Source organism: Streptomyces sp. NPDC015125, from assembly GCF_043080045.1.
GTDB lineage: Bacteria > Actinomycetota > Actinomycetes > Streptomycetales > Streptomycetaceae > Streptomyces.
In genome coordinates, this window is sequence record NZ_JBIBVF010000020.1 from 1 (window position 1) to 115343 (window position 115343).

The window sequence follows — 115343 nt, forward strand, 5'->3', positions numbered from 1 at the left end:
AGCACATCGCCGACGACAAGCACAAGGACGTCCGGCTGGTCTCCTTCCGCCAGCTCTGCGACTGGCTCGACGCCCAGGACCCCCAGGTCCTCGCCGGTCTACGCCGACTCGGCGTGGGAGAGAAGTTCACCGGACGCGGCTGACGACGCCAGAGGGTGGCGGAAGGTCCCCAGCCCCAGCTGAATCCTGCCAGGCCCAGGACTCTGACCTGGGCCCTCGCTATGGCCGGTTGAGGGGAATCGAACCCATCGCGATCGCCACCACCAGCTGCTGCGCGCACTGCGACCCGGGGTGGGAACCGGGTCCTCTCCATCGCCGGTCCGGAAGGCACAGTCAGCCTCGGCGGCCGCGGTCACGTCACGGCGCCGAGCTCAGGGCGGGGCCGGGGCCTTCGGCGTCAGCCGCACCATGCCCCGGTCCGTGATGGGTAGCGCGGCAGGTACTTTGCGGCCCCGCAACACCGTGTACGGACGAGCCCTGAGTGGGGCGGGCCGTCGAACACCGCACGCCACCATCACCACGAGCCGGACGGGCTCCACCCCGCTCGCCCCTTCTCCGGCTCCGTACCCCAGCCGTGGTCATCGGTCGGACGCCGCCTAGGGTGGGAGCACGGAAAATCTGGGAGAGCTTGATGGAGCCATTGGAAGCTGCAGACCCACGGACCGCCGGCCCGTACCGGTTGATAGGCAGGCTGGGCTCGGGTGGCATGGGCCGGGTGTTCCTGGGTGAGTCCGGGGCCGGGCGGCGCGTCGCTGTGAAACTCGTACGGGAGGACCTGGCTGCCACTCCCGGTTTCCGCGACAGGTTCCGGCGCGAGGCCAAGCTCGCGATGCGGGCGGGCGGCTTCTGGACCGCGCCGGTCATCGACGCGGACCCGGACGCCACCATGCCATGGATCGCCAGCCAGTATGTCGATGGGCCCTCGCTCGCCGAACGCGTCAGCCAGCAGGGCCCGTTGGACGAGCGGGAAGTGCGCAGGCTCGGCTCGGGACTGGCCGAGGCAATCGCCTCGTTCCACCGGGGCGGCCTTGTCCACCGCGACCTCAAGCCCTCCAACGTCCTGCTCGTCGACGACGGCCCTAGGGTCATCGACTTCGGCATCTCCAAGGCCCTGGAGACCACCGGCGGAACCGATCTGACCAAGACCGGGACCGTCCTGGGTACGCCTGGCTTCATGTCGCCGGAGCAGGCACTGGGACAGCCGGTGGGCCTGCCCTCGGATGTCTTCTCACTCGGCTCGCTGCTCGTCTACGCAGCCACCGGCGCCGGACCCTTCGGTGACGGTGCCGCTTCCGCGCTGCTGTTCCGGGTGGTGTACGAGGCGCCCGATCTCAGCGCGGTGCCGGACGGTCTGCGGGAGCTGGTGCAGGACTGCCTGCACAAGTCTCCGCAGGGCCGGCCCACCGCCGACAAGCTTCTCGCACGCCTCGCGGACGCACAGCCGCCGACGTCCTTCCACCCGCACATCGCGCCGAAGGCCATGGGGCAGACCATTCCCGCCGCGGATGCCCTGGCCACCACCGGGCCGCAGCCGGCGGGCTCAACGGACCCAGCCCAGCCGCCCGCACCGGCACCGCACCGGCATCGGCCAGTTGATCAACCGTCGCCCCTTCCCACGTTCACGGTGGAGAAATGGGGCCCCGCGGCGTTCTCGCGCCGCCTGCGAAAGCCGGCCTTGTCGGCGTTGATGATGGTCGGCCTCTTCCTCTTCGCCGCAGACGTATTGTCCCTCTCGAAATCGGCCGCGGCCGGGTGCATGTTCTTCTCCACGCTGCTGCATCTGCTCTACGGGCTGAGGGTCTCGTTGCCGCTCCTCAGGGCCAGGGCACTACGGGTCGGAGCAGACGGGCTCTCCGTACGGCACGGCTCGCACACGCTCACCGTGCCCTGGCAGGACATCACCTCCGTCACGCTCACCGGAAAGAGGAACAGGCACCGCATCGCCCTGGCAGCGACCCTTGAGGAAGGAACGGACACCCGGATCCCTTCCCGGCTCCGCGCCGGGACAGGTGTGCTGAAGTACACGATCGTCTCGTCGGCGAAGAAAGAGGCGAGCACCCGTGCGGACGGCCTCGATACCGCGCTACGGAATTTCGCGGGCAGCCGCTACCGCACGCTTTCCGCCGCCCCCTGACAAGGCCGTTCTTTCCTTGCCACCGTCCACCTCGGCGCAGCCGGTGGCCTCACATACGGACGCTGAAAGGGGTAGTACGGCAAGACCGCGGGCCGCCGGCGCCTCGAAGATCGCCGCGACCGAACCTAGTTCCAGGTGTCGAGCCACATCCGGGCTTGCCACGCGTCCCTGGGGAGCGTCTGCCCGGTATAGAGCGGGAAAAAGTAGATGAAGTTCCAGATGATCAGCAGTACCAGGGTGACTGCGCCGACTGCGCCCCATCTGCGGCGTCTCACGTCTGCTCCCGGTGGCCCGAGGATCGCTCCGACCATCATCGCGGCCGCCAGGCACAGGAACGGTACGAAGACGACCGCGTAGAACAGGAAGATCGTGCGTTCCTGGTACAGGAACCACGGCAGATATCCGGCGGCGACAGCGCACAGGACGGCGCCCGCGCGCCAGTCGCGGCGCAGGCCCCAGCGGTAGAGCAGATACAGCAGCGCGAAGCAGGCCGCCCACCACAGCAGCGGTGTGCCGATGCCCAGTACCTCGCGGATACAGCCGTCCGCCGCCCGGCAGCCGTCCTGGCCGTACGTGGGGGACTCGCGGTAGTACAGAACCGGGCGGCCGAGGACCGGCCAGCTCCAGGGGTCGGACTGGTAGCGGTGCTGGGCGGTCAGGTTGACATGGAACTCGTAGACCTGGACCTGGTAGTGCCACAGGCTGCGCAGCGAGGCGGGGACCCAGGTCAGATCGAGCTGCGGGACGTCGAACCGCAGTCCGGGCAGTGAGAAGTGACCAGGGGAGAGGCCCTTGCGATGGGCGGCCCAATTGCGTCCGTATCCGTTGCGGGACGCGAACCAGCCGGTCCACGACAGGAGATAGGTCGTGATCGCGGTGGGGACGAGCGCGAGGAACGCCCAGCCGGCGTCCTTGCGGAGGGCGGACAGGCAGGGGCGATGGGCGCCGGCTGCCCGGCGTGAGCCGATGTCCCACAGCACCGACATCAGCCCGAATGCGGCCAGGAAGTACAGGCCGTTCCACTTGGTGGCGCAGGCCAGTCCCAGGCAGACTCCGGCGGCGATGCGCCATGGCCGCCGGCCCATTCCGGTCCGGTCGCCGATCAGCTGGTCAGGGACGGCTGTCCCGTCCTCGCCGACCGGCAGCGCTGCGGCCAGCCGGGCTCGGGACCAGTCACGGTCCAGCAGCAGACAGCCGAACGCCGCCACCACGAAGAAGCTCACCACCAGGTCGAGCAACGCGGTCCGGCTCATCACATAGTGCAGACCGTCGACGGCCAGCAGGCCGCCGGCCAGGCAGCCGAGCGCGGTGGAGCGGAACAGCAGCCGGCCGATCCGGCACAGCATCAGCACGGACAGGGTGCCCAGCAGGGCGACCATGAACCGCCAGCCGAACGGATTGAGGCCGAATGCCCACTCGCCGAGGCCGATGACCCACTTGCCCAGGGGCGGGTGGACCACATACGCGGGATCGTGCGACAGCGGAACGGCCTGCGGATGAGCGAGTATCTGCGGGTCGGCGACCTTCCCGTCGGGCCAGACGCCTTCGTAGCCGAGCTTGAAGAGCGCCCAGGCGTCCTTGGCGTAATACGTCTCGTCGAACACCACCGCGCGCGGACCGCTCAGGTGCCAGAAGCGGATGAGCCCGGCGAACAGCGCGACGAGCAGCGGGCCGCCCCAACCGGTCCAGCGGGCCGTCCGCCGCGCCGCAGCCGGGGGCCCGTGCGGCTCTGTCGCAGTGTCAGGGGCCATCTGATTCCTCTACTTGGTCGTCGAAGTGCCGGTCTCTATGGGCAGGGGCCTCGGCTTGGTGGGCGTCTGCCAGGGGGCGGGCCTAGCGGTCGGAGTCCCGGGATCCTCGGGAACGCGCTTCGGCTCGCCGGGCTTGCGCCAGGGCGCCGGCATGACGCTCGTCGCCGGCACCGGCCCCGGCGCGGTGGAGGCAGGACGATGCTGAGGGCCAGTGGATCCACCCTCGGCGAAGGCACCCGGCAGGACCATCAGCCCGACACCGAGTCCGGCAACGGTCAGGGTGGAGCCGGCGACCGCCAAGACCGTCCGAGTCTCCCGACGAGCACGGATACCGGCCCGCAGTCGGCGTCGGTACCGTTCCTCAAAGGGGGTGTTCTCCTGGGCGTCGCGCATCATCCGCGACAGCTCCCGTTCGAAGTGATCCATGGATCCTCTCCTTCACTCCACCGGCTTGGCGGCCTCGGACAGGTGCTGCCGCAGCCGTGCCACGCCCCGCGCCGCGAGGGAGCGCGCGGTGCCCAGCGGACACCCCAGCTCTTCGGCGACCTGCCGCTCGGATAGGTCTTGGTAGTAGCGCAGCACCACCGCGGCTCGCTGCCGCACCGGGAGCAGCGCCAGCGCGGCCTCCAGCCGGGACCGTTCATCCACGGCAGCGGTGACATCGCCCGCCTCGGGCAGGTCAGGCAGCTTGTCCACCGGGCGTTCGCCCCACCAGCGACGCCGCGCCGAGCGGGCCGCCGCACGTGATAGCACCGTGCGCACATACGCCTCCGGCGCCTGCTCGGCCACCTTCGGCCAGGCAAACCACAACTTGACCAGCGCCTCCTGCAGCAGATCCTCGGCCCGATGCCGGTCTCCGCCGACGAGCAGACGCGCCAGATGAAACAACGCCGACCACCGAGCCGCCACGAACCGGTCGAACTCATCGACCCGTGACTGCCTCATGAACGCCGTCCCTTACCTCAACACTCGCCTACACCCTCACAAAGGCACTGGCCTCCACCTTGCTATGCACTCGCAGAACGTGAGGTGGCTCACACCCCGCCGTGGTGCTGTCCACCGCGGGGCTTGCCCTCCGGCTCTCCCCGCACCCCCGCCCCGGGGATGCGGGGACAAGTCCGAAGCCGGGCAGGGAACTTCCCCCTGGTCGCAGCGCCGATGCCCTGTCCGGCGACCCCGGACACGTTCCCGGCCCCAGACCGATCGGCGGGGCCTTGGAGTCGCCATCGATGGGCGATAGCGGCCATGTCCGGTCCTCGACTGCCTGCTGTGCGGGGAGGGGGCGACGAGTGTCTGTCTGACGGCTCATCGGCAAAACCGAGCCGTCTCCAGAGGAGAGGGCCAGTTGCCAGTTGCTGACGATCGACTTCGGGCCTTCGTCGTTGACGAACGCCGCACCTTCGCTGACGGCAGCGGAGGGGGAGGGCTGCAGCGGAACCCGTTGCGCCGTCTCGGTCATCGACCGCGTCCGAGGGGGAGGTCGGGGCACAGGTTCAGCCGCCAGCAGTAGGAGGGGCTGTGCACAGCTGCCGACACCCGGCCGCGGGGCACACGCCTCGAAGCCGCCGTGACTGCTGGAGGGGTTGATCCGCGCAGGGCAGGGAGAAAGGAAGGCGTGTGTCGATCAAGTCGATCAAGTCGAATCAAGTCATCAAGTCGGTCAAGGGGAAGCCGCACGAGCTGAAGGGGAAACGGGGTCGAGTCCCGCCCCACCTCACGCCCCGCCTCCCGCTCCGGCTCCGGCTCCGGCTCCGGCTCCGGCTCCACGACCGGAACACGGCGAACTCCGTATCCGAAGGACCTGGTGTCAGTTCAGCCCCTGGGTGTTCTGCTTGCCGGATCCGCCGTCCGGCCCCTCGTGACCGCGTCGTGCGGCCCGGTCCTCCAGGAAGCGTTCGCTCTCCCAGGTGAGGGCGTGTTCGATCTGGATGAAGTTCAGTCCCGTCACGTCGGCGAGTTCCTCCTCGTCGAGGTCGGGCTGTGCGCGCAGGGCGCGGTCGATCTTTCCCGCCCAGAGTTCTTCTTTGACGAACGGCCGTTGACGGTGGCGCCGGCGGAGCTGGTCGAGATGGTCGGGGCTGCAGGCTGCCAGGAGCCGCTCACCGTCCTGCTCCGAGTCGTAAGGGTGGATCCAGGAGGAGTCGCGGACCCGGCCGGAGACCTGCGAGGTCCGGTGGAGGGCCGTGCCGCACAGGTCGCACACCCTCGGATGCGGGGTGGCCGTCGGTTCGCCGCTGTTGTCGTGCATTGCTGTTCTGGCCATTCTCTCTGTCAGGGCACTCGCTCACGGCGCCTCGGACGCGGGCCCGGCCTGCCGGGTCAGCGGCCGAGGGCCTTGCGAAGCTCTTCCTTGTTCATGTGGGAGCGGCCGTCGACGTTCTTCTTCTTGGCCTCTTCGTACAGCTGGTCCCTGGTCGGTCCCCCAGGCCCGCGGTGCGAGCGCTCGCCGCCGCGTTGCGAGGCGGACTTCGGGTCCCGGAGGGATGTCCTGCTCGCTTGCTTCGCCTCACCCGAGCGGGCGCGCCCCTTGTTCACCGTGCGCGCGGCGATCTCTTCGGCCCGCCGTTCGGAGGCGCCGTGTTCCTCGGCGTTCTCCTTGATGTGCTCGTACTGACGTTCACGCTTCTTGCTCGATCCTGCAGGCATGTCCTGACTCCTGGATCTGGTTCTGGGCCGTTGGTCACCCGGCGGCCTGCGGCACTCCACGGCCGGGTGCGCTCTCCACTTCACGCCCAAACGACGGCGCGCGCGACACGGGAGGGCCGACCAGGGCATCGCTGCCCGGCCTGCGGCAACGCTCCGGGTATCGCATGGTGGAACCGGGGTGTGCAGAGACTCGTGCCTGCGGATCGCGGTGCACGCACTCACGAGAAGTAGCGATGAGGGCACTGACCTGGCACGGAAAGCGCTAGGTAGGTATCGACACGGTTCCCGACCCGAAGATCACGGAGCCGACGGACAGCATCGTGCGGATCACTTCCACCGGCATCAGCGGATCCGCCCCCCCCATGACCGGAAGGTGCTACGCGGCCGGAGCATTCGTCCGTCGTCCGGGCCCGATCCCGGCCCCGGCTCGATGCGGGCCCCCGGCTCGATGCGGGCCCCGGCCCGGTGTCGTTGCGGCGCAGCCTTGCGTAGGGTCGGCAGCGGCGGCTGCGCGGGCCGACCGCGAGCTGGGAGAGCGCGACAGCGGGTGCCTGCGGCAGCAGGAACAGGGTGGCGAGCGCCAGGCCGAACAGAGACATCACAAAGGACTGCCGTACGGGATCAGGCAGGAGAACGGTACCGGCCCCGGCCGCCAGCAGCAGACCGAGCAGCAGCAGACCGAGCAGCAGTGGCAGGTCGTCAGCCATCGGGTATCCCCTCCATGGGTGCACCGAGCCCGCGTCCCGCCGTGACGGCGGTGTCACCGCGCGGGTGGTGCTCCGGCTGCCGAGTACCAACAGGGCTCCGTCACGCAGGAGTTTCACCATGGCCCGACCGGGTCCGGCGACGAAGCACAAGGGCAGAAGCACCGCCGGCACCGCCAGGTAATTCAGGGCCGTTACCCCCCAGGCGCACGCGGCCGCGGCGGCCGGTCCGCCAACGGGTCGGCGAGCAGACGCATATGGAGCAGGGATTCGGCAGGCCCGAGCACCGCGAGCACCAAGGCCGTATCGGTGCAGGCCGTGCGGCGGACCTCCTACCCGGCCCAGTGACCCCGCGTGGTGCGCGAGGTCACGGGACCGTCGGCGTCGTCGCGTGTGGTCGGCGCTGCCGAGCCGGATGCTGCCCTCGGTGACGCGGTACGCGTGCGGGTGGATGGCTGAGTGCAGAGAATGCCCATGGCCTTCCCAAAGCGCGGACGGTCGTGGTCGTCGGAATCCCGATAAAGTCCGGCCGAGTGCTGGACGCGATGATGCACTGCGCACTGGCTTAACTTTCCGGGCGAGAGCACTCCTTTCTCTGCGGAGATTGCCGGAGTGGCTGCCGTGGGGCCCGTCATTGGTGTTCCGTTTTCCATTCAGACACCCCGGACTGCGGGCATGCAACAAGTCGGCCAATTCGAGCGGCCCAGGACGATCCGAGACTGGGCGGTCAGTGAGCGGTGAGGGCGGGCATCAGTCCCGGCCGGCCAGGACCGTGCCCGCGGTGACGTCCACGCCCTCCCTGACGCACCTACGCTCCAGATGTTCTCCGGCTCCCTCAACAGGGTGTACAGAGGCCGTCCGCCGAGTCACACCAGGTAGCAGCTGCAGGATGGTCCGGGCCGGGGGATGCGCGGCCGGCAGTGCGGCAAGGCCACACTTCACCGCCAGGTCCCACAGCAGCCCGGCGACGCTATCGAGGGGCGTCGTCGGCGCCGCTTCTCGCCCGCGTGATGGTGCCGCGCACTACAAGGGATGTGTCAGCCCTGGGCATTACCGCCAATACGCCCGCAACCAGGGTGAATGAAGCGGTCAGTGTAAATCGGTTGAGTCACCCGGTGCAGCTGGTCGGCCGGGCTGATGGTTACGGCAACGATTCCTTAACGTCACCGGTTAGCTTCATTGATGGATCAGCTACAGTCCTAATGCATGTTCCACCTGCAGAGACTTCGCGTACTGCGCGAACTGAAGCATCGCGGCACACTCGCCGCCGTCGCCCGCGCCCTGTCGTACACGCCCTCGGCGATCTCGCAGCAACTCTCCCTCCTGGAGGCGGAAGTGGGCGTGCCCCTGAGGGAACAGGTGGGCCGGGGCGTACGGCTGACGGCGCAGGGCGAGATACTCGTCGCCCACACCGAGATCGTCCTGCGGCAATTAGAGTGCGCCAAGGCCGAGTTGGCCGCCTCGACGCAGGAGATCACCGGGACCGTGCGGCTGGCCTGCTTTCAGACCGCCGCGTTGGCGGTCGTTCCCGATGCCCTGGCACGGCTGCGGCGTAGCCATCCGCGACTGCGGGTGGAGACTGCCCAGATCGAGGCCGAGCATGCTCTGCCCCAGCTCGTGTCCCACGACCTCGATCTCGTCATCGCAGAGGAGTACCCGCGAGGCACCGGCGTCCGCGAGTCGGGACTGCAGAGCCGAGAGTTATGCGTCGATGCCATGCGGCTGGCGCTGCCCCAGCCCTCCGGCGCGGTGAGCGACCGCGCTGCCATGAGGAGGGCGGCCACCATGCCGTGGATCTTGGAGCCGGCGGGGACGGCGGCGCGACAGTGGGCGATGGCGCTGTGCCGGGAAGCGGGATTCACGCCCGATGTGCGTTTCGAGACCACTGACGTGACTGCCCATCTGCGTTCCGTGCAGCAGGGGTACGCCGTGGCACTGCTGCCGGATCTGCTGTGGCAGGGAAAGCCACCGACCATCAGTCTCTACGGCCTGCCTGCGGAGTGGGGGAGCCGGCGCATCGTCACCGTCGTACGCAAGGGAGGCGATGGGCAGCCCGCGATCCAGCTCTGTCGCACGGCACTTGAGGCCGCTCTCCGCCCGGCCCGACAATCCTGAATTCGGCGCGAAGCGGCCGTGACCCGAACTGTTCCCCCAGGGCCCCCGCGCGGGGTCGAGGAAGCCAGGGATTTCGGGTTGCGTGAGTCACACGTCCCCCGTCAGGTCCAGACCTTTTAAGACCCCATCGTTGCGTTCCCCGCCGGCTAATCGACCTTGTCGCGGTATGGAGTGCCTGCTAGTTTCCTTTGCGGCGCCGCCCCCATATGTGAACTCGGCGGACGGCGACCCAAATCCTGTTGGTTATTCAGAGGGATATGCCATAGGGCGACACAGGTATTTCGGCTCTCATTCCGCAATTCTTCAAGGAGCAGTCTCTTGCCCGAACCCGTCGTGGTGGTGAGCGATGAGCTCCTGGGGGAAAAGGTTTCTGCATTACGGCCGCGCCGCGAGGTGCGCCGCGCGCAGGGCCCCCGACAGGGCAGCGTTGCTCGACGCCGTCCGGGACGCGGCGGCGCTGATCGTCCGCAGCGCTACGCGAGTGGACGCGGAGGTGCCGACCCGGGCGCCCCGGCTGAGAATCTCCCACACCGTCGGCGTTGCCGAGCTCACCGTCGGCCTGGTGAGCGCCTGTCTGCGCGGCGTCTGCTCCGCCGCGCAGCTTGTCCGGGCGGGGGAGCGAAACCGCTCCGCGGTCACCGGCAATGAGTTTGCCGGACACACCCCGGGGGTTCTCGGTCTCGGGCGGGTGGGCCGCCAAGTGGCATGGCGTTGCGGGGTGTGCGAAAGGACGGTCGTCACGCTCGCGCCCGCTCGACGTATGCGCCGAGAAGTCGTTTGGTGACGCGCCGCTGCTGCATTTGCCCGACGTCCCGGCCAATTCTCCTTTTGGAGCCGGGACCGGCAGCGCTCAGCGACGGGCGGGACAGGCCGCGGTGCGGTGCGTCCTCGAAGGCTGGAGCCGAGCACTCGCAGCCGTGAGGTCGAAACCGTCACGTTGCCGCCCTGCTGGGCTCGCCGCATTCGTGCCGCATCGAAAGGAAAAAGGGGGAATCAATGATTATCCAGCACGCCCATCAAGGTGTCACGGACGATGTGTTCCTGAGACTCGACGGTTTCCTGCCCGGGTGTGAAGTCTTCCTGAAACTCGAAGGGTTGAACCCGGCCGGCTCCATCAAGATCAAGACTGCGGTGGGCATGGTCGAGGACGCCGAGCGAGACGGCACGCTGGGCTCTACCCGCCGGCTGATCGAGTCCTCCTCGGGAAGCCTGGGGATCGCGCTGGCCATGGTCGCCGCGGGCAAGGGCTACTCCTTCACCTGCGTGACCGACCCGAATGTGTCCCCGCAGACCCTCGCGACGATGAGGGCGCTGGGAGCCGAGGTCGTGCAGGTCGACGAACGGGACGCGAACGGCGGCTTTCTCGGTACCCGCATCGCGTACATCCACAAGTGCCTCGCCGAGGATCCCGGGCTGGTCTGGCCGAACCAGTACGCGAACCCCGCGAATCCGGCTACCCACGCGCGCACAACGGCCGCCTCGATCCTGCGGAGCATCGACCGCGTGGACCAGCTCTTCGTCGGCGCCGGCACCACAGGCACCCTCATGGGCTGTGTCAGCCATTTCCGCGCCCACTCGCCCCGGACGAAGATCGTCGCGGTGGATGCCGAGGGCTCCGTCACCTTCGGCGACCGGCCCCGGCCCCGGCACATCCCCGGGATCGGTACGAGCCGCCGGCCCGAACTCTGCGTGCCCGAAGCGGTCGACGAGGTCATCCACGTCGCCGAGCCCGATGCGATCCGCATGTGCCGCAGGATCGCCAGGGAGCGCGGGCTACTGACCGGTGGCTCGACCGGCTCGGTACTCGCCGCGCTGGCTCAGGCCGGACCGTTCATACCGAGCGGATCGTGTGTCGTGGCGCTCTCGCCCGACATGGGAGAGCGCTACCTGCAGACCATTTACCACGACGAATGGGTCGACCGGACCTTCGGGGACCAGGTCCTGAAACAACGCGACGCCTCTTGTCTTCATTTATCCGTCTGAGCATTGGTGACCACAGTGTTTGACTTCCATGTAATCAGCGGCTCGACTGTTCGCTCGCTCCTGACGGAGTCCCGCCCGGAGATCGTCGAGACCGTCCGCGCCGCCTATCTCACCCATCACGACGGCGACTCCGTCAATCCCAACAGCTACTTCCTGCGGTTCCCCGAGAAGTCCGACTCCCGGATCATCGCCCTGCCCGCCTACCTGGGCGGCGAGTGCGGCACGGCCGGGATCAAGTGGATAGCCAGCTTCCCGGGCAACATCGAGCGGAATGTTCCGCGCGCATCCGCTGCACTGCTTCTCAACGACTATGAGACCGGTTACCCGTTCGCCTGTCTGGAGGGCTCGCAGATCAGCGCGGCCCGTACCGCCGCCTCGGCCGTCGTGGGCGCCGAGCAGCTCACGGGCGTTCGCTCCGCGCACCGTGTCGCGATGATCGGCGCCGGCGTGATCGCCCGCAACATCGTCGAATTCTTCCGCGCGCAAGAGTGGTCGGTGGACCAGTTCGTGGTCCACGACCGAAGCTCCGAGTACGCCGACCGGCTCGGGCAGCACATCACCGGGCTGGGCTACAGCGCGGAACGCGAGGACTCGTTCGAACGGGCCGTCGACGGCGCGGATGTCATCGTCTTCGCCACCACCGCCGGGGAACCGTGGGTGACCGAGGCGGGAACCTTCACCGCCGAGCAGACGATCCTCAACATCTCGCTGCGCGACATCGGTCCGCGGATCATCGCCGAGGCCCAGAACATTCTCGACGACGTCGACCACTGCATGACGGCCAACACCTCTCCGCACCTGGCCGAGCAGGAATTCGGGCACCGCGACTTCCTCCACGGCACGGTGGCCCAGGTGATGCGCGGCGAGGTCACGGCGGATCGCACCAAGCCCCGGATCTTTTCCCCCTTCGGACTCGGTGTGCTCGATCTCGCCGTCGGGCTGCAGGTCTACCGCACGGCCGTCGAACGCAACCTCGCCGTCAGCATTCCGGGCTTCTTCGGCGAGACCGAGCGCTGGTCGTGAACCGCGACCTGCCGCGCTCGCCTCGGCGCTTCGACTCCATCAGCCACTTCCGCCGTCCTGGGAGCACATCCTTTGCGTACTGAATCCACCGCCGCAGCCCCCACCCAGGGCAGCGCAGAGCCGTCCCACATCTCCCACCTGGCCGAGGAGCTCGCCCTCCGATTCCCCTGGTACGGCCAACTCCTCGACGCCCAGGGCCTCCGAGGCAGCGGGCACCTGCACGACCTGCCCGTCATCGACCCGGACCTGCTGGCCCGGCACTACTACACCGCGGACCACGAGGAACTCAGCGATGCCTCTGCCTATCTGACCTCCGGTACCAGCGGGGGGCTGCGCAAACGCATCCTCTACAGCCCGGCCGACGACGACGCGTACGCCGCCCAGCGCAAGGCCCTCTTCGAGGAGTTCGCCGGTGAGCTGCCGGCGGGTTCGGTGGCCGTTGCGGACCTCGGAACCGGTCACGCCGCGGCCGCCGCCCGGCGCATCTTCAAGGACATGGGCTTCGTGGCCCACGACATCGAGTTCCAGCGGCCGCTGGCGGATCACGTGACGCTGCTCAACACCTGGCAGCCCGACATCCTCTTCACCATGCCGATGATCCTCGACCGGCTCATGCGGTCGCCGGACGAGCTGCGCATCAGGCCCCGAAAGATCATGGTCGTCGGCGACCTCGCCCCGGCCAACTGGAGAAGTCTCGTAGCGGATCACTTCGGTATCGGGACCGCGGACATACTCGACGTCTACGGCAGCATCGAGGTGGGCGCCATCGCGTATCTCTGTGCGGAAACGGGCCTCTACCACTTCCACGACCACATCCTGCCCGAGGTCGTGCCGCCTGACGAGTTGTACGCGGACGCCGGACACGAGGAGACCCGGCGCGTGTCCTCGGCCGGTTCGGGCAGCGGGGCGCTGCTGCTCACCTCCTTCACACGGTCCTACTTCCCGGTGCTGCGCTATGCGACGGGTGACCTGATCCGTGGCCTGCGCGTCATCGAGTACCGAGGCCGCCGCGTACACGCCTTCGAGCGCATCGAGGGACGGCTGGGCGGTGACTTCAAGCACGGCGAGCGCATCAGCGCTCACGACATCTGCCAGGCCATGGCGGAGGTCTTCCCCGGCGCCACCTTCGAGGTGGCCGACGACGACGGTCTGGTCATACGCGTCGCCGATGAGGTCCTGGACGATCAGGAAGCCGCCGTACGCAAGCTCCTCATGGATGCCGCACCGGACGTTGCCCAGATGATCTCCTCCGGCATGGTCGGCGAGATCAATGTCCGGGCCGTCGCCGCCGACGAGCTCACATCCGGCCACGCCAAGCGCCGTTTCCACGTCAGGGCACGGTGAGCGGACGATGTGCGGCATCGCCGGTACGGCGACCTTCGGACTGACCCCGCCCCTGGAACGCTTTCCCGCGTCCGCCTGCGCCACCATGGCACACCGGGGCCCGGACGAGACCGGCTTCCACCACGACGATCAGACGGCCCTGGGCATGTGCCGCCTGAGGGTGATCGGCCTCGACGACGGCTCCCAGCCGGTCTACACCGAGGACCGCGGTGTGGTCTGCGTGCTCAACGGTGAGATCTACAACCACCGGGAGCTGCGCAAACTGCTCGCCGACCGTGGCAGGTACGTGCACGGAGGCAGCGACGCCCACGTACTCCCGCTGCTCTACGACGAGCTCGGCGACGACTTCGTGAGTGAACTGCGCGGCATGTTCGCCATCGCCGTCTACGACACCCGCGCCCGCACTCTGCTGCTCGCCACCGACCGGGTGGGGAAGAAGCCGCTGTTCCACAGCCGCCTCCCGGACGGCACCGTGGCCTTCGCCTCCGAGCTGGCCGCCCTGATGCAGCATCCAGGCATTGCGCGAGACGTCGATCCGCAGGCGGTCGATCAGTACTTGAGCTACCGGGTCGTCCCCGCCCCGCACACCATCTACCAGCAGGTGCGCAGGGTCGAACCGGGCACGGTGCTCACCTTCGAGGCCGGGCGACCGGAAAGGAGCCGACGTTACTGGCAGTTCGACTTCGCCGCCGACCTGGTGGACGTCACCGGCGACGAGGCCGTGGACCGGCTTGAGGAACTCCTCCAGCAGTCCGTGGCCGAGCGGTTGGAGTCCGAGGTCCCGCTGGGCGCGATGCTCAGCGGAGGACTCGATTCGAGTCTCGTGGTAGCCATGGCCTCGCGGCAGCTCGGCCGACGTATGCACACCTTCTCGGTGGGCTTCGAGCACAGCGCATTCGACGAGTCGGCGTACGCGCGCCAAGTCGCCGAGTACTGCGGTACCGATCACCACACGTACCGCATCGGCGCACAGGACGCCCGGCAGGCCGTCGACCTGATCCTGGCTCACATGGGAGAGCCGTATGCCTTTCCGTCGGCCATCGCCGCCCACTGCATGTACCGCCTGGCGCGCGAGCACGTCACCGTAGTACTGACCGGCGACGGTTCCGACGAAATCTTCTGCGGCTACAACCGCTACAAGATCTTCCAACAGCTTCCCGACATCGCCCCGGCGCACGCCGCAAGGGTGGACGCCGAGGCCCTCGCCGCGGGCGATGGCGGGATCGCCGACCGCTACCGGGCCGTGCTCGTGGACGGCGTACGAGGCGGTATCAAGGACCGTCTCTACAGCGGTGCCTTCACCGCCAAGCTCCCGCGGTACCCGTACAACCCGCTGCGCGACCGCTTCGCCCGCACCGCCGAGAGCACACCCGAGCTGAGCCGGGTCATGCAGGTGGACTGCGGATTCTGGCTCCCGGACGCCCAGCTGGTGAAGATCGACCGGATGGCGATGGCCCACTCCGTCGAGCCCCGCAGCCCTTTCCTCGATCACCGCGTCATCGAGTACGCGACCCGTCTTCCGGCTTCGGCGCACCTCGTCGACGGCAACGAGAAAGCCCTGCTCAAGCAGGTCGCTGCGCGCTGGCTGCCGCACTCGGTGATCAACCGCCGCAAGCAGGAACTGGCCGTCCCACTGGAGGGCTGGCTCGGCAGGGAACTGAGGGAGACCATCCAGTCCGCGCTGTTGTCGGAGCCCTCTCTTGAGCGGGGCTACTTCAGGCCCGACGCTCTGCGCGCCTTCGTCCGGGAATTCCGGCCGGAGCACAGCTACGCACTGTGGACGCTGTACATGCTGGAGCGCTGGCATCAGCTGTACGCGGACGGCCGCAGCCCCGAAACGTCCTAGTCGAGGAACACGCACATGCTGATGAACCCCAACGCTCCACTGACGCCCGCGGTCGTCGTCGTCACCGATCTTGTGGTGTTCTCCCGCCATCTCGACCTGATCGCGGAGATCGAGCACCGTGGTCTGCGTGCCCTGTTCGTCTTCGGGCCGGAGACCCCCGCCGATCAGCTCGCCCGGCACCGGGGCGACCCACGCCACCCCTTGTCGCGGGCAACGGAGGTGGTGCATGTCCCGGACTGCGAGCTGGACACCCTGCTCGCAGGCGTACACACCTACCTGACCGATTACCAGGTGCGCGCCGTGCTCAACTGCGGCGAGGTGTTCGTCGAGCCCGCAGGCGCCCTGGCCGAGGCCCTCGGCCTGCCCGGTCCCGGTGCGCACGCCGCGCGGGTGTGCCGCCACAAGGTGCTGCAGCGTCTGGCCGCCCCGGGCCTGGCGCCGCGCTGGACCATGCTGGGACGGGCCGGGCAGGCGGCGGCCGTGGCGGCCTCGTGGCAGGAGTTTCCCGCCGTACTCAAGCCGGCCGGCCGGATGTCGAGTTCGGGAGTGCGTTCGGTGGACGACACGGCCGAACTGCACGCCGAACTCGCCCACTATCCGCCGGACGAGATGCTGCTGCTGGAAGAGCGCGTCCACGGCCCGGAGTTCTCCGTGGAGACCCTGGTCCACGAAGGCGACATCCTCTGGTCGGGCGTCACGGGAAAGAACACGAACGAGAACGGCACCCGCTACTTCACGGAGACCGGTCACACCTCACCCGCGGTCGGCCTGACTCCCGCAGAGGAGAGCCTCCTGCTGGAGGCGAACGCCTCGCTGCTGCGCGCCATTTCGTTCGGCACCGGCATCAGCCACGCGGAGTTCCGGCTCGACGGCGGACGCGTGATCCTGATGGAGATCGCTGCCCGGCCGCCGGGCGACGCGATCACCAAACTGTGGCAGCTGGCCACCGGGCAGCCCCTCGAACCGGCCCTCCTCGACCTGGCCCTCGGCCGGCGGACGGCCTTCCCCGCCCCACGGCGTCGGGCACGCCAGGTCTACCTCGACCACCCCCGGGGGGTGCTGCACGGCGTGGACTGCTCCGAGGGCGTACCGGTGTCATGGGTCACCACGGACGGAGCCTGGCCGCGCTTCGAGGCGGTGGCGGAGGACGACCCGGCGTGCCTGTCAGCCGTGATCGTCACCCGCGCGATCGGGCAGGAACTCGGCGAGTTGAGCGACTCCGGTGGACGGGCGGTTTCGGTCGTCGTCGACGGCCCCCTTCGTGAGGACCTGGACGCCGCCGCGCAGCGGCTCGTGAAGACCGTACACATCCGTGCAGGCGAGGGCGGAAACGGCCCGAGCACCTCCGCCGACGACATGAGTGGTGCGTAGCCACCGATGCCTCGTGAACCCTCCCACGGAGCCTCCACCCGCTCGCGGCTGGGCCTGCCCGACCTCACCGGCACCGGCCGGTTCGTCGCGGCCAACGTCATCGACAGCCTGGCCGGCGGGCTGGTCATCGCGTTCCTGGTCGTCTACTTCACCCGGACCACCTCGCTGTCACTGGCGGAGGTGGGCGCCTGCCTCACGCTCGGGAACGCTCTCGCCCTGCCCGTGCCGGCCCTGGCCGGCTGGCTCCTGGACCGGATCGGTCCGCAGGCCGTGGTCGCCTCGGGGAACGCGGTGTCGGCGCTGGGCTTCGTGGGGCTGCTGTTCGCCCAGTCGGCCTGGCAGGTCGTTGCCACCCAGTTCCTGGTCCAGGTCGGCTCCTCGATGTACTGGACGTCGAGCAGCGCGCTGGTCGGTCTCGTCGCCCGGAGCGACGACCGCACACGTTGGTTCGGCTTCTTCCGTGCACTGCGCAATGTGGGTATCGGATTCGGCGGAGCCATTGCTTCCCTGGCCCTGGCGACGGCCAGTACGACGGGGCTGAGGACGGTGGTGGCGGCCCAGGCGGCAAGCTATCTGGTGGCGGCATGGCTGCTGCTCGGCTGGCGTCCGGGCCGGACCGCGACCTCGGTGTACGACACGGAAGGCGCACCGGAGGATCACCCGCCCACGCGGCGCACCGACGCCCGGTACACGACGGTTCTGCGCGACGGTGCCTACATGCGGCTGGTCGCCGCCAACCTTTCCTTCGTACTGGCCTCGATGGTCCTCGGCGTTCTCCTCGGCGTCTATGCCACAGAGGAACTGAAGGCGGGTGCATGGGCGGGCGGCGTTCTGATCACGCTCAACACCGCGCTGGTGGCGGCGACACAGACCATCGCCACCCGCTGGATCGAGCGGCACCGGCCCACCCGGGTCATCGCCCTGGCGAGTCTCGTCAACGCGGCGGCGTTTGGCGTGTTCGCCGCCCTGGACCTGGTGCCCGGGTGGGCTGTCCCGGTCGGGCTGGTGGTCGCCGTAGTCGTGTACACCCTCGCGGAGGTGCTGGGCTCCCCGCCCATGGGAGAGCTCAGTGTGTACCTGGCCCCCGCCCACCTTCGCGGCCGCTACCTCGGCGTCTACCAGCTCTCCTGGTCGCTGGGTGCGACCGTCGCACCGGCCGTGCTGACCTCACTGCTGGCCCTGGGGCCGGCTATGCCCTGGCTGTTCCTCGCCGCGTTCAGCCTGCTCGCCGTTCCCCTGGTCCTCGGCCTGGAGGGCCGGGGCAACACCGCCGAGCGTCCGGCACACCGGGGCGACGCCGTTACCACCTGAGCAACACCGAGGCGATCCCCCACTGGTCGCAGCAGCAGTGGCCTGTCCATCAACCGGCATGCGACCAACAAGGGACGCCATCAAGATGGCCCGGCGGCCCGGCGGCCCGGCGGCCCGGCGGCCCGGCGGCCCGGCGGCCCAGCGGCCCAGCGGGCCACCGGCACCGGGACGTCGTGACCCTCTTCCGCAGCAATGTGGGCCAGACCATGGCCATGGCCGGCCTCCGCGGCCGCCGCGCTCGCCACTCCGGAGGTCATCGACGACCCCGAGTTCCTCGCCAACGTGCGGACGACGGGCGTCCGCACGAGCACGGCCAGGTCCATCAGTTCATGTGATGTCCCGCATCCAGGACCGCACCGGTATCCGCTCCCCCGAAATAGCCAGTACCGGCTACCCCTCCGGGGGCTCCGAAATTCCCTCGTTGCAGCGATGCGCAGGGGCACCGTCGCCTGAGAGCGTTCACGACAGAAAGGTGACCGATTCGGCGCCGGAAAGGCCATGATGAAAACGAGATCCGCGTCGCACTCCGAATACGGCACCTCCCTGACAACAAGGATCGGTGCGGCCGCATGGATTGTCGCCGTCGTGCAGTTCGTCGTCGTCCAGTTGGTCGTGGAGTCCGGCTGGCGTACTCCCTACAGCTGGGCGGCGAACAACATCAGCGATCTCGGCAATGTCGGCTGCCGGATCTGGGATGACTCCCGGCCTCGGTATGTGTGCTCGCCACTGCACGACGCCATGAACGCCGGCTTCGCCGTCCACGGTGTGCTGCTGCTCGCCGGCGTGCTGCTGGCCGGAGCCTGCTGGGGCCGCGGTGGGATATCCGCAAGTTCCCGAATTCTGCTGGCCATCGGTGCCGGTGGGTGGGTTCTGGTCGGCCTTGTTCCTGCAGACGTCGACGAGAATCTTCATGTAGGGGGCGCGCTCCTCATCATGGGGCTGGGAAATCTCGGTCTCCTCCTCGCCGGATTTGCCTCCCGAGATTCTCTCTTCGGCAGGCTGCGAAGCGTAACCCTCTCCATAGCTGTCGCCGCGGTGCTCGCGGCATGGCTGTTCTTCGGTCAGCACGACCCCGGAATCGGGCTGGGTGGCCTGGAACGTATCGCCGCCTGCGCGCTGGACGCGTGGAGCCTCGTCATGGCCCTCGCCATACTCCGTGCCCGCCGGCCGGACAACGTGGGCGAGGTGGCGAGTCTTCGAAGCGATCAGGCACGGCGCGATGGGTGACGGCGCGTTTTTGGGGCGTGCACTCAGCGGAGCCAACAGAATGCTTGGTCGCGTCGATAGGTGATGGCGCAGCAGGCCGGTTGGAGGAATGCTTCGTTGGCGTCGTTTCGGATCTCCCAGCGGATCCGCAGCCTGCGACAGCCGGGGATCCAGGCGTTCGTGCGCTCCACCACCCAGCGGACGGTGCCGAGCCCGGGCCGTGTGGCACACCTCATCGGGCGATGACCGGCTTGATCCCGCGCTTCCACAGCAGACGGCGGGTACTTGTCGAAGTCGTCACCGCGGCGGACGTACGGCGGCTATGTCGCGGCGACGGACGGCGCCCGGATGGTGCTCGGACGGCGCCCGGATGGTGCTCGGCGACGCTGGCTGGGCCGATGCGGCCCGTCAATTCAATGTCCTTGCCGGCTGGTTGGTCCCCTTCGCGCCGGGTGCGGCCTGGGCCGCGGGCGGGCTCGCCCGGCGACGGTACGCCGTCGTGCTGCTGGGCGCCGGTGCCGTGAGCACGGTGGGGCCGATCCTGTGGTGCGGAGGCCCCGCGAGCATGGTCTGCATGGTCTGCGTCCCCGGTTCGCAGCTCTCCGCCCTCAACCCCGTCGCCCTCGCCGCCGTCACCTTCGGGCTCGCCCCGTGCGGTGCCGCGATGCTGCCGTGCGGTCCGCTGCGGCGGATGGTGGGCCGGCCGCCGCCCCTGTCGTCACGTGTCACGCCAGGGAAGGAACTGACGGTCCGACCGGGGCAATTCGCCTGGGCGGGAGTGGCCGTGATAAACCTTTCGGCGATCACGATCTTTCTCTGGCATCAGACGGCCATGCTCACGGTCACGGTGACCTCCCTCGGAATGGGGCGGCCGTTGTCGGGATTGCACACCAATCCCGATCACCCGCCGTGGGCGCCGGCCCGCATCGGCTGGGTGGTGGTATTCGCGATCGTGCTCGTGGTGCTTTGCATCGCCTTCCGTGAGGCGGAGAACAAGTCCCGGCCCGGGCGCGGGCGTACCGCTCGCAAGCCATCGGGCCGGCCCGTCTGAACGTCACGGAAGCGGCTGGAGCAGCCCTTCCGGTATTCCTTGGAGGAGCAATGGAAGCACTCTCTGTCGATTCGCTGCGTACCCTTTACACCAAGTACGAGGCCGACTTGAGGAAGGTCAAGGACGCCCAGCGCAGTCTCCTCCAGGAGCGCGGGAAGGCCATGAAGGCCCAGCTGGACGACGTGGAGGCGGAGATCTCCTACATGCGGCTGCGGGAGCTGCGGCCGGCGAAGGTGGTGGAGATCGGCACCTTCTACGGCTGGTCCACCATCTGGCAGCTGAGCGCGCTGCGGGACAACGGCACCGGTCACCTCTACTCGTTCGACATCGTGGACCACGTGGTGCGCAACGTGCCGGGTGAACTGACCGGCCAGTGGACCTTCACCAAGGGCGATGTCCGCGAGAACCTCGACAGCATTCCTCAGGACGTCGACTACCTCTTCATCGACGCCGACCACGGTGCGCGGTTTGCCCGTTGGTACATAGAGAACCTCTTCCCGGCTGTTCCCGGCGGCACGCCCACCAGCGTCCACGACGTCTACCACGGGCGCCGCCCCAAGCCGTTCAGCGAGGGCTCCGTCATCGTCAAGTGGCTGGCCGACAACAACGTGGAGTTCTTCACGCCGTCCCCGGCCAAGTCCCCGGCGGAGTACGCGGAGATAGCCGAGATCAAGAAGGGCCTCGGGCTGGACGAGCCGGTGCGCGACAGCCGCCACAACCCCATGATCTTCTTCGATCTGCCCAGCCTGTAACCCTGGTCCACCGCCCTGCGGCGGCCATCCCCCGCGCCCCGCGCCGCCCGTGCGGCGCGGGGCGCGGGCCGTGGGGCCGACCTTGACCTGGTGGTCGGCGCGGCCGCGGAACACCAGCTGCCCACCCTGCAGCGCCTCACCGCCGGGCATCAGCTCACCGGTGGGCGAGTAGCCGTCCGGCAGCAGCTTGAGCATCGGCGGATGGCTCGGGGTGGCGTTCATGACGGTGCAGGAGACGGCGCCGGCGTGCGCGTCCTCCTCCAGCGCGGCGGCCGGCACCCGCCCGCCGGACACCACCGGCCCCACAACTCCGAGACGTTCGGGTCGAAGGGCACCGGCGAGTGCCAACACCGGCGAGTGCCACATCTCGTAGCAGTTTCCCGGCAGTTCCCCGGCAGTTCCGTAGCAGGTGCTCGGGAGGCGGCGCGGTCGGTGCCGGGCCGGTCGGTCAGCGCCGGGCCGGTCGGTCGGCGCCGCCTCAGGAGGGTTATGCCCTCTCACCCATGGAACTGCATCTCATAAATCTCTGGCTTCCCCCTTGACGGGCCGTGTCGGCGCGCGCTGTTATGGCATATAACAAACGCAATGGAGTCTAGCGGCGAGGTTCTGGTGGGTGCCGAGGCGCCCATCGAGGTTGCCTCGTCATGCCTTCTTCCTCCCCGCACGCCCCGACCGCGTCGGCAGCGCCCGCGTGCGTCCTTCAAGGAGAGCCGTCATGAGCAGAGCGACAAGACAGCTACGGCGTACGCTCGCCGCCCTGGTGATGGCCGGGGTGGTGCTGACCACGCCGGCGGTCGCCGCGCCCGGCGGCACCGGCCAACCGGCCGCGCCCGGCGGCACCGGCCAACCGGCCCCGGCCGGCCGCATCATGTGGCGGCAGTGCACCGACGACGAGTTCCGGGGCATGCAGTGCGGCACGATGCGGGTGCCGGTGGACTGGTCCGAGCCGCGAGCCGCGCAGCTCGAACTCGCCCTGGTCCGCCGCACGGCCGACGACCCGTCGCACCGCAAGGGCACCTTGCTCCTCAACGACGGAGCCGGTGGCTCCTCGATCGAGCAGCTGAGGCTGGCGATGCACAACGGCTTTCCCGGCTCGGCCGGTGCCATGACCCGGCGGTTCGACATCGTTGCGGTCGACCCACGCGGGGTGGGCCACAGCACCCCCATCCGCTGCGCCGAGCCGCTCAAGCCCGCCGGGATCAGCTACTTCCCGCGGAACCGCGCCGCTTTCGACCGGCTCGTGGCCCACAACCGCACCTTCGCCCGGGACTGCCTGCGCCGCAACGGCTCACTGGTGGCCCATACCGACCTGACCAGCGTCGCCCGTGACGTCGAAGCGGTCCGCACCGGGCTCGGCGTGCAGCGGCTCGACTGGTACGGCATCCACTACAGCACCCTGCTCGGACGCACCTACGCGGCCCTTTTTCCCGGCCGGTTGCGCACGATGACCCTCGACACCGCGCTGGACGACACCACCTCGCCGCTCACCCGGATCGTCAAGGAGGCGACCAGCGCCGAGGAGGCCTTCAACCGGTTCGCCGCCTGGTGCACCGACTCGGCGGACTGCGCACTGAAGGGGCGTGACGTCGCTGCCGCATACGACGCCCTCGTCGCCCGTGCGGACCGCAGCCCCCTCCCCGTCGCCGGCGGCACGCACCGCCCGCTGACCGGTGACGACATCCGCGGCGCCACCCAGGACTACCTGAACATCGCAAGCGTCACCTGGCCCGCCCTGGCCCAGGCGATCGTCAAGGCGCAGGCGGGCGACGCCACCGACTTCACCCTCGACCCCGATGGCACTCTGGATCCGGTGCAGGTCCTGGTGCCCGCCTGCCTGGACAACGCCCGTCCGGTCGGCACCTTCGAGCAGCTGGCCCGCCTGCACACGATGCTCGCCGCCCGTGCTCCGCACCTCGGCGGTGCGGTGCGCTCCCAGGCCGCGCTCGCCGGCTGCCTCGGATGGCCGGTCCCCGCCAAGCCCGTGCGGGCCGGCGGCCTGGTGCCCGGAGCGCCGCCCGCGCTCGTCATCCAGTCCACGCACCAGGCGCTGGCTCCCCACGCGGCGGGCTCGGCTCTGGCGGCCCAGCTGCCCGGCAGCGTCGTACTCAGCCGCGAAGGCGACGACTACAGCATGTTCCTGCTGTCCCGGTGCGTCCGCGCGGCGACCAACCGCTACCTGACCGACCGCGTCCTGCCGGCGCCGGGCACCACCTGCACCAACTGACCCCGGCAGCCCCGCCGCCCGGAGGGAAGGAAGGCCGTGTTCGGCGGCACCCCCGGCCTGCGCTTCGCCGTCGGCGTCGGGGCGGCACGGGGGTCAAGTGGCCGCGGTGAGGCGCCTGATGCGCTCCTCGTCCCCGGTGCGCGGGCAGGTGACGCAGGTGTCCTCGGGGCGCAGCGTGTAGAACATGCAGCAACCGGCACGGTCCCGGGTCGCCACCGACTCGCCCCGCGGCCCGGTCAGTTGACGGAATCCCGCACCGCCCACGTACGGAGCGGTGGCGCCCGGCAGCAGCAACTCCAGTTCGGTCACCGCACGCGGCTCCTCGCCCAGCAGCTGCCCCAGGTACCACAGGCCCTCCACGATCTCGTCCGACGCCATGCCCCACAGCGCCCGCGGCCCGCGCCGCATCCGGGTGCGGAAGCCTTCCAGTACGGGCCGCAGATGCTGGGCCGCCGCGGCCCGTACCTCCGCCCGCAGCGCCTCCTCGTCCGGTACGACCCGGGCGCCGGGCAGCGCCGCGGCGGGGTCGTCCGGAAGGCAGCTGAAGGCGCTGACCCGCACCGCCATCCTGCCCAGCTCGCGCTGGAAGGAGACGTCCTGCACGGGCAGCCGCGGGACCCGGCGGTGCAGGAACCAGGGGATGGTGATCAGCAGGCAGGCGGGCCAGGCGTAACGGTGCAGGGCGAAGCTCGCGATGACGTCCGGCCGGGCGCGCTGTCCGTAATCCCGCACGATCTGTGCGTCGTCCCAGGCGAGGAAGGCATCCAGGCTCTCGCCGCCGGCCGCGAGCCCGGCCGCGCACACCCAGCCGTCGCCGCTGGGCGGGGCCGCGTCCCACAGGGTCACCCGCAGGCCGGGGAAGGCCGCGGAGAGCCGGGCGTAGGCCTCGGCGACGGGGTGGACGGCAGGCGGGACGGCGGGGGCACGAGTCATGCGGGAGACCACCGAATCGCGATCGTTAACAGGTAAGGCTTACCTTAGCTGAAGACTTACCCGTGCCCTCTGAATGCCAGTCCTGACCACCCGCACGGCTTCCGGACGATTTCCGGACAGCTCCCCGGATTTGAACTGGGGCGCGCGCCGCCTATGGTGCTGGAGACGTCAGGAGGAACCGTCATGGAGCAGGGCACAGCGGAACAGGAGCCGTGCGCGGGCGCGTGGGTGCCCGCGCAGGCCGGTCCCGCCGTGCCCCGGCGGCACTCCGTCCGCGGCCAGGTGCTGGCCGCGCTGCGCCATGCGCTGGTCGGCGGGGAGCTGGCCCCGGGCGAGGTCTACTCCGCGCCCGCGCTCGCCGAGCGTTACGGCGTCTCGGCGACCCCGGTCCGGGAGGCCATGCAGCAGCTCGCGGGGGAAGGTGCCGTCGAGGTCGTACCCAACCGCGGTTTCCGGGTTGCCGAGCGCAGCCCCCGTGACCTCGCCGAGCTGGCCGAGGTCCGGGCGATGCTGGAGGTGCCCGCGGTCGTCCGGCTGGCCCGGGCGCTGCCCCCCGAGCGCTGGGAGGAGCTGCGCCCGCTCGCCGAGGCGGGCGTCGCGGCCGCCGCCAGCGGTGACCGGGTCGGCTACGCCGAGGCCGACCAGGCTTTCCACGACGCCCTGATGTCGCTCACCGGCAACCGCAGGCTCACCGAGGTCACCGGCGATCTGCTCCGCCGCGCCCAGTGGCCGCCGGCCGGCGGCCCCCGGCGGCGTACGGCCGAGCTGCTGGCCGACGCCTCCGAGCACACGGCGCTGCTCGACGCCCTGGTCGCCCAGGAGTACGCGGTGGCCGAGCGGATCGCCCGTGAGCATGTGTCGGCGGCGCGCCACCCGCACTGAGCGAGTCCGCCGGCGGCTCAGCCGGGCAGCGCCGCCGGCTCAGCCGGGCAGCAACTCCTCCAGCGGCAGCGCCGCGACATCGGCGGCGGGCCGGGAGAGATAGAGATCGGCGTGGTAGAAGCCGTCGGCTTCCTTGTTCGCGGTGGACAGATCGCGGGCGGCCAGCGCCTCGAACGCCGCCTGCCGTTCGTTGCCGTCGGCGAACCGCCGCTGACGGAACGTACGGGTGGTGAGTCTCTCCGTCACCAGGCCGGCCCGGGCCAGCAGGGCGGAGATCGGCCGGTAGGACACCTCGCGCAGCACGAACGCGGCGACCCAGGGCGGCGAGGACACGCAGTCGAAGAGGCGGGCGAAGGTACGGGCGGAGATATAGCCGACGCCGCCGGTGACGGTGATCAGGTCGGTGCCGGCCAGCACCTTCCGCAGCTCCGGGCTCGGATCGTCGAGTTCCAGATTCTCCGCGAAGCCGTGGTCGAGCAGACCGACGGCCCGGGCGTAGCCGACCGCACGGTCCGCCGCGTCGATGCCGGTCACCCGGAGGGGTTCGGCACGCCGCCGGGTGGCGAAGAACGTGCGGTCCTCTTCCAGGAGTTGGTCCGTGGACGGCAGCGCCTTGCCGTTCGCGGCATAGCGGCCGTAGAGATCGGTGAGGGACAGCTGGTGGTTGAGCAGCGCGGCGTTGACCCCGTACGAGCAGCAGAGGTCGACGACGTTCAGCGGCGGACGGTCGCTGCGGTGCCGCTGCAGGGTCTCGGCCACGGCACGGAACACCGCTTGGCCGTGGTGCGGAATCTGGTAGTCCAGGGGGTTCAGTGTGGTGAAGTACCGACGGGGATCCGGGCAGTTGTAGATCGCCTCGAAATCTGCCTTGCCCCAGTCGCTTGCAGCGGTCGTGTTGGTCACTCCTGCTGTCATGTGGCCTCCTGAAAGGCTGTGCCAGTGGGTGGGGCCGGCTGGTCCCGGACCAGCATCCATACCCCGCTGCCGCCTCACAGTGCGACTTGCGGCCATTCTCGGGGCCTGTGGGCGTCGTGAGACATCCCTGCCCCGGGCCTTCGGCTCATAGTCCCACCTCAGGGTTCGCCCGGCGCGTCGACGACCGTCCGGGCGCGCAACCATCGCAGCCCGGCCGATCCGCCACGGGGACCGTCCGGATCCGGCCAATCGTCGACGGGTTCGGCATGGCTGGTGTTGGGGGGTTGACGGCGGCCGGAGCGAGCGGGCACGGGCGGCGGAGCGAGCGGGGCACGGGCGGCGGAAGGGGCGGGCGAGAACGCCGGCGAACCGGCGGCGGCCGGCCCTCCACTCTCCGTGAAGGGCCGGCCGCCGCCGGTGAGCGTGGCGGACATCCGCCAGGGCGCTACGGCTAGGTCGCCGTGACGCCGGCGGACAGGTGGTCGGCGAGCCACGTGGGGACGCCGCCCATGAGGCGGAAGAGCCGGGCCGCCTCGGCGCGCAGCCGGTCCGCGTCGGCGTCCGGGGCGGCGTCGGCCAGCGCCACGAGGGCCGGTGCGGTGCCGACCAGAAAGCCCAGCTCCTCGCGGATCCGCAGCGACTCGGCGAAACCGTGCCGGGCCTCCGCCAACTCACCGTCGCGCAGCGCGAGTCCGGCCAGGTGGCGCCAGGTGAAGGACAGCAGCAGGGTGTCGCCGTGTGCGGTGGCGCCGGCGTGTGCGCGGCGGTAGGCGGCCCGTGCCGCGTCCGGGCTGTCGGCGACATGCTCGGCCATCAGCCCGCGGCGGAAGTCCAGCAGCGGGCGGCCGGCCGCGGTGGGTGCCAGCAGCGCGGCGGCCCGGCCGAGTGCCGAGCGTGCCTCGTCGGCGCGGTCACGGACGCCCAGGACCGTGGCGGCGTACGCGAGATGGCCGCGTTCGCAGGCCGCGCCGCCCCGCTCGTCGTCGTCGCCCGCCAGCGCCTCGGCGGCGCGCAGCGCGTCCTCGGCCCCGGCCCAGCCGGTGGCCGTGAACATGCACCGTTCGACCAGCAGCGCGGCGCGACGCAGCGCGGACGGCGCGTGACGGACGGCGTGCGGTTCCAGCAGGGCGGCCGCATCGTCCCAGCAGCCGCGGGAGCGCAGACGCCAAACGGCACGGTCGAGGGGGCCGTCCCCCTCGGCCGTGCCGAGTGCTCCTGTCTCCGGTGCGGATGCCGGGGCCGGCACCGCGAGTGGTACCGGAACCACAGAACCGACCGGAACCACAGAACTGACCGGGTCCGCAGAACTGACCGGGTCCGCGGAATCCGCGGATTCCGACATGGCGGTATCCGCCACATTGCCCTCCCCGAGCGCGCCATTGAGCTGGAAGTTGGAAGCAGTGGGCGAATCTCAGCACGGATTCCGCCGTGCGGCCAAGGGGGTGGGTGAATGAATTCACAATCCCCGGGTGGGCGGTCCGGACCGCGGGCGCGGCCCTGATCGGGCACATCGCAGCACCGTGCGGCGGACCCGGGGCACCACGACGTGCCGCGCGATGACGCCCGATCGAGTTACCCCGAATGGCGTAATCGGGCCCCGCCGGGTCGAACCGGCGGGGCCCGTGAGACCGCAGGGCGCGGGCAGTCGCTTCGTGACGCCGTGACGCCGTGACGCTGTGACGCCGCGAGGCGGGACGACGCCGTCAGCTCATCCGCAGTGCCAGGAAGAAGTCGAGCTTGTCCTCCAGGCGGGACAGGTCGCGGCCGGTCAGCTGCTCGATGCGGCCCACCCGGTAGCGGAGGGTGTTGACGTGCAGGTGGAGGCGGTTGGCGCAGCGGGTCCAGGAGCCGTCGCAGTCCAAGAACGCCTCCAGGGTGGGGATCAGCTCGGCGCGGTGCTTGCGGTCGTAGTCGCGCAGCGGGTCCAGGAGGCGGGCGGTGAAGGCCCGCCGGACGTCGTCCGGCACGAAGGGCAGCAGCAGGACGTGCGAGGCCAGCTCCTCGTGCCCGGCGGCGCAGACCCGGCCCGGGCGGGCCGCGGCGACCCTGCGGGCGTGCCGGGCCTCCTCCAGGGCGCCGCGCAGCCCCTCGGCGGAGTGGACCGCGGCGCTCACCCCGACCGTCAGCCGCCCGTCGTCCGCCAGGCCGCGGCCCAGCGGCCGCTGGACGGCGGACAGCAGCTCATCGGCGTGCAGACCGGTCGCCGAGGGGGCGCCGGGCTCGTCCGGGACGGGCAGTGGCACCAGCGCCACCGCCTCGTCGCCGGTGTGCGCCACGGCGATGCGGTCGGAGGGCTCCGGGCCGAACGTGCCGGGATCGACCAGCATTTCCTCCAGCAGGCTCTGTGCCACCGGACCGCCGGGGACGTCGCCGTCCGCCCACTCGACCCTGGCCACCACGAGCTGCCAGTGCGGTGCGGTGCCCAGCCCGGGCAGCAGCACCGGGGCCGCCACCCGCAGCCGGGCCGCGATCTCGGCGGGCGGTGCGCCGGTCTGGACGAGCTCCAGGACCTCCTGGGCGAGCCGGCGGCGCACCGTACGGGCGGAGTCGCGCCGGTCGCGTTCCACGACGATCAGCTGGGTGACCCCGTGCAGCAGGTCGAGGCGCTCGTCGGACCAGTCGCCGGCGTCCGCCTCGACGGCCAGCAGCCAGTCGCTCAGCAGCGTCCGGCGCAGATCACGGCCCTCGTGGCGGATCGGGAAGAGGGAGTAGGTGGAGCTGGTCGGCCCGTCGCCCGGCCGCCGCCCCCCATCGGGCTTCCCCCGGACGTCGTCCGCAGCGGCCCCGGTCGCGGCGCCCCCCTCGATCGTGACGCGATGCGGGCCCCGGCGCCCCGAACGGGCCGCCGCCAGATGCTCGCCCGCGAGATGGGCGGCCAGTTCACCGGAGAGCTCGGGCCCGGAGTCCGCCAGCGTGGAGCCCGCGATCTGCCGGCCCGTGGGGGAGAGCACCCAGGCCCGCAGATCCAGGTCGGAGCCGAGCAGGTCCAGGACCACCTCGGGACCGCCGCCCGTGGGGCCCGACGTCATCAGCCGCCGGTGGCGGTCCACCACGGCCGCCAGATCGCCGGCCCGCTCGCTGGAGACCTGGCGGACGACATGCTCGGTGATGGAGGCGAACGAGACGTCCTCGACGACGGAGAACAGCGGCAGCCGGTGCCGGAGGCAGGCCTGTACCAGGTCGTCGGGGACCGAGCCCAGTTCCGCTTCGCCCGCCGCGAGCCCGGCGACCCCTGCGGTGGCCAGGATGCGCACGAACCGTTCGGAGTCGTCCGGCTCACGGCGCCACGCCAGGCCCGTCAGCACCAGTTCGCCGCCGGAGAGGTAGCGGCTGGGGTCGCGCAGGTCGGTGGTCATCACGCCGCGTACCGTGCGGTCCAGCTCTTCCTCGCCCCCGAGCAGCCGAAGGCCCAGGGTGGGGGTGTCCAGGAGTGCGCGGAGCCGCATGACCTCGCCCGCCGTTCTTTGCTGTCTGGTGTTGCCGGTGGAATACCGCGAGGTTTCGGAGCCTCGTCTTTCGTTCGAATCTACAAGACATGTGGTGTGGCCAGCCAACCGCTTCATGGTTTCGGTGACTGCACCGGGCGGCTCCCGGGCGCGTTCACTGAACGCATCTCCGTGAACAAGACATGAACGGCTCCGTGGCGATGCCAGTGCAGCGTCCTCACCATGAGTAGCGAACGACTCGATTTCGTAGAATTCGTAGAAGAGGCCAACGATGGACTTCCTTCGACCCGCCAGCTGGGAGGAGGCGCTCGCCGCCAAGGCCGAGCACCCTACCGCTGTGCCCATCGCGGGCGGCACGGATGTGATGGTCGAGATCAACTTCGACCACCGCCGCCCCGAGTACCTGCTCGACCTGAACCGCATCGGTGACCTGAGCGAGTGGGAGGTCGGCGAGAAGACCGTACGCCTGGGTGCCTCCGTCCCGTACACCCGGATCATGGAGAACCTGCGGGCCGAACTCCCGGGCCTGGCCCTGGCCTCGCACACGGTGGCCTCCCCGCAGATCCGCAACCGCGGCGGCGTCGGCGGCAACCTCGGCACCGCCTCCCCGGCCGGCGATGCGCACCCCGCGCTGCTCGCGGTCGGCTGTGAGGTCGAGGTGGAATCCGTGCGCGGCCGCCGGATGATCCCGATCGACGACTTCTACACCGGCGTCAAGCGCAACGCCATGGAGCCCGACGAGCTGATCCGTTCGGTGCACCTGCCCAAGGCGGACGGCCCGCAGCAGTTCTCGAAGGTCGGCACCCGCAACGCCATGGTCATCGCGGTCTGTGCCTTCGGTATCGCGCTGCACCCCGGGACCCGCACGGTGCGCACCGGCATCGGCTCCGCCGCCCCCACCCCCGTACGGGCCCGTGCGGCCGAGGACTTCCTCGCCGCGGCGCTGGAGGAGGGCGGCTTCTGGGAGTCGGGCCTGCCCCTCCCGCCGTCCCTCGCCCGGCAGTTCGCGCAGCTCGCCGCCGGCGCCTGCAACCCGATCGACGATGTGCGCGGCAGCGCCAAGTACCGCAGACACGCGGTCGGCATCATGGCGCGCCGCACCCTCGGCTGGACCTGGGAGTCCTACCGGGGCAAGGAGAGGAGCGCACAGTGCGCGTGACATTCACCGTCAACGGCCGCCAGCAGGAGGCCGACGACGTCTGGGAAGGCGAGAGCCTGCTGTACGTCCTCCGTGAGCGGATGGGGCTGCCGGGCTCCAAGAACGCCTGTGAGCAGGGCGAATGCGGGTCCTGTACGGTCCGTCTGGACGGTGTGCCGGTGTGCTCCTGTCTGGTCGCCGCCGGGCAGGTCGAGGGCCGCGAGGTGGTGACCGTCGAGGGCCTGGCGGACTTCGCCAAGCAGCGTGCCGAGGGCGGCGGCTGTGCCTCCGGCGCCTGCGGTACGAGCGTCGACCAGGCCCAGCGGTGGCAGGCCCGCCCGGCGGATTCGCAGACCGGCGAGGGGGACGAACTCGCCCCGATCCAGCAGGCGTTCATCGACGCCGGCGCGGTCCAGTGCGGCTTTTGCACCCCGGGCCTGCTGGTCGCCGCCGACGAGCTGCTGGAGCGCAACGACTCCCCGTCGGACGCCGATATCCGTGAGGCGCTGTCGGGCAACCTGTGCCGTTGCACGGGCTACGAGAAGATCCTCGACGCGGTCCGGCTGGCGGCCGCCCGCGGCGAGCACCGTACCGCCGGACAGGGGGCCTGATCGCCATGGCCGGTAAGGAGACCCGCATCGCGACGGCTCCGGGCCGTACGCCCACGAACCTCACCCAGGGCGGCAAGACCAAGGCCGGCATCGGTGAGTCCACCCTGCGCCCCGACGGCACCCTCAAGGTGACCGGCGAGTTCGCCTACTCCTCGGACATGTGGCACGAGGACATGCTGTGGGGCCACACCCTGCGCTCCACCACCGCGCACGCCGAGATCAGGTCCATCGACACCACCGAGGCGCTCGCCACCCCCGGTGTCTACGCCGTCCTGACCTACGACGACCTGCCCACCGACGTGAAGAACTACGGCCTGGAGATCCAGGACACGCCGGTTCTCGCGCACGGCAAGGTACGCCACCACGGGGAGCCGGTCGCGCTGGTCGCCGCCGACCACCCGGAGACCGCGCGCCGCGCCGCCGCCAAGATCAAGATCGACTACGCCGAGCTGCCGGTCGTCACCGACGAGGCCTCCGCCACCGCCGAGGGCGCCCCGCTGGTCCACGAGAACCGCGACGACCACCACGTGGGCCATGTCCCGCACCCGAACATCGTCCATCGCCAGCCGATCATCCGCGGCAACGCCGACGAGGCCGCCAAGAAGGCCGATGTCATCGTCTCCGGCGAGTACGTCTTCGGCATGCAGGACCAGGCCTTCCTCGGCCCGGAGTCCGGCCTCGCGGTGCCCGGCGAGGACGGCGGCGTCGACCTGTACGTCGCCACCCAGTGGCTGCACTCCGACCTGCGCCAGATCGCCCCGGTCCTCGGCCTGCCCGAGGACAAGGTGCGGATGACGCTCTCCGGGGTCGGCGGCGCGTTCGGCGGCCGCGAGGACCTGTCGATGCAGATCCACGCCTGCCTCCTGGCGCTGCGCACCGGTAAGCCCGTCAAGATCGTCTACAACCGGTTCGAGTCCTTCTTCGGACACGTCCACCGGCACCCGGCGAAGCTCTGGTACGAGCACGGCGCCACCAAGGACGGCAAGCTCACCCACCTCAAGTGCCGCATCGTGCTGGACGGCGGCGCCTATGCGTCCGCCTCCCCGGCCGTCGTCGGCAACGCCTCCTCGCTCGCCGTCGGCCCGTACGTGGTCGACGACGTCGACATCGAGGCCATCGCGCTCTACTCCAACAACCCGCCCTGCGGGGCGATGCGCGGCTTCGGCGCGGTCCAGGCGTGCTTCGCCTACGAGGCGCAGATGGACAAGGTCGCCAAGAAGCTGGGCCTGGACCCGGTCGAGTTCCGGCAGCTCAACGCCATGGAGCAGGGCACGATCATGCCCACCGGCCAGCCGGTCGACTCCCCGGCCCCGGTCGCCGAACTCCTCCGCCGCGTCAAGGCGATGCCGCTCCCGCCGGAGCAGCAGTGGCTGACGGCCGGTGCGGGCGCCGATGTCCGTGCGCTGCCCGGCGGGCTGTCCAACACCACCCACGGCGAGGGCGTGGTCCGCGGTATCGGCTACGCCGTCGGCATCAAGAACGTCGGCTTCTCCGAGGGCTTCGACGACTACTCCACCGCCCGGGTGCGGATGGAGGTCGTCGGCGGGGTGCCGGTCGCCACCGTCCACACCGCGATGGCGGAGGTCGGCCAGGGCGGCGTCACCGTCCATGCCCAGATCGCCCGTACGGAGCTGGGGGTCCAGCAGGTCACCATCCAGCCGGCCGACACCCGGGTCGGCTCGGCGGGTTCGACGTCCGCCTCCCGTCAGACCTATGTCACCGGCGGTGCGGTCAAGAACACCTGTGAGCACGTCCGCGAGCAGGTCCTCGACATCGGCCGGCGCAAGTTCGGTACGTACCACCCGGCGTGGGCGACCGCCGAACTCCTGCTGGAGGGCGGCAAGGTCGTCACCGACGGCGGTGAGGTCCTCGCCAACCTGGCGGACGTGCTGGAGGACGAGGCGGTCGACCTGGAGCTGGAGTGGCGGCACCGCCCGACCGAGCCCTTCGACCTGCACACCGGCCAGGGCAACGGCCACGTCCAGTACTCCTTCGCGGCCCACCGCGCGGTCGTCGAGGTGGACACCGAACTCGGCCTGGTCAAGGTCGTCGAGCTGGCCGTCGCCCAGGACGTCGGCAAGGCGCTCAACCCGCTGTCCGTCGTCGGCCAGATCCAGGGAGGTACCACCCAGGGGCTGGGCGTGGCGGTCATGGAGGAGATCATCGTCGACCCCAAGACCGCGAAGGTGCGCAACCCCTCCTTCACGGACTACCTCATCCCCACGATTCTCGACACCCCGACCATCCCGGTCGATGTGCTCGAACTCGCCGACGAGCACGCCCCGTACGGGCTGCGCGGCATCGGCGAGGCCCCCACCCTGTCGTCCACCCCGGCCGTCCTCGCGGCGATCCGGAACGCGACCGGGCTGGAGCTCAACAAGACGCCGGTACGGCCCGAACACCTCACCGGCACGTAGAAAGCCGTCCGGGGGCGACCCCGGACACCGGTCTCCGGGCGGTGGGTGCCAGGGGGGTCCCTGTCCGTCCTCCGCCGCTCACCGCCCGGAGTCCCACCCGCACCACGCACCACGCAGTCGCTGCTCCGCTCCGGCGGAGCCAGTACCCCCCGTTCGTCTCGGGCCGTCCCCCGGGTCGTGCAGCCGGAATTTCATCCCAAATCTCGCACCTCGCGGCGAGTGCCCCTGTGAACCTTGGGAGTAAGGCACCATGACCCAGCAGTCCACCGAGCCGAGGACCACGGCGGAAGACGCGGGCGCCGGCTCGCGCCAGCCCGCCGGCCGGTCCTGGCTCGACCGGTACTTCCACATCTCCGACAGAGGATCGACGCTTGCGCAAGAGGTGCGCGGCGGCATCACCACCTTCATGGCGATGTGCTACATCCTCCTGCTCAACCCGCTGATCCTGTCGACCCCGGACGTGGAGAAGAACACCCTCGCGCATGCGGGTGTGGTCACCGCGACCGCGCTGGCCGCGGCCCTCTCCACGCTGCTGATGGGCTTCATCGGCAAGGTACCGCTGGCCCTGGCGGCCGGCCTGAACGTCTCCGCCGCGCTGACCGCCCAGGTCGTCCCGCACATGACCTGGCCGCAGGCCATGGGCATGTGCGTGGTCTACGGCGTGGTGATCTGCCTCCTGGTGGTCACCGGGCTCCGAGAGATGATCATGAACGCCATCCCGCTGGCGCTCAAGCACGCGATCACCATGGGCATCGGTACGTTCGTCGCCCTGCTGGGACTGGTGAAAGCCGGGTTCGTGGGCAAGGGCGAGGGCGGCCCCGTCACCCTCGGCCTGACCGGGCAGCTGACCGGCTGGCCGGTGCTGTTCTTCTGCGTCACCCTGCTGCTGATCTTCATGCTGCAGGCCCGGAAGGTGCCCGGCGCGATCCTCATCGGCATCGTGGCCGGCAGCGTGCTGTCCATCGCCGTGACCAGGATCGGCGGTCTCACGGCCAAGGACTGGGGCGGTACGCCCCCGGAGCTGAGCGGCGGCGCGGTCGCGATGCCCGACTTCGGCCTCTTCGGCCATGTCGAGTTCGGCGGCTGGGGCTCGATCGGCGCGCTCAGTGTCGGCATGATCGTCTTCACCCTGGTGCTGGCCGGCTTCTTCGACGCCATGGCCACCATCATCGGCGTCGGCACCGAGGCCGAGCTGGCCGATGACAAGGGCCGGATGCCGGGCCTGTCCAAGGCGCTGTTCGTGGACGGCGCGGGCGGGGCGATCGGCGGGGTGGCCGGGGCCTCCGGCCAGACCGTGTTCATCGAATCGGCGAGCGGTGTCGGCGAGGGTGCCCGCACCGGCCTGTCGTCCGTCGTCACCGGCCTGCTCTTCGCGGCCTGCCTGTTCTTCACCCCGGTCACCCAGCTCGTACCGGCCCAGGTCGCCTCGGCCGCCCTCGTCGTCATCGGCTCGATGATGATGAGCGCCGCCGGCCACGTGGACTGGCGCGACCGCTCGGTGTCCATCCCGGTCTTCCTGACCGTGGTCCTGATGCCGTTCACCTACAGCATCACTGCAGGTGTGGGCGCGGGCGTCATCGCCTACGTTGCCATTAAGGCGGCACAGGGCAAATGGCGCGAGGTCGGCGGCTTCATGTGGGTGCTGACCGCGATCTTCGTCCTCTACTTCTCGCTCCATCCGATCGAGCAGTGGCTGGGCGTCAAGTAACCGCCCGCCCTCTCCCACCTCGGCTTCGCTCGAGCGGGGAGACCCCATCCGTCCGTAAGGAGACCGACATGCTGGACATCGCCGAAGAGCTGCACCGGTGGGTCGGGCAGGGCCGCGACTTCGCGGTGGCCACCGTGGTGGCCACCCACGGCAGCGCACCCCGCCGGCCCGGAGCCGCCCTGGCCGTCGACAGTGACGGCACGGCGATCGGGTCGGTCTCCGGCGGATGTGTGGAGGGGGCGGTGTACGAACTGTGCCAGGAGGCGCTGCAGACCGGCGAGCCGGTCCTGGAGCGCTTCGGCTACAGCGACGAGGACGCCTTCGCCGTGGGCCTGACCTGCGGCGGCATCATCGACATCCTCGTCCAGCCGGTACGGACGGGCCTCTGGCGCCCCGCAGGCGGCCCAGCGCCGGGGGAGCCGGTGGACGGCTCGCCGGGGGAGCCGGTGGACGGCACCGCCCACACGCTCGCCACCGGACTGGCCGCCGCCGCCACGGGGCAGGCGGCGGCCCTCGCCCGGATCATCGACGGCCCCGCCGGGCTCCTCGGCCGTGCCCTGCTGGTCCGCCCCGACGGCAGCCACACCGGCACCCTCGGCGGCCACCCCGCCCTCGACCGCACCGCGCTCGCACAGACCCGCGCCCTGCTGGACGCCGGGCGCACCACCACGGTCGAGATCGGGGCGGGCCGGGCTCCCGAGGAAGGCGCCAGGGGCGAAGGCGCTACGGGCGAAGGCGCTACGGGCGAAGGCGCTACGGGCGAAGACGCCGCGCAGCAGAGCGGTGCGCAGTGCGGCCCACCCGTCCTCCTCCTCGTCGAATCCTCCGTCCCCGCGCCCCGCATGATCGTCTTCGGTGCCATCGACTTCGCCGCCGCGCTGGTCAAGGTCGGCAAGTTCCTCAACTACCACGTCACGGTCTGCGACGCCCGCCCCGTCTTCGCCACCCGCACCCGCTTCCCGGACGCCGACGAGATCGTCGTCGACTGGCCGCACCGCTACCTCGACTCCCAGGACCTCGACCCCCGCACGGTGCTGTGCGTGCTGACCCACGACGCCAAGTTCGACGTACCGCTGCTGGAACGGGCGCTCAAGCTCCCGGTCGCCTACGTCGGCGCGATGGGTTCCCGCCGCACCCACCTGGACCGCCTGCAGCGGCTGCGGGACACCGGCCTGACCGAACTCGAACTCAACCGGCTGCGCTCGCCCATCGGCCTGGACCTCGGCGCCCGCACCCCCGAGGAGACCGCGCTGTCCATCGCCGCCGAGATCGTCGCCAACCGCCGCGGCGGCACCGGCGTACCGCTGACCGGTGCGCACACCCCCATCCACCACGACACGGCCCGTCCGGTGGGGCGGATCGGGTCGGTGGCCTGAGGGCGTGGGGCCCGACGGCCCGGCGGAGGGTGCCGCCGCGCGCGGCGCCCTCCGCCGGTGGGGCGGGGTCGTGAAGGGCCCGGTACCTTCCGCCGGTTCCACGCCGGATGGCAACGGACAGGAGTGAGCCCCAGGTCCTTGCGGACAGCCTCCGTCCGCAGGGACCCGTACCGTCCTCACCATGACGCAGCGCCGCCGCACCGCTCCCGTGCTCACCGCCCGCGCCCTGGGCCGGGCCACCCTGGACCGCCAACTCCTGCTCCGCCGAAGCGGGATGGCGGTGCCCGACGCGGTGGAGTGGCTGCTCGGTCTCCAGGCCCAGGCGCCCCGCCCGCCGTATTACGCCCTCGCCGCCCGGCTGGCCGGCTTCCGGCCGCAGGAGCTCTCCGGTCTCCTGGAGACCCGGCAGGCCGTACGCATCTCGGCGATGCGCTCCACCATCCACCTGCTGAGCGCCCGCGACGCCCACCTGCTGCGCCCGCTCCACCAGCAGGTGCACGACCGCACCCTGCGCGGCAACTTCGCCGCGCGGCTCAGCGGTGTCGACCTGGACCGGCTGGCCGCCGTGGCCCGTACGCTCGTCGAGGAGCGGCCACTGACCTTCCAGGCGCTGGGTGAGCGGCTCCAGCGCGAGTGGCCGCAGCACGACGGCCGGTCGCTGTCGATGGCCGCCCGGCAACTGCTCCCGCTGGTGCAGGTCACTCCGCGGGCCCTGTGGGGGCGCAGCGGACCGGCCGCGCACACCACCCTCGGCACCTGGCTGGCCGGGGCCAAGGGGCCGGTGCCGGGCCCGGCGCCCGCCGACGAGGAACCGCGGCGCGCCCTGACGGCCGTCCTCCTGCGCTATCTGGCCGCATTCGGCCCGGCGTCCGTCAAGGACATGCAGACCTGGTGCGGACTGACCCGGCTGCGCGAGGTCGTCGACCCGCTGCGGCCGCAGTTGCGCACCTTCCGCGACGAGAGCGGGGTGGAGCTCTTCGACCTGCCCGATGCCGTGCTGCCGGACCCGGACACCGAGGCGCCGGTCCGCTTCCTCCCGGAGTTCGACAACGCCGCGCTCTCGCACGCGGACCGCACCCGCATCCTCGCGCCCGAGTACCGGGGCCGTACCTGGGACCGCAATGTCGCCTACCGCGTCCTCCTCGTCGACGGCACCATCCGCGGCCTGTGGCGTATCGACACCGTCGGCGACACCGCGGCACTGACCATCGAGCCCTTCGCCCCGCTCGGCGGCAAGGAGCGCGAAGCCGTGGAGGACGAGGCGGCCGGAGTGCTGCGGATGACGGCCCCGGAGGCCGCGTACGACATCCGCTACGGCCGGGTGTGGAAGGCGGCGAAGGAGACGTGATGAGCCGCGCCGCGGCACATAACGGGATGACGGTGCCGGCGCAGGGCGTTAGCGTCCCCGGGTGACCACCGACACCGCCGCCCGCGCCACCACGGACATCCGGGACCTCGCCGAGGCCGATCTCGATCGGGCCCTGGACCTGTGCTACTCCGTCTTTCACCTGAAGCCCGGCGACAGGACCCGGAACTTCCACCGGGATCTGCTGCGGGACGGCCTCCGGGTCGGTGCGTACGACGGCGGACAACTGGCCGGACTGGCCGGGGCGCACCGCCGCACCCTCTCCGTACCGGGCGGCCAACTCCCTTGCGCCGCAGTGGACTTCATCTCCGTGCTGCCCACGCACCGGCGCCGTGGCGTCCTCGCCTCGATGATGGACGCGCTATGGCGCCGCTGCGCCGCCGACGGACGGCCGGTGGCCTGCCTGTGGGCGTCCGAGAGCGCCATCTACGGCCGCTTCGGCTTCGGCGCCGCCACCGAGGTGTACGGCATCGAGATCGACGCGTCCCGCCCACTGGCGCTGCGCCTCGCCCCGGACAGCCGCCCGCTGCGACTGATCGACCCGGCCGAGGCGCCCGCCCTGCTCGCGCCGCGCTACGACGCGACCCTGCCGCAGCGTGCCGGCCGCTTCACCCGCGACGAGAGCTGGTGGCGCGCCGGGGCGCTGGACCTCAACGGCGCCAGTACGAACGCCGGTCAGGACGGGTTCGGAGCGGCGCGCGTCGTGGTGCTGGGCGCCCCCGGCGAGGAGCCCGGCGGCTATGCGGTCTACCGCACCCGCGCTCCGGGCGAAGCCAGCCCCGGTGTGGTCTCCGTCGGCGAGCTGGAAGCGGAATCCGCACCGGCCGCCGCCGCCCTGTGGGCCTACCTCACCTCGATCGACCTCACCTCGGCCGTACGGGTCCAGGGCCGTCCCGCCGACGACCCGCTCCTGTACCTCGCCGCCGACCGTGACCAGGTCCGCGTCACCGGCCAGGAACCCAGCCTGTGGCTCCGGCTGGTGGACGTCCGCGCCGCGCTGACCACCCGCTCCTGGGCGGCCCCCGTCGACCTCGTCCTCGATCTGCGCGACACCGCCCTGCCCGCCAACGCGGGCCGCTTCCGGCTGACCGCAGGCCCCGGCGGCGCCACCAGGGAACCCACCTGGGAACCCACCTGGGAACCCACCGGAGAGGCGCCCGATATCTCCCTGGACGTACGGGAGTTGGGGTCCTGCTACCTCGGTGGCACCCCGCTGCGGCACTTCGTTCATGCCGGTCTGGCCACCGAGCACACCCCGGGTGCGGTACGCCGCCTGGACGCCGCCCTGGAGACCGAGTGGCTGCCCTTCACCGGGGAGAACTACTGAGCGACGGGCGCGGCGCGGGCGCGGGCCGACCAGGGGCGGCACGCGCCCGTCGCTCAGCCCGCGCCTCCGGTCCGCCGCGTCCGCAGCGCCGCCATCACGAACACGTCATGCCACGCACCGTCCCAGAACAGCGCCTCCCGCATCCGGCCCTCCACCTCGAAGCCGCACTTCTCGTACGCCCGCCGGGCGCGCGGGTTGTAGTCGTAGACCTCCAGCTGGACGCGGTGCAGGCCCACCCGGTCGAAGGCGTGGTCCAGGAGCAGGCGGATCGCCTCGCTGCCGATGCCGCGGTCGGTGGCGCCCGGGACCAGGGCGATCCGGAAGCTCCCCCGGGCGTTCGGCGCATCGATGTCGCTCAGCGCGAGTTCGCCCAGGAACGCGCCCGACTTGCGGTCCTCGACGGCGAGGTCCAGCCGGTCCGGGCAGTCGGCCCGGCCGGCGCACCACGCCTGCAGCTCCTCCAGCGTGAAGTCGTGGTGGGTGCCGGTCAGCCGACGGATCTCCGGGTCGACGGCGGACGCGTGGAAGGCCGCTGCATGACGTATCGACAGCGGAGTGAGGCGGATCCGGTCGCCCGTGAGCACCGGTTTCTCGGAGAGTGCGGTGGCGTCGATCATGAGGGGATGATGTCCGGGCCACGGGCCGGACATCAACGGAATTGACCGGCAACGGAATTGACCGGCAACGGTATGGGCCGGCAACGGTATGGGCCGGCAACGGAAATGAACCAGCCAAGGAATGAACCAGCCACGGAATGGACGGCCGGGGGTGCCGGACCGGGGGAGCGGCCCGGCTCCACAGGAGCGGGCCGGAAAGGGGGAGGCATGGAGCTGCGGCAGGTGCGGTACTTCGTCATGGTGGCGCAGGAGCTGCATTTCGGGCGGGCCGCGGAGCAGCTGCACATCGTGCAGTCGGCGGTGAGCCAGCAGATCAGGAGGCTGGAGCGGGAGTTGCCGACCGAGCTGTTCGACCGGTCGGCGCGCCAGGTACGGCTGACCGCCGTCGGCGAGCGGTTCTGCCGGAGGCGCGGGCGCTGCTCGCCGCCGAGCAGCGCGCCCGTGCCCTCGTCGCCGAGCTGACCGCCGGTCGCGCCGCCACCCTGCGGGTGGGAACGAGTACCGGGCTGGGCGCCCATCTGGCCCGCGTGCTGGAGGCGTTGGCCGGGCTGGCACCGGAGATCCGGGTGGAGCTGGTGGCCGCGCCGGCCCGGGAGCGGCTCGACCGGGTGGCGTCCGGCGGGCTGGATGCCGCGTTCCTCCGCGGTGAGCCGCACGACGCGGAGCGGGACCGCCTGCGCGCCGGATCGGCGGCGGTCGGCTGCCGGGCCGGCGACAGCAGCCGCGCCGCCTCGTCCTGGAGCACCAGCGCCTGCTCCAGCTCGCGCGCCGCCTCCACGGCCGCCGACAGCAGCCGGTCGCCGAGCCGCACCGGCCGGCGCAGCGCCCCGTACGGCACCCCGCGCACCCGGCGCCGGACGATCACCGGCACCGCGAGCACCGACCGCAGCCCCTGCGCGGCCACCGCCGCGTCGTCCTGATGACCGGCTACCGCGTCGATCCGGAACGGACCGCGAAGGCGTTGGCCGACGGCTGCTGCCGCCTCGGCGACATCGGCTTCCATGACAGCGAAGGCCGGCTCACCTGCATCGGGCGCGCCGGCGACGTCTGCAAGGCGTCAACAGGGGGCATTTCATTTCACCTGCAGGTGCCCGCCCTCACCACCTGACCGTGCCGGCGCGGAAGCAGCCGATGCACCTGCCGACACATGCGACAAGTGCAAGACTCCCCATGCACGCGTGATGGTTCCGGGTACAGGAGAGAACGATGCGGACACCGATGACGATTGCAGACTTCCTCGACCGAGCCGAGCTAGGGTTCGGTGCCGGCCCGGGGGTGGTCGACGAGCCGCATCAGCCCGGACCTCTGGTGCCCGAGTCGACGTACGGGCGGTTCGGTGAGCGGGTTCGTGCCTGGCAGGCGGGGTTTGATGCGCTCGGTGTCGGCGAGGGCGAGCGGGTGGCGGTAGTCAGTCACAACTCCGCGCGGCTGCTGGAGCTGCTGTTCGCGGTGCCGATGAGCGGCCGGATCTGCGTACCGGTGAACTTCCGCCTCAAGCCCGACGAAGTCGACTACGCAGTACAGCAGAGCGGGTCCTCCGTCCTGCTCATCGACCCGGAACTGGAAGACACACTGGCCGGCGTCAAGACCCGCCACCGGTTCGTCCTGGGCGAGCAGACCGAGACCGAGCTCATGCGGTTCGGCGTTGCTCCGCGCCCGTGGTCGAATCCGGACGAGGATGCCACCGCGACGATCAACTTCACGTCGGGCACCACGGCCCGGCCCAAGGGCGTGCAGCTGACCCACCGCAACATCTGGGTCAACGGCCTGACCTTCGCCCTGCACGCCCGGGTGTGGGAGCGTGACGTCTACCTGCACACGCTGCCGATGTTCCACTGCAACGGCTGGGGAATGCCGTATGTGATGGCCGGACTCGGCGTCAAGCAGGTCGTGTTGCGCAAGGTCGACGGCGCGGAAATCCTGCGGCGGGTCGACGAGCATGGTGTCACCCTCATGTGTGGCGCGCCGGCTGTCTGGAACATGGTGCTCGACGCTGCGGCGAAGTGGGAGGGCGAGATCCCGGGACGCAACCGCGTGCGGATCATCTGCGCCGGTGCCGCGCCCCCGAGCAAGATGATCCAGCGGATGGGGGAGGAGCTGGGCTGGGAGTTCATGCAGATCTACGGCCTCACCGAGACCTCGCCACTCCTCACCTTCAACCGGACCCAGTCGGGCGATGCGCACCTTCCCGCCGAGGAGCGGGCGCGCAAGCTGTCCCACGCAGGTCTGCCTGCGCTCGGGGTCAAGCTGAAGATCTCTGAGTCCGGAGAGGTCCTGGCGCGCTCGAATACGGTGCTCGACGGGTACTGGGGCAAGCCCGAGGAGACGTCGGCAGCCCTTGAGGAAGGCTGGTTCCACACCGGTGACGGCGGCACCATCGACGCCACCGACGGCCACCTGAAGATCTCCGACCGGAAGAAGGACGTGATCATCACCGGCGGTGAGAATGTGTCGTCGATCGAGGTGGAGGACACGATCTTCAGTCACCCGGCGGTCGCCGAGGTCGCCGTCATCGGCGTGCCGGACGAGAAGTGGGGCGAGACGATCAAGGCCCTGGTTGTCCTCGCCGAGGGCGCGACGGCTCAGGAGTCCGACATCATCGCCCACTGCAAGCAGCACATGGCCGGCTACAAGGCACCCACAACGGTTGAGTTCCGTGATGCCATCCCCCGCACAGCCACCGGAAAAGTCCAGAAGTTCAAGCTCCGCCAGCCGTACTGGTCCGGGCTCGACAGGGGAGTCAACTGACTGGTGCCCGTAGGGCGGCGGGTGCCCGAGGTGGTGGGCGACGGACTGTCATGTGGCTGGAGTTCGTGACCGGCGATTCTCATCTGCGCTTCACGCCGACCAGTGCATCCTGGCCGAGCCTGGTGGAGCGGTGGTTCGCCGAACTCACACAGAAGGAGCTCAAGCGCGGCGTCCATCGCTCCGTCCAGGCCCTCGAACGTGACATCCGGTCTTGGCTCGCCAACTGGAACGAGCACCCCAGCCCCTTCGCCCGGTCGAAGACCGCTGACGGAATCCTCGACAGGGTCGCCGCCTACTGTCACCGAATCTCTGACTAAGGTCACTGGAGGAACCGCGGTGCCGCAGACGGGAGATCTCACCCGAGTGAGTAATGCTGCTTGCCACCGGCTTCCCCGAAGGTTGGCTGCCGGCGGGCCCCTGTCACTGCAATAGCAGACAGCCGTTGCGTCCATACGCCCTTGCGGAACTTACCAGCGAACTCGGCATCCCCACCGCCATCGGCCAGACCGGCGATCCATCCAGCTGAGCGAAGCAAGCTGTGCAGGCGCGCTGCACCTCCGGTCGTCCTATCGGCATAGCGGTATTGATCCCGTCGGAGGGGGCTGTCCTGCCGCCGAAGGAGGGAGCGGCAGACCGTCCCAAGGATCACTACGCGCTGCGACGAAGGAACAATTGATCAAAGCTCCCCGGCACCCGCACCATGGAACGGCCGCCGCACGATGAGCCCAATGCCGGGAGTCTCCCTGTATGGACGCCATGGATGCCGTACACCAAATGTCTGCGTCGAAAGCACCGACAGTCGAAGTATCGGCCACCGGGGCCGGCAATGAAGCGACCCTGCACGAACTCGTTGCTGCGCAGGCCGCCGCGACGCCCGGGGCGACCGCCGTCGTCCATGACGACATGCGGCTGACCTTCGCTGAGCTGGACGAGCGGAGCACCCGGCTGGCGCACGAGCTGCGTGCCCTCGGGGTGCGGGCGGAGGCGCCCGTCGGGGTGATGCTGGAGCGCGATCCCGAGCTGGTCATCGCGCTGCTCGGCGTGCTGAAGGCGGGTGGGGCGTTCGTGCCCATCGACCCGGCATATCCGGCCGCGCGGATCCAGCACATGCTGGACGACTCCGGGGCACGGGCCGTCCTGCTGCGCGAAGCTCTCAGAGACCGGCTGCCCGACGGATTACGCGACGGGGCGGGCCGGGTCGCGGTGCTCCCTGTCGACGGCGAGGCCGGGCGGTTCGCGCACCGTCCGGTCACGCCGGTCCAGGGGGCGGTGCGGCCCGAGCACCTCGCCTACATCGTCTATACCTCGGGTTCGACGGGCCTGCCCAAGGGCGTGATGGTCGAACACCGCGGCATCGTCAGCTATCTGCTGGGCATGCTGGAGCACTTTCCGATGGGGTCGCGGGACCGGATGCTCCAGGTCACCTCGCTCTCCTTCGACGTATCCGTGTACGAGATCTTCCTCCCGCTGCTGACCGGCGGCGCCGCCGTGCTCCCGCTCTCCGGCAGTCACACGGACGCCCACTATCTGAGCGCGCTGATCGCCGAACACGGCATCACTTCCTTCCACATGGTGCCCTCGTTGCTGCGCATGTTCGTGGACGGGCTCGACCCCCGGCAGTGCGCCACCCTGCGCCGGATCTTCGTCAGCGGGGAGGCACTGGACCCCGCACTGGTGGCCGATGTGCACGACCGCATCCCGTGCGACCTGGTGAACCTCTATGGGGCGACCGAGGTGTCCGTCGACTCCACCTGGTGGACGGCGCCGCGTGACCGGCCGGACGCGCAGGTGCTTGTCGGCCGCCCCATGGCGGGTGCCACTTCATACGTCCTGGACGAGGAGATGGGGCAGCTGTCCGCGGGCGAGACGGGCGAGGTCTACCTCGGTGGGGCCAGCGTGACCCGTGGATACCACGGTCGGCCGGCCCTGACCGCGCAGCGGTTCGTACCCGACCCGTACGGGCCGCCCGGAAGCAGGCTCTACCGCACCGGTGACCTCGGCTGTCTGGAGGACGACGGCGAGCTGCGGTTGCTGGGGCGCATCGATCACCAGGTCAAGCTGCACGGCCGCCGGATCGAGCCGGGTGAGATCGAGGCAGCGATGAACGCCCATCCGCGGGTAGCCATGGCCGCCGTCATCGCGGCGGGCAGCGGCGCGCAGGCCGCCCTGACAGGATTCTTCACCGGCACGGCGGCCGAGCCGGAAGAGCTCCGCGGGTTTCTCGGGCAGCGGCTGCCCGCCGCCCTCGTCCCGGCACAGCTCATCGCGTTGGACGCGCTGCCGCTGTCGCCCAACGGCAAGATCGACCGGAGCGCGCTGGCCGAACTCGCCTGCCGGCACGAGGAATCCACGGCGTCGACGGCGTCCGAGAACACCGACCGTCTCCTGCGTACCGTCCTCGAAGCCATGGCCGATGTCCTGGGCGGCGCCCGTATTGCCCCGCACGAGAACTTCTTCGCCAGAGGCGGCAACTCCCTGCACGCGACCCGGCTCGTGGCCAAACTGCGCTCGGCGCTGGGCGTCGGGATCGGTGTCCGCGCGGTCTTCGAGCACCAGACCCCGGCCCAGCTGGCGGACTCGCTGCGCCCGGCCCTCCCCGACGCCCTCGACAGCGGCACGCTGAGCACCGAGGCGGGCGAACTGTCCGCTGCTCAACACCGCATGTGGCTGCTGGCGCAGATCTCGGAGACCCCCGCCGAGTATGCGGTCACCCTCGCCCTCCACCTGACGGGAGCACTGGACACCGAGGCGCTGGGCTGGGCCGTCAACGCGGTCGTGCAGCGGCACGACTCGTTGCGATCGTGCTTCCCCGAGCGAGCGGGCACCCCCGTGCGCGCCGAGGTGCCGGCCGGGGCGCTTCAGCTGCGGCACGCCCCGTTGGAGCCGGGCGGCGACCCGGACGAGGTGCTGCGGCGCGTGGTCCGCGAGCAGATACCCGGCCTCGACCTCGCGGAGGGACCGCTCTTCCGCCCCGTGCTGGTGCCGCTGGGCGCCGAGGAGCACCTGCTGGTCGTCGTGCTGCACCACATCGTGGCGGACGGCTGGTCCACCGAGTTGCTGCTGGAGGACATCGCCAGGCACTACCGGGCCCGGACGGCGGGTGAGCCCGCGCCGCGCCAGCCTGCCGTCAGCTACCAGCGCTATATGGACATCGAGCGCCGCAATGAGCGCAATGGTGTCACCGACCGGCATCTGGAGTACTTCACCACCGAACTCAGCAGTATCCCCGGGGAGGTGACGCTGCCGCTGGATCGCCCCCGGCCTGCGCAGCGCACCGGCCAAGGCGCCACCCTGCGGCTGGAGTTCGGGCCGCACGGCGCCCACGCCGTGCGCCGTCTCGCCGCCGCGCACCGTACGACCCCGTTCGTGGTCCTGCTCGCCGGGCTGAGCACCCTGCTCCACCGGACGGGCGGCCACGAGGACGTGGTGATCGGCAGCGCGGTCGCCGGGCGCTTCGACACCGAAGTGGACGACCTCGTGGGGCTGTGCCTCAATTCGGTGGCGCTGCGCTGGCCGGTCAGTCCCGGCACCCCGTTCGCCACGGTGGTGGAGCGGGCCGAGGAAAGCCTGCTCGGCGCCATGGACCACTCCGCCGCGCCTTTCACCCGGGTCGTCGAGAAGCTGGGTGTGCGGCGCGACGCGCGGCACACCCCCGTCTTCCAGGTCATTGCGCTGTACGACGACTTCCCTGACACCCCCGAACTCGCCGGCCTCGCCGTGCGCGCCCTGGAGACGGACGACGGCTCCGCGCAGTGCGATGCGCTGTTCACCTTCCGTCCGCCGACCGATGAAGGCATGGCCCTGAGCATCGAGTTCAGCACGGACGTCTTCGAGCACACGACCGTGCGCCGCTGGGCGGAGCAACTGGAGACCCTGCTGGCCGCCGCGGCCGCCGCGCCCGGCACCCCTGTGGCCCAGCTGCCCTTGCTGACCGACTCCGCGTTGGAATCCTTACTGGCGCTGGGCGGAGGCCCGGTACGTCCGCTGCCGGGCGCTCTCACGCTGGCCGGGATGTTCGCCCGTCAGGTGGCCCTCGTACCGGAGCGCACCGCCCTCACCTGGCGTACCGCAACGGGCGAGAGCGCCCGGCTGAGCTATGCGGAGCTCGACGAGCGTTCCTCGCGCCTCGCCCACGCCCTGCGCGAGCGCGGCGTCGGCGCCGACACCCCGGTCGCCGTCTGCCTCTCCCGCAGCGCCGATGTGCTGACCGCTGTGTATGGAGTGCTCAAGGCGGGCGGCGGCTATGTACCCATCGAACCGGACAACCCTCCCGAGCGGATCGCCAGGCTGATCTCCGACAGCGGTGCCCGCGTCCTGCTCTCCGAGCGCCAGGTGGCCGCCGCCCTGGAGGACACCCCGGCCGGCTACCTCCTTCTCGTCGACGACCCCGCGGCGCTGGCCCACCTCCCGTCGACCGCCCCCGAGCCGGCGCCGCGCCCCCATGACCTGGCGTATGTCATCTACACCTCGGGCTCCACGGGTCGCCCCAAGGGCGTGATGGTCGAGCACCACAGTGTTGTCAACTATCTGATGTCTCTTCAGGAGACCTTCGAGCTCACGCCCGACGACCGGCTGCTGTTGAAGTCGCCACTCTCTTTCGACGTATCCGTACGTGAAGTGTTCTGGGCCCTGAGCACGGGCGCCACCCTCGTCGTCGCGGAGTCCGGTCGGCATGCCGACCCCGACTATCTGGTCGAGGTGATCGAGCGGGAGCGGGTGACCGTCGTCCACTTCGTGCCCAGCATGCTCCACGTCCTGCTGGAGACCCTGGAGGGACCCGGCCGCTGCCCCACGCTGCGCCAGGTGATGACCAGCGGCGAGACCCTGCCGGTGGCGACCGCGCGCCGTTGCCAGGAGCTGCTGGGCGGGGAGCTGCGCAACATGTACGGCCCGACCGAGACCACCGTCGAGATGACGGGCTTCGACGTCAGGGGCCGCTGCGACACCGAACGGCTGCCCATCGGTCGCCCCTTCCCCAACACCCGGGTGCAGGTGCTCGACGATGACCTGCGGCCCGTGCCGCGCGGCACGGTCGGTGAGATGTATGTGTCCGGGGACCCGGTCGCCCGGGGCTACCTGGGCCGGCCTGAGCTGACGGCTGACCGATTCCTGCCCGACCCCTACGGCCCGCCGGGCGCCCGGATGTACCGCACGGGCGACCTGGGACGGTTCACGGAGGAGGGGCTGCTGGACTTCCAGGGGCGCAGCGATTTCCAGGTCCAGCTACGCGGCCACCGCATCGAACTCGGCGAGATCGAGAGTGTGCTGTGCGAGCAGCCGGGGGTGAGCGCGGCGGTGGCCGTCGTCCGCAGGGCGGACAGCCCGGAGGCCGCGCACCTCGTCGCCTACGCGGTGCGGGCCGAGCTGCCGCACGGCACGGATGCGGGTCTGCGCGCGACGCTGGCCGAGCGGCTGCCGGGTTATATGGTGCCCACCGCCGTCGTCACGCTCGACGCGCTGCCGCTGACGGTCAACGGCAAGCTGGACCGCGAGGCGCTGCCCGCTCCCGGGGACGCGGGACCCGGCGCACGACCTGCCCCCGGCGAGGAGGCCGCAACCCCGCTGAACGGGCCGAGGGAGCTGGCCCTCGCGGGCATCTGGCGGGAGCTGCTGAACGTCGACCAAGTGGGTCCTGCGGACAACTTCTTCAGCCTGGGCGGTCACTCGCTGCTGGTGGCCACCCTGTCCGCGCGGGTCCGCGCCGAACTCGGCGTCCGGGCACCGCTGACACTGTTCCTGCGCCACCCGGTGCTGCGTGAGCTGGCCGCCGCCTTGCCGGAGCCGGAGAGCAGCGAGCCGCCGCAGTACGCCGCCGCCGACCTGCGGCCGCGCGGCGCCGACCGGGCGCCGCTGTCCGCCGCGCAGCGCCGGATCTGGATCGAGGAACAGCTGTGGCCCGGTACCGCCGCCTACACCGTCCCGGAGGCATTCCGGCTGCGCGGGCCGCTCGACGAGGTGGCCTTCGAGGCCGCACTGCACGCACTGATTGCCCGTCATGATGCCCTGCGCACCCAGGTGACAGGCGGCGCGTACCCCGAGCTGGTGGTGGACGGCGAGTCATCGGTGCGGCTCCAGCGGACCGATCTACGGGGCGCGGGCACAGCAGCGGTACACCAGCTCCTGGAACAGGCGGGACGCAGGGTGTTCGACCTGGATGGCCCCCTGGTGGAGACGGCCCTGGCCCGGATCGGCGACGAGGAATGGGTGTTCCTGTTCACCGCGCACCACCTGGTTGTCGACGGCTGGTCCTTCGATGTCCTGTGGCGGGATCTGGAGGCCCTCTACCGCCGGCATGCCAAGGGCAGCGGCCCACAGCTCGCACCGCCGCAGCTCGCCTTCACCGACTACACCTGGTGGGAAAGCGAACACGTTGCCGCCGGGGCGCACCGCCCGCACCTGGACTTCTGGCGGCGGGAGCTGGCCGGTCTCCCGTCCGGCGCCGGGGCGTCGGACAATGGGCGGACAACGCGGGCAGACGAGAGCCGGGCTGTGCCGCTGGGCGCCGAGCTGTCGGATCAACTACGGCTGACTGCTGCCGAGTTGGGTGTGACGCCGTTCGTCCTCACACTCGCCGCGTTCGCGCTCGCCATCACCGCCGAGGGCCTCACAGAGCAGGTGATCGGCGTCGAGGTCGCGGGACGCGCCGACCAGCGGGTCGCGGACATCGTGGGGCTCTTCATCAACCACGTACCACTGCGGCTGAGGAGGAAGCCGGGCCAGAGCGCACGACAGGCCGTCGCCGCCGTGGACGAAGATTGGCGGCGGGTGCTGGAGCACTCCGAGGTGTCCTTCGACGTGATCGTGGACGAGCTGGGCGGGCCGCGCGCCGCCGACCGCACGCCGGGCGGTGACATCGCCTTCTCCTACCTGGACTCCCGCACCCCGCCGCGCCTCGACGGCATGCGCATCACCCCGCTGGAACCGGGGTTCAACGGGACCGCGAAGTTCGGCCTGCTGCTTGAGGTGTACGACACCCCTGAGGGGCTTGTCGGTGTCTTCGAGCACCAGCCCCGGCGGTTCGGCCACGGCCGGATGACCCGCATCAGGAACCAGTGGGAAGCCATGCTGCTCGCGCTCCTCGCCGATGTCGACGTCCCGCTGGAATCGCAGGACTGAGACCCACTGCGGACCACTGAGAACCGGGACCCGGGCCGGCGCCCGGACCAGTACTTCCAGACCAATACGTAGGCAGGACTGAGACGAGGACGAGGAGATGCCACCTACTTTGCCGCCGACGGCGGCGGCCTCCCCTGGAGCCACCCCCCGCACCGATCCACCAACCGCCAACCCCGTGCTCGACCACCTCGGCCGCGCCATGGCCGACTACCCGGTGACACCGGTCCGCACGATCCACACCGAGATCGCGGGCATCCGCAGGACCATCACTCTGAAGCTGGAGGGCCACTCGCCCTGGAGCTCCGTCAAGGGCAGGACGGCACTCAGCCTGATCCAGTCGGTAGCCGGGGAGCTCACCGTGCCCGGCGCGACCATTGTCGAGTCGACCTCGGGCAATCTAGGGCTCGCGCTCTCCGCGATCTGCCGGGAGCTCGGACTGCGCTTCATCGCCGTCGTCGACCGCCGGCAGTCGCCCATCATCCAGCAGGCCATCGAGGCGAACGGAGGCGAGCTGGACTGGGTCAAGACCCCCGACGACGCCACCACCCATCTCCAGGACCGGCTGGCCCGAGTGCGAGAGCTGGTGCGGGACCTGCCGCACGCGGTGTGGCCCAACCAGTACCAGAACGACGCCAACTGGCGAATCCACGAGTCTTGGACCGCCCCGGAGTTCGACGCCCAAGCGGGGGAGAAGGCACAGGCGCTCTTCGCCGGCGTCTCCACCGGCGGCACTCTCGCCGGGCTCTCCCGCCACTTCCGGCGCACCCGCCCCGGACTGCGGATCGTCGCGGTGGATGTGCGGGGCTCGACCGTCTTCGGCGGGGTGCCGCGTCCCCGTGCTCTCACCGGGATCGGCGCCAGCAGGCGGTCCGTGTTCCTCGACGCCGCCAGCACCGACGATGTGTTGCTGGTCGACGAACGGCAGGCCGTGGCCTGCTGCCACACCCTGCGTCAGGACACCGGAATCGCGGTCGGCGGCTCCAGCGGGGCGGTGCTGGTCGGCTGCCTGGAGTACCTCTACCGGAATCCCGAGGTGCGCCACGCGCTGTGCCTCTGTCCCGACCTGGGCGACCACTACGGCCCGACCGTCTACCACCCGGCCTGGCTGGACCGGATGGGCCTGCCCGCCGAAGCGGACCGGCTGCGGCACCGCACCGGCGCCGCCTGCACCGGCTTCCAGTCGGTCGACGACACCCCCTCCACCACCAGCGCACCGTCCGAGGAGGACATACCGCGATGACCACATCCCCCGCAACGGACGACGGCGTGGCACCGCCACACTCCGCAGCTCCGCCCGCCCAGCCGTGGAGCGAGCTGCGGCTGACCCTTGGGGAGGCCGCAGATGCCGCCGCGCTGGTTTCCTGGTGCGTACGGGAGTACGAGGACACCGAAGCCCCCGAGTTCCTCGTCGACGCCACCGTCATCGCCCACGACCTGCCCAAGTCGATTCGGACGTTCATCGCCAGGGCGCGCCTCGACGAGCGACCGCACGCCCTGGTCTTACGGGGCAATCTCGTCGATGATGAGCTGCTCGGCGCCACGCCCGCACACTGGCGAAGCGCCCTCACCCCTGGCTCGCGCCCCTCCTCCTTCCTTCTCGCGCTCTACGCCTGCCTGTTCGGTGATCTCTTCGGCTGGGCCACCCAGCAAGACGGCAGGGTTGTCACCGACGTTCTGCCGATCCAGGGCGTAGAGCACAGCTTGGTCAGCTCCAGCAGCCGCCAGGAGCTCGGCTGGCACATCGAGGACGCCTTCTCGCCCTACCGGGCCGACTATGTGGGCCTGTTCTCTCTGCGCAACCCCGATCGGGTGGCCACCACCCTGGCCGGGGTCCCGCTGGACGAGCTGGACGAGCGGACCCTCGACCTGCTCTTCCAGGACCGCTTCCTGATCCGGCCCGACGACTCACATCTGCCGGTCAACAACTCCACGGCACAGCGGGGCAGCCCGAAGTTCGAGGAGATAGCGCGGGCCGTCGACCACCCGGACGCAGTGCCGATCCTCACTGGTCACCGCGCCGCCCCCCAGCTCCGTATCGACGGGGATTTCAGTGCCCCGGCCGACGGCGACGAGGAGGCCGGAGCGGCGCTGGAGACCCTGCGTAAGCGGATCGACGCCGCACTGTACGAGGTGGTGCTCGACGCGGGCGACGTGGCCTTCATCGACAACCGCAGGGTCGTGCACGGCAGGCGCGCCTTCCAGCCCCGTTACGACGGGAGGGACCGCTGGCTCAAGCGCGCCAACATCACCCGTGATCTGTACCGTTCGCGCGAGGTGCGCGCCAGCGGCGACTCCCGGATCCTGGGGCAGCGATGACCGGGCCCGTGAGCGCGAGGCCGCTCACGCTGCCCGCCGCCCCGCTGGAGGACTGGCTGCGCGAGCGCTACTTCCAGGCGCATACCGACATCAGCAGCAGCGGGGTGCACAACTACACCCTCGGGGAACTGCGGGACCTCGACCCCTCATTGCTCGATATTGCGGAACTGGACCGGCTGATGTTCCGGGACGGACCCTCGCTAGGAGAGGAGCGGCTGCGCGCCGCCGTGGCGGCACGGGTGCGCCCCGGACCCGGCCATGTGGTGATGACGACCCACGGCTCCAGTGAAGCGCTGTTCCTCGCCTTCAACGCGCTGGTGCGCCCCGGGGACGAGGTCGTCGTCCCCGGCCCCGCCTACCACTCGTTGTCGGCACTCGCCGCTGCGGCAGGCGCGGTGCTGCGGACCTGGCCGCTGCGCCCGGAGAACGGCTTCGTACCGAACCCGGCCGATCTGCGGAGGGTGCTCACCGAGCGCACCCGGCTGGTGGTAGTGAACTTCCCGCACAATCCGACCGGGGCCTGTGTGGACCCCAACGGCCGTGCGGAGCTCCTCGAACTGGTCGCGGCCAGCCGGGCGACCTTGCTGTGGGACGGCGCGTTCACCGACCTCGTCTACGACCACCCGCCGCTGGCCGACCCTTCACAGGAACTCGACCGAGCACTGTCCTTCGGGACCCTGTCCAAGGCATACGGACTACCCGGACTGCGCGTCGGCTGGTGCGTGGTGCCCCGCGACCTGGTCCCCGAACTCGTACGCATCCGGGACTACCTGACGCTCAGTCTTTCCCCGCTGGTTGAGCGACTCGCGACTGTCGCCGTGGAGCACGCGGACATCCTGATCGCTCCCCGGCTGGCCGAGGCGCGGCGCCATCGGGAGCTGCTGCTGGAGTGGGCGGCGGCGAGCGAGGGAACCGTCGAGTGCCCGGCGCCGCGCGGCGGGGTCACGGCTTTCCCCCGGTTCACCACTCATGACGACACCACCAGCCTGTGCGAGCGGCTGCTGTCCGAGCACGGGGTACTGGTGGCCCCCGGCCGGGTCTTCGGACACCCGGACCGGATGCGCATCGGATTCTCCTGCCCGCAGGGGGAGTTGGAGCGCGGCCTCGCCGCGATCACAAAGGAGCTCGGGGCGGGCGCAGCGGACGGTCGGCGGGAGAGCCCGTGACCTTGATGCCTCCTGGTGACCCGGCGAAGGAGAAGCCCGCGCTGCTGCGGCAGAACCGCGACTTCCGGCTCTGGTGGGGTGGCACGATGCTCAGTGCCATCGGTGACGAGATCACCGCTGTCGCCCTGCCGCTGATCGTGCTGATGCTCACCTCCTCCCCGCTCCATGCCGGGCTGGTCGGCAGCGTGGAAGCGATTCCCCCGCTGCTGCTGAGCCTGCCGATCGGCATGCTGATCGACCGGGTCTCCCGGCGGGCCGTGATGGTCGGTGCCTCTCTTCTCAGCATGGCCTCGATCGCCACCGTACCCATCGCGTATCTGATGGACGGGCTGGCCCTGCCCCAGCTGTATGTGGTCGCGTTCGTCAACAGCCTCGCCGCGACGGCGTACCGCATCGCGAACACAGCAGCGCTGCCCGGTATCACCGGGCCGCACAAGCTGGGCGAGGCGGCGAGCCAGAGCGAAACGATCTGGGGCACCTCGGCGCTCGTCGCACCACCGCTGGCGGGCCTGATGTTCGAGACCATGAGCCCCGCCACGCCGTTCTTCCTCGACGCGCTGTCCTTCGTGGCCATCGCCGCGGCCATCCTGGCGATCAGGTCGCGGCTGGGGCCGGCGGGCGTCCCGCCGCCGCTGCGCTGGCGGCGCGAGCTGACCGCAGGGATGCGGATCACCGCGCAGCTGCCGCTGGTGCGCACCCTGACCGTGCTGACGATCGTGGGCGACTTCCTCTTCGCGGGAATCGGGCTGCTGCTGATCGTGCTGGCCAAGGAGAGCGGTGCCACCGGGTTCGAAGTGGGCACTGTCTTCACCGCCGCCGGGGTGGGGAGTCTGCTGGGTGCGGCGCTCGCCTCGCGTATCGAGCTGGGGCTCGGGTTGCGGACCGCCGTGGTCGGCAAGCACTGGCTGACCGCGCTGCTCTTCCCCCTGTTGCTGGTCGACCTGCCCAGCTGGGGGATCGGACTGGTCTGGGGCCTGGTCGCGCTCCAGATCGCCGTACTGAACGTGATCCAGATGAAGTACCTGATGAGCCAGGTCCACAGCGACCAACTCGGCAAGGTCCAGGGCTTCATGACCTTCCTGTCGAAGAGCAGCCTGCCGCTCGGCTATGCCCTTACCGGCTTCCTGCTCGACCGGTTCGGCTCCTGGAACACCGTCTTGGCCTTCGAGGCCGTGCTGCTGGGCCTCGCCGGATATGCCCTCGTCGGGCGCGGCCTGCGCATCGAGCCCGACGCGACGAAGAACTCCGAGAGCGCCGAGAGCGGCGCGTCCGACGAGCAACCGCAACCGAGCCGGCCGGGGAGCGAGCAATGACGGATCTGGACTTCACCACCTGGGATCTGCGCACCGAGCAGGACCAACGGGCGTTCCCCGGTGTATTGGAGGGCCCTGCTCCCTCCTGGGACGTCGACACCACCCTGGTCCGGATGGTGTTGGAGCAGGCGGAGCGCACGCCGGCAGCGGAAGCCGTACGTATAGGGGAACAGGTCCTGACCTACCGAGAGCTGGCCGGGCGGGCGGCCCGGGTGGCCCGCTGGGCAGCGGCCCTGCGCGATGGCCCGGAGCAGGAGCGGGAGCTGCGCATCGGAGTGGTCGGGCACCGCGCGCTGCCTGTTTACCCGGCGCTCCTGGGGGTGCTGGCCGCAGGCGGGGCCTATGTGCCGCTCGATCCCGCCGCACCGGTGCGGCGGCTGCGCGATATCGCGCAGCGGGCGGAGCTCGCGGCGGTCGTGACCGATGCGGAGGGGTGGGCCGGGCTCGGTCTCTCCGGGACGCCGGCCCTCCTCATCGACCGGGCGCTGCCGTTCCAGCGCGGCAGGCTCGGCGGCAGGGGGCTCACGGAGTTCGAAGCGTTGCCCGAGGCCGAAGGGGCACTGTCCGAGGCCGGGCTCCAGGGCGAGCCGCGGCCGGACGACGTGGCGTACACGATCTTCACCTCCGGCTCCACCGGCACTCCCAAGGGCGTACTCGTCGAGCATCGCAGCGCCGTCAACCTGGCGCGGTGGGTGTCTCTCACCACGGACATCGGCCGGGGCAGCCGGGTCACCCAGAACGCAGCCTTGCACTTCGACGCCTCCGTGCAGCAGATCTTCTCCGCCTGGTCGGCCGGGGCGACCCTGCTGCCGGTCCCGGAGCCCGTCCGTGTCGACGGCGCACAGCTGTACGGCTGGCTCGCTGAACAGGCCGTCACCCACTGGGACTCCGTCCCCTCGCTATGGGCACCGGTCGTGGAGCACTGCGCCCAGCGCATCGCTGCCGGCGAAACGGTGCTACCCGCGCTCAAGACCGTACTGCTGGCGGGTGAGATCCTCCCGGCCGCCCGGGTCAACCAGTGGCGGCCCTGGCAGCAGGGGCACCGGCTCTTCAACATCTACGGCCCCACCGAGGTGACCGTCGACGCCACCTCGTACGAGGTAACAGAGCCCGTCACCGGCAGCGCTCCGCCCATCGGCTGTCTCCTGCCCGGGCTGCGCGCACTCGTCCTCGACGCCGACGGGCACCCCTGCCCGCCCGAGGCAGACGGCGAGCTCCTTCTCGGCGGGATCGGCGTCGCCCGCGGCTACCTCGGCGACGCCGCGGTCACCCGCGAACGGTTCATCACCCGCGACGGCGGTCGCTGGTATCGCACTGGAGACGTCGTGCGGCACACCGTGCAAGGGGAGCTGGTATTCGCCGGGCGCCGAGACGACCAGGTCAAGGTAAACGGCGTACGGATGGAACTCCCCGAAGTGGAGCGGGCGTTGCGCGCCGACCCGCGCGTCGCCGACGCGATCGCAGTGGTGCTCGTAGACGGGCAGGGCCGCCACGAACTGGCCGCCGCCGTGGTCACCCGTGTGCCGGTCACCGGCGCCGCGCTGCGCGCCGCGCTCGCCGAGGAGCTGCCCGCCGCGATGGTCCCCGCCCGGGTGCTCGTCGTCGATGCCCTGCCGCGCACCGCCAACGGCAAGGCCGACCGCAGGGCAAGTGCGCAGCTGGTGCACGACTTCGCGGACTCCGACGACCACGGTACGGAGGCCCAGGCGCTCACCGACACCGGGCGGCGGCTGCTGACGGTGTGGCGTCAGGTGTTGGGGCTGCCGGAACTCGGCCCCGACGACGACTTCTTCCGCAGCGGCGGGGACTCCATCGCCACCATCCGGCTACGCCAGCAGTGCGCCAAGTCCGGGCTGCCCATCCAGGCCATGGATGTGTTCACGCACCCCACGGCGCGCAGGCTCGCGGGCCATCTGAACCGCACCCTGGCCCATCGGCCCGCCGCCGCACAGGCCGCACCCGGCACCGGTGCAGCGTCGTCGCTGCTGCCCGCGCAGCGGCGGCTCGCCGTGGCGACGCTGCTCACCGACCACGTACCGCAGCTCGGTCTCGTCCAGGAGAGCCGTGAGTACGAGGAGGAGCTCGACGCCGAGGCGATGCGCACCGCGCTCGATCTGCTGGCGGAGCGGCACGAGGTGCTTCGGACAGCTGTCGAGAGCGGAGTCGACGGCTTCCGTGCTCGGACCGAGGAGCGGGTGACGATCCCGCTCACCGTGCACCGGGCCGACGGCGCCGACGTCGCCGGGCGGCGGGCGGCGGCCCGCACCCACGGTGACGCCGTGCTGCGGGAGGGCTTCGACCTCTCCGTGCCACCGCTGCTGAAGGTCGCTGCCTTCGAGCTGGAACCGGCCCGGTTCACCCTCATCTGGACGCTCCATCACGTCATATCAGACGGCTGGTCCTGGGAGCTGGTCCAGCACGAGTTCGAGACGCTGTACGCGAGCGTCAGGGCGGGTCGCTTCCGCCCGCTGCCCGCGCCCGCGCTCCCGCTGGGCGAACTGACCCGCCGTCTCGCAGAGTTACCGCGCACAGTGCCCTCGCAGGAGTGGCTGGTAGGACTCGAAACCGAGGAACCCCTGACGCTGCCCCCGGCCCGCCGTGGCCGGCATGCGGACCGTGCACACCTGGAGTGGACCGTCTCCCCGGTGACCGACGCCGCCTTGCGGGCCGTGGCCGCGGCTGCCGGGTGCACGCCCAGCGCCGGGTACCTCCTCGCGTACGCGGAGGCCCTGGGCCATGTGTGCAGGCAGCATGCCTTCGCCATCGGTGTCGTCTCCTCCGGCCGCAACGTGGACATCCCGCACATCGAACGCGCCGTGGCCTGCCTCGCCCGGAGTCTGCCCATCCCCGTCCAGCTCTCCGGTACCACCCACGAGCGCCTCCAGCGGCTGCACCGCAACCTCGCTGCCGTCCTGGCCCAGGACTCCGTCGACCCCGACGAACTGCTGGCCGGGCTGCCGTCGTCCGTGCGCGACCCCGCCGCTGTCTTCGTCTTCCAGAACTACCCCGACGCCCCGGCCGGCTCCGCGCCGCTGCGCCGCGCCCCCGGCGCCACCTGGTGGCGCGAAACCGGCTCCGAACCGCTGGCCCTCGTCTGCCACGGGGAGGGCACCGAGGGTTTCCGCTGCCGTCTGGAGTACGAACCCGCCGAAGTCGCCGTCCCCACCGCAGCCCTGTTCGCCCGAGAGATCCGCCGAGCCCTGGACCGCCTGGCCGCGGAGGCGTAGGCGGTCCCCCAAGCCCCAGGCCCGGCAGGTGACCGGCCCCCGCTGTTCTCCGGGCACGGAGGGCTGCGACAGCGGCTGCGGCACAGCGGCGGCCGGACGGGCCGACCCCGACCCGTCGGGGTCGGCCCGGGAGCGGCACTCCGCGCCCGAAAGACCCTGCGGGAGCCGCCTCCACGAGCCCGCACACCCCGGAGAGACACGATCGCGCCACCCCTCGCCATGAGTCTCGCAGGAAGGACCACAGCCCAGTGACCACCACCCCCCAAGCGCCGACGGAGTCGGGCCTGCCCTCGGACGCGCTGCTGACCGCCGAGGAACGGGCGGCCTGGACGGCCTTCAACGACCAGGCCAGGCAGTGGCCCGAAGGGCCCGCCCTGATACGGAGGCTGACAGAGGTCGCCGCCCGGCGCGCCGATGAGCCCGCCGTGCAGGCGGACGACGGTATGTACACGTATCGGGAGCTGCACGCTGAAGCCGACCGGATCGCCGGGGCGCTGGCGGGGCAGGGGGTGACTGAGGGCAGCACCGTCGCCGTCGCGGCGGCGAGGCGGCGCGGGGAGTACGCCGCGCTGCTCGCTACGCTCAAGCTGAACTGCGCGTATCTGCCGCTGGCTCCGGACGGCCCGGCACGCCGGCTGGAGTTCACTCTGGCGGACTCGGCGGCCGTGGCACTGGTGGCGGACGCCCCGGCGGCGGCCGTGCTGGCTGGTGCCGGGGTCGGCTCCGAACTGGCAGCGCAGGTGGTGATCGGTGCGAGGAGCGACGCCCCGGCCGGGTGGACTTCCTCCGAAGGACCCCCGCAGGGCCGTCGGCCGGCGGCCGAGGCATCGCGCGACCGGACCTCGTACGTCATCTACACCTCAGGCAGCACGGGTACCCCGAAGGGCGTGATGACCGGCGAGGAGGCCTTGCTGAACTTCTGCGCGTGGTTCATTGAACGCCACGACGTGCTGCCGCACGACCGGCTCTGCCAGACTGCGCCGCTGACCTTCGACCCTTCCGTGCAGCAGCTCTTCCCAGCGTGGCTGGCCGGCGCCTGCCTGGTGGTCGTGCCCGACGAGGTGCAGCGCGACGGCGGGGAGTTCCTGGACTGGCTGGCCGCCGAGCGGATCACTCACCTGGACATCGTGACCCCGCACTGGGTGCAGCTGCTCGACGTGGCAGCGCAGCGCGGCCAGACGGCTCTGCCCGCACTGCGCTGGATCGTCATCGGCGGGGAGACGTACTTCTTCCATCAGACCCACCGCTGGCACCGCGTGGTGGACTCCCCGGCCCGGCTCAACACCATCTACGGGCCCACCGAGGCGACCATCAACGCCACCGAGTTCCTCGTCGACCCGGGCGTGACGGAGGGCCAGGTGCCCATCGGGCAGCCGCTGCCCAACTACCGGGCGTACGTTCTCGACGAGCACGGCGCGCTGTGCCCGCCGCACATCACGGGTGAGCTGCACCTGGCCGGTACGGGACTGGCCCAGCGCTACCGCTCCGAGGAGGCCACCGAGCGCAGCTTCCACGAGCTGACGGTGAGCGAGGGCACCACCGAGCGGTTGTACAGGACCGGGGACCTGGCGCGGCTCATCGAGCACGACGGGCAGTGGGTACTTGAGTTCGAGGGCCGCACCGACAGCCAGGTCAAGGTGTCGGGCTACCGCATCGAGCTGGAGGAGGTCCAGGCGGCGCTGGCAGAGGTACCCGGCGTCACCGCGGGTGCCGTTGTTCTGCGCACCGAGCCCGCCCGGCAGATCGTCTGCGGCTACGCCGGCCCCGGCCTGTCCGAGAAGCGGATACGCACCGAACTAACCGAGCGGCTCCCCGAGTACATGGTCCCGCATGTCATTGCGCCCGTCGCGACCATCCCGCTGACCGCCAACGGCAAGGTGGACAAAGATGCGCTGCTCGCCCTGATCGCCGAGCGACACAAAGGCGGAGAAGCGGGCGGCACGGAGCCTCAGGGGCCCGTGGAGTCGGCGATCGCGGCCGCCTGGGCGGAAGCGCTCGGAGTCCCCCGGGTCGGCGCCGACGACGACTTCTTCTTCGTGTGCGGAGGGTCCTCTCTGCTCGCCTTCCGCGTGGTCGCGCTGCTTCGCGAGAAGGGTGTGACGATACGGGCCGCGGACCTCCTTCAGGCCCGCACGGTCCGGGCCCTCGCCGAGCGGGCCACCGCAGGTGAGCTCCCGGCGCCAGCCGGTCCGGAGCCCACCGCGGACCACGGCGACAGTGACACCCCGCCGCTGCCCGAGCCCCGTCATGAGCTGGCAGACAACACGGGCCGCCCGCTCGATCTGCCCCCGGCCACCTCGCTCGCCCTGCTCGGCGGGGACACCGAGGACACCGGCGACCACGCGGTGCTCACCCTCGGGCTGCCCAGGGACATCGACCCGGAAGCCGTGCGCGGCGCGCTCGCTGAGGTCATCGGACGCCATCCGATGCTCAGGGCCAGGCTCGACACCGGTCAGGCACGGCTGCGGCTGCGCGCTTTGCGCGTCGCCCACTTCGACCTGCCCGTCCTGGACGGAGACAGCCTCTCCCTGGTCGACCGGGTGCGTCCCCTACTCGCTACCCGCACCGGGCTGCGCCGCGGGCTGCCGGTCACCGCCGCGCTGCTGCGGCTGCCCACGGAGGCAAGGCTGCTGCTGGCCGTGCGACATCTGCTCGTGGACGGCAAGGCGCTGCGCCGCATCACCGAGGAGCTCGCCGCCGCGCTGGAGCTCGGCGCGCCGCCCATGCCGCTGGTGCCGCTCGCCGAGCAACTGGCGGAGCTGTCCGATAGGGCCCGCACCATGCGCCCGGTGCCGCATCTGAACGCCTTCATGGAGGCCGAGCGGGAGGCGCAGCGACGCCTCGCCCCACGGCTCACCCCGGATGGCACCGTGACCGAGGTGGAGGCGGGCGAGTTCCCCGCGTCGTTCATCGGCGGCGCGACAGAGGGGTGGGAGCCGCGGCTGGTCGCGGCGGCCGCGCTGGCCGTGCACCGCTGGCTGGGACTGGCGGCCGTACCGCTGAGCCTGCCCCGGCAGGCCGGCGCCAGTGACGCGGTCGCCAATCTCTCGGACGTGCTCCCGCTGCTGGTCACCCCCGACGGCGGCCGCGACGGCGAAGCAGACGGGGCCCTCCGCTCGGCCGCCGCCGCATGGGCCGAGCACGCGGCGCCCCATGCCCACTGGTCGGCGGCGCTGCTGCTGCACTGCCCGGGGCTCGCGGGCCGCTGGCCCGGTCCGCGCGAGCCGCTCACCAGCTCGTTTCTGATCGCGGTGGAGTCGGGGGCAGAGACCACCGGCCTCGGCACCGCGGTGCCGGGCACCGGCGGGCGGCTGACCGAGCACGACAGCCCCACCGCAGCGGACCCGGCGCTGTCGGGGACCGTCCAGTTCACGGTCGTGGCGGGCTCCGCCAAGCCGACGCTGCGGCTCATGGGCTGGGACCTGCCGGAAGCGGCTCTCAAGGAACTCGCGCCCCTGTGGCAGACCGCCCTGGCCGATGTGGCGGGCGCTGAGGCGGCCGGCGGTGGCGCGGCATGAGCGAGCTGACCGACACCCGGTGGCTACGCCCTTGCGCGGGCCGCTGGCGTGAGGGGACCGGACCCGTGCTGCTCTGCCTGCCCTACGCGGGCGGCGGCGCCCTGAGCTACGCGGGCTGGGAACATTACCCACTGGGCGGCTTCGAGCCCGTGACCGTACGCCTCCCGGGCCGCGAGGACCGCTTCGATGAGGAGCCGGTCACCGACTGGACGGCGCTGGTGTCCGCGATCGCCGACTCCCTCGCCCTCCTGTCGCACCGCCCGCTGGCGGTGTTCGGCCACAGCATGGGCGCGCTGACGGGCTATGAACTGCTGCGCGAGCTGAAGCGGCGCGGGCAGCCCGCGCCCATGCTCTTCGTCGCCTCCGCGCACCAAGCGCCACAGGAGATGCCGGTCGAGGTCAGGACGCCGCGCACGACGCGGGAGCTGCTCGACTACGTACGACGACTCAACCGCGACGGCACGGACGCGCTGCTCGACGACCCGGAGTGGCGCGAGATGGTGCTCCGGCCGCTGGATGCCGACCTTCGGCTGCACGACACCTATCGGTCGTACGCGGACCGGGCCGGGCAAGCCCCGCTGGCCACGCCCTTCGTGGTGCTCGCAGGGGAGGAGGACCCCACCGTCTCGGCCTGTACCCACGCGGGCTGGGCCGCGCTGACCCGTTGCGGCAGTACCCGACGCGTGTATCCCGGCGGCCACTTCTACCTCAGGGAGCAACGCGAGCGGCTCCTCACCGAGCTGGGCCAGGACTTGAGTGACGCGATGCGAGGAGAGCTCCAATGACCGCGATCCCGGAGAGCAGGCCGCAGTCGGTCGTGGCTGGGTCCAGCGACGCGACCGCCCTGCTGGACATTGTCATCACGAGCCTGCGGGACGTGCTGGACCAGCTGCGGATCGACCCACACGCCAACTTCTTTGCCCTCGGCGGGAATTCGCTGCTCGCGGTGCGGGTCGCGGGACGGCTGAGCCGTGCGCTGGGCCACCGTATCCCCGCGACCGCCGTGCTCGACCATCCCACGGCACAGGCGCTCGCCGATCATTTAGCGGCTATGGCGCCCGAGCCCGCCGCCCCGGGCATCCGTGCCGCCACCGATACCGTCGACACCACCCGCACCCCTCGCTATCCGCTCTCCGCCGCGCAGCGCCGCGTCTGGCTGCTGCACGATGTCGACCCGGACCGGCTGGACCATCTCGTCACCGTGTCCTTCGAGGTGACGGGCGACTACGACCCGATCGTGGCCCGCACCGCATGGCACCGGGTGGCCGAACGGCACGAGGCGCTGCGCACCCGGTTCGAGCCGCCCGCGGAAGGGAGCGAGGAGCCTTTCCAGGTCGTCGAGAGTGAGCCGCTGACCGAATTCACCTTCCTGGACACCGTCCGCTTCCCCGAAGCCGTGCGCACCCGGGTCGTCGAGGAGCGGATTCATCTGCTGCACCGCACCCCGCTCTCGCTGCGCAGCGGACCACTGTCCCGCGTCGCGCTGCTGCGCACTGCCCCGTCGCGCTACCGGCTTGAACTGATCGTGCATCACATCATCTGCGACGGCTGGAGCCTGGCGATCCTCCTGGAGGACTTCCTCGACGCCTACCGCCGGGTCGCGGCGGGTGAGCCGGGCCCCGGCCCCTCTCAGTACCGCTTCGCCGACCATGTCCACTGGGAGCGCGAGACGGAGTCGGCACGCTGGCCCGCGCTCGCCGACCGGGTCACCCGCCGTTTCAGGGACCGGCCGGAGACGCTGCCGCTGCCCGCCGACCCCGTACCGGTCGACGAGCACGCCGATGGCGACGACGTCTCGGTGCCGCTGACCGCAGGACTGGGTGCCGCGCTGGCCCGGGCGGGCGGCGAGGGCGGTCACACCCGGCTGACCGTGGCACTGGCCGCCCTCGCTGTCCTGCTGCGACGGATCAGCGGCGCCGACGACCTGGTGGTCGCCGTGCCGGTGGCCGGACGGGTGCGCCCGGAGGACGAGGGGACGGTCGGTCTCTTCGTCAACACGGCGCTCGTCAGGCTCCGGCTGGCCGGGGTCCGCGACGTCCGCACCCTGGTCGCCCGGGCCCGGGAGGAGGTAGCCGAGGTGCTGGACTGCCAGACCTACCCCTTCGACCAGCTCGTCAGCAGGCTCGGACTGCCCCGCGACGGCACCCGGATGCCGCTCGCCAGGGTGTCACTGGCCGTCCAGGACTTCGCCGAGTCACCGGGGCCCGGCCCCGCTCTCGGCTTCCAGTGGGTGGAGCACGACCCCGCCGAGCGCCAGAGCAAGCTGGACCTCGCGTTCAGCCTGACCGGCGGCGGCAGCGGGGCCGAGGGGCAGAGCCTCACCGTCACCTACCGCCCTTCTCTCTTCCGCCGCCCGACCGTGCGGGCATGGGCCGAGCAGTATCTGCTCGCCCTCGACAACGTCACCCGCGCCGTGACCGGAGGTGTGTCATGAGACTGAACCGGCACCACGAACTCTTCCGCGACTCGGTGCGCGCCGTGCTCGACCGCGTCTGCCTGCCCGAGCTGGACGACTGGGAGCGCATGGGGCAGATGCCCACGCACGACCTCTACCGCGCTCTCGGCGAGGAGGGCTTGCTCGGGCTGACCCTGCCGGTCGACGACGGCGGCCTAGGCCTCGATCTGGGCTATTCCTACGTCTGGGCACAGGAGCTGGGCCGGCTCCCGGCGGGCTCCCCGGCCATGAGCCTGTCGGTGCACACCGACATCGTGCTGCCGCTGCTCGCCGAGGCGGGAGGCGAGCAGGTCCGTAGGGCGTTCCTCCGGCCTGCGCTACGCGGCGAGCTGGTCGCAGCCCTGGCCGCCACTGAGCCGGGCGGCGGCTCGGACCTGGCCACCCTGCGGACGACGGCCGTCAAGACCTCGGAGGGTATCCGGCTGAACGGCGCCAAGGCCTTCATCACCAATGGTTCCGTGGCCGACTTCGCCGTCGTGCTCTGCCACCTCATCGAGGTGGACGGAGACTTGGGGTCGACCGGGCTCGACTCGCTGACCCTGCTGCTGGTCCCCACCGGGCTCCCGGGGGTGCACCAGGAGCGGCACACCGGAAAACTCGGCAACCGGGCCTGTGACCACGGCAGGCTGGCCTTCACCGAGGTGCTGGTGCCCGAGGAGAACCTGCTGGGCAAGCCCGGCTCCGGGTACCAGGCGCTGACCCGGGTCTTCACCCGTGAGCGCGCTTTTCTCGCCGCGGTCGCCACGGCACGGACCGAGACGGCCCTGCAGGAGGCAACCGACCACGCGCGAGGTCGCGCCGTGCTCGGCAAGCCCTTGGTGGACCACCAGGCGATCGCCTTCAAACTGGCCGAACTCGACGCCGAGCTGGCGCTGGTCGAGCAGTACACCAGCGCGGTCTTCCAGCTGCTCGACGAGGGGGCTCCAGCCCTGCGGCAGGCAAGCATCGCCAAGCTGCGCGCCAGCCGGCTGGAGCGGGAGGCCGCCGATCTGCGACTGCAACTACACGGCGCCCAAGGCTACTTGGACGGTGGTCCGATCGAGCGGGCCTACCGCGACGCCCGGGCGTATGCACTGGCGGGCGGCGCGGACGAGGCACTGCTGCATCTGATCGCGGGTCATCTGCGCACGGACATCTGAGCCCCACGAGCAAGCGATCCGCACGTAACGGAGAGGACCAGCACCGACATGACCACTCATACCGTGCCCGCGTCTTCGACCACGACGGAACAACTCCTGTTCCTGGACCGAGCGGCGGTGCGCACCTGCGTCGCAGGTATCGACCCAGTGGCGGCGGTCGAGGACGTTTTGCGCGCCCATGCCGTCGGGCGCACTGAACTGCCGGCCGAGGGCTATACGTCGTGGACCAACTCTCAAGGGGCATACTGCCGTTCCATCGCGATGCTCGGATCGGTCCGCGACGCCGATCCGGCCGCCCCGACGGCGTACGGCATGAAGCTGATCAACGCCGCCACCTCCAATCCCGCCCAAGGCATGGACCGCGCGGGCGGTGTCAGCTTCCTGTTCGACCCCGAGACCGCGCGCCCGGCGGTCCTGGCCGAGGCTGCCTACCTCTCCGCGCTGCGCACCGGCGCGTACACCATGTCGAGCCTGCGCCACCTCGGCCCGCAGCAATTTGAGGAGGTGACCCTCATTGGCTGCGGCGCCCAGGCCCGCACCCACGCCGAACTGCTGGCCCGCTACTTCCCCGCCGTCGGGGCCCTGCACGTCCACGACCTACTGCCGGAGCGCGCGACCGCGTTCGCCACCTGGGTGGAACGCAGCGGACTGCCCTTCACGGTGACCGCGCACAGCCAGGCCGCCGAGGCCTCGGCGGCGAGCACGGTCGTCATCACCTTGACCATCACCGACACCGGCTACCTCACGCCGGACGACCTGCGGCCCGGCACATTTGTCGCCCATGTGTCCCTGGACGATCTGCTGCCCGAGGTGTTCGACCGGGCACAGGCGTTGTACGTCGACGATGTCGAGCTGATCCGCGAGAATCCGCGCCGCGTCCTGGGCCGGCTGCTGGGTGAGGGACGGGTGCTGGCCCCCGGGACCACAAAGCCCGGGACCACCACCATTCGCGGCAGCCTCGGCGACGTCCTCACCGGAGCCGTGCCACCCGAGCGCCCCGGCGACGGGATCGTCGTCAGCAACCCGTTCGGGATGGCCGTCCTCGATGTCGGCCTGCTGGCCCGGGTGCACGCCCGTGCCGCCGCCGAGGGCCACGGAACCCACCTCGACCTCCTGGGAGCCGACCGATGAGCAACCCCCACGGCCTGTACACCTTGGCCGACCTCGACGACGACAGCATCCAGCGCATCGTCTGCAGGACGATCGAGATCCACACCGACCGAAGCGCTCACACCCGCCCGCTGACCGGGCTGGTCACCGGGCTCCTCTTTACCAAGACATCCACGCGCACCCGCACGGCTTTCACCTCTGGCACCATCCGGCTGGGTGGCGCGCCGATCGCCTTCGGCCCCACGGACCTCCAGACCAACACGGGGGAGTCCGTCGCCGACACTGGCCGCATGCTCGCCGGGATGATCGATCTGCTCGTCGTACGCACCGCAGGCCCGATGCACGAGCTGCGGGAGCTCTCCGGAGGCGGCGAACTCCCTGTAGTCAACGCGATGTCCGCGGAAGAGCATCCCACTCAGGGCCTGGCCGACCTGGCCACGCTGATCCACCACTTCGGCGGTCTCGACGGCGTCCGTGTGCTGTACGTCGGCGAGGGCAACAGCACCGCCATCGCGCTCGCCCGGGTGCTCTCCCGGCAGCCCGGCTGCCACGCCGTGTTCGCCTCACCACCCGGCTACGGGCTGCCGCAGGCCGTGCTGGCCGAGACCGCGGCCACCGCGGCGCGGCGCGGCGGCTCCGTCATCGAAGTGAACGATCCGGACGGCGTGTCCGGTGACGTACACGCCGTCTACACCTCTCGTTGGCAGACGACGGGCAGCAGCAAGCCTGGCCCCTACTGGCGAGACGCCTTCCGGCCCTTCCACGTCGACGCCGCTCTGATGGACCGCTGGCCCGGCGCGGTGTTCTTGCACGACCTGCCGGCCCACCGGGGCGAGGAGGTCTCTGGCGAGGTGCTGGACGGCAAGTCCTCGTTGGCCTGGATGCAGGCGCAGTTGAAGTCCTCGGGCGCGATGGCCGTTCTGGAATGGGTGGCCACCGCGTGAGGGCGGCGGCCCTGATCCGTACCGAGCGGGGGGCGCCGCTCGCCCCCGCCCAGCACAGCCTCTGGTTCCTTGACCAGCTCACCGGGCCCTCCAGCGAGTACATCCTGCCGTTCGCGCATCGGCTGCGCGGGCCGCTGGACACGACGGCCCTGGAGAGCGCCCTGAACGCATTGGTCAAGCGGCACGAGACCCTGCGTACCCGGATCGACCAGGTGGACGGCGAGCCGCGGCAGAAGGTGCTGCGGCACCGCCCGGCATGGCTGCGGCAGCTGGATCTCTCGGAGGACCCGTCGCGGGCCACGGAGTTGGCGGCCGACTTCGCCCTGCGCCCGTTCGACCTGGCGGGCGAGGGCCCGCTGCGTACCCTGCTCGTCCGGTTGGGCCCGCAGGACCATGTGCTGGTCTGCTCGCTGCACCACATCTGCTGCGATGGGCTGTCGCTCGCGGTCCTGGGCGAGGAGCTCGCCGCGCTGTACCGGGCCGCGCTTCATGGGCAGCGTCCCGAGGAGGCCCTGCCGCCGCTGCCGCTCCAGTACAGCGACACCGTCCTCAGCCGCGCCGAGCGGGCCGACTCCACCGCAGGACGGCAGGCGCTGGAGCGCTGGCGGGATCTGCTGGCGGGCGCGGAGCCTCTGCGGCTGCCCACCGATCGGGCCAGGCCCGAGATCCGTACGGCCCGTGGGGACCGCGTCGAGGTCCTCATCCCCGCCGAGGTCACGCGCGCGGCACGGGCGGCCGCGGGCCGCCACCGGGTGACCGCCTACATGTTGCTGCTGACAGTGTTCGCGATGCTGCTGCACCGTCGCGGCGGCGGCCGGGACCTCTGCGTCGGCACCCCCGTCTCCGGCCGCGCCGGCCGTGAGGAAGAGGCCCTGATCGGGCTGTTCACCAACACCGTGGTGCTGCGCCTGGACCTGTCGGGCAGCTGGGACCTGGCGGAACTGCTGCGCAGGGTACGCGGCCGGGCCCTGTCCGCCTACCAGGACGGCCATGTCCCCTTCGAGCACGTGGTGGACGAACTGCGGCCACCCCGTGATCTGTCGCGCACTCCGCTCTTCCAAGTGATGTTCAGTTTCCAGGACTTCGAGGAGGACGCCCTCGCACTCGAAGGGGTGCGCTGCACGCCCTGGGACATCCCGGTAGGCAGCAGCAAGTTCGACCTGGAACTGGAACTCGGCCGGGACGGCGATGAGCTGCGCGGCTTCCTGGAGTACAGCACCGATCTGTACGAGGCGGCCACCGCCCGCCGGATGGCGGACGACTACCTCGCCCTGTTGCGGGAGGTCCTGGACCTTCCCACCCCTACTTCTTCCCCCGAGGAGCCCGAACGATGAGCGAGATTGCTGTGGAGACCGCGTACCAGGTTGTCGTGAACAACGAGGAACAGTACTCCCTGTGGCCCGTGGACCGGGCGCTCCCGGCCGGCTGGCGGGCCGAGGGGACCACGGGCACACGCCAGGAGTGCCTGGACCGCATCGCGGTGGTCTGGACCGACATGCGTCCGCTGAGCGCCCGCGCATGACCGCGCTCTCCGCAGCCGACGCCGCAGTCGCCCGCCGCGCGGACACCGTGCCCGCACTCCTCGCGGACATGGCCCGCCGCACGCCCGGTGCCCCCGCGCTCATCACACCAGCACGCACCATCAGCCACAGCGAACTCGATTACTTCACGGCATCTCTGGCTGAGGTCCTGAGGGAACACGGCGTCGGCAGGGGGCAGCGGGTCATGGTGCTCGCCGACCGTACGTGGCAGGGCGTGGTGAGCCTCCTCGCGGTGCTGCGCGCGGGCGCCGCCTATGTGCCCGTCGACCCGGCCGACCCGGAGGACCGGTTGCGCCTCGTCGTCGAGCTCACTGCACCGGCTGCCGTCCTGGGCCGGGCCGAGCTGCTCGCCGCGTTGCCCGGCCTCGGCATCCCCCTGATCCCCGCCGCGGTGCCGGACGGCTTCCCTGCCGGGATCCCGGCAGCGCCCCCAGACTCCCCGGGGGCTGTCGCCGAGTTCCCGTCACCCGACGATCTCGCGTACGTCATGCTCACCTCCGGCTCCACCGGCACCCCCAAGGCCGTGCTGGTGCCGCACCGCGCTGTCACCTCCGCTGCCGGGTCGCTCGTCCCGCTCTTCGGCATCACCCCAGCCGACCGGGTCCTGCACTGGACCTCGCTGATCTGGGACACCAGCAGCGAGGAGATCTATCCCGCCCTGCTCAGCGGCGCGGCGCTGGTCATCGACGGACGGGTCGAGGCACGCTCCATACCCGCTCTGCTCGCAGTCCTGCGCGAGCACCGCATCACGGTGGTCGATCTGTCGACAGCGATGTGGAACGAGCTCGTGGAACATCTGGCTTCCGGGCACGAGGAGTTGTTCCCCGACCTGCGGCTGGTCGTCATCGGCGGCGAGGCGGCTCAGGCCCGTACCGTACGGCTCTGGTCCGAGTGCGTCCCGGACCGGGTCCGGCTGCTCAACACGTACGGGCAGACCGAGACCGTGATGGTCACCCACGCGGCGGAACTCGGTGGCCCGGCCGGCCGAGCGCTCCAGGACAGCGATCCGGTGCCCATCGGCCGCCCGCTGCCCCACATCCGCCAGGCCCTTGTCACCCGGGGACCCGGTCAGGGTGAACCGGCCGAGCTCTGGATCGGTGGCCCCAGCCTCGCCTGGGGATACGCCGAGCGGCCCGCCCTCACCGCGGCGGCCTTCCGCCCCGCCCCAGGCGAGGACGGTGGCGGGCGCTTCTACCGCACCGGCGATCTGGTGCGGCCCCTGCGCGATGGCTCGTTCGCCCACGCGGGCCGCGTCGACCGCCAGCTCAAACTGCGCGGAGTGCGGGTCGAGCCCGGGGAGGGGGAGCGGGCGATCATGGCCTGTCGAGGAGTCGCGGCAGCCGCCGTTTTCCCCGTGGGCAACGACCCGGAACACCTCAGGCTCTTCGGCGTGTTCGTACCCTCGGGCACGGCCCCAGCCACCGAGCGCGAGGTGGCGGAGTACTGCGCTCGGCGGCTGCCGAGAGCCCTGCTGCCGCACCGGATCATCGCTCTGACCGCGCTGCCCATGCTGCGTACGGGAAAAGTCGACCGGGCGACGTTACAGGCCCACTTCACCGCCGAAGCGACATCCGCCGAAGCGACATCCGCTGAGGAGATATCCGCCGGGACGACGTCTGCCGGGCAGCCGCTTACCGCCCGTCTCGCCGAGTTCTTCGGCGAGAGCCTGGGTGCTTCCTGTGGCCCCGATGACTCGCTCTTCGAACTGGGCGGTGACTCGCTGACCGTGACCCGGCTGATCTCCCTCGTCTACCGGGAGCTGGCGGCCGAGCTGACATTCCACGACGTATTCGATCACCCGAGCCCGCGCGAGCTGGCCCAGTTCATCGGAGGCTTCGCACGATCCCGAGGAGAGCACCAGTGACCAACCCCAGCGCCCCCTCGAACCCTGAGGCGCCCTCCCTCGCCCAGCCCTACCACTACCGCCGTCAGGAGCTGGTGGAACCCGACTGGCGCAGGCTGCCCGGCTGGCGGGGCGTCACCGCCGACGAGTGGCACAGCGCCCAGTGGCAACGGGCCCACTGCGTCAAGAATGCCCAACAGCTACGGGCGGTGGCCGGCAACGGGCTCGACGAGAAGTTCTACGACGATCTGGCGGAGGACCAAGGGCACATGGCCACCATGGCCATGTTGGTGACGCCCCAGATGCTCAACACCATGGCACCGGAGACCGCCGCCGACTCCGAGAGTTACAGCGACGCCTTCTACGCCGATCCGATACGCCGCTACATGATCCCGGTCCGCTCCGACCGCGACCCGTGGTGGCCCAACCACCCGCTGTCGTCCCGGGACTCCCTGCACGAGGCGGAGATGTGGGTGGTCGAGGGACTGACCAGCCGCTACCCCACGAAGGTGCTCGCCGAACTGGTCTCCACCTGCCCGCAGTACTGCGGCCACTGCACCCGGATGGACCTCGTCGGCAGCTCCACGCCCAGTGTGGACAAACAGCGGCTGCTGCTGCGCCCCGCCGACCGGCAGGAGGCGATCCTCGACTATCTGCGCCGCACCCCGGGCGTCCGCGACGTCGTGGTCTCCGGCGGCGATGTGGCCAATGTGCCCTGGCCTCAGCTGGAGTCGTTCCTGATTCGGCTGCTGGAGATCGATACCGTCCGCGACATCCGGCTGGCCACCAAGGCCCTGGTGGGACTGCCCCAGCACTGGCTCCAGCCGAAAGTGGTGGCGGGCCTGGAGCGCGTCGCCGAGGTCGCCGCCAGGCGCGGGGTCCACCTGGCCGTCCACACCCACGCCAACCACACCCAGTCGGTAACGCCGCTGGTGGCCGAGGCCACCCGGGCATTGCTCCACGCCGGTGTCCGCGACGTACGCAACCAGGGCGTGCTGATGAGGGGCGTCAACGACAGCGCGGCGGCCCTGCTCGACCTGTGCTTCGCGCTCCAAGGTGAGGCGGGCATCCTGCCTTACTACTTCTACATGTGCGACATGGTGCCCGGCGCCGAGCATTGGCGGACCTCGCTCGCCCAGGCACAGGAGCTCCAGCACGCGATCATGGGCTATCTCCCCGGATACGCCACTCCGCGCATCGTCTGCGACGTGCCGTACGTCGGCAAGAGGTGGGTGCACCAGGCCGTCGAGTACGACCGGGAACGCGGCATCTCCTACTGGACGAAGAACTACCGCACCCGGGCCGAACTCGACGACTCTGATGCCCTGACCCGCCGCTACCCCTTCTACGACCCACTGTCCACCCTGCCCGAGAGCGGGTGGCGCTGGTGGGAGATGAACGTTACGGCGCAGGAGCGCCAGGCATGTGCCTAGCGCCCCCAACTCGTGGAGGGTCAGGCCTACCGGTAGCCGGTGAGACCGTCCGCCAGCTCCTCCGCGTCGCCGTCGCGCTGCGCGTACAAGGCCTGCTGGAGGGCGAAGGTGCCACGGATCGCGGTGATTCGCTCGGCCACTCCGCCGTCGTCCCAGTCGCCGAGCGCGAGCACTCGGCCGAGCAGCTCCTCGCCATAGCTGGCCCCGACGGCGGCCAGGTCCTCGGCCGGGTCGCCGACGGTGACTTCGTCCCAGTCGACGACACCGCTCAGCTGCGGCACGCCGCCCGAGATCTCCCACAGGACGTTCTCGCCGCCGAGGTCACCGTGAACCACAGCGGAGGTGAGACGTGGGAGCGCGTCGAGCGCGGCGAGCTCGCGCTCGGCGCGCTCCCGCCCGCTGTCGGACATCAGCGGGAACAGCTCGGCGCGCACCCCCGCTGCGAAGTCCTGCCACTCCCCCTCGGGAGCCGGCGGCAGCGCGGCGCGCACCTTCTCGTCGTTGCCCGCGGCGGCAAGCCCGGACAGGAGGGTGGCGTACTGCGTCGCCACCGCCTCGGCCACCTCGGGCCTGCCGAGCGCGTCGTCCTCCAACGGCGCTCCGGGGACCCGGCTCAGAACCAGGTACGGCGGTTCGTCCGTACCCTGGGCGCCGCCCTCGCCGAGCGGCCGCGGGGTGTTGAAGCCGAGGTCGAGGCCGGCGAGGGCGCGCAGCGCGGCCGCCCGCTCGGGCAGCCGCGCCGCGGCCGCCTCGGTGCGGGCGAAGCACACCACCCGGTCCGAGCCGATCACCACATGGTGGAACTGTCCCTGATGGACGGTGAGTTCGTCCGCCTTGTCGTCGGGCAGCAGTCGGCTCAGCAGATCGCGGTGCGTCTCAATGGTTCCCATGGTGAGTGAACTCTCCACTTCTCAGGCTTTCGCAAGCTCTCATCTGATGTGCAGTGACGTGCTGAATCATCTGAAGCAGGGGTATGACGATGGATCCGGTTGAATACGAGACACTGCGGCACATGTGGTTCCCGGTCGCCCGGGTCGCCGACATCGAGAACGGCGTCGCGAGCGGCAGCATTCTCGGCGAGGAACTCGTGGTGTACGGAGACGAGCGTTCCGTCACGGTTGCGGAAGGCTTCTGCCCGCACCGGGGCGTGGCGCTGCGGCTGGGACAGCTGCGCGAGGGCGCCCTGGAATGCCCCTACCACGGCTGGCTGTTCGAGGCAGGGAACGGGCGGTGCACGCGCATTCCCTCGTTGCCGCCGGGGCGGGGCAGGCCGCATGCGGCGCTGCGTACCTATGCCGCCGAGATCTCCTACGGCCTGGTGTGGAGCTGCCTCGAGGACCCCTTTCTGCCCTTGCCGCGGCTGCCCGAGTATGTCGACGAGGCATGGCAGCTCGGCGCAGGCGAGCCGTACACCCTGAACTGCGGTATGCGGCAGCTGACGGAGAACTTCCGGGACAAGGCCCATTTCCCCTTTGTGCACGCGGAGACGATGGGCGACGTGGACCAGGTGGTGGAGTCCTATCGCATCGTGCGGGACGGCTGGCGGCTCGGCTGGTCCTCCTCGCTGGGCGCCGAGGGGATTCCCGAGGAATTCAGCCATCATCTGGACTACCGCATCACCCTTCCTGTGTTCGCGTCGATCTGCGTCTCCTCGCCGTCCGGCGGGCGCCGACTGGTCGCGCAGGTGACCACTCCGGTCTCGGCGGACGGGCTGCGCGTACGGCAGTTCTGGCTGGCCGGTACGGACGCGGTGTCCACCGCGCAGGGGGCGGAGCTGGCCGATGTGCTCGCTTATGAGCGGCAAGTCTTCGAGGAGGACCATCCGATCGTGGAGAACCAGCGGCCTGTCGAAGCGCCCTTGGATCTGTACTCCCAAGTGCACACCCCGGCAGACAAGTTCAGCATCACCTACCGGCGGGTGTACACGGAGTTGCTGGAGAGCTACAAAGCGAGGCAGTGAGAGGTATGGCAGTGACAGGCGCGGCTGTGACATGGGTATACGGGTCCCGGGGAGTCGCTCAGGGCTGCTGGAGGGGGCGCGGGGCGTCGAGGCCGAGCCGCCACACCAGTTGGGCGACATGCACCCGGTCACGCAGCTTCAGCTTGGCCAGGATGCGTGAGACATGGCTCTTCACCGTCGCCTCGCTGAGCTGGAGGTTACGGGCGATCTCCCGGTTGGTGCGGCCGCCGCCGATGAGGAGAAGCACCTGCCGCTCGCGCTCGCTGAGCAGCCGGAGTTCCATCGGCTCGTCCGCCTGGCGGGGGACCAGATGGAAGTTTCCGACGAGACGGCGGGTGACATCGGTCGGCAGGAAGGCGCCGCCCGCCGCGACGGCCCGGATCGCGGCCCCGAAGTCCTCGCGCGGGGCGCTGAGCGGAAGATAGCTGCGGACTCCGGCCGCGAGCGCCGCGCGCAGCAGTTCGTCGGTGTCGCTTTCGGCCACCATGACGGTGCCGCTGGATACCCCGCTGGGTAGCCGGCAGACCGCCGCGACGCCGTCGGGGACCACTAAGGAGGCTCCGGCGACCAGGACGTCCGGCGCCAGCAGGGCCGACTGATGCGCCAGCTCCTCGCGGTCGACCGCCGTCCCTACCACGTCGGCGTCGGCGATCTGCGAGAGCAGGACGAGCAGCCCGTTCCGGTACACATCCCTGTCCTCTGCCAACAGAATCCGGACTCGGGTGCCCGGTTCCTCCTCAGCCGACTCGTACAGCCAACGCGATGCGGCTTCGCTGACCCAGATCTGTCCCACATCTCCCCCTTGTGTCATTTCGGTGTTCCAGCAACGCCCCCTGGAAACGTCAGTAATTCTAGATCCAAAAGTCGAAAGCTGCTTTACTGTGAGTTTAGTTGACTGAGAATCGGCAGGGATTCTCAACTGTGAACCTGTCCCGCCCCTCATCGTGGAGCTTTTGGTGAGGCAACTGCGCAGGTCAGGGTATTGCATATGCCGCGAGCCAGACCCCATAAGCGCAGGTCCCCATGTGGCCGATGTAGATGCTTGACAACTGTTGCATGTGTAATGTATTTGCGATTACTTTTCCGTTGAATTTCGACTCTCGGGTATGTCCTGTGAATTCATTCATAGGTATCAGGTCAATGGAGGTTTAACGTCGTGAAATATATGGTAGCGGGGAGCGCCCCTTACGGCCGAGGGCTCCTCGGCGCCGCCGCACTGCTCGTCGCAGGGATCGTGGCCATCCCCGCAGCGACACCAACCGGAACCGGTCAGGGCGCCCGGGCAGCGGTCTCCGCAGCCGACTCCACGGCCACGGCGCGCAACGTGATCCTGCTGATCGGCGACGGCATGGGGGACTCCGAGATCACCCTCGCCCGCAACTACACGGTGGGCGCGGGAGGCAGGCTCCACATGGACCGCTTCCCGATGACCGGGACGTACACCACCTACTCCGTCGACACGGACGGAGAGCCGAACTACGTCACCGACTCCGCGGCGAGCGCCACCGCCTGGGCCACCGGCCACAAGACACTCAACGACCGGATATCCAAGACCCCGGACACCGACCGCGCCGTCCCGACCATCTTGGAGCTCGCCCAGCACGGCGGGCTCGCCACCGGCAGCGTCACGACCGCCGAGCTCACCGACGCCACCCCCGCAGCCATCGCCGCGCATGTCACCGACCGCAGCTGTCAGGGCCCTGCCGACATGGCGCTGTGCCCAGCGGACGCCCGGGCCGAGGGCGGCCCCGGATCCATTGCGGAGCAGACTGTCGCGCACCAAATCGACGTCCTCCTCGGCGGCGGCAAGCGGCGCTTCGACCAGACCATCACGGAGGGCCCCGAGCGGGGCGCCACTGTGCTGCACCGCGCCCGTCAGCGCGGCTATCAGGTGGTGACGAACGCCAGGGGCCTGGACGCCGCACGCCCCGGACAGCCGGTGCTCGGGCTGTTCGCGCCGGAGGCTGTACCGGTCGAATGGACCGGCAGACCCGCCGCGGCCGGCGGCACGGCGCCACAGCGCTGCGTGACTGCCAACCCCGAGCGCTCCGGGCGCACCCCGAGCTTGGAGGCCCAGACGCGCAAGGCGATCGGCCTCCTCGAAGTCGGGGCGCGGCAGAAGGGACAGGGCAAGGGCTTCTTCCTCCAGGTTGAGGGTGCCTCCATCGACAAGCAGAACCATGACGCGGACCCCTGCGGCCAGATCGGCGAGACCGCCGCCTTCGACCGAGCCGTCAAGACCGCCAGGGAGTACGCCACACAGCACCCCGACACCCTGGTGATCACCACCGCCGACCACGGGCACAGCAGTCAGATCGTGCCGATGGCCGCCAGACCTGCAGGTCTGTCCGCGACGCTCGTGACGGACGAGGGGGCCCTGATGAAGGTCAGCTACGCCACGCACGCGGGTGAGGAGGGCCAGGAGCACAGCGGCGTACAGGTCCGCATCGCGGCCGAGGGTCCCCAGGCCCACCGGGTGCTCGGCGCCACGGACCAGACCGAGCTCTTCACCACCCTCCGCACCGCACTCGACTTGCACTGAGCTCCCGCCGCCCCCATGGGGATGGCGAGATGCAGGAGTAATGCCCCGGCCCGGGCGGGCGTGCACGGGACCGAGATCAACCGATCGCGCGTCCTCTGCGCGCCCGCCCCGCCCCGCCGCGCCTCAGCAGAAGCGCAGGAGTCCACTGCCTGCGTCCGCTTGGAGCTTCCGACCGCCACGCACAACTGCTTTCGCATGCATCATCGGGGGCCATGCTCAAGATGCTGATGCGCCAGGAGGTGATACACGGTGGCGGTCGTCACCCGCTTCGCCTTCTCGCGGGTGATTCCCAGGTCAGCGGCCATGTCCTTTAGCGTCCGCTGTCCCGCCGGGGTATTCCACAGCGCCACTGCGTCCGTCCGGAACTGCCGGGTGTATATCCGCCCGGCCAGGTGAACCGTATTCCCGGACAATGAAGATCCGCCATCAGAATGTCCGCACCGCAAGGGCGCTTCCATCCCGAGGAAGACCCGATGCGATGACTGCGCGAGTGTGTGGTTCCACCGGCGTGCGCGCCGCGTTTCCCCTGCTGGCGGACGACGCTCGGGCGAAGGTTGAGCCGAGCTTCACGGGACGTACGGGGAGGCGCGCCAAGGACCTTCGGGGCACTCTGAATGCCATCCTCCACAAGACGCGTACCGATTGCCCCTGGAGTAGCTTGTCCTCTCCACCCGGCAATTTTGCCGGCGTGTGGCAGTGATGGATGAAGACGGGCTTCTGGGGGCAGCTCATGGACACACCGACTGACATGCAGGGGGAGTCGCTCCCTGACGACGGAGTGACACGTCCGCCGCTTGAGATTCGAGGGAGGGGTGGCCCCCGGCCCATGCAAAGTCGAGAGCTGTCCCCCAGAACTGGCGGTCTGTGCAAGCCCTCCGACTACAAGATCTCCCCCTTCGAGCTGGAGAGCGCACTGCTGGAGCACGAGGCGATCGCCGAGGCCGCCGTGGTGCCGGCCCCCGATCCGCTGCGGCCGGCCGTGCCCAAGGCGTATGTCGTGCTGGCGGCCGGGTAGTCGCCCGGCCCGGAGACCGCGAAGGCGATCTTCGCGCACTCCCGCGACATACTGGCCCCCTACAAGCGCATTCGGCGGCTGGAGTTCGCCGAACTGCCCAAGACCGTCTCCGGCAAGATCCGCCGTATCGAGCTGCGGGAGCGCACCGCGCAGGGCGACGGCAGCGCCGAGTACCGCGAGGAGAACCACCGATGAGCGAGCCGCACCACGAACTGTCGTACGCCTGCGGGGGCGCCGAGCAGCCGCTGCTCGGGCACACCATCGGGACCGATCTGGCCCGCACCATCGCCCGGTTCGGCGACCGCGAGGCGCTGGTCGAGGTGGCGAGCGGCCGCCGCTGGACCTACACCGAACTGGGTCGCGCGGTCGACGAAGTGGCGCTCGGCCTGCTGGCCAAGGGCGTCGGCAAGGGCGACCGGGTCGGCATCTGGGCGCCCAACTGCGCCGAATGGGTCCTCGTCCAGTACGCCACCGCGCGGATCGGCGCCATCCTCGTCAATGTCAACCCCGCCTACCGCGTCCACGAGTTGGCGTATGTGCTGCGACAGGCCGGCATCTCCCTCCTGGTCTCCGCGACGCACCACAAGACCAGCGACTACCGCCGGATGATCGAGCAGGTGCGCGCCGAGAGCCCGGCGCTGCGCGAAGTGGTCTACATCGGCGACCCCAGCTGGGACGGGCTGCCGGCGGCAGGCGCCACCGTCGGGCACACCCGGCTCGCCGAGTGCGAGCAGACCCTCGCCGCCGACGACCCGGTCAACATCCAGTACACCTCGGGTACCACCGGCTTCCCCAAGGGCGCCACCCTCTCCCACCACAACATCCTCAACAACGGCTACTGGGTCGGCGAGACCGTCGCCTACACCGAGCACGACCGGGTGTGTCTGCCGGTGCCCTTCTACCACTGCTTCGGCATGGTCATGGGCAACCTCGGCGCCACCTCGCACGGCGCCTGCATCGTCATCCCGGGCCCCGCCTTCGACGCCGCCACCACCCTGAGGGCCGTCCAGGACGAGCGCTGCACCTCCCTCTACGGCGTCCCCACCATGTTCATCGCCGAGCTCGACCACCCCGACTTCGCCACCTACGACCTCACCTCCCTCCGTACGGGCATCATGGCGGGCTCGCCGTGCCCCGAGGAGGTGATGAAGCGGGTGGTCGCCGAGATGAACATGACCGAGGTCTCCATCTGCTACGGCATGACCGAGACCTCCCCGGTCTCCACCCAGACCCGCCGTGACGACGACCTCGCCCACCGCACCGCGACCGTCGGCCGGGTGCTGCCGCACATCGAGGTGAAGGTCGTCGACCCGGCGAGCGGGGTGACCGTGCCCCGCGGCGCCCCCGGCGAACTGTGTACCCGCGGCTACAGCGTGATGCTCGGGTACTGGGAGGACCCCGAGCGCACCGCCGAGGTCATCGACGCCGACCGGTGGATGCACACCGGCGATCTCGCGGTGATGAACGACGACGGCTATGTCCGGATCGTCGGCCGCATCAAGGACATGATCATCAGGGGCGGTGAGAACGTCTACCCGCGCGAGATCGAGGAGTTCCTCTACTCCCACCCCAAGATCGCCGATGTCCAGGTCGTCGGTGTCCCCGACGAGAAGTACGGCGAGGAGATCGCCGCCTGCGTCATCCTCCGCGACCCCGAAGACCCGCTCACCCGCGATGAGTTGGACCGCTACTGCCGCTCCCGCCTCGCCCACTACAAGGTGCCGCGCCACCTCCACCTCCTCGACGCCTTCCCGATGACCGTCAGCGGCAAGGTCCGCAAGATCGAGCTGCGCGAGCGGCTGGCCAAGGAGCTGGGGCGCGTCTCGCCGTGACCCCCGCGCCCGGGCGCCCGGCGGGGCACGGCGACGCGCGCCGTGCCCCGCCGGGAGGGCGCGTGACGGGCGAGTACCCGGCACGGCACCCGCCCCGCTTCCGCCTACCCGCAGGTCATGCCCCGGTCGGCAGATTCCCCCCGGCCGGCCGATTTCCCTCCGCCGGCCGATCTCCCTTGGGTGGGTTCCCCTCGGACGGTCCCCCTTGGGCGGAGTAGATCACCAGCGTCTGTTCCGGCTGTTCGGCCAGGTGAAAGGCGGTGTACGCGTAATCGACCGGTGCGCCTCCCGGGCGGCGTAGCCGTTTCCGTCCGCCGCGCCGGGCCTGTACGTCGTACCGCGGCCACCAGGCGGACACCTCCGGGCTGCCGGCCTTCAGCTCGTCGATCAGCCGGGTGAAACGGGCGTCGCCGGGGTGGTGTGCGGCCAGCGTCCGCAGCCGGGCGAGCAGGCCGCGTGCCTCGGGCTCCCAGTCGACCAGCACGTCCCGGGCCGCGGGTTCGAGGAACACCCAGCGGGCGAGGTTCGCCGGCCGGTCCGCCGCCGTGAGATGCACGAACAGCTCGCCGGCCGCCTGGTTGTGGCTGAGCACGTCATAGGTGCCGTCGATGATGTACGCCGGATTGGGCTGCAGCAGGAGCGGGACGGCCGCCACCTCGGCAGGGAGCGGCTCGGGCTCCGCGGCCTCGGCGGCGGGCGGGTGACCGGCGAGCCGGAAGAGGTGTCCGCGTTCGTGCCGGTCGAGCCGCAGCGCGCAGGCGAGGGCGTCGAGCACCTGGTCCGAGGCGCGGATGTCCCGGCCCTGCTCCAGGTACGTGTACCAGGTGGCGCTGATCCCGGCGAGCAAGGCGAGTTCCTCGCGGCGGAGTCCCGGGGTCCGGCGCCGGCCGGTCGGTGGCAGGCCGACCTGACCGGGGGTGAGTCGCTCCCTGCGGCTGCGCAGGAAAGCGCTCAGCTCACGGCGTTGATTCGGCTGTTTCGGCATGGTGGATGGCATCCCTGGTTCCAGAATAAACCGGCTCTGGATACCAGGCTAAAGCCTCGGCAGACTGGTGCCGAGGGAGGAGCCCTCACCGATGGAACGACAAGAAAAATTAGGAAAAGGAGGGACGATCATGTCGGGGATCAACGGCAAGGTCGTGGCGATCACGGGGGCCAGCAGTGGCATCGGCGAGGCCACCGCACTGCTGCTCGCCGAGCGAGGCGCACGGCTCGTCCTGGGTGCACGCCGGAGCGAGCGCCTGGCGGATCTGGTGGCCCGGATCGAAAAGGCCGGTGGTGCGGCGGTGCAGATCCGTACGGATGTGACCCGGCGCGACGACCTGCACGCCCTGGTCGCACTGGCCCGTGAGCGATTCGGCCGGCTCGACGTGCTGGTCGGCAACGCCGGGCTCGGCACCATCTCGCCACTCGATGATCTGAAGGTCGACGAGTGGGACCGGATGGTCGACGTCAACATCAAGGGCGTGCTGCACGGAATCGGCGCCGCGCTACCGGTCTTCCGGGCGCAAGGCGCCGGCCACTTCATCACCACGGCCTCCACGGCCGCCTTTCGCGTCGTGCCGGCCATGGCGGTCTACGCCGCCACGAAGCTCGCGGTCCGCGCGCTGTGCGAAGGCCTGCGCCAAGAAGCCGGCGACTCCCTGCGGGTGACCACCGTCTCGCCCGGACATGTGGCCACCGACTTCGCCGAGGCATCAACGAATCCGGAGGTCAGGGCCCGGATCAAGGAGTCCAATGACCGGATCGCCATCCCGCCCGAGGCGATTGCCCGGGCCATCGCCTTCGCGATCGAGCAGCCGGCCACCGTCGATGTGAACGAGATCGTCGTCCGGCCCACCGCCCAGAGCTGACGCCGCTGCCCGCAGGGCACGCCCGTCCCGCCACACGAGACGACGCGCCCGGACGGCTGTTCAGGCCCGCCGCTCACCCGGCCAGTCGAGCAACAGACGCTGCGCGCGGGGAAGCGAAGCGACCACGAGGTCATAGGAGTCCTCGATCATGTCGAGGACGAGCCGGTCGGGGAGGGTGCCGTCCAGGGAAACGGTGTTCCAGTGGCGCTTGTTGAGGTGATAGCCGGGCACCACCTCGGGGTGTGCCGCACGCAGCCGCTCCGCCAGCTCGGGCTCACATTTGAGGCTCACGGTGAGCGGCGCATCCGGCAGCGCCGTGAGCGCGAAGATCTTTCCGCCGACCTTGAAGGTGGACACGTCCGGGTGCCGCGGAAAGGGGAACTCCTCGACCGCGCCTTGGAAGTCCAGACAGAGGGCCCGCAGGGCATTCGCGTCGATCATTCCGTCATTGTGCAGGCGAGCCGCGGCATACCGGTTCACGTCCCGCTGCCCGCGCCGCCGGCCTCCCGCCTCATGCACACCCGCGGCCAGCGGTCGAGTCCCAGCGTCGCCTCGTGGGCGCGGATGGCCCGCAGGCCCGGTGTGAGTTCGGCATCGGTGAGGGTCCGGAATCCGATGCGGGCGTAGTACGGCGCGTTCCAGGGCACCTCGGCGAAGGTGGTCAGGGTGAGCGGGAGCGGGGCCGGGCCGCCTTCCCGTTCCGCCCGGTCGATCAGTGCCCGGCCGATGCGGCGGTGGGCGTGCTGCGGGTGGACCGATACCTGCTCGATGTGGGTGCAGCCGTCGACCGGTTCCCAGAGCAAAAAGCCGAGTGGCCCTCCGGTGCCGTCGGTGGCTGCCGCCCCGCCCGCTTCTTCCTCGTACGCCGCCAGTGCCCGTCCGGCGCGCTGAAACGCCGTCAGCCGGGCAAGGGATGGTGGTTCGGCGTCCGCGATCGTCGCCATGCCGAGTCCGCGGAATGCCGAACCGGCCGCGCGCTCGATGCTGCGCAGGGTGGGCAGCTCGGGGAGGGAGGGGATATGGATGAGCACGGTGTCAGTGTCGCCGGTGCGGGCGGGGGAGGCGAGCGGATTTCCGTGGTCGGCTCGCCGCCAGGTCGGTCGACCGGCGGCCGGCCCTCAGTCGCCCGGCCCTCGGCCCTGGGCCGCCCGGCAGCGCAACCGTCGGTCGTCCGTCGCCCGGCGGCGCGGGGCGGCAGCATCACCGGCCCGTCGCGCCATACTTGATCAGTTCGTCGGCCGGGTCGTTGACCGGTTGCGGGGTGCCCGTGAGGTCCATGACGAACAGCGGGATGTGCAGGTCGTCGGCGCGGGAGCGGGCGTCGTGGGCATAACCGGCGAGCGAGAAGAAGACCGCGATGGCCGAGGCGTTCAGGCCGTTGAGCCAGACGCATTCGATCTCGCGCAGCTGGGTGGCGCGGGTGGTGGGGTCGACCTGGGCGACCACACCCGTACCGCGGAGGTCCACGCCGGAGGCGGTGCGCTCCTGGGTCCGGGCGGCATCGGCGTAGCCCAGCCACTTCAGATACTGCTCGGCGGCGGTGACACAGTCGCGGGCCGTACGAATCGTGACCGGGCGGAAGGCGGGCCGCAGGGCGGGGCGCGGAGTCTCGGGGGCGGGGGCCGGTGCGCGCCTCGGTGCGGGCGGGCCGAACGACGGGAAATTGGGGGGTGGTTGGACCGGTGCGGGTGCGACGGGGACCCGTACGACGGTGCCGCAGGCGCAGCCGGACTCCGGCGCCGGCCACTCGTCCTGCCGTCCGCAGACCTCGCAGCGCACCTCCACCCAGGAGGCCTGCCAGGTGCGGTGGAGTATCTCGACGGGCACCCCGCCGCGCAGCACGGGCAGGGTCAGCGGGGCACCGCACGCGCACGGGAAGGTGGGCGGGGTGAAGGCGTTCTCGCGGCGGCACGTGGGGCACCGCACCGGCACGCTGTCGGCCATGGTCGGCTCCTGGCAGGTCGGGCGGCAGACAGGTCGGATCTGCTGCTGCTCCCATGGTCTCTCCAAAATCGGGCGCAGGGGGGGCGATTTGCGAGGAGAGCCGCAGGTGGGGGAGAACCGCGGGGGAGCCACGGCGCACGGGGGGGAGCGCACCGCGGCGCGCAGGGGCCGTCCGGCAGGGCGGGCGCCACGCACGCGGGGGCAGTCGGGGCAGGCACACTCAGGGCCCGGAATCCGTGACCGTACGGATTCCGGGCCCGCTGTGGTTCCCGTCCGGCGGCGCGAGAATCGGGCGCGACAGGACATCGCGCCGCCGGACGGAGTCTGTGGGGGCCGGGAGGGAGGCGGCGGGCTCCGCGGTGGGGGAGAGGCCCGCCCTTCCTGTCGGGCGGGCACGGCCACCGCACTGGCTCTCCCCGGGTACCGCGGAGCTCGCGCTCCCTCTCCGTACCGGCCGGCCACCCCTCAAACGGGCCGGCCGTTACGGATGCGCAAGGATGCCGACCTCCCGTCAGTCCTCGCGCAGTTCACGGACCCTGGCCTCGACGCGCGCGCCGTAGTCCGGGTCGGCGGCGTGGAAGTGAGCGAGGTTCTTCTCGATCACGTCGTCGCGGCCGACCTGGGAGAGGCCGCCGGCGATGTTGTCGACCAGACGGGTCTTCTCGTCCTGCGACATCAGGCGGTAGAGCTCACCGGCCTGGAAGAAGTCGTCGTCCTTGGTGTGCGCCGGGGCCTCGTGGGTGCCGGTGTGGCCGGAGACGGCGAGCGGGGCGGAGAGTGCCTCGTCGCTCTGCACCGGGCCGCCGTAGGAGTTCGGCTCGTAGTTCTTGGCGTGCCGGTCGTAGCGGTTGGCGGCCATCAGGCCGTCCCGCCCGTAGTTGTGGGCCTCGGTCGCCTTGGGGGCGTTCACCGGCAGCTGGGTGTGGTTGACGCCCAGACGGTAGCGGTGCGCGTCGGCGTAGGCGAAGAGCCGGCCCTGGAGCATCTTGTCCGGGGACGGGCCGATGCCGGGCACGAAGTTGTTCGGCGAGAAGGCCGACTGCTCGACCTCGGCGAAGACATTGTCGGGGTTGCGGTCCAGGACCAGTCGGCCGACGCGCTGCAGCGGATAGTCGCTGTGCGGCCACACCTTCGTCAGGTCGAACGGGTTGAAGCGGTAGTTCGCCGCCTCGGCCGCCGGCATGATCTGCACATACAGCGTCCAGGAGGGGTAGACGCCCCGCTCGATGGACTGCAGCAGATCGGTCTGGTGGCTGTTCGGGTCCTTGCCGGACAGCTCGGCGCCCTGCTCGGCGTCCAGGCAGCGGATGCCCTGGTTCGTCTTGAAGTGGTACTTGACGAAGAAGGCCTCGCCCTCGGCGTTCGTCCACTGGTAGGTGTGCGAGCCGTAGCCGTTCATATGGCGGTAGGAGGCCGGGATACCGCGGTCGCCCATCAGCCAGGTGACCTGGTGGGTCGCCTCGGGGGAGTGCGCCCAGAAGTCCCAGACGTTGTCCGGCTCCTGCTTGCCCGTGAAGGGGTCGCGCTTCTGGGAGTGGATGAAGTCGGGGAACTTGATCGGGTCCTTGATGAAGAACACCGGGGTGTTGTTGCCGACGAGGTCGTAATTGCCCTCTGCGGTATAGAACTTCAGGGCGAAGCCACGCGGGTCACGGGCCGCGTCCGGGCCGCCGAGGCTGTCCGCGACGGTCGAGAAGCGGATGAACGTCTCGGTGCGCTTGCCGACGGTGTTGAGGAAGTCGGCGCGGGTGAAGCCCGTGACGTCGTCGGTCACCTCGAAGTAGCCGTAGGCGCCGGAGCCACGGGCATGCACGACACGCTCCGGGATGCGCTCGCGGTTGAAGCGGGCGAGCTTCTCCAGCAGGTGCTGGTCCTGGAGGACGAGCGGGCCGCCGGCGCCGGCGGTGGCGGAGTTCTGGTTGTCGGCGACGGGGGCGCCAGCCTCCGTAGTGAGAAAGCGCGCCGTCAGCGTGGGCTTCGACATGGTGACCTTCCGTACGAGAGCGCGGAAGTCGGCTTCCGCTGTCGGAGCGTAAGAAGGGCTCCGACCAAACGTCAACAGTTTGTTGAAACAAACCTGGGTGGTATCCGGGGGTATTCCGGGCGGCGGCCACGCCTGGGCGCGACAGGACAGATGTCGGCGCAGCCGCCGCCCGGAAGCCGGAGGGGACCTGTTCAAGATCTTCGGGGAGGGGGCCTGCTCAACGCCCCCTGGGCGCACTCGTACGCGGGGCCGGCATCCGCGCCGCCACCCTGGGCTCAGTGTGCGGCGGGGTGTCCGGAGAGGCGTTCGACGCCGCGCAGGAGGGCGGAGTGGTCGAGGCCGCCGTCGCCCTGGGCGCGCAGCGAGGCGACGAGGGAGGCGACGAGGGTGCCGACGGGCAGGGCGGCGCCGACGGTGCGGGCGGCGTCGGTGACGATGCCCATGTCCTTGTGGTGGAGGTCGATGCGGAAGCCGGGGCGGAAGTCGCGGTCTTTGAAGTTGTCCTTCTTGCGGGCCAGGACGGTGGAGCCGGCCAGGCCGCCGCCCAGGACGTCGAGGGCTGCGGTGAGGTCGACGCCGGACTTTTCGAGGAAGACGACGGCTTCGGCGCATGCCTGGATGTTGACGGCGACGATGAGCTGGTTGGCGGCCTTGACGGTCTGGCCGGCGCCGTGGGGGCCGCAGTGCACGAGGGTTTTGCCGAGGGCTTCGAGCAGGGGGCGGGCGGCGTCGAAGTCGGTTTGCGCGCCGCCGACCATGATGGACAGGACGGCTTCGACGGCGCCGGCTTCGCCGCCGGAGACGGGGGCGTCCAGCACGCGGATGCCCTTGTCGGCGGCGGCGTGGGCCAGGTCGATGGAGGTCTGGGGGGTGATCGAGGACATGTCGATCAGCAGGGCGCCGCGCCGGGCGTTTTCCAGGATGCCGTCGGGCCCGTAGGCGATGGCTTCGACCTGGGGGGAGGCCGGGACCATGGTGATGATGACGTCGGCGTCGGTGACGGCTTCGGCCAGGGAGGCGGCGGCGGTGCCGCCCGCTGCCGCGAGGCGCTGGAGTTTGTCGGCTTCGAGGGTGTGGCCGGTGACCTGGTAGCCGGCCTTGATCAGGTTTTCGGCCATGGGGGAGCCCATGATGCCGAGACCGATCCACGCGATCTTGGGCAGGTTGCTCATCGGGGTGCCTCTTTCACGGTTTTCACAGTGCGGGAAGTCGTCAGGAGCGGGCCGCGCGCAGCGGGGCGGGGAGCCATTCGAAGGCGCCTGCGCTGGGTCCGTCGCCGGGCTTGTACTCCAGGCCGGTCCAGCCCTGGTAGCCGGCCTTCTTGAGGCGGCCGAGCAGATCGGTGAAGTCGAGGTCGCCGGTGCCGGGGGCGCCGCGGCCGGGGTTGTCGGCGATCTGCACGTGGGCGGTCTTGGCGGTGTAGCGGTCGATGACCTCGGCCAGGTCCTCGCCGTTCATCGACAGGTGGTAGAGATCCATCAGGAAGCGGGCGTTGTCCAGCCCGGTGGCCGCGTTCACCGCATCCACCACCTCGATGGCCTTCGGCGCGCTGACGATCGGGCAGTGGGGCGACTCCGGCGCGTTCAGCGCCTCGATCAGCACCGTCCCGCCCACCTCCGCGACCGCCCGTGCGGCGAACGCCAGATTCTCCAGCGCCAGCGCATCCTGCTCCGCCGCGGAAACGCCCGCGACCCGATTGCCGTACAGGGCGTTGAAGGCCGTGCAGCCCAGTGAGCGGCCGAACTCCACCGCCACCGGCACATTCGCCCGGAACTTCTCCGACTCCTCGCCCGGGACCGACAGGGCTCCGCGGTCCGGGCCCGGTAGCTGCCCGGCGTAGAAGTTCAGGCCCACCAGCCGCGTCCCCGCATCCGTCAGCGCAGTGCGCAGCGCATCCAGCTCCGCCTGCCCGGGCACCGGCGCGTCCACCCACGGCCACCACAGCTCCACCGCCGTGAAGCCCGCCGCCCGCGCGGCCGCCGGCCGCTCCGGCAACGGAAGCTCGGTGAACAGGATCGACAGATTGACGTTGAAGCGCGTGTCCGTGAAACCCATCAGGCCCGGCACTCCCTTCCGGATAGTGGAACTATTTTTCTGCGTATTGGAAGGTTGCCTGGCGGGCTCACAGGCTGTCAAGGGGGCTCCGGAGCAATTTCTGGTGGCCGGGCCCTACCGCGCGTAGGTTGAGCGGCGTGCGATTGAGAGTGGAGTTCACGACGGAGCCGTTCGACCTGGACGAGGCGCCCGCGCATGCGGTGGTGGCGCGGGATGTCGTCACGGGCGCGGAACTGGACGCCGTCGACGTCGGCCCGTTCGGCAACACGGCGGAGGGGGAGGCCGAACAGGTGCTCGGCGCGGTGGCCGCCCTGCTGCGCGAGTCCCTCCAGGCGGGTGCCACCCGGGTCTCCCTGCAGGTCAATGTGATCCGGGAGGCCGGGCAGGGCGAGGGGGAGGCGACGTGACGGAGCCCGCCGACCACCCGTTCGTCCAGGCGGTCAAGCCACTGGTCGACGCGATGGGCGGACAGATGATCGCGCCGGACCAGGCGCAGGGCGACGACGTCGTGCTGACCTGGGAGGGGCAGGACCGGGTGGCCGTACGGCTCCCGCACCTGTCGGATTCGCTCGACCACCTCCTCGCCGAGCTCCAGCGCCGGCACGGCATGCCGCTCGCGGAGCTGGACCGCAAGACCAAGCAGTCGGTGGTGCGGATACTGGAGTCCCGCGGAGCCTTCTCGGTCCGCCACGGCGTGGAGACGGTCGCGGGTGCCCTGGGGGTCAGCCGCTTCACCGTTTACAACTACCTGAACAGGGATGACGCGGCGAAGGGCACCGACTGAGGGCGGAGCGGCCAAGGGTCCGCTCCCGCCGCCGGAGCCGTCGTCCCGCATCTCCGGGCGGTGGCGTGTGTGTCGCCGAGTTTTCAACAAAGTGTTGACGTGTTGTTGCCGGGGGTCTTAGCTGTTTCCAGCCAAGCAACGCTGTCCAGCACCAGGCCACGGAGGCTTCCCGTGTCTTCGAGTTCACCACGCTCGACGGGGGACACCCCCGAGCCCACGCCGGGACTCACCCCGTTCAACACCGCCGACGACAGTGCGGCCAGGGCCGTACTGCACGGGGTGTGTGCCAGCCGGGCATGGGGAAGCAAGGTTCTTGCGCGGCGTCCCTACGCCACCGCCGATGCCCTGTTCGCCGCGAGCGACGCCGCCATGGCGGAGCTGAGCGCACCGGACCTGGCCGAGGCGATGGCCGGGCATCCGCCGATCGGCCGGCCGAAGCCGGGCGACCCCACCTCGCGCCGCGAGCAGAGCGGGATGGCCGGCGCCTCCGAAGAGCTCAAGGCGGAGATGCTCGGACTCAATCTGGCCTACCAGGAGAAGTTCGGGCACGTCTTCCTGATCTGCGCCTCCGGCCGGACCGGAGAGCAGCTGCGCGACGCCGTCCGTAACCGGATCGACAACACGCCGGAACAGGAACGAGAGATCGTTCGTGCGGAACTCGGCAAGATCAACCGCATCCGCCTGACCCGTATCGCCGAGCACGCAGAAGGAGACGCAGCATGAGCAGCGAGACGGCCGCACGGACGTCGGTGTCCACGCACATCCTGGACACCAGCGTGGGCCGCCCCGCGGAGGGCGTCGCCCTCACGCTCGCGGTGCGCTCCGGCCGCGACGGCGCCTGGGCCGCCCACGGCGCTTCCACGACGGATGCGGACGGACGCTGCAAGGATCTGCCGGCCCTGCCGGAAGGCACCACCCATGTGCGCCTCGACTTCGCCGTCGAGGAGTACTTCGTTTCCCACCAGCACCGCGCACACCACAAGGCAACCCAGCAAGCCGAGGAACAGCAGGACGCCCCCCGCGTAAGGGACAGCGGAGCTTTCTTCCCGGAGGTGGCGATCACCTTTGCCGTCACGCCGGGCGAGCACTATCACGTACCGCTGCTGCTCAACCCGTTCGGCTACTCCGTATACCGAGGGAGCTAGCACCGACATGACTGCCCAATCCCGCCCGGCCCGCCCGGTGATTCTCGGCCAGAACCAGTACGGCAAAGCGGAGAACCGCGTCGTCAAGATCACCCGCGACGGCGACACGCACCACATCAAGGACCTGAACGTCTCGGTCTCGCTCTCCGGCGATCTGGAAGAGGTCCACCTCTCCGGCTCCAACGCCCACTGCCTGCCCACCGACACGACCAAGAACACCGTGTACGCCTTCGCGAAGGAGTACGGGATCGAGTCGGCCGAGCAGTTCGGCATCCACCTGGCGCGGCACTTCGTCACCAGCCAGGAGCCGATCCACCGGGCCCGCATCCGGATCGAGGAGTACGCCTGGGAGCGGATCGCCACCTCCGACGCCAACTCCCGCTTCATCGGCGCCGACGAGGTCCAGCACTCCTTCGTCCGCAAGGGTCAGGAGACCCGCCTGACCGAGATCACCTACGACGGTGAGCAGTGGCAGGTCATCTCCGGGCTGAAGGACCTGGTGGTGATGAACTCCACCAACTCGGAGTTCTGGGGCTACGTCAAGGACAAGTACACGACCCTGAAGGAGGCCTACGACCGCATCCTGGCCACCGAGGTCTCCGGCCGCTGGCGGTTCAACTGGACCGACGACGCGCAGCGGATGCCGAACTGGGAGCGTTCGTACGAGCAGGTCAAGAAGCACATGCTGCAGGCGTTCGCGGAGACCTACAGCCTCTCGCTCCAGCAGACCCTGTACCAAATGGGAGCGCGCGTGATCAATAACCGTGCGGAGATCGACGAGATCCGCTTCTCGCTCCCGAACAAGCACCACTTCCTGGTGGACCTCGAACCGTTCGGGCTCAAGAACGACAATGAGGTCTACTACGCGGCCGACCGCCCGTACGGCCTGATCGAAGCCAGTGTTCTGCGCGACGGTGTCGAGCCCAAGATCCCGGTGGATCTGACGAACCTCTGAGCGGCTCCGGCACAACGCCGTGCCTCGCCCGCCCCTCCCCACCCCGCAGCGGGGAGGGGCACGCGAAACCCGAGGGGAATGACCACCCATGGCACCGCACCCGCACCACCCCGCGCCACCGGTGGCTCTCTCGCTCGGCGCCGGCCTCGTCCCGCCCGCCGCGCCGGCCTTCCACGACGGCTTCCCCGCCCGGGCCCGGACCGTGCCCGGCTCGGGGATCAGCGCCGGGGCCCTGGGGCGCGGTCCTGCTCCACCTGTTCTTCCCTCCTCTCGGCACCCGGAGCACCCCACGGACAGCGGCACCGTCAGCCGCCTCGCCCGGCTCCGGCACTCAAATCCCGTAGGGCCATGCCGTGCCCACCGCCGGAATCGAAAGTAGGAGCACCATGGCTGCCTCGGCATCCCCTGACGGCGCGATCGAGCGCCTCGTCATCGAGAACTGCGCCATCGCGACGGTCGACGCCCACGACACCGCGTACGCCACCGGTCATGTCGTCGTCGCCGGGAACATCATCGAGTCGGTCGGCGCGGGCCGGGCCCCCGAAGGCCTGGCGCACGTCGTCCGCCGGATCGACGGCACCGGACACCTGGTCACCCCCGGCCTGATCAACACCCACCACCACTTCTACCAGTGGCTCACCCGGGGCCTCGCCACCGACCACAACCTGTTCAACTGGCTGGTCGCGCTCTACCCGACCTGGGCCCGGATCGACGCCCCGATGCTCGCCGCGGCCACCCAGGGCTCGCTCGGCATGATGGTCAAGGGCGGCGTCACCACCGCCTCCGACCACCACTACGTCTTCCCCCGGGGCTCCGGCGACCTGGTCGGCGCGGAGCTCGCGGCCGCCGCCGAGATCGGCGCCCGGATCACCCTCGCCCGCGGCTCCATGGACCGCAGCGAGAAGGACGGCGGCCTGCCCCCGGACTTCGCCGTCGAGACCACCGAGGGCGCTCTGCTGGCGACCGAGGAGGCCATCGACACCCACCACGACGCCTCCTTCGGCTCGATGGTGCAGATCGCCGCCGCGCCCTGCTCGCCGTTCTCCGTCTCCACCGAACTCATGCGGGAGGGCGCCCAGTTGGCCCGCCGCAAGGGCGTACGGATGCACACCCACGGCTCGGAGACCGTGGAGGAGGAGAAGTTCTGCCACGAGCTGTTCGGCATGGGCCCGACCGACTACTTCGAGTCCACCGGCTGGCTCGGCGACGACGTGTGGATGGCGCACTGCGTCCACATGAACGACTCCGACATCGCCGCCTTCGCCCGCACCGGCACCGGCGTCGCGCACTGCCCCTCCTCCAACGCCCGCCTCGCGGCCGGGATCGCCCGCGTCCCCGACATGCTCGCGGCCGGCGTCCCGGTGGGTCTCGGCGTCGACGGCACCGCCTCCAACGAGTCCGGCGAACTCCACACCGAGCTGCGCAACGCCCTGCTGATCAACCGCCTCGGCGCCCACAAGGAAGCCGCCCTGAGCGCCCGCAAGGCGCTGCGGCTGGGCACCTACGGCGGTGCGCAGGTCCTCGGCCGGAGCGCGGAGATCGGTTCGCTGGAGGCCGGCAAGCTCGCCGACCTGGTGCTGTGGAAGCTGGACGGCCTCGGCCACTCCTCCATCGCCGACCCGGTCACCGCCCTGGTCTTCGGCCCGGCCGCACCGGTCACCCTCTCCCTCGTGGGCGGCCGGCCGGTCGTCGAGGACGACCACCTCAGCAACGTCGACGAGGACGCCATCGCCCGCACCGCGCGGGCCGAGGCACAGCGTCTGGCCCGGATCGCCGCCGAGGGCTGACCCCTCGGCGCGGCCGCGGCCGACGCCACCCCTGAACTCGGCCGGGAGGGACGGCTCCCGGCCGGGCTTGTGGATCCGAGCGGGGTCCGCAAGCGCCGGACCCGGGGGTGCGGGATCTTCTCGTACCCCCGGGCCGGTCGGCTCCCACCCCCGGGCCGGCCGGCCCCACCACCGTCCACGCGCCACCAGCGCGGAGTGTCGCAGCAGCGCTCACCAGGCAACTTCTTGCACCACGCACCACATGGCAAGCCCTCCGTGACAGCCTCGCCTCGCCGGTCCCGGCGATGCAGAAAACGAAGGAGGCCCGCAGTGGCCGCAGTTACCGGGCAGAAGCCGGAGGGGGACCGGAAGCATCCGGTCGACCAGACCCTCCCGCCCGTCAAGATGTTCACCAGCGGCCTCCAGCATGTGGCCGCGATGTACGCGGGAGTGGTGGCCCCGCCGATGATCGTGGGGCCGGCCTGCGGGCTGAGCGCCACCGAGACCGCGTTCCTGATGGGCGCCAGCCTCTTCACCGCGGGCATCGCGACGCTGCTGCAGACGCTGGGTTTCTGGAAGGTCGGCGCCAAGCTGCCCTTCGTCAACGGGGTCTCGTTCGCCGGTGTCACCCCGATGGTGGCCATCGGCAAGGCCCAGAGCCCCGGCAATGCGCTGCCGATCATCTTCGGCGCGGTGATCGTCGCCGGTGTGCTGGGATTCCTCCTCGCCCCCTACTTCTCCAAGCTCGTACGGTTCTTCCCGCCGGTGGTCACCGGCACCGTCATCACCCTGATCGGCGTCTCGCTGCTGCCGGTGGCCTTCAACTGGTCCCAGGGCGGCAACGACCGGGCCCCGGACTACGGTTCGCTCACGAACATCGGGATGGCCGCGCTGACCTTCCTGATCGTCCTGGTGCTGCGCCGGGTGCTGCACGGCTTCCTCCAGCAGATCGCGATCCTGCTCGGCCTGATCGCCGGCACCCTGATCGCGATACCCGTCGGCATCACCCACTTCTCCGCGATCACCCAGGCGTCCCTGATCGGCTTCCCGACGCCCTTCCACTTCGGCGCCCCGCAGTTCGACATCGCCGCGATCGTCTCCATGTGCATCGTGATGCTGGTCTGTATGACCGAGTCGACGGCCGACATGCTCGCCCTCGGCAGGATCGTCGACCGCCCGGCGGACGAGCGCACCATCGAGGGCGGACTGCGCGCCGACACCCTCGGCACGGCCCTCAGCCCGCTGTTCAACGGGTTCGCCAACAGCGCCTTCGCGCAGAACATCGGCCTGGTCGCGATGACCAAGGTGCGCAGCCGCTTCGTCGTGGCCACCAGCGGTCTGATCCTGATCGTGCTGGGCCTGTGTCCCGTGGCCGCCTCGGTCATCTCGCTGGTCCCGCTGCCGGTCCTCGGCGGCGCCGGCATCGTGCTCTTCGGCTCGGTGGCCGCCAGCGGCATCCAGACCCTGGCCTCCGCCGCGATGGAGAAGGGGGACAACGCCCTGATCGTCGCGGCCGCCGTCGGCATCGGCCTGATCCCGATCGCCGCACCGGACTTCTACCACCACCTCCCCAAGGACCTGCTGGTCGTCCTGGACTCCGGTATCAGTACCGGCTGTCTGGTGGCCATCGTCCTCAACCTCGCCTTCAACCACTTCGGCAGGAAGACGGCGGAGGGGGACGCGGAGGGGGACGCGGATGCGGAGGCGAAGGCGGATGCGGAGGCGGATAAGGCCTACGCCGACCCGGGCGATCCGGGGATCGCGCAGCGGCCTGCCCCCGCCGCGGCGGGCGACGCCGGAGAGCCCGCGGCGGCGACCGCCCGCTGACGCCGGGCACGGGCGACGGCCCCGTAGGGAGCGGCATCCGCGGCTCGCCTAGGGGCCGTTGGGCGTTCCGCGGGCCGTCCGTGTGAGGCGTCGTCCCCTGCCCACTGTGCCGTTGGCGGGACCAGCCGGGCGCCGAAGGTGTGCCCGTACCCGGGCCCGGCCCGTGGGTCCTTCAGTCCAGCAGTCCGCCCAGCAGCTCGCGGAGGCCCGGGCCCGGGTCGAAGTCCTCGTCGGGGAAGGCGAGTTGGCGGAAGGCGACGCCGTCCATGTAGTCGCAGAGGATCGCGCAGTGCCGCCGCGGCGTCGGCGAGCCGATGCGCCGCAGCCACTCCGCTCCCCAGTCGACGACCGTCTCGCGGCCGCGGGTGAGAGCGGGGCGGAGCTCGGGGCGGGCCCAGGATTCCAGGTAGAGCGCGAAGCGGGCGGCGGTCCTGGCCCGCTCGGGGCCGGTCGCGTATCTGAGGAACCGGGTGACGGCATCGGCGAGTTCACCGGCGTCGGCCGGGTCGGCGGCCGTGGCGAAGGCCTCCCAGTCGCGGTGCTCCAGGACCTGGAGGTGGTCGACGATGCCGTCGATCAGGGCCGTCCGGTTGCGGAAGTAGTTGGAGGTGGTGCCCGACGGGACCCCTGCCGCGGCATCCACGGCCTGGTAGGTCAGCCCCCGCGCCCCCGCGCTGCCCAGGACCTGGATGCCCGCTTCCAGCACCTGCTCCCGCCGTCGTGCCACCCTGAGCGCCCTTCGTGCCGCATTGCTTCCTACTACGTTTGTAGTGTCGAGCCACTATAGGCCGGCTCCGCGGCGTGCTGATCGCGGAGGCGGCCTTCCCGGCCGAGTACGCCGCGACCTACCGGTCCACCGGGGGTGCCCCGTGACGGCGAGGGGCCGGTGCGTACCACCGCGGTGGTACCCACCGGCCCCTCGGGCGCTACGGGCGAAGGCCTCAGCCCAGCAGCTCGTACGCGGGCAGCGTCAGGAATTCCGTGTAGTTCTCGTCCAGGGCGACCCGGAGCAGCAGGTCGTGGGCCTGCTGCCAGGTGCCGGAGGCGAAGGCGTCCTCGCCGACCTCCGCGCGGATGGCGGCCAGTTGCTCCGCGGCGACCGTGCGCACCAGCTCCGCGGTGGCCTTCTCGCCGTTCTCGAAGACGACCCCCGCGTCGACCCACTGCCAGATCTGGGAGCGGGAGATCTCGGCGGTGGCGGCGTCCTCCATGAGGCCGAAGATGGCGACGGCGCCCAGACCGCGCAGCCAGGCCTCGATATAACGGGTGCCGACCTGGACCGCGTCGATCAGGCCCTGGTAAGTGGGCTTGGCGTCCAGGGTGTCGATCGCGATCAGCTCCGCGGCCCGGACGTCGACGTCCTCGCGCAGACGGTCCTTCTGGTGCGGCTTGTCGCCGAGGACCGCGTCGAAGCAGGCGCGGGCGACCGGCACCAGGTCGGGGTGGGCGACCCAGGAGCCGTCGAAGCCGTCGCCGGCCTCGCGGTCCTTGTCGTTCTTGACCTTGGCGAGGGCCTGCTCGTTGGCCTCGGGGTCGCGGCGGTTGGGGATGAAGGCCGCCATGCCGCCGATCGCGTGCGCACCGCGCTTGTGGCAGGTGCGGACGAGGAGTTCGGTGTAGGCACGCATGAACGGGGCGGTCATCGTGACGGCGTTGCGGTCCGGGAGGACGAACTTGGCGCCGCCGTCACGGAAGTTCTTGACGATGGAGAAGAGGTAGTCCCAGCGGCCGGCGTTCAGCCCCGAGGCGTGGTCGCGCAGCTCGTAGAGGATCTCCTCCATCTCGTACGCGGCCGTGATGGTTTCGATCAGGACGGTGGCGCGCACGGTGCCCTGGGGGATGCCGACGTAGTCCTGCGCGAAGACGAAGATCTCGTTCCAGAGGCGGGCCTCCAGGTGCGACTCGGTCTTCGGCAGGTAGAAGTACGGCCCCTTGCCCAGGTCCAGCAGGCGCTGGGCGTTGTGGAAGAAGTAGAGGCCGAAGTCGACCAGCGCGCCGGGCACCGGCCGGCCCTCGAACTGGAGGTGGCGCTCGTCCAGATGCCACCCGCGCGGGCGCATCACGACGGTGGCGAGCTCCTCGGCGGGCCGCAGGGCGTACGACTTCCCGGAGGCGGCGTCGGTGAAGTCGATCCGGCGCTCGTAGGCGTCGATCAGGTTGAGCTGACCGGAGACGACGTTCTCCCAGGTCGGGGCGGAGGCGTCCTCGAAGTCGGCGAGCCAGACCTTGGCGCCCGAGTTGAGCGCGTTGATGGTCATCTTGCGGTCGGTGGGGCCGGTGATCTCCACCCGGCGGTCGTTGAGCGCGGCGGGCGCCTCGGCCACCTTCCAGCTGTCGTCCGCGCGGATCTCCGCGGTCTGCGGGAGGAAGTCCAGCGTGCTGGTCCGGGCGATCTCCGCACGGCGCCCGGCGCGGCGGACGAGCAGCTCGTCGCGGCGCGGGGTGAACCGGCGGTGCAGCTCGGCGACGAAGGCGAGCGCGGCGTCGGTGAGGACCTCGCCCTGCCGTTCGGGGGCGTGAGCGGGGTCGACGTCGACGATGGCCAGCGGGGACGGCGCTGGTGCGGACATGAGTGTCACTCCATTCAGCGGCGGTGCCTGGCGGCCTCCGGAACACCGGGCGGCACGGGGTGCCGCGGGCTCCGGGATGCGGTCGCGGGCGCCGTCAGGGTTCAGGGCGCTTCTGACCAGTGGAGACTAGTTTCCTTATCGCGGAACTTCAATGGTTTGTTGATGTCGAGATTCTCAGAGTCGACACAAGCGGTGATCCAATGGCTCTCGGTGCCATGCCGGTCACTCTCCATTACTCCCGTCCGTGCACCTACTCCCGTTCCCCGCACGGGAGTTGGCGAAGGGCGTGGGTGTCCGCTGCGGGCCGGTCACTGCAGGCGGTGGAGATCCTCCGGCGTGTCGATGTCGTAGGCCTCGGCGATGTCGGAGCACTCGACGAGGGTGAGCGCGTCCGCATGCTCCTGGAGGTAGGCGCGCGCACCGCGATCTCCCGTCGCGCCGGCGGCGATCTCCGGCCAGCGGTCGGCGCCGAAGAGGACCGGATGCCCCCGGCGGCCGTCGTAGGCCGCGGAGGCGAGCGAGGCGCCGCCCTCGTACGCCGCCACCACCCGCGCCACCGCAGCGGCGCCGATGCCCGGCTGGTCCACCAGCGACACCACCACCGCATCCGCCCCCGAACCGGCCAGCGCGGCGAGGCCCACCCGGAGCGAGGAGCCCATACCCTGGGCCCAGTCCGGGTTTTCCGAGATGCCGTACGCCGAGAGATCGGCCCGTTCCCGTACGGAACCGGCGGCCGCCCCCAGCACGATGTGCACGGGGTGGCAGCCGCCGTCCCGCAGCGCCCGTGCGGCGTGCTCGACCAGTGGCCGTCCCCGGTGGTCGAGCAGGGCCTTGGGCCGTCCCCCCAGGCGTCGTCCGCCGCCCGCGGCGAGCAGCAGGCCGGCCACCCTCCCCTCGGGCCGCCCGGCGTTCCGTGGCCCCTGATCGGCGCCGGGCCGGGCGTGTGGTGACTGTCCTTGCGGTTCTCCCGGCTGTCCGGGCGTCCTCGGCGTCATGGGGACTGCTTACCTCATGGGGACTGCTTACCTCATGGGGGTCGCTCGCCTCGTGGGGGTCGCTCGCCTCGTGGGGGTCGCTCGCCTCGTGGAGGCTGCTCACCTCAGGGGGCTGCGTGCCTCATGGCGCCCGGTCTCCCTGGCCCGTTGGTGCCGTCCGCGGGATCAGGCCGCGTCACCGGAGGCTCGCGGACGGGGGATGCCCGGCCGCAATCGGTCGCGCAGGTGGGGCCTGCGTTCCTCCGCGCGCCGATGCTCGGCGACGTAACGGTATATGTGCTCCATCGTGATCTCCGATGCATCGGAAAGGCCGTACGCGCGGCAGATGAGTTGCACCACGCTGACGCGACGACGGTTCGAGCCGGCGTCGGGGCCGGAGTGGGACTCCATGGCATTCTCCGATCCAGTGATATGCCGGATATTTCCTTGAAAGGGAGAATGCTCCATCGTGCTGCGGCATACGCTTCGGATCGCGCGTACCCACACCAAAGGGTGGCGAGGTGAACGCATGTGCTGACGCATCATCAGGCCGATATGGGGTACTGCGTTGCGCGGCCGTTCCCGGTCGTACCCGGCCGTTCCGGGCCGCTTCCGCTCGGTGATCGGGTTTTTTCGCTCTCCGTGTGGCGCGATCAGCGCAGAGTGGCGTTAACTGTCCCGCATTGCGGAACGGGCAACGGCCTTGGAGGACGCCGTCGTTGTGGAACAGCTGCAGAGGGACAGGCGAGTGACCGGGGTCGAGGGCGACCCACGTGTCCAGGAACTACGCGGGGCAGTGGCCCGGCTGCGTCGGCAACTGGCAGTACTTCCGGGCGAATTACCGGATCGGGTGGCAGCCGATGACGAGCTGGCCGCGCTGGACGCGATGGTGAGCCACGGGCTGCCGGAGGTGCCCCGGCTGCGCCGTTCGCTCCTGCTGATCGCCGGGGCGGTCGGATCGGTGAGTGCACTGTCGCCCGCGCTCACGGAGGTGCGTGAGGGGATCGACCGCTTCGGCGAGCTGCCGCGCACCCGGTGACCGGGTGCCCGATGACCGCGAGCGCCGAGCCGGGGACGGGCCGCGGTGTGCCGGCGCCGTGCCCGGAACGGGCCGCCGCGCGTCGCTTCCCGCCCGCACGTCGCTTCCCGCCCCCGGCATGAGGCCCTACGAGGGCATCTGTTGCGCCTGCGCCTGCGCCTGCGTCGGTGCCTGCTGCGCCTACGCCGGCGTCTGATTCGCCAGCGCCACCGACAGCTGTGCCGCGACGTCCTGCAGCACCGGGACGATCTCGTCCGTCGAGGCCTCGGTCACCCGTCCGGTCGGGCCGGAGATGGAGATCGCCGCCGAGGTGGGGGAGTTGGGCACCGGCACCGCGAGGCAGCGGACGCCGATCTCCTGCTCGTTGTCGTCGACCGCATAGCCCAGGCGGCGGACATCGGCGAGTGCTTCCAGGAAGCGGTCCGGGTCGGTGATGGTCTTCTCGGTCGCGGCCGGCATGCCCGTACGGCCGAGCAGTGCACGGACCTCTTCCGGGGCGTGGTGGGCCAGCAGGGCCTTGCCGACGCCGGTGGAGTGCGGCAGCACCCGACGGCCGACCTCGGTGAACATCCGTACCGCGTGCCGCGAGGGCACCTGGGCGACATAGACGATCTCGTCGCCGTCGAGCAGCGCCATGTTGGCGGTCTCGCCGGTCTCCTCGACCAGGCGGGCCAGGAACGGCCGGGCCCAGGTGCCCAGCAGCCGCGAGGAGCTCTCGCCGAGCCGGATCAGGCGCGGGCCGAGGGCATAGCGGCGGTTGGGCTGCTGCCGGACGTAGCCGCAGGCGACGAGCGTGCGCATCAGGCGGTGGATGGTGGGCAGCGGCAGCCCGCTGCTGCCGGAGAGCTCGCTCAGGCCCACCTCGCCGCCGGCGTCGGCCATCCGCTCCAGCAGGTCGAAGGCGCGCTCAAGGGACTGGACGCCGCCGCTGGCGCCTGCGGGCTTGGCTTCGGCGGCGGAGGTGCTGGCGCTGGACGACGGCACGTCGCGTTCCTTTCGGGGCGGGTCGGATCGGTCTCGGCCGGTGCTGGCGGGCGCCGGGCCCGACCGGAGAAGCCTACCGGTCCCGTTACGTGCGCACACGGTCTCTCGCACACTCGTTCCCGCCGGTCAGGCCCTCTTTGTCTCACGGTGCGGGCCGACCGGCAAGCTCCTGGCCGGGAACCCTTGACGGCGCCAGGGGCCATAGCTACGTTCTGCTGCGCGAAATCTACTGTCCATTCTGTGGAATCCTCCAAATCGTTGGAGAGTCATGCGCCTTCTCGTCATGAACCCGAACACCACGGCTTCCATGACCGCCGCGATCCGCGTCACCGCCACCGCGGCCGCCGCCCCGGGTACCGAGATCATCGCGACCCAGCCCCTGTGGGGACCGGAGTCGATCGAGGGTCACTTCGAGGGCTATCTCAGCGCCGCGGCCGTTCTGGACCGGCTCGCCACCTTCGCTACGCCCTTCGACGCGCTGGTCATGGCCGGATTCGGCGAGCCGGGCCGGGAGGGCGCCCAGGAGCTGCTGGACGTACCCGTCCTGGACATCACCGAGAGCGCCGCCCAGATGGCGATGATGCTCGGCCATGCCTACGGCATCGTCACCACCCTCGACCGTGCCGTACCGCAGATCCGGGACCGGCTGCTGACCGCCGGGCTGCTGCAGCGCTGCGCCGCGGTGCGCGGCACCGGACTCGGCGTCCTGGAGCTGGAGGAGGACCCGGAGCGGACCGTCGAAGTGATCATCGAGACCGCCCGCGAGGCGGTCCGGGCGGGCGCCGAGGTGATCTGCCTGGGCTGCGGCGGGATGGCCGGGCTCCAGGAGAGGGTCGCGGCGGCGCTCGGCATTCCCGTGGTCGACGGGGTTGCCGCCGCGGTGAAGTTCGCGGAGGCTGTCGTCGGTCTCGGGCTGACCACCAGCGCGGGACGCAGCTTCGCGCCGCCCCGCCCCAAGGCCATCGGCTCCTGGCCGCTGAGCGTGCATCTGCGGCCGTCCCCGGAGCGCGCTCGGGACTCACCCCGTAACACCGAATTTTCCGCACAGACATCAGGCATCTGACAACTGGCCCCTAAGCTCCACCCGACCTGCCTGGGAGGACACGTGACCACACCCCCGAAGCCCCCGCAGCCGGACCCACGCCTCTTCAACGGGGACCTCGCGCCGGCCCCCGAGCGCACCTGGGGCACGTACAGCATCTTCGCGCTGTGGATGTCCGACACCCACGCGATCAGCAACTACGCCTTCGCCTCCAGCCTGTTCGTGCTGGGCCTGCCCGCCTGGGAGGTGTTCGTGGCGCTGCTGGCCGGCATCACGATCGTCCACTGGCTGATGAACCGGATGGGGCACGCCGGGCACCGGACCGGCGTCCCCTATCCGGTGCTCGCCCGCGCCAGCTGGGGCGTCTACGGCGCCAACATCCCCGCCCTGCTGCGCGCGATCATGGCCGTGGCCTGGTACGGCATCCAGACCTGGCTGGCCTCCACCGCCGTGGTCCTGCTGACGCTGCAGCTCGCGCCGGGCCTGGACGCCTACCACCACAACTCGGTACTGGGCCTGTCCACCCTGGGCTGGATCGCGTTCCTGGTGATGTGGGGGCTGCAGGCCGTCCTGCTGACCCGGGGGATGGAGTTCATCCGCAAGGTCCAGGACTTCGCGACCGGCCCGGTGGTCTGGCTCGTCGTCCTCGCGCTCGCGGTGTACCTGGTCGTCAAGGCCGGCGGTGACATCTCGCTGACCCGCAGCCTCACCGGCCTCAGCGGTTCCGCGCAGGCCGAGCAGAGCCTGATCGCGGTCAGCCTGACCGTCGCCACCTTCCTGACGCTGGTCCTCAACTACGCCGACTTCGCCCGCTTCACGCCCGACCACCGCTCCTACCGGCGCGGCAACCTGATCGGGCTGCCGGTGAACTTCACCGCCTTCGCCGTGGTCGCCGTCCTCGTCACCGCGGGCACGATCTCGGTCTTCGGCGAGGCGATCTACGACCCGGTGAAGGTGATCCAGAAGATCGACAATCCGGTGGTCACGGTCATCGGCGCGCTGGCCTTCATCGTCGCCACCATCGGCATCAATGTCGTCGCCAATTTCGTCTCGCCCGCCTACGACTTCGCCAACCTCGCGCCGAAGTACCTGAACTTCAAGCGCGGCGGCATGATCACCGCGGTGCTGGCGATCGTCGTCATGCCCTGGAAGCTCTACTCCTCGGCGCTGGTGATCCAGTACTTCCTGGGGGCGCTGGGTGCCTTCCTCGGTCCCCTGGTGGCGATTCTGCTCGTCGACTACCACCTGGTGCGCCGCGGCCGGATCGACGTCGATGCACTGTTCTCGGCCGACGCCCGGGGCGCGTACTTCTACCGCAGGGGCTACAACCCGAAGGCCGTGGCCGCCTTTCTGCCGGCCGCCGCGGTCTGTGCCGCGCTCGCCCTGGTCCCGGCCTTCGCGGTGGTCGCACCGTTCTCCTGGATCTTCGGAATGGGACTCGCCGGGGCGCTCTACGCCCTGCTCTCCCGCCGTGAGCGCGCCGCGGCCGGCGCCGTCCCGCTCCCGGACGGGATCATCCCGTCGCAGGTCGGGGCCGTGGTGGCGGAGGAACCCGCGGCGTCGGAGGAGGCCGGGCCGCTCGCTTCGCCGGTGCCGGTCGAGGGGTCTTGACGGGCCGCGGTCCGGAGTGAAGACTCGTTCAACAGATTGTTGAATATGTGGCATTCCCGTATGTCGTTCCTGCGTGCCTTCGTGTTCCGGACGCCACGGCCTCCTCGGCGGCCGTGCGCCCCGCACCCCCGCACGCAACGATGAAGACAGAAACGAGAAGGGGACCGGGTGTCCGAAACAGAGCTGGTGCTGCGCTCCACACGCGTCGTCACCCCGCAGGGGACGCGCGCCGCGTCCGTCACCGTCGCGGGCGGCACGATCACCGCGGTGCTGCCGCACGACGCCGAGGCTCCGGCCGGGGCGCGGGTCCGGGACTTCGGCGACCACGTCCTGCTGCCCGGCCTCGTCGACACCCACGTCCACGTCAACGACCCCGGCCGCACCGAGTGGGAGGGCTTTTGGACCGCCACCCGCGCGGCCGCGGCCGGCGGTGTCACCACCCTCCTGGACATGCCGCTCAACAGCCTCCCGCCCACCACCACCGCCGCCCACCTCGACACCAAGCGCGCGGTCGCCCGCAGCAAGGCCCATGTCGACGTCGGCTTCTGGGGCGGTGCCGTCCCCGGCAACGTCAAGGAGCTGCGTCCGCTGCACGATGCCGGTGTCTTCGGCTTCAAATGCTTTCTCTCCCCCTCCGGCGTGGACGAGTTCCCCGAACTCGACCAGGAGCAACTGGCCGCCGCCCTCGGCGAGATCGCGGGATTCGGCGGTCTGCTGATCGTGCACGCCGAGGACCCGGGCCACCTGGGCGCGGCCCCCCAGCCGCACGGCCCGAAGTACGCCGACTTCCTCGCCTCCCGCCCCCGCGCCTGCGAGAACGACGCCATCGCCGGGCTGATCGCGCTCGCCCGACGGCTCGATGCGCGGGTGCACGTCCTGCATCTGTCCTCCAGCGATGCGCTGCCGTTGATCGCCGCCGCCAAACGCGAGGGCGTCAGGATCACCGTCGAGTCCTGCCCGCACTTCCTCACCCTGACCGCCGAGGAAATCCCGGACGGCGCAACGGAGTTCAAGTGCTGCCCGCCGATCCGCGAGGCCGCCAACCAGGACGCACTGTGGGAGGGACTGGCCGACGGCACCCTGGACTGCATCGTCTCCGACCACTCGCCCTCCACCGCCGACCTCAAGACCGCCGACTTCGGCGCGGCCTGGGGCGGCATCTCCTCCCTCCAGCTCGGCCTGCCCGCCATCTGGACCGAGGCCCGCGAGCGCGGTCACACCCTCGATGACGTCGTGCGCTGGATGGCCACCGCACCGGCGGCGCTGGCCGGCCTCGGCCACAAGGGCGCCATCGAGCCCGGCCGGGACGCGGACTTCGCGGTGCTCGCCCCCGAGGAGACCTTCACCGTCGACCCGCAGGCCCTCCAGCACCGCAACAAGATCACCGCATACGCCGGGAAGACCCTGCACGGCGTCGTACGGTCCACCTGGCTGCGCGGCCGGGAGATCCACGACGGCGCCACCCTCGCCGCACCCACCGGCGAGCTGCTCGAACGGCCGCACCGCCCGTGACCGCCACCGGCCCGCCCCGCTATACCGGCGACGCACGCCCGTACGCAGGCGGCGATCCCTACGCCGACTACCGCACCCCCGGCCCCGCCGGCTTCGCCTTCACCCACCTCCCCGACCTCGCCGACCGGCGGCTGGGCGCGGGAGTGCTCGCCGCCAATGACGAGTTCTTCGCCGAGCGGGAGAACCTCCTCCGTCCCGGGCCCGCCCACTTCGATCCGGGGGCCTTCGGCCACAAGGGCAAGATCATGGACGGCTGGGAGACCCGTAGACGGCGCGGTACCGACGCCGCGCACCCGTTCCCGGCGGACGAGGACCACGACTGGGCGCTGATCCGGCTCGGCGCGCCCGGCGTGATCCACGGCATCATCGTCGACACCGCCCATTTCCGCGGCAACCACCCGCAGGCCGTCAGCGTCGAGGGGACCCGTGCCGAGGGCTCCCCGTCGCCGGCCGAACTCCTCGCCGACGACACCGTGTGGACGACGCTCGTGCCGCGCACCGCCATCGGCGGGCACGCCGCCAACGGCTTCGCCGTCGACACCGCCCGCCGCTTCACCCATCTGCGCCTCAACCAGCACCCCGACGGCGGGGTCGCCCGCCTCCGCGTTCACGGCGAGGTCGTCCCCGCGCCCGGCTGGCTGGCCGCACTGGGCACCTTCGACGTCGTCGCGCTGGAGAACGGCGGCCGGGTCGAGGACGCCTCGGACCGCTTCTACTCCTCGCCCCTCCACACCATCCAGCCGGGCCGCTCCCGCAGGATGGACGACGGCTGGGAGACCCGGCGCCGCCGCGGCACCGGCAACGACTGGGTCCGCTACCGCCTCACCGAGCAGTCCGTGATCCGCGCGGTGGAGATCGATACCGGCTGCCTCAAGGGCAACTCCGCAGGCTGGGCAGCCCTGTCCGGACGCGACGGCGAGCGCGGCGACTGGACCGAACTGCTGCCGCGCACCCGCCTGCAGCCCGACACCGTCCACCGCTTCCTGCCGACCGGCGCACCGCCCGCCACCCATGTCCGGCTCGACGTCTTTCCGGACGGCGGCATCGCCCGGCTGCGTCTGCACGGCTCACTCACCGAGGAGGGCGCGCGCCGGCTCGGCGCCCGCCACGACGCACTGAACGGCTGACCGCGGCACGGCCGCCATGGCCCCCGCCCGCCCGGGCCCCCTGCCAGGACGGGAGTGCCGCGGCCCGCCCTGACCCTCCGCCGGCGCGCAAGTGCCGCCGACGCCCTGCGCCTGCCGCGCGGCCACGAGGGCCCGCACCCCGATCGATACCGACGGCCGCAGACCGGATCACTCGGCGACGGAGTTCCAGAACATGAGTTCATACGCCTGGAGGAGGCGGCCGTAGCGGTGCGCCGTGGCCGGCCGCGCCTGGCCGGTGTCGAGACCGTGCTGCACTGCCCCGCGCGCCTTCTCGTCGACGGCCGGTGCCGGCCCGGCGAAGAAGCCGAAGAAGGCACAGGCCTCCTCGGGGAAGGCGTAGTGCTCCCGCATCGCGGCCTCGACGACCGCGCAATAGCCGCCCCACGCCGCGAAGTTGGCGGTCAGCGCGATCGCCACATCGGCGGGCTCGCCGCCGAGGGCGAGCCGCGCCGCATAGGAGGGGTAGGCCTGGCAGCCGGGGCGCGGCTGGTACTCCGCGATCTGCCGCTCGCTCAGCTCACATGCCTCCGCCAGCCCGGCCAGCTGCTTCATGGCCAGCGCCTCGCCCTGGGCGAGCAGGTCGAAGAAGTCGGCCACGGGCGGGTCGCCGTCCGCCCGCCGCGCCAGATGCTGGAAGCTGAGCCGGTCGGCGCCGATCACATGATGCTGTTCGAGGGCGAAGGTGGCGAACACGGAGCGTGGCGCCGCCCCCGCCTCGATCCGCGAGACCAGCCGGTTGGCATCGGTGTCCGGGGCGAGGGAACGGACCGCGTCATCGAGCACGGCGGCCGCGGTCGGACGAGGGGCATCGGGCGCGGGTCGGGCCATGGGACGGTCTCCTCCGGGGCGAGGGTGGCGGCCAGAGCCTCAGAGTAGGGCGCACGGCGCAGACCGACGGCCCGATGACGCGGCCCGTCAGGAAAAGGTGGTTCCCTTCAGCCCCTCGGCCCCCCTCAGCGCAGTACCACCTCATTGACCTCGGGCGCCGCCGTCCCGTCCCGCCAGGCCAGGCGTACCGCTCCGATCGCGCCGTCGCCGGCCGGCAGCCGCGTATAGGCCCCGGACAGTGTGCCGAGCGTGCGCCAGGCACCGCCGGTACGGACCTCGACCTTCGCCGCCCCGGCGGGTGCGCCCTGCGGCCGCAGGACGGTGACGGACCGTGCCGTGCGGGGCACGTCGGGCGTGAACTCCAGGGCCTCACCGGAGTGCGCCGCCCGCGCCGCGTGATAAGCGCTCGCCGGGTCACCGTCCCCCGCCGACCGCAGCGTGCTGCCCGCCGCCGCGGGCGGGCCGCCGGCCACCGTTGCCGCATCGGCTCCGGCCACCGAGAACTCCCGCACCACCAGCCAGTTGTCCTGCGCCGCAGTGGCCCGTGCGCGGACGTACCGGGCCTTGGTCCCGGCCGGCGGATCGGCACTGACCTCGGCCTTCCCGTCGAACGAGGCCAGCGGGTGCCAGTTCTTGTGGTCCGACGAGTACTCCAGGACGCCGTGCCGCAGATAGTCGTCCGGGCTGCCGCTCTTGCCCATCGCCAGCCGTACGGTGCCCAGCGGACGCTCCGCATGCAGATCCAGCTCCACGAAGGAGCCGGCCTTGGGCCCGGCGCCGCTCCAGAAGCAGGTGGCGTCATCACCATCGGTCATCCGGGAAACCGCGTTGTCCTGGTAGGCCGACAGATCCGTCGCCCCCTTCGGACGGCCGGCGACGCCCAGTGCCTCGTCGTGCGCGGCCACCGCGTCCTCGACGAAGGTGTCCAGTACCCCGTCCGCCACCAGCACCGGAACCCTCTTCCCCGACATGTCCACGTACACGAACGAGCTGGCGGTCTTCACCAACTCCGGGATCCGCTGCCGCAGTTGCCAGGCCCTCCCGCCGTCCCCCGCCTTGGTCGCCTCGATCAGCTGAAGGGCGGTACGCGCCGCGACGCCCCAGGCCTGCGTGGCATCCAGCCAGGGCCCGCTGTCCTTGACGAACCCCCGGTCGGCGAGCCGGTCCCGCAGCACCGCCGGTGCGTCCCGCAGGTTCCGCAGAACGCCGTCCAGCCGCCGGGCATCGCCGTCCTTGCCGAACGCCGCGATGGCGGCGGCGAGTTCGGGCGCCTGCTGCGGATTGAGCGACGAGCCGTAGTGGGCGTCGGCGAAGGCACGCAGCGCCCGCGCCGTACGGGCGTCGCCACCGGCCAGCTCCGCGATCGCCGCGCCCCAGGAGGCACGGGCGTCATACGCCGTGTCGTTCCACGCGTAGTCGGCCACGGTGTACAGCGCGAGCTTGGACGCGGCAGGCTGGATCATCGGGTTCGCGGTGATCCCCGCCAGCTGCTCCGGCAGCCCCTTCTCCCGGCCGTTGAACGGCCCGAGCAGCAACCGGTTGGTCACATAGTCATTGACCGGGTAGTTGTCCCACGTCAGGATCGGGTGCCCGAACACCTCTTGGGCCTGCCGCGCCTGGGCGACGGTCATCGTCGGCGCAATCACCCCCACGCCCGTCCACTCGACCAGCACATTCCCGTCCAGCTTGGCGGCCAGCGCCTTCTTGTACGGCGACGGCTTCACGTCGTAGTACTCGGTCGGCACCATCTGCAGCGGCTCGGCGCCCGGATGCTCGGCGATGAACTCCTGCTGGACGCGATTGAGCAGCTGGGCCTGGGCCGCCCCCGCCGCCCCGCCGCCGGTCCCGAACGCGTCCTTGTCCGCCGCACAGTTCCAGTCCGTGTAACTGATGTCGTCCAGCGGCACCGCGAAGGTCCGCACACCGATGTCCCACAGCGTCTGGAACTTGGCGGTCAGCGCCCGGAGATCCGCATCGGAGCTGTAGCAGACGGACAGCCCCGGGGAGAGCGCATAGGTGAACTCCACATGCCGCTGGTGCGCCCGGTCCACCAGCTCCTTGAGCTGCGCGAGCTGCCCTGCGGGGTACGGGTCACGCCACTTCTCCCGCAAATAGGGGTCGTCCTTGGGCGAGTAGACATAGATGTTCATCTTGTGCTCGCCGTAGAAGTCGAGCTGGTCGAGCCGGGCCTGGTGCGACCAAGGGGTTCCGTAGAAGCCCTCGATGACACCCCGCAGCGGGGTGGCCGGCCAGTCCCGTACAGCGGTGCCCTGCACCCGCGCGCCCGGCCGCTCCCGGTGGGGCAGCAACTGCCGCAGCGACTGCGCGGCGTAATACGTACCGGTGGCGTCCTTGCCGGACAACGCGATCCGGCCCCCGCCGACGGCCAGCGCATAGCCCTCGGCAGGCAGCCCGTCCGGCCCCCGCGCCCCCAGCGCCTGCAACGCCCGCGAGGCGCCCGCACCGTCCACATACACCGCCAACTGCCCGCCGTGCGGGGCCTTTTCGGCCCGTACGACCCGGTCCGCACCGGCGTCCTTGAGCGATTTCTCGACGACGGCCAGTGCCGGGGCATCGGTGTCCGGCCCGGCGACGACGGTCACGGAGCGGGTGATGGTGACCTGGTCGGACCGGCTCCGGACGGACCGGGGCGTGGGGGAGAGGAGAGGGGAACCGGCTACTCCGGGGCGGTCCCGGGGGCCGTCATCCCCCGCTTTCCCGCCGGTGCCCGGCGGCCCGGCCATGCCCGTCAGCGGGATCACAGCCAAGGCCGCGGCCAATGCGGTGGCCGCCGCGGTGCGCGTACGGTGCATCCTTCGGTCCTCCTCGGTGCGGCGAGGTGCAGGGACGAGTCGTGCGAGCCTTCGCGCCAGCAGGCTTCACCTGCCCACCGCACCGTGGCAATGGACTTTCGAACCGAAGAGATGGACGTTGTCGCACCGGGGGCCCGCCACCGCACCCACGGCCCCGCGCAGCGGACCCCGCCCGCCGCAGGCGACACGGCGCCGCACCCGGCAACGTCCGCGCCAAGCCCGGCGCAGCCCTGCGCCGTGTCACCGTGACTTGGCGACGATCACCAAGAAGCTCATGAACGCCAACAGCACATGCGTCGCCACCACGTAGATGAACACCCGCACATACAGCCCGCGCGGCGGTTTTTGCTCCTTGTACGTCCGAGCGGCGGGCGCCGTCCCGGGCAGCGGCTCCGATGGGGGAGGGGCGGCAGGAATGGTCTGATCAGGCACGACGTGCGGTCCTTCCGTCAAGAACGGCGCCCAGGGCTCACAGCCCGCGGCGCCTCGCGTCGTCGCCGAGGCACCACTCGGCGGCACCGCTCTGCAACAGTGTGTGGACGAACAACAGCTCGGTCCCGCCCTGTGAGGCGGCGGAGATTCGGTGTGGCGTGAGCGAGTCGAAGTGCGCAGCGTCCCCCGGGTCCAGCACATGCACCGCCGCGCCGAGCGTCAGCCGCAGCCGCCCCTGAAGGACGTACAGCCACTCCTCGCCCGGATGCACCCGCACCAGATCGCCCTGCGTCCGCTGCGGCACATGGACCCGCAGCGCCTGCATGGCCCGCCCGGCTCCGCCCACGGTCCAATACGTCCAGCCGCCGACCTCCGACGGCTCCGTACGGTCCGCGCGCAGGACGGGGTCCCGCTCCGGCGCGGTCTCGCCGAGCAGGTCGGATACCGTGGTGCCGTAGGTACGGGCCAGCGCCAGCAGCACCGGCAGCGACGGCTGCCGCTGCCGGGTCTCCAGCCGCGACAGATGCGCGGGCGAGAGTCCCACCAGCCGGGCCGCGGTCTCCAGCGTGAGGCCACTGCGTCTGCGCAGGTCACGAAGGCGCGGTGCGACGGTGGACAAGTCCCCCGGCGGAGCGCCGACAGGCTCGTCGGGAAGCTCGGTCATACCCCTGGTATAGCGATCCTTCACCTCTCAGGCAAAAGATTTGCCTGAGAGGCAAAGGCGCTGGCGCCTGCTTTCGGCCACCCGGCCGCCACCCGCCCCAACACCCGTCCTTCGGTGATGTCGTGGGCCGACACCGCCGCCCCAAGCCCGGAATCCTGCCCAGCGGACCACTGCCTTTGCGTGATGGCGCCTTCACCACAGGTGAAGGAAGGGTCCGAATGGCGGGCGTTCACCTCATACGCGCACGCGTCTCTTCACACTCGTCTGGCTCACCGTACGTCTCGACCAATGAACAGGCACGACCATGAGCCGGACCATCACCCCGTCGCCCCAGGGCTCCCCGCAGGCCGTGCAGAACGGCGAGTCCGTGTTGTCGCACGGCCTCAAACAGCGCCATCTGTCGATGATCGCGCTCGGCGGGGTCATCGGCGCGGGGCTCTTCGTCGGCTCCGGGGTCGGCATCGCCGCGGCCGGGCCGGCCATCGTCCTCCTCTTCGCGGGTACCGGCGCGCTGGTCATGCTGATCATGCGGATGCTCGGCGAGATGTCCGCGGCCCGGCCTTCCACCGGCTCGTTCTCGGTGCATGCCGAGGAAGAACTCGGCTCCTGGGCAGGGTCCACCTCGGGCTGGATGTACTGGCTGATGCTCTGCGCCGGAGTGGCCGCGGAGGCCACCGCGGCGGGCACGATCATGCACACCTGGGTGTCGTTCATCCCTGCCTACGGCTGGGTGGCGATCTTCATGGTGTTCTTCTGCGCCAGCAACCTCACCGCGGTCAAGAACTTCGGCGAGTTCGAGTTCTGGTTCTCCGCCGTCAAGGTCACCGCCATCGTCGCCTTTCTGGTGCTGGGCCTGCTCGGCATTCTCGGGGTGTTCGGCAGCGCGCCCGGCACCAGCCATCTCACCGGCCACGGCGGCTTCTTCCCGACCGGCGCCGCCGGGCTCGCCGCCGGGCTGCTGACCACCATCTCCGGGTTCGCCGGTCTGGAGACCGTCACCATCGCGGCGGCGGAGTCCGATAACCCGAGCCGGAACGTGGCCCGTGCCGTCCGCACCGCCGTCTGGCGTATCGCCGTGTTCTACATCGGCTCGATGGCCGTGGTGGTCACCCTGGTGCCGTGGAACAACCCGAAGGTCGCCACGGACGGCCCGTACGTCACCGTGCTCGACAGGCTCGGCATTCCGGCCGCCGGCACGATCATGCAGATCGTGGTGCTGGTGGCGCTGCTCTCCGCGATGAACGCCAACATCTACGGCTCGTCGCGCATGGCGTACTCCCTCGTCCGCCGGGGCCAGGGGCCGCGTTTCCTGGCCAGGGTCACCAGGGGTGTGCCGGCCGCGGCGGTGCTGGCGTCCTGTGTGTTCGGCTTCGCCGCCGTGATCGCCGGGATCGTCTGGCCGACCACGGTGTTCGCCTGGCTGCTCAATATCGCCGGCTGCTCGGTGCTGGTCGTCTGGTCCATCGTCGGCCTCACTCAGCTGAAGATGCGCCGCCGCCTGGAGCGCGAGGCGCCCGAGCTGCTCTCGGTGCGGATGTGGGCCTTCCCCTATCTGACCTGGCTGGCGTTGGCCGCCATCCTGGGTGTCTTCGCCGTCATGGCCGCCAGTGCGGACGGCCGGCAGCAGCTCGCCGGAACGGCCGTCGTGGCCGCCGCGCTGGCAGGTGCGGGCCACCTCAAGCAGCGCCGCGACCGGCAGGCCGCCGTCAGCGCCTGAGCCGGGCGACACGGCCGGGGAGTTCGGAGGGTCCCCGGGGGCGCCTCGGTGGGCGCCTCGGTGGGCACCTCGGTGGGCACCTCAGGGTCCCGATGGACACCTCGGAGGGTCCCTGATGGGGCACCGGAGAGTCGCCGATGGGGCGCCGTCGAGTCCTCTGGGCGGCGGAGGCGCCCCTCCCCGTCTCAGCGGTGGGACGGGGGAGCAGTATGGGGAGAATTGGGGCAGTTGGTGGGCGTGGTGTTGTGAACTCCCGGAAAACTTCCGCCCGTTGGGATTGACAGGATCATGTCTACGCGCGTCATTCTGGTGGCATGAGAATCCCCCCACGGATCACCAAGTTCGGCGCCGTCGGCGCCCTCGCTTCGGCCCTTCTCATCGGCGGGACCGCGGTCGCCGCCACGCCTGCCGTTGCCACGACCCACCCGGCCACCTCGTACGCCACCGCGGCGCACGCCACGTCCGTACACGTCAAGGACGTCGGCAAGACCTGCTACTCCAAGCTGCCCTCGCAGGCCCACGACACCCTCGATCTGATCGCCAAGGGTGGGCCCTACCCCTACCCCAAGGACGGGACGGTCTTCGACAACCGGGAGGGCATCCTGCCGTCCCAGAGCTCGGACTACTACCACGAGTTCACCGTTGTCACGCCGGGCTCGCCCGACCGCGGTGCGCGACGCATCGTGGCCGGCGAGAAGAAGGACGAGGACTACTACACCGCCGACCACTACAAGACCTTCGATCTCGTCGATCGCGGCTGCTGACGGCCTGCGGCGGGTGGCGATGCGGCCGGCTTGAGATGCCGTCGGGCTGAGCGTCCGGCGGGTTGACGGAACGCCAGGCCGGCAGACCGAAAGGCCGAGAGGTCGAGAGGTCGAGCGGCCGCCCGCACGAGGGGCAGCAGAGCAGCACGCCACAGCGCAACAGGCGAACTGCGAAACAGCGGAACAGCCGAAGAGCGGAACAGTGGGGTGGCGGGCCCGGTCAGGGTCCGCCACCTCCAGCACGACGGCGGCCGGGGTGTGTATGCACCCCGGCCGCCGTCGTGCTGTCCGCGGGTGCTGCGTGTCCACCCCGTGCGCCCATGCCGTGCGCCCCGTCCCGTGTGCCCACGCCGTGCGCCCCCTCCCACCTCCCTCTTCTCCCCATTCTTGGCAGAAGGGGCGCACAGGGCGCACCCCCGAGAGAGGATTGTCAGTGGTTCCCGGTAGCGTTTCGGCAGAAACGAGGAGCGGGCGGGCATCAGCGGAAAAAGACCATGTGGGGTCGGCTGCTGGGGCACGCCCCGGAAAGTGCCGTATTCACCGTGGGGCATGGTGAGCCGGCACAAGGCGTCGGAGACAAGGAAGGACGGCGAACTGCCGTGTATCGCTGGGAGATCACCCGGGCCGCACTGGCGCAGCGGGTTTTCGCCATCGTCCGGAGCAGAACCTATGACGAGGCGAGCGCCACGGCCGACACCCTGCTGTCGGCGGGCATCACCAGCCTGGAGATATCCCTCACCACCCCCTTCGCCCTGGAGGCGGTCACGACTCTCACCCGCGAGCTGGGCGACGACGCCGTCATCGGCGCGGGCACGGTCCTTGACGCGGTATCGGCCCGGATGGCGGTCGACGCGGGTGCCCGCTATCTGGTCTCGCCGAGCCTCGACGCCGAGGTCATCCGTACCGGCCACCGCTATGGCATCCCGGTCTTCCCCGGGGTGTCGACGCCGACCGAGATGGTCCGCGCGCTCGAACTCGGCGCGGACGCGCTCAAGCTGTTCCCCGCCTCGGGGCACGACCCGGCCTGGCTGGCGGAGGTCCGTGCCGCACTGCCGCAGGTGCCGCTGCTGCCGACGGGCGGGGTGACGGTCGACAGCGCGCCGGAGTGGATCGCGGCGGGGGCGGTCGCGGTCGGCATGGGAACGGCGCTCTCCGAGGGCGACCGTGACACCGTCGCCAAGCGCGCCGCCGACCTCCTCAACCGCTTGGACGAAGCAGCCCCCGACCGTTCGACGACCAGGGGTACGGCGAACCTTTACGAGGACTGACGGGCCCTCGGCTCCCCCCCCCGCGCCTGCCCTCCGGCCGTCCCACCGGCCGGTCGAGGGGTTCACCTGAACCACGGGCTCTGCCACCCTGAGCGCTTCGATCATGCGATCACGCCGCTGCGTCCAGGAGTCACAGGAGCCCTTATGAAGCGCGCCGTCACCCTCTCCGCCCTGGCTTGTCTGCTCGCCGTCACTGCCGCCGCCCCGGCGGTGTCGGCCGCCCCGACCGGAGGAGGGGGTGCCACACCCGCAGTCGGCAGGAAGGCCTCGGCCCTCGATGCCATCCCCCGGCGCGGTGTGCTGCGGGTCTGCACCACCGGCGACTACCGCCCCTTCAGCCACCTCGACCCCACGACCGGCACCTACAGCGGTGTGGACATCGCCATGGCCGGGGATCTCGCCAAGAGCCTTGACGCCACACCCCGTTACGTGGCCACGACCTGGGCCGAGCTCGTCGGCGACCTGTCGGCCGGCCGCTGTGACATCGCCATGGGCGGTGTCTCGGTCACCCTCCCGCGCGCTCGCTCCGTCTACTTCAGCGAGCCCACCCGCACCGACGGCAAGACGCCCCTCGTGCGCTGCGCGGACAAGGACAAGTACCAGACCCTGCAAGAGATCGACCGGCCCGGAACCAAGGTCATCGTCAACCCCGGTGGCACCAATGAGGAATTCGCCCGCGCCCATCTCCGGCAGGCCACCCTCACGGTCCACCCGGACAACACCACGATCTTCGACGAGATCATCGCGGGCCGCGCGGATGTGATGATGACCGACGCGAGCGAGACCCGCTACCAGGCCAGGATCCACCCCGAACTCTGCTCGCTCCACCCGGACAAGCCCTTCTCCTTCTCCGAGAAGGCCTACGCCCTGCCCCGCGGCGACAACGAGTTCAAGGCGTACGTGGACCAGTGGGTGCACCTGGCCACCCATGACGGGACCTACCGCAAGTACGAGGATGCCTGGATGAGGTGATGAAGCAGCGCACCCATGGGTACCTGCCGTTGTGGAGAGTTGGCTCTCATATCGGCCGGGTCTTCGGAGGCACGGCGAGAGGCGGGCGGCGAGATGACCGGTGCAGTGCAGGAGAGTGCGGCGTTCGACCGTGTGGCGGCGCAGCAGGTGCTGGACGCCCAGCCGTTCAGCAGGCTGGTGCAGGCGCGGATCACCGAGTTCGGGGGCGGCGCGGCGACGCTGGAGATCGATATCCGCGAGGAACTCCTGCAGCAGCACGGGTTTGTGCACGGCGGAGTGCTGTCGTACGCCGCCGACAACACCCTCACCTTCGCCGCGGCCACGGCCCTTGGCCCGGCCGTCGTCACCGGCGGCTTCGCCATCCAGTGACTGCGCCCGGCACATGGCCGCACGCTGCGGGCCCGCGCCGAGGTCGTACACGCCGGACGCCGGCAGGCGGTGTGCCGCTGCGATCTGACGGTGATCGACGCGGCGGGGGAGGAGAGCGTGTGCGCGGTGGCGCAGGGGACGGCGCTGCCGCTCAACGGTCCGGCGGGCGGCCGGGAGTGAGAGGTGGGCCGTCCTGGCCCTCGTCGTCCGGGCTCTTGGCCTCACGGGGCGACGCCTGGTGTGCAAGGACGTTGACGACCCGGCCGTTCGGATCCTTGACGAAGAACCGGCGGACGCCCCACTCCTCGTCCTGGAGCGGCCGGACGATGTCTGCGCCGGCGGCCAGCAGGGCGGTGTGGACCGCGTCCACGTCATCGACCTCGATGCTCATGTCGGGGGTGACCGGGGCGCCCTTGTCGTGGGTCATGAAGGTGAGCTGGGCGGTGGGGTGGGCGGGGGACGCCAGGGTCATGACCCAGCCCAGGTTCATGACCTCCTCGAACCCCAGCAGGCCGTAGAACGTGCGGCTCTCCTCCAAGGCGTCGGACTGGATGTCGGGGACGACGCGACGTACGGACATGGCCGGCTGACTCCTCGGGGAGGGGCGGGGGCGCAGATGGGCACGGTGTCCATCGGTCTTTGGTTATCAGAAAGGGGCGCGGGGGGCATCGGAAAGAGCTCGGCTGGACTGGGAAATGTCGTGTACGCGGCGGTCCGGTCCGATGGCGGTCCGACGGGTGGCTTCGTCGGAGAGCGTGGTCTGCCCTTGTCCGGACAATGTGACCTCCGGACTTCCCGTCATCTGCCCGGACGGATACGCTCGCCAGCGTGGGGAAACGCGAAACAGAAGCCCAGGGCGCCGAGAGCCCCCTCCAGTTCAGCGTGGACCGGAGCAGTCCGGTCCCGTT

Annotated in this window: 88 protein-coding genes and 5 pseudogenes (1 of these 93 running past the window's edge); 64 read left to right on the top strand and 29 right to left on the bottom strand. The window is 70.7% G+C overall.

What is annotated here, in order from left to right:
• The first annotated feature begins 631 nt into the window (after nucleotides 1-631).
• Nucleotides 632-2134 (top strand): serine/threonine-protein kinase, encoded by a 1503-nt coding sequence (locus ACF088_RS30950; RefSeq protein ID WP_392379191.1) that lies wholly within the window; start codon nucleotides 632-634, stop codon nucleotides 2132-2134.
• Nucleotides 2135-2259: 125 nt separating this feature from the next.
• On the opposite strand, the gene ACF088_RS30955 is transcribed toward ACF088_RS30950, so the two are convergent.
• The 5 genes from ACF088_RS30955 to ACF088_RS30975 all read right to left on the bottom strand — a co-directional run bounded on the left by ACF088_RS30955 (nucleotide 2260) and on the right by ACF088_RS30975 (nucleotide 6531).
• Nucleotides 2260-3885, bottom strand: coding sequence for a dolichyl-phosphate-mannose--protein mannosyltransferase (locus ACF088_RS30955; RefSeq protein WP_392379192.1), 1626 nt, complete (start codon nucleotides 3883-3885; stop codon nucleotides 2260-2262).
• Nucleotides 3886-3894: 9 nt separating this feature from the next.
• The gene (locus ACF088_RS30960; protein WP_392379193.1) at nucleotides 3895-4311 is read right to left on the bottom strand and encodes a hypothetical protein; all 417 of its coding nucleotides are present in this window, start codon (nucleotides 4309-4311) and stop codon (nucleotides 3895-3897) included.
• A 12-nt stretch (nucleotides 4312-4323) separates the two neighbouring features.
• Entirely contained in the window at nucleotides 4324-4830 is a 507-nt protein-coding gene (locus ACF088_RS30965) for a SigE family RNA polymerase sigma factor (protein WP_392379194.1), read from the bottom strand.
• Nucleotides 4831-5692: 862 nt separating this feature from the next.
• Nucleotides 5693-6133 (bottom strand): hypothetical protein, encoded by a 441-nt coding sequence (locus tag ACF088_RS30970; protein WP_392379195.1) that lies wholly within the window; start codon nucleotides 6131-6133, stop codon nucleotides 5693-5695.
• A gap of 71 nt (nucleotides 6134-6204) precedes the next feature.
• Nucleotides 6205-6531: a plasmid stabilization protein gene (locus ACF088_RS30975; protein ID WP_392379196.1), complete on the bottom strand. Its 327-nt coding sequence runs from the start codon at nucleotides 6529-6531 to the stop codon at nucleotides 6205-6207.
• 1910 nt (nucleotides 6532-8441) lie between these two features.
• On the opposite strand from ACF088_RS30975, the gene ACF088_RS30980 reads away from it, so the two are divergent.
• The 12 genes from ACF088_RS30980 (at nucleotide 8442) to ACF088_RS31035 (ending at nucleotide 23461) form a co-directional block, all read left to right on the top strand.
• Nucleotides 8442-9350 carry a LysR substrate-binding domain-containing protein gene (locus ACF088_RS30980; RefSeq protein ID WP_392379197.1) on the top strand — a complete coding sequence of 303 codons (909 nt, stop codon included), beginning with the start codon at nucleotides 8442-8444 and terminating at the stop codon, nucleotides 9348-9350.
• 346 nt (nucleotides 9351-9696) lie between these two features.
• Nucleotides 9697-10134 carry an NAD(P)-dependent oxidoreductase gene (locus ACF088_RS30985; protein ID WP_392379198.1) on the top strand — a complete coding sequence of 146 codons (438 nt, stop codon included), beginning with the start codon at nucleotides 9697-9699 and terminating at the stop codon, nucleotides 10132-10134.
• A gap of 212 nt (nucleotides 10135-10346) precedes the next feature.
• Entirely contained in the window at nucleotides 10347-11333 is a 987-nt protein-coding gene (gene sbnA, locus ACF088_RS30990; RefSeq protein ID WP_392379199.1) for a 2,3-diaminopropionate biosynthesis protein SbnA, read from the top strand.
• Nucleotides 11334-11339: 6 nt separating this feature from the next.
• Nucleotides 11340-12356 (top strand): 2,3-diaminopropionate biosynthesis protein SbnB, encoded by a 1017-nt coding sequence (sbnB, locus tag ACF088_RS30995; RefSeq protein WP_392379200.1) that lies wholly within the window; start codon nucleotides 11340-11342, stop codon nucleotides 12354-12356.
• Between the two features lie 72 nt (nucleotides 12357-12428).
• The gene (locus tag ACF088_RS31000) at nucleotides 12429-13700 is read left to right on the top strand and encodes a hypothetical protein (protein WP_392379201.1); all 1272 of its coding nucleotides are present in this window, start codon (nucleotides 12429-12431) and stop codon (nucleotides 13698-13700) included.
• A gap of 7 nt (nucleotides 13701-13707) precedes the next feature.
• Nucleotides 13708-15546 carry an asparagine synthase (glutamine-hydrolyzing) gene (asnB, locus tag ACF088_RS31005; RefSeq protein WP_392379202.1) on the top strand — a complete coding sequence of 613 codons (1839 nt, stop codon included), beginning with the start codon at nucleotides 13708-13710 and terminating at the stop codon, nucleotides 15544-15546.
• A gap of 15 nt (nucleotides 15547-15561) precedes the next feature.
• The gene (locus tag ACF088_RS31010; RefSeq protein ID WP_392379203.1) at nucleotides 15562-16917 is read left to right on the top strand and encodes an ATP-grasp domain-containing protein; all 1356 of its coding nucleotides are present in this window, start codon (nucleotides 15562-15564) and stop codon (nucleotides 16915-16917) included.
• A 6-nt stretch (nucleotides 16918-16923) separates the two neighbouring features.
• Complete coding sequence (locus ACF088_RS31015; protein ID WP_392379204.1) at nucleotides 16924-18228, top strand: MFS transporter; 1305 nt, start codon at nucleotides 16924-16926, stop codon at nucleotides 18226-18228.
• A 585-nt stretch (nucleotides 18229-18813) separates the two neighbouring features.
• The gene (locus ACF088_RS31020; RefSeq protein ID WP_392379205.1) at nucleotides 18814-19455 is read left to right on the top strand and encodes a DUF998 domain-containing protein; all 642 of its coding nucleotides are present in this window, start codon (nucleotides 18814-18816) and stop codon (nucleotides 19453-19455) included.
• A gap of 349 nt (nucleotides 19456-19804) precedes the next feature.
• Complete coding sequence (locus ACF088_RS31025) at nucleotides 19805-20485, top strand: hypothetical protein (RefSeq protein WP_392379206.1); 681 nt, start codon at nucleotides 19805-19807, stop codon at nucleotides 20483-20485.
• Nucleotides 20486-20535: 50 nt separating this feature from the next.
• Nucleotides 20536-21237, top strand: coding sequence for a class I SAM-dependent methyltransferase (locus ACF088_RS31030; RefSeq protein ID WP_392379207.1), 702 nt, complete (start codon nucleotides 20536-20538; stop codon nucleotides 21235-21237).
• A 715-nt stretch (nucleotides 21238-21952) separates the two neighbouring features.
• Nucleotides 21953-23461, top strand: coding sequence for an alpha/beta fold hydrolase (locus ACF088_RS31035; protein ID WP_392379208.1), 1509 nt, complete (start codon nucleotides 21953-21955; stop codon nucleotides 23459-23461).
• 93 nt (nucleotides 23462-23554) lie between these two features.
• On the opposite strand, the gene ACF088_RS31040 is transcribed toward ACF088_RS31035, so the two are convergent.
• Nucleotides 23555-24394, bottom strand: coding sequence for a (2Fe-2S)-binding protein (locus ACF088_RS31040; RefSeq protein WP_392379209.1), 840 nt, complete (start codon nucleotides 24392-24394; stop codon nucleotides 23555-23557).
• Nucleotides 24395-24577: 183 nt separating this feature from the next.
• On the opposite strand from ACF088_RS31040, the gene ACF088_RS31045 reads away from it, so the two are divergent.
• Nucleotides 24578-25276 (top strand): GntR family transcriptional regulator, encoded by a 699-nt coding sequence (locus tag ACF088_RS31045; RefSeq protein WP_392379210.1) that lies wholly within the window; start codon nucleotides 24578-24580, stop codon nucleotides 25274-25276.
• Nucleotides 25277-25315: 39 nt separating this feature from the next.
• Here ACF088_RS31045 and ACF088_RS31050 read toward each other — a convergent pair whose 3' ends face one another.
• From ACF088_RS31050 to ACF088_RS31060, 3 genes are all read right to left on the bottom strand, one after another.
• A complete protein-coding gene (locus ACF088_RS31050; protein ID WP_392379211.1) occupies nucleotides 25316-26191 on the bottom strand; it encodes a hypothetical protein in 876 nt (291 codons plus the stop codon).
• A gap of 451 nt (nucleotides 26192-26642) precedes the next feature.
• Complete coding sequence (locus tag ACF088_RS31055; protein WP_392379212.1) at nucleotides 26643-27548, bottom strand: hypothetical protein; 906 nt, start codon at nucleotides 27546-27548, stop codon at nucleotides 26643-26645.
• A 346-nt stretch (nucleotides 27549-27894) separates the two neighbouring features.
• Nucleotides 27895-29637, bottom strand: coding sequence for a PucR family transcriptional regulator (locus ACF088_RS31060; protein ID WP_392379213.1), 1743 nt, complete (start codon nucleotides 29635-29637; stop codon nucleotides 27895-27897).
• 271 nt (nucleotides 29638-29908) lie between these two features.
• Here ACF088_RS31060 and ACF088_RS31065 point away from each other — a divergent pair, with 271 nt between their 5' ends.
• From ACF088_RS31065 to ACF088_RS31095, 7 genes are all read left to right on the top strand, one after another.
• On the top strand, nucleotides 29909-30796 hold the full coding sequence (locus ACF088_RS31065; protein ID WP_392379214.1) for an FAD binding domain-containing protein: 888 nt from the start codon (nucleotides 29909-29911) through the stop codon (nucleotides 30794-30796).
• Nucleotides 30787-31386, top strand: coding sequence for a (2Fe-2S)-binding protein (locus ACF088_RS31070; protein WP_392379215.1), 600 nt, complete (start codon nucleotides 30787-30789; stop codon nucleotides 31384-31386). The genes ACF088_RS31065 and ACF088_RS31070 overlap by 10 nt, the downstream gene beginning before the upstream one ends.
• A gap of 5 nt (nucleotides 31387-31391) precedes the next feature.
• Nucleotides 31392-33803, top strand: coding sequence for a xanthine dehydrogenase family protein molybdopterin-binding subunit (locus ACF088_RS31075; protein ID WP_392379216.1), 2412 nt, complete (start codon nucleotides 31392-31394; stop codon nucleotides 33801-33803).
• Nucleotides 33804-34053: 250 nt separating this feature from the next.
• Nucleotides 34054-35511 (top strand): NCS2 family permease, encoded by a 1458-nt coding sequence (locus ACF088_RS31080; protein ID WP_392379217.1) that lies wholly within the window; start codon nucleotides 34054-34056, stop codon nucleotides 35509-35511.
• Nucleotides 35512-35579: 68 nt separating this feature from the next.
• The gene (locus ACF088_RS31085) at nucleotides 35580-36887 is read left to right on the top strand and encodes an XdhC family protein (protein ID WP_392379218.1); all 1308 of its coding nucleotides are present in this window, start codon (nucleotides 35580-35582) and stop codon (nucleotides 36885-36887) included.
• A gap of 181 nt (nucleotides 36888-37068) precedes the next feature.
• On the top strand, nucleotides 37069-38235 hold the full coding sequence (locus tag ACF088_RS31090) for a winged helix DNA-binding domain-containing protein (protein ID WP_392379219.1): 1167 nt from the start codon (nucleotides 37069-37071) through the stop codon (nucleotides 38233-38235).
• 61 nt (nucleotides 38236-38296) lie between these two features.
• Complete coding sequence (locus ACF088_RS31095; RefSeq protein ID WP_392379220.1) at nucleotides 38297-39580, top strand: GNAT family N-acetyltransferase; 1284 nt, start codon at nucleotides 38297-38299, stop codon at nucleotides 39578-39580.
• A gap of 53 nt (nucleotides 39581-39633) precedes the next feature.
• Here the strand turns inward: ACF088_RS31095 and ACF088_RS31100 are convergent, their stop codons facing one another.
• Nucleotides 39634-40197: a GNAT family N-acetyltransferase gene (locus tag ACF088_RS31100; RefSeq protein WP_392379221.1), complete on the bottom strand. Its 564-nt coding sequence runs from the start codon at nucleotides 40195-40197 to the stop codon at nucleotides 39634-39636.
• Nucleotides 40198-40404: 207 nt separating this feature from the next.
• Between ACF088_RS31100 and ACF088_RS31105 the strand changes: the two are divergent.
• A pseudogene (locus ACF088_RS31105) lies at nucleotides 40405-40844 on the top strand (LysR family transcriptional regulator); the annotation flags it as partial.
• A 55-nt stretch (nucleotides 40845-40899) separates the two neighbouring features.
• On the opposite strand, the pseudogene ACF088_RS31110 reads toward ACF088_RS31105, so the two are convergent.
• Nucleotides 40900-41119, bottom strand: a pseudogene (locus tag ACF088_RS31110) (helix-turn-helix transcriptional regulator); the annotation flags it as partial.
• Between ACF088_RS31110 and ACF088_RS31115 the strand changes: the two are divergent.
• The 19 genes and pseudogenes from ACF088_RS31115 to ACF088_RS31205 all read left to right on the top strand — a co-directional run bounded on the left by ACF088_RS31115 (nucleotide 41117) and on the right by ACF088_RS31205 (nucleotide 72066).
• Nucleotides 41117-41305 carry a hypothetical protein gene (locus tag ACF088_RS31115; RefSeq protein ID WP_392379222.1) on the top strand — a complete coding sequence of 63 codons (189 nt, stop codon included), beginning with the start codon at nucleotides 41117-41119 and terminating at the stop codon, nucleotides 41303-41305. The pseudogene ACF088_RS31110 and the gene ACF088_RS31115 sit on opposite strands and share 3 nt — an antisense overlap.
• 98 nt (nucleotides 41306-41403) lie before the next feature.
• Complete coding sequence (locus ACF088_RS31120) at nucleotides 41404-42945, top strand: AMP-binding protein (RefSeq protein WP_392379223.1); 1542 nt, start codon at nucleotides 41404-41406, stop codon at nucleotides 42943-42945.
• Between the two features lie 80 nt (nucleotides 42946-43025).
• Nucleotides 43026-43262 (top strand): annotated as a pseudogene (locus tag ACF088_RS31125) (IS630 family transposase); the annotation flags it as partial.
• A 457-nt stretch (nucleotides 43263-43719) separates the two neighbouring features.
• Nucleotides 43720-50061: an amino acid adenylation domain-containing protein gene (locus ACF088_RS31130; protein ID WP_392379224.1), complete on the top strand. Its 6342-nt coding sequence runs from the start codon at nucleotides 43720-43722 to the stop codon at nucleotides 50059-50061.
• Nucleotides 50062-50158: 97 nt separating this feature from the next.
• Complete coding sequence (locus ACF088_RS31135; protein WP_392379225.1) at nucleotides 50159-51301, top strand: cysteine synthase family protein; 1143 nt, start codon at nucleotides 50159-50161, stop codon at nucleotides 51299-51301.
• Nucleotides 51298-52377 carry an arginine beta-hydroxylase, Fe(II)/alpha-ketoglutarate-dependent gene (gene vioC / locus ACF088_RS31140; protein WP_392379226.1) on the top strand — a complete coding sequence of 360 codons (1080 nt, stop codon included), beginning with the start codon at nucleotides 51298-51300 and terminating at the stop codon, nucleotides 52375-52377. The genes ACF088_RS31135 and vioC overlap by 4 nt, the downstream gene beginning before the upstream one ends.
• Nucleotides 52378-52385: 8 nt before the next feature.
• Nucleotides 52386-53543: a capreomycidine synthase gene (vioD, locus tag ACF088_RS31145; RefSeq protein ID WP_392379227.1), complete on the top strand. Its 1158-nt coding sequence runs from the start codon at nucleotides 52386-52388 to the stop codon at nucleotides 53541-53543.
• A 5-nt stretch (nucleotides 53544-53548) separates the two neighbouring features.
• Nucleotides 53549-54856 (top strand): MFS transporter, encoded by a 1308-nt coding sequence (locus tag ACF088_RS31150; protein WP_392379334.1) that lies wholly within the window; start codon nucleotides 53549-53551, stop codon nucleotides 54854-54856.
• Entirely contained in the window at nucleotides 54853-58083 is a 3231-nt protein-coding gene (locus tag ACF088_RS31155) for an amino acid adenylation domain-containing protein (protein ID WP_392379228.1), read from the top strand. The genes ACF088_RS31150 and ACF088_RS31155 overlap by 4 nt, the downstream gene beginning before the upstream one ends.
• Nucleotides 58084-58331: 248 nt before the next feature.
• On the top strand, nucleotides 58332-61601 hold the full coding sequence (locus tag ACF088_RS31160; protein WP_392379229.1) for an amino acid adenylation domain-containing protein: 3270 nt from the start codon (nucleotides 58332-58334) through the stop codon (nucleotides 61599-61601).
• Nucleotides 61598-62386, top strand: coding sequence for a thioesterase II family protein (locus ACF088_RS31165; RefSeq protein WP_392379230.1), 789 nt, complete (start codon nucleotides 61598-61600; stop codon nucleotides 62384-62386). Before ACF088_RS31160 ends, ACF088_RS31165 begins: the two co-directional genes overlap by 4 nt.
• A complete protein-coding gene (locus ACF088_RS31170) occupies nucleotides 62383-64035 on the top strand; it encodes a condensation domain-containing protein (protein ID WP_392379231.1) in 1653 nt (550 codons plus the stop codon). Before ACF088_RS31165 ends, ACF088_RS31170 begins: the two co-directional genes overlap by 4 nt.
• Nucleotides 64032-65195, top strand: coding sequence for an acyl-CoA dehydrogenase family protein (locus ACF088_RS31175; RefSeq protein ID WP_392379232.1), 1164 nt, complete (start codon nucleotides 64032-64034; stop codon nucleotides 65193-65195). The genes ACF088_RS31170 and ACF088_RS31175 overlap by 4 nt, the downstream gene beginning before the upstream one ends.
• 48 nt (nucleotides 65196-65243) lie before the next feature.
• Nucleotides 65244-66326: a hypothetical protein gene (locus ACF088_RS31180; protein ID WP_392379233.1), complete on the top strand. Its 1083-nt coding sequence runs from the start codon at nucleotides 65244-65246 to the stop codon at nucleotides 66324-66326.
• Nucleotides 66323-67249, top strand: a complete 927-nt coding sequence (locus ACF088_RS31185; RefSeq protein ID WP_392379234.1) for an ornithine carbamoyltransferase — start codon at nucleotides 66323-66325, stop codon at nucleotides 67247-67249. Before ACF088_RS31180 ends, ACF088_RS31185 begins: the two co-directional genes overlap by 4 nt.
• Nucleotides 67246-68583, top strand: a complete 1338-nt coding sequence (locus tag ACF088_RS31190) for a condensation domain-containing protein (RefSeq protein WP_392379235.1) — start codon at nucleotides 67246-67248, stop codon at nucleotides 68581-68583. Before ACF088_RS31185 ends, ACF088_RS31190 begins: the two co-directional genes overlap by 4 nt.
• Complete coding sequence (locus ACF088_RS31195) at nucleotides 68580-68771, top strand: MbtH family protein (RefSeq protein ID WP_392379236.1); 192 nt, start codon at nucleotides 68580-68582, stop codon at nucleotides 68769-68771. Before ACF088_RS31190 ends, ACF088_RS31195 begins: the two co-directional genes overlap by 4 nt.
• Nucleotides 68768-70654: a non-ribosomal peptide synthetase gene (locus tag ACF088_RS31200; protein ID WP_392379237.1), complete on the top strand. Its 1887-nt coding sequence runs from the start codon at nucleotides 68768-68770 to the stop codon at nucleotides 70652-70654. Before ACF088_RS31195 ends, ACF088_RS31200 begins: the two co-directional genes overlap by 4 nt.
• Nucleotides 70651-72066: a KamA family radical SAM protein gene (locus ACF088_RS31205; protein ID WP_392379238.1), complete on the top strand. Its 1416-nt coding sequence runs from the start codon at nucleotides 70651-70653 to the stop codon at nucleotides 72064-72066. Before ACF088_RS31200 ends, ACF088_RS31205 begins: the two co-directional genes overlap by 4 nt.
• Before the next feature lie 26 nt (nucleotides 72067-72092).
• On the opposite strand, the gene vph is transcribed toward ACF088_RS31205, so the two are convergent.
• On the bottom strand, nucleotides 72093-72956 hold the full coding sequence (gene vph / locus ACF088_RS31210) for a viomycin phosphotransferase (protein WP_392379239.1): 864 nt from the start codon (nucleotides 72954-72956) through the stop codon (nucleotides 72093-72095).
• A gap of 89 nt (nucleotides 72957-73045) precedes the next feature.
• Here vph and ACF088_RS31215 point away from each other — a divergent pair, with 89 nt between their 5' ends.
• On the top strand, nucleotides 73046-74026 hold the full coding sequence (locus ACF088_RS31215) for a Rieske 2Fe-2S domain-containing protein (RefSeq protein WP_392379240.1): 981 nt from the start codon (nucleotides 73046-73048) through the stop codon (nucleotides 74024-74026).
• A gap of 58 nt (nucleotides 74027-74084) precedes the next feature.
• Here the strand turns inward: ACF088_RS31215 and ACF088_RS31220 are convergent, their stop codons facing one another.
• Nucleotides 74085-74714 (bottom strand): LuxR C-terminal-related transcriptional regulator, encoded by a 630-nt coding sequence (locus ACF088_RS31220; protein ID WP_392379241.1) that lies wholly within the window; start codon nucleotides 74712-74714, stop codon nucleotides 74085-74087.
• A 477-nt stretch (nucleotides 74715-75191) separates the two neighbouring features.
• On the opposite strand from ACF088_RS31220, the gene ACF088_RS31225 reads away from it, so the two are divergent.
• From ACF088_RS31225 to ACF088_RS31235, 3 genes and pseudogenes are all read left to right on the top strand, one after another.
• The gene (locus tag ACF088_RS31225; RefSeq protein WP_392379335.1) at nucleotides 75192-76568 is read left to right on the top strand and encodes an alkaline phosphatase; all 1377 of its coding nucleotides are present in this window, start codon (nucleotides 75192-75194) and stop codon (nucleotides 76566-76568) included.
• A gap of 868 nt (nucleotides 76569-77436) precedes the next feature.
• Nucleotides 77437-77778, top strand: a pseudogene (locus tag ACF088_RS31230) (AMP-dependent synthetase); the annotation flags it as partial.
• Nucleotides 77775-79415 carry an AMP-binding protein gene (locus ACF088_RS31235; protein WP_392379242.1) on the top strand — a complete coding sequence of 547 codons (1641 nt, stop codon included), beginning with the start codon at nucleotides 77775-77777 and terminating at the stop codon, nucleotides 79413-79415. The pseudogene ACF088_RS31230 and the gene ACF088_RS31235, both read left to right, overlap by 4 nt.
• Before the next feature lie 115 nt (nucleotides 79416-79530).
• Here ACF088_RS31235 and ACF088_RS31240 read toward each other — a convergent pair whose 3' ends face one another.
• The gene (locus tag ACF088_RS31240; protein ID WP_392379243.1) at nucleotides 79531-80400 is read right to left on the bottom strand and encodes a helix-turn-helix transcriptional regulator; all 870 of its coding nucleotides are present in this window, start codon (nucleotides 80398-80400) and stop codon (nucleotides 79531-79533) included.
• Between the two features lie 130 nt (nucleotides 80401-80530).
• Between ACF088_RS31240 and ACF088_RS31245 the strand changes: the two genes are divergently transcribed.
• Nucleotides 80531-81268: an SDR family oxidoreductase gene (locus ACF088_RS31245; RefSeq protein ID WP_392379244.1), complete on the top strand. Its 738-nt coding sequence runs from the start codon at nucleotides 80531-80533 to the stop codon at nucleotides 81266-81268.
• A 60-nt stretch (nucleotides 81269-81328) separates the two neighbouring features.
• Here ACF088_RS31245 and ACF088_RS31250 read toward each other — a convergent pair whose 3' ends face one another.
• The 6 genes from ACF088_RS31250 to ACF088_RS31275 all read right to left on the bottom strand — a co-directional run bounded on the left by ACF088_RS31250 (nucleotide 81329) and on the right by ACF088_RS31275 (nucleotide 87251).
• Nucleotides 81329-81709, bottom strand: a complete 381-nt coding sequence (locus ACF088_RS31250) for an MmcQ/YjbR family DNA-binding protein (protein ID WP_392379245.1) — start codon at nucleotides 81707-81709, stop codon at nucleotides 81329-81331.
• 35 nt (nucleotides 81710-81744) lie between these two features.
• Nucleotides 81745-82299, bottom strand: a complete 555-nt coding sequence (locus tag ACF088_RS31255; RefSeq protein WP_392379246.1) for a GNAT family N-acetyltransferase — start codon at nucleotides 82297-82299, stop codon at nucleotides 81745-81747.
• Between the two features lie 169 nt (nucleotides 82300-82468).
• A complete protein-coding gene (locus ACF088_RS31260) occupies nucleotides 82469-83212 on the bottom strand; it encodes a hypothetical protein (protein WP_392379247.1) in 744 nt (247 codons plus the stop codon).
• Nucleotides 83213-83723: 511 nt separating this feature from the next.
• Nucleotides 83724-85181, bottom strand: a complete 1458-nt coding sequence (locus tag ACF088_RS31265; protein ID WP_392379336.1) for a catalase — start codon at nucleotides 85179-85181, stop codon at nucleotides 83724-83726.
• Nucleotides 85182-85471: 290 nt separating this feature from the next.
• Nucleotides 85472-86368 carry a 2-hydroxy-3-oxopropionate reductase gene (locus tag ACF088_RS31270; RefSeq protein ID WP_392379248.1) on the bottom strand — a complete coding sequence of 299 codons (897 nt, stop codon included), beginning with the start codon at nucleotides 86366-86368 and terminating at the stop codon, nucleotides 85472-85474.
• Between the two features lie 40 nt (nucleotides 86369-86408).
• Nucleotides 86409-87251, bottom strand: coding sequence for a TIM barrel protein (locus ACF088_RS31275; protein WP_392379249.1), 843 nt, complete (start codon nucleotides 87249-87251; stop codon nucleotides 86409-86411).
• Between the two features lie 137 nt (nucleotides 87252-87388).
• On the opposite strand from ACF088_RS31275, the gene ACF088_RS31280 reads away from it, so the two are divergent.
• From ACF088_RS31280 to ACF088_RS31310, 7 genes are all read left to right on the top strand, one after another.
• Complete coding sequence (locus ACF088_RS31280; RefSeq protein WP_392379250.1) at nucleotides 87389-87658, top strand: hypothetical protein; 270 nt, start codon at nucleotides 87389-87391, stop codon at nucleotides 87656-87658.
• Nucleotides 87655-88035 (top strand): helix-turn-helix domain-containing protein, encoded by a 381-nt coding sequence (locus ACF088_RS31285; protein ID WP_392379251.1) that lies wholly within the window; start codon nucleotides 87655-87657, stop codon nucleotides 88033-88035. Before ACF088_RS31280 ends, ACF088_RS31285 begins: the two co-directional genes overlap by 4 nt.
• Nucleotides 88036-88206: 171 nt before the next feature.
• On the top strand, nucleotides 88207-88758 hold the full coding sequence (uraD, locus tag ACF088_RS31290; RefSeq protein WP_392379252.1) for a 2-oxo-4-hydroxy-4-carboxy-5-ureidoimidazoline decarboxylase: 552 nt from the start codon (nucleotides 88207-88209) through the stop codon (nucleotides 88756-88758).
• A complete protein-coding gene (gene uraH / locus ACF088_RS31295) occupies nucleotides 88755-89180 on the top strand; it encodes a hydroxyisourate hydrolase (RefSeq protein ID WP_392379253.1) in 426 nt (141 codons plus the stop codon). The genes uraD and uraH overlap by 4 nt, the downstream gene beginning before the upstream one ends.
• A gap of 7 nt (nucleotides 89181-89187) precedes the next feature.
• Nucleotides 89188-90135 carry a factor-independent urate hydroxylase gene (pucL, locus tag ACF088_RS31300; protein ID WP_392379254.1) on the top strand — a complete coding sequence of 316 codons (948 nt, stop codon included), beginning with the start codon at nucleotides 89188-89190 and terminating at the stop codon, nucleotides 90133-90135.
• A 386-nt stretch (nucleotides 90136-90521) separates the two neighbouring features.
• Nucleotides 90522-91922, top strand: a complete 1401-nt coding sequence (locus ACF088_RS31305; RefSeq protein WP_392379255.1) for an 8-oxoguanine deaminase — start codon at nucleotides 90522-90524, stop codon at nucleotides 91920-91922.
• Between the two features lie 309 nt (nucleotides 91923-92231).
• Nucleotides 92232-93728, top strand: a complete 1497-nt coding sequence (locus ACF088_RS31310; RefSeq protein WP_392379256.1) for a nucleobase:cation symporter-2 family protein — start codon at nucleotides 92232-92234, stop codon at nucleotides 93726-93728.
• Nucleotides 93729-93900: 172 nt separating this feature from the next.
• On the opposite strand, the gene ACF088_RS31315 is transcribed toward ACF088_RS31310, so the two are convergent.
• The 3 genes from ACF088_RS31315 to ACF088_RS31325 all read right to left on the bottom strand — a co-directional run bounded on the left by ACF088_RS31315 (nucleotide 93901) and on the right by ACF088_RS31325 (nucleotide 97185).
• Nucleotides 93901-94455, bottom strand: coding sequence for a TetR/AcrR family transcriptional regulator (locus tag ACF088_RS31315; RefSeq protein WP_392379257.1), 555 nt, complete (start codon nucleotides 94453-94455; stop codon nucleotides 93901-93903).
• A gap of 214 nt (nucleotides 94456-94669) precedes the next feature.
• Entirely contained in the window at nucleotides 94670-96298 is a 1629-nt protein-coding gene (aceB, locus tag ACF088_RS31320; RefSeq protein WP_392379258.1) for a malate synthase A, read from the bottom strand.
• 308 nt (nucleotides 96299-96606) lie between these two features.
• Entirely contained in the window at nucleotides 96607-97185 is a 579-nt protein-coding gene (locus ACF088_RS31325) for an NTP transferase domain-containing protein (protein WP_392379337.1), read from the bottom strand.
• A gap of 835 nt (nucleotides 97186-98020) precedes the next feature.
• Here ACF088_RS31325 and ACF088_RS31330 point away from each other — a divergent pair.
• Complete coding sequence (locus ACF088_RS31330; RefSeq protein ID WP_392379338.1) at nucleotides 98021-98311, top strand: DUF5955 family protein; 291 nt, start codon at nucleotides 98021-98023, stop codon at nucleotides 98309-98311.
• Nucleotides 98312-98491: 180 nt separating this feature from the next.
• Here the strand turns inward: ACF088_RS31330 and ACF088_RS31335 are convergent, their stop codons facing one another.
• The gene (locus tag ACF088_RS31335; protein WP_392379259.1) at nucleotides 98492-99295 is read right to left on the bottom strand and encodes an IclR family transcriptional regulator; all 804 of its coding nucleotides are present in this window, start codon (nucleotides 99293-99295) and stop codon (nucleotides 98492-98494) included.
• Nucleotides 99296-99563: 268 nt separating this feature from the next.
• On the opposite strand from ACF088_RS31335, the gene ACF088_RS31340 reads away from it, so the two are divergent.
• The 4 genes from ACF088_RS31340 to alc all read left to right on the top strand — a co-directional run bounded on the left by ACF088_RS31340 (nucleotide 99564) and on the right by alc (nucleotide 104587).
• Nucleotides 99564-100358, top strand: a complete 795-nt coding sequence (locus ACF088_RS31340) for an aspartate/glutamate racemase family protein (protein WP_392379260.1) — start codon at nucleotides 99564-99566, stop codon at nucleotides 100356-100358.
• A gap of 42 nt (nucleotides 100359-100400) precedes the next feature.
• Entirely contained in the window at nucleotides 100401-101948 is a 1548-nt protein-coding gene (locus ACF088_RS31345) for an NCS1 family nucleobase:cation symporter-1 (protein WP_392379261.1), read from the top strand.
• A gap of 168 nt (nucleotides 101949-102116) precedes the next feature.
• Nucleotides 102117-103460: an allantoinase AllB gene (gene allB, locus ACF088_RS31350; protein WP_392379262.1), complete on the top strand. Its 1344-nt coding sequence runs from the start codon at nucleotides 102117-102119 to the stop codon at nucleotides 103458-103460.
• Nucleotides 103457-104587 carry an allantoicase gene (gene alc, locus ACF088_RS31355; protein WP_392379263.1) on the top strand — a complete coding sequence of 377 codons (1131 nt, stop codon included), beginning with the start codon at nucleotides 103457-103459 and terminating at the stop codon, nucleotides 104585-104587. Before allB ends, alc begins: the two co-directional genes overlap by 4 nt.
• A gap of 168 nt (nucleotides 104588-104755) precedes the next feature.
• Here alc and ACF088_RS31360 read toward each other — a convergent pair whose 3' ends face one another.
• The 4 genes from ACF088_RS31360 to ACF088_RS31375 all read right to left on the bottom strand — a co-directional run bounded on the left by ACF088_RS31360 (nucleotide 104756) and on the right by ACF088_RS31375 (nucleotide 109345).
• Complete coding sequence (locus tag ACF088_RS31360) at nucleotides 104756-105436, bottom strand: transcriptional regulator (RefSeq protein ID WP_392379264.1); 681 nt, start codon at nucleotides 105434-105436, stop codon at nucleotides 104756-104758.
• A gap of 125 nt (nucleotides 105437-105561) precedes the next feature.
• Nucleotides 105562-108249, bottom strand: a complete 2688-nt coding sequence (locus tag ACF088_RS31365; protein ID WP_392379265.1) for a beta-N-acetylglucosaminidase domain-containing protein — start codon at nucleotides 108247-108249, stop codon at nucleotides 105562-105564.
• Nucleotides 108250-108489: 240 nt separating this feature from the next.
• Nucleotides 108490-108681 carry a DUF6126 family protein gene (locus ACF088_RS31370; protein ID WP_392379266.1) on the bottom strand — a complete coding sequence of 64 codons (192 nt, stop codon included), beginning with the start codon at nucleotides 108679-108681 and terminating at the stop codon, nucleotides 108490-108492.
• A gap of 37 nt (nucleotides 108682-108718) precedes the next feature.
• Entirely contained in the window at nucleotides 108719-109345 is a 627-nt protein-coding gene (locus ACF088_RS31375; RefSeq protein WP_392379267.1) for a helix-turn-helix domain-containing protein, read from the bottom strand.
• Between the two features lie 304 nt (nucleotides 109346-109649).
• Between ACF088_RS31375 and ACF088_RS31380 the strand changes: the two genes are divergently transcribed.
• From ACF088_RS31380 to ACF088_RS31400, 5 genes and pseudogenes are all read left to right on the top strand, one after another.
• Entirely contained in the window at nucleotides 109650-111062 is a 1413-nt protein-coding gene (locus ACF088_RS31380) for an amino acid permease (RefSeq protein WP_392379268.1), read from the top strand.
• 314 nt (nucleotides 111063-111376) lie between these two features.
• Nucleotides 111377-111826 carry a ribonuclease domain-containing protein gene (locus ACF088_RS31385; RefSeq protein WP_392379269.1) on the top strand — a complete coding sequence of 150 codons (450 nt, stop codon included), beginning with the start codon at nucleotides 111377-111379 and terminating at the stop codon, nucleotides 111824-111826.
• A 599-nt stretch (nucleotides 111827-112425) separates the two neighbouring features.
• Nucleotides 112426-113094 (top strand): bifunctional 4-hydroxy-2-oxoglutarate aldolase/2-dehydro-3-deoxy-phosphogluconate aldolase, encoded by a 669-nt coding sequence (locus ACF088_RS31390; RefSeq protein ID WP_392379270.1) that lies wholly within the window; start codon nucleotides 112426-112428, stop codon nucleotides 113092-113094.
• 144 nt (nucleotides 113095-113238) lie between these two features.
• On the top strand, nucleotides 113239-114066 hold the full coding sequence (locus ACF088_RS31395) for a transporter substrate-binding domain-containing protein (RefSeq protein WP_392379271.1): 828 nt from the start codon (nucleotides 113239-113241) through the stop codon (nucleotides 114064-114066).
• A 93-nt stretch (nucleotides 114067-114159) separates the two neighbouring features.
• Nucleotides 114160-114615, top strand: a pseudogene (locus ACF088_RS31400) (PaaI family thioesterase).
• Here the strand turns inward: ACF088_RS31400 and ACF088_RS31405 are convergent.
• A complete protein-coding gene (locus tag ACF088_RS31405; protein WP_392379272.1) occupies nucleotides 114587-115015 on the bottom strand; it encodes a VOC family protein in 429 nt (142 codons plus the stop codon). The pseudogene ACF088_RS31400 and the gene ACF088_RS31405 sit on opposite strands and share 29 nt — an antisense overlap.
• A gap of 248 nt (nucleotides 115016-115263) precedes the next feature.
• On the opposite strand from ACF088_RS31405, the gene ACF088_RS31410 reads away from it, so the two are divergent.
• Nucleotides 115264-115343: the 5' end (the start) of a GntR family transcriptional regulator gene (locus ACF088_RS31410; RefSeq protein WP_392379273.1), read on the top strand. 694 nt of this gene lie beyond the right edge of the window; 80 of the gene's 774 nt are visible here — the first part of the coding sequence; its start codon is at nucleotides 115264-115266; the stop codon falls past the right edge of the window.

Coding starts and splice junctions, on each gene's coding strand:
- ACF088_RS30950 (WP_392379191.1), top strand. CDS start 632: ATGGAGCCATTGGAAGCTGCAGACCCACGGACCGCCGGCCCGTACCGG.
- ACF088_RS30955 (WP_392379192.1), bottom strand. CDS start 3,885: ATGGCCCCTGACACTGCGACAGAGCCGCACGGGCCCCCGGCTGCGGCG.
- ACF088_RS30960 (WP_392379193.1), bottom strand. CDS start 4,311: ATGGATCACTTCGAACGGGAGCTGTCGCGGATGATGCGCGACGCCCAG.
- ACF088_RS30965 (WP_392379194.1), bottom strand. CDS start 4,830: ATGAGGCAGTCACGGGTCGATGAGTTCGACCGGTTCGTGGCGGCTCGG.
- ACF088_RS30970 (WP_392379195.1), bottom strand. CDS start 6,133: ATGCACGACAACAGCGGCGAACCGACGGCCACCCCGCATCCGAGGGTG.
- ACF088_RS30975 (WP_392379196.1), bottom strand. CDS start 6,531: ATGCCTGCAGGATCGAGCAAGAAGCGTGAACGTCAGTACGAGCACATC.
- ACF088_RS30980 (WP_392379197.1), top strand. CDS start 8,442: ATGTTCCACCTGCAGAGACTTCGCGTACTGCGCGAACTGAAGCATCGC.
- ACF088_RS30985 (WP_392379198.1), top strand. CDS start 9,697: ATGAGCTCCTGGGGGAAAAGGTTTCTGCATTACGGCCGCGCCGCGAGG.
- sbnA (WP_392379199.1), top strand. CDS start 10,347: ATGATTATCCAGCACGCCCATCAAGGTGTCACGGACGATGTGTTCCTG.
- asnB (WP_392379202.1), top strand. CDS start 13,708: ATGTGCGGCATCGCCGGTACGGCGACCTTCGGACTGACCCCGCCCCTG.
- ACF088_RS31010 (WP_392379203.1), top strand. CDS start 15,562: ATGCTGATGAACCCCAACGCTCCACTGACGCCCGCGGTCGTCGTCGTC.
- ACF088_RS31015 (WP_392379204.1), top strand. CDS start 16,924: ATGCCTCGTGAACCCTCCCACGGAGCCTCCACCCGCTCGCGGCTGGGC.
- ACF088_RS31025 (WP_392379206.1), top strand. CDS start 19,805: ATGGTGCTCGGCGACGCTGGCTGGGCCGATGCGGCCCGTCAATTCAAT.
- ACF088_RS31030 (WP_392379207.1), top strand. CDS start 20,536: ATGGAAGCACTCTCTGTCGATTCGCTGCGTACCCTTTACACCAAGTAC.
- ACF088_RS31035 (WP_392379208.1), top strand. CDS start 21,953: ATGAGCAGAGCGACAAGACAGCTACGGCGTACGCTCGCCGCCCTGGTG.
- ACF088_RS31040 (WP_392379209.1), bottom strand. CDS start 24,394: ATGACTCGTGCCCCCGCCGTCCCGCCTGCCGTCCACCCCGTCGCCGAG.
- ACF088_RS31045 (WP_392379210.1), top strand. CDS start 24,578: ATGGAGCAGGGCACAGCGGAACAGGAGCCGTGCGCGGGCGCGTGGGTG.
- ACF088_RS31050 (WP_392379211.1), bottom strand. CDS start 26,191: ATGACAGCAGGAGTGACCAACACGACCGCTGCAAGCGACTGGGGCAAG.
- ACF088_RS31060 (WP_392379213.1), bottom strand. CDS start 29,637: ATGCGGCTCCGCGCACTCCTGGACACCCCCACCCTGGGCCTTCGGCTG.
- ACF088_RS31065 (WP_392379214.1), top strand. CDS start 29,909: ATGGACTTCCTTCGACCCGCCAGCTGGGAGGAGGCGCTCGCCGCCAAG.
- ACF088_RS31075 (WP_392379216.1), top strand. CDS start 31,392: ATGGCCGGTAAGGAGACCCGCATCGCGACGGCTCCGGGCCGTACGCCC.
- ACF088_RS31080 (WP_392379217.1), top strand. CDS start 34,054: ATGACCCAGCAGTCCACCGAGCCGAGGACCACGGCGGAAGACGCGGGC.
- ACF088_RS31085 (WP_392379218.1), top strand. CDS start 35,580: ATGCTGGACATCGCCGAAGAGCTGCACCGGTGGGTCGGGCAGGGCCGC.
- ACF088_RS31090 (WP_392379219.1), top strand. CDS start 37,069: ATGACGCAGCGCCGCCGCACCGCTCCCGTGCTCACCGCCCGCGCCCTG.
- ACF088_RS31100 (WP_392379221.1), bottom strand. CDS start 40,197: ATGATCGACGCCACCGCACTCTCCGAGAAACCGGTGCTCACGGGCGAC.
- ACF088_RS31115 (WP_392379222.1), top strand. CDS start 41,117: ATGACCGGCTACCGCGTCGATCCGGAACGGACCGCGAAGGCGTTGGCC.
- ACF088_RS31120 (WP_392379223.1), top strand. CDS start 41,404: ATGCGGACACCGATGACGATTGCAGACTTCCTCGACCGAGCCGAGCTA.
- ACF088_RS31130 (WP_392379224.1), top strand. CDS start 43,720: ATGTCTGCGTCGAAAGCACCGACAGTCGAAGTATCGGCCACCGGGGCC.
- ACF088_RS31135 (WP_392379225.1), top strand. CDS start 50,159: ATGCCACCTACTTTGCCGCCGACGGCGGCGGCCTCCCCTGGAGCCACC.
- vioC (WP_392379226.1), top strand. CDS start 51,298: ATGACCACATCCCCCGCAACGGACGACGGCGTGGCACCGCCACACTCC.
- ACF088_RS31150 (WP_392379334.1), top strand. CDS start 53,549: ATGCCTCCTGGTGACCCGGCGAAGGAGAAGCCCGCGCTGCTGCGGCAG.
- ACF088_RS31155 (WP_392379228.1), top strand. CDS start 54,853: ATGACGGATCTGGACTTCACCACCTGGGATCTGCGCACCGAGCAGGAC.
- ACF088_RS31165 (WP_392379230.1), top strand. CDS start 61,598: ATGAGCGAGCTGACCGACACCCGGTGGCTACGCCCTTGCGCGGGCCGC.
- ACF088_RS31170 (WP_392379231.1), top strand. CDS start 62,383: ATGACCGCGATCCCGGAGAGCAGGCCGCAGTCGGTCGTGGCTGGGTCC.
- ACF088_RS31175 (WP_392379232.1), top strand. CDS start 64,032: ATGAGACTGAACCGGCACCACGAACTCTTCCGCGACTCGGTGCGCGCC.
- ACF088_RS31180 (WP_392379233.1), top strand. CDS start 65,244: ATGACCACTCATACCGTGCCCGCGTCTTCGACCACGACGGAACAACTC.
- ACF088_RS31185 (WP_392379234.1), top strand. CDS start 66,323: ATGAGCAACCCCCACGGCCTGTACACCTTGGCCGACCTCGACGACGAC.
- ACF088_RS31195 (WP_392379236.1), top strand. CDS start 68,580: ATGAGCGAGATTGCTGTGGAGACCGCGTACCAGGTTGTCGTGAACAAC.
- ACF088_RS31200 (WP_392379237.1), top strand. CDS start 68,768: ATGACCGCGCTCTCCGCAGCCGACGCCGCAGTCGCCCGCCGCGCGGAC.
- vph (WP_392379239.1), bottom strand. CDS start 72,956: ATGGGAACCATTGAGACGCACCGCGATCTGCTGAGCCGACTGCTGCCC.
- ACF088_RS31215 (WP_392379240.1), top strand. CDS start 73,046: ATGGATCCGGTTGAATACGAGACACTGCGGCACATGTGGTTCCCGGTC.
- ACF088_RS31225 (WP_392379335.1), top strand. CDS start 75,192: ATGGTAGCGGGGAGCGCCCCTTACGGCCGAGGGCTCCTCGGCGCCGCC.
- ACF088_RS31235 (WP_392379242.1), top strand. CDS start 77,775: ATGAGCGAGCCGCACCACGAACTGTCGTACGCCTGCGGGGGCGCCGAG.
- ACF088_RS31240 (WP_392379243.1), bottom strand. CDS start 80,400: ATGCCGAAACAGCCGAATCAACGCCGTGAGCTGAGCGCTTTCCTGCGC.
- ACF088_RS31245 (WP_392379244.1), top strand. CDS start 80,531: ATGTCGGGGATCAACGGCAAGGTCGTGGCGATCACGGGGGCCAGCAGT.
- ACF088_RS31250 (WP_392379245.1), bottom strand. CDS start 81,709: ATGATCGACGCGAATGCCCTGCGGGCCCTCTGTCTGGACTTCCAAGGC.
- ACF088_RS31260 (WP_392379247.1), bottom strand. CDS start 83,212: ATGGCCGACAGCGTGCCGGTGCGGTGCCCCACGTGCCGCCGCGAGAAC.
- ACF088_RS31270 (WP_392379248.1), bottom strand. CDS start 86,368: ATGAGCAACCTGCCCAAGATCGCGTGGATCGGTCTCGGCATCATGGGC.
- ACF088_RS31275 (WP_392379249.1), bottom strand. CDS start 87,251: ATGGGTTTCACGGACACGCGCTTCAACGTCAATCTGTCGATCCTGTTC.
- uraH (WP_392379253.1), top strand. CDS start 88,755: ATGAGCAGCGAGACGGCCGCACGGACGTCGGTGTCCACGCACATCCTG.
- pucL (WP_392379254.1), top strand. CDS start 89,188: ATGACTGCCCAATCCCGCCCGGCCCGCCCGGTGATTCTCGGCCAGAAC.
- ACF088_RS31305 (WP_392379255.1), top strand. CDS start 90,522: ATGGCTGCCTCGGCATCCCCTGACGGCGCGATCGAGCGCCTCGTCATC.
- aceB (WP_392379258.1), bottom strand. CDS start 96,298: ATGTCCGCACCAGCGCCGTCCCCGCTGGCCATCGTCGACGTCGACCCC.
- ACF088_RS31340 (WP_392379260.1), top strand. CDS start 99,564: ATGCGCCTTCTCGTCATGAACCCGAACACCACGGCTTCCATGACCGCC.
- ACF088_RS31360 (WP_392379264.1), bottom strand. CDS start 105,436: ATGGCCCGACCCGCGCCCGATGCCCCTCGTCCGACCGCGGCCGCCGTG.
- ACF088_RS31365 (WP_392379265.1), bottom strand. CDS start 108,249: ATGCACCGTACGCGCACCGCGGCGGCCACCGCATTGGCCGCGGCCTTG.
- ACF088_RS31375 (WP_392379267.1), bottom strand. CDS start 109,345: ATGACCGAGCTTCCCGACGAGCCTGTCGGCGCTCCGCCGGGGGACTTG.
- ACF088_RS31380 (WP_392379268.1), top strand. CDS start 109,650: ATGAGCCGGACCATCACCCCGTCGCCCCAGGGCTCCCCGCAGGCCGTG.
- ACF088_RS31385 (WP_392379269.1), top strand. CDS start 111,377: ATGAGAATCCCCCCACGGATCACCAAGTTCGGCGCCGTCGGCGCCCTC.
- ACF088_RS31395 (WP_392379271.1), top strand. CDS start 113,239: ATGAAGCGCGCCGTCACCCTCTCCGCCCTGGCTTGTCTGCTCGCCGTC.
- ACF088_RS31405 (WP_392379272.1), bottom strand. CDS start 115,015: ATGTCCGTACGTCGCGTCGTCCCCGACATCCAGTCCGACGCCTTGGAG.